At 67.9% G+C, this 112857-nt stretch carries 99 protein-coding genes and 3 pseudogenes (1 of these 102 running past the window's edge); 58 read left to right on the top strand and 44 right to left on the bottom strand.

The features are described 5' to 3' along the window. Window positions 1-1072 precede the first annotated feature (1072 nt). Window positions 1073-2317, bottom strand: a complete 1245-nt coding sequence (locus BG90_RS29625; protein WP_010118123.1) for an NAD(P)/FAD-dependent oxidoreductase — start codon at window positions 2315-2317, stop codon at window positions 1073-1075. An 860-nt stretch (window positions 2318-3177) separates the two neighbouring features. Here BG90_RS29625 and BG90_RS29620 point away from each other — a divergent pair. The 6 genes from BG90_RS29620 to BG90_RS29595 all read left to right on the top strand — a co-directional run bounded on the left by BG90_RS29620 (window position 3178) and on the right by BG90_RS29595 (window position 10117). After that, window positions 3178-4293, top strand: a complete 1116-nt coding sequence (locus BG90_RS29620) for a branched-chain amino acid ABC transporter substrate-binding protein (RefSeq protein WP_025990160.1) — start codon at window positions 3178-3180, stop codon at window positions 4291-4293. A 195-nt stretch (window positions 4294-4488) separates the two neighbouring features. Continuing rightward, window positions 4489-5415 carry a high-affinity branched-chain amino acid ABC transporter permease LivH gene (livH, locus tag BG90_RS29615; RefSeq protein ID WP_010108298.1) on the top strand — a complete coding sequence of 309 codons (927 nt, stop codon included), beginning with the start codon at window positions 4489-4491 and terminating at the stop codon, window positions 5413-5415. An 8-nt stretch (window positions 5416-5423) separates the two neighbouring features. Next, entirely contained in the window at window positions 5424-6695 is a 1272-nt protein-coding gene (locus tag BG90_RS29610) for a high-affinity branched-chain amino acid ABC transporter permease LivM (protein WP_010118125.1), read from the top strand. After that, on the top strand, window positions 6692-7465 hold the full coding sequence (gene livG, locus BG90_RS29605) for a high-affinity branched-chain amino acid ABC transporter ATP-binding protein LivG (RefSeq protein ID WP_010108302.1): 774 nt from the start codon (window positions 6692-6694) through the stop codon (window positions 7463-7465). Before BG90_RS29610 ends, livG begins: the two co-directional genes overlap by 4 nt. Further along, the gene (locus BG90_RS29600; protein ID WP_010118126.1) at window positions 7465-8166 is read left to right on the top strand and encodes an ABC transporter ATP-binding protein; all 702 of its coding nucleotides are present in this window, start codon (window positions 7465-7467) and stop codon (window positions 8164-8166) included. Before livG ends, BG90_RS29600 begins: the two co-directional genes overlap by 1 nt. A gap of 694 nt (window positions 8167-8860) precedes the next feature. After that, a complete protein-coding gene (locus tag BG90_RS29595) occupies window positions 8861-10117 on the top strand; it encodes a peptidoglycan DD-metalloendopeptidase family protein (protein ID WP_232288922.1) in 1257 nt (418 codons plus the stop codon). A gap of 263 nt (window positions 10118-10380) precedes the next feature. On the opposite strand, the gene BG90_RS29585 is transcribed toward BG90_RS29595, so the two are convergent. The 4 genes and pseudogenes from BG90_RS29585 to BG90_RS29570 form a co-directional block, all read right to left on the bottom strand. Further along, complete coding sequence (locus tag BG90_RS29585) at window positions 10381-11808, bottom strand: isochorismate synthase (RefSeq protein WP_010118128.1); 1428 nt, start codon at window positions 11806-11808, stop codon at window positions 10381-10383. Further along, window positions 11805-12110, bottom strand: a complete 306-nt coding sequence (locus BG90_RS29580; RefSeq protein ID WP_010108308.1) for an isochorismate lyase — start codon at window positions 12108-12110, stop codon at window positions 11805-11807. The genes BG90_RS29585 and BG90_RS29580 overlap by 4 nt, the downstream gene beginning before the upstream one ends. Further along, a complete protein-coding gene (locus tag BG90_RS29575) occupies window positions 12107-12880 on the bottom strand; it encodes a thioesterase II family protein (RefSeq protein ID WP_010118129.1) in 774 nt (257 codons plus the stop codon). The genes BG90_RS29580 and BG90_RS29575 overlap by 4 nt, the downstream gene beginning before the upstream one ends. Next, window positions 12877-13050, bottom strand: a pseudogene (locus BG90_RS29570) (salicyl-AMP ligase); the annotation flags it as partial. The pseudogene BG90_RS29570 and the gene BG90_RS29575, both read right to left, overlap by 4 nt. On the opposite strand from BG90_RS29570, the pseudogene BG90_RS29565 reads away from it, so the two are divergent. From BG90_RS29565 to BG90_RS29545, 5 genes and pseudogenes are all read left to right on the top strand, one after another. Further along, a pseudogene (locus BG90_RS29565) lies at window positions 13045-14354 on the top strand (ATP-binding cassette domain-containing protein); the annotation flags it as partial. The pseudogenes BG90_RS29570 and BG90_RS29565 overlap by 6 nt on opposite strands. 175 nt (window positions 14355-14529) lie before the next feature. Beyond that, window positions 14530-16659 carry a TonB-dependent siderophore receptor gene (locus tag BG90_RS29560; RefSeq protein WP_010108314.1) on the top strand — a complete coding sequence of 710 codons (2130 nt, stop codon included), beginning with the start codon at window positions 14530-14532 and terminating at the stop codon, window positions 16657-16659. After that, window positions 16659-16922 (top strand): hypothetical protein, encoded by a 264-nt coding sequence (locus BG90_RS29555; RefSeq protein WP_010118132.1) that lies wholly within the window; start codon window positions 16659-16661, stop codon window positions 16920-16922. Before BG90_RS29560 ends, BG90_RS29555 begins: the two co-directional genes overlap by 1 nt. Before the next feature lies 1 nt (window position 16923). Continuing rightward, the gene (locus tag BG90_RS29550; protein ID WP_010108317.1) at window positions 16924-18435 is read left to right on the top strand and encodes a PepSY-associated TM helix domain-containing protein; all 1512 of its coding nucleotides are present in this window, start codon (window positions 16924-16926) and stop codon (window positions 18433-18435) included. Between the two features lie 17 nt (window positions 18436-18452). Then, window positions 18453-19700, top strand: coding sequence for a RhtX/FptX family siderophore transporter (locus BG90_RS29545; protein WP_010118133.1), 1248 nt, complete (start codon window positions 18453-18455; stop codon window positions 19698-19700). A gap of 143 nt (window positions 19701-19843) precedes the next feature. Here the strand turns inward: BG90_RS29545 and BG90_RS29540 are convergent, their stop codons facing one another. Further along, entirely contained in the window at window positions 19844-20140 is a 297-nt protein-coding gene (locus tag BG90_RS29540) for a 2Fe-2S iron-sulfur cluster-binding protein (protein ID WP_010108320.1), read from the bottom strand. Between the two features lie 145 nt (window positions 20141-20285). Beyond that, window positions 20286-22223, bottom strand: a complete 1938-nt coding sequence (locus tag BG90_RS29535) for a sigma-54-dependent Fis family transcriptional regulator (protein ID WP_010118136.1) — start codon at window positions 22221-22223, stop codon at window positions 20286-20288. Between the two features lie 269 nt (window positions 22224-22492). Here BG90_RS29535 and BG90_RS29530 point away from each other — a divergent pair, with 269 nt between their 5' ends. Then, entirely contained in the window at window positions 22493-22687 is a 195-nt protein-coding gene (locus BG90_RS29530; RefSeq protein ID WP_010108323.1) for a DUF2964 domain-containing protein, read from the top strand. Between the two features lie 587 nt (window positions 22688-23274). Next, window positions 23275-23562 carry a DUF1488 family protein gene (locus BG90_RS29525; protein WP_010108324.1) on the top strand — a complete coding sequence of 96 codons (288 nt, stop codon included), beginning with the start codon at window positions 23275-23277 and terminating at the stop codon, window positions 23560-23562. A gap of 922 nt (window positions 23563-24484) precedes the next feature. Here BG90_RS29525 and BG90_RS29520 read toward each other — a convergent pair. Continuing rightward, window positions 24485-25786 carry an NCS2 family permease gene (locus BG90_RS29520; protein WP_010108326.1) on the bottom strand — a complete coding sequence of 434 codons (1302 nt, stop codon included), beginning with the start codon at window positions 25784-25786 and terminating at the stop codon, window positions 24485-24487. Window positions 25787-26172: 386 nt separating this feature from the next. Here BG90_RS29520 and BG90_RS29515 point away from each other — a divergent pair, with 386 nt between their 5' ends. The 3 genes from BG90_RS29515 (at window position 26173) to BG90_RS29510 (ending at window position 27766) form a co-directional block, all read left to right on the top strand. Beyond that, window positions 26173-26655 carry an NlpC/P60 family protein gene (locus tag BG90_RS29515; protein WP_010118137.1) on the top strand — a complete coding sequence of 161 codons (483 nt, stop codon included), beginning with the start codon at window positions 26173-26175 and terminating at the stop codon, window positions 26653-26655. A 361-nt stretch (window positions 26656-27016) separates the two neighbouring features. Beyond that, a complete protein-coding gene (locus BG90_RS35950; RefSeq protein WP_124072321.1) occupies window positions 27017-27280 on the top strand; it encodes a hypothetical protein in 264 nt (87 codons plus the stop codon). Window positions 27281-27481: 201 nt separating this feature from the next. Beyond that, entirely contained in the window at window positions 27482-27766 is a 285-nt protein-coding gene (locus tag BG90_RS29510) for a hypothetical protein (RefSeq protein WP_010108330.1), read from the top strand. A gap of 760 nt (window positions 27767-28526) precedes the next feature. Here BG90_RS29510 and BG90_RS29505 read toward each other — a convergent pair. Both BG90_RS29505 and BG90_RS29500 read right to left on the bottom strand, forming a co-directional pair. Further along, complete coding sequence (locus tag BG90_RS29505) at window positions 28527-28913, bottom strand: DUF2917 domain-containing protein (protein WP_010118139.1); 387 nt, start codon at window positions 28911-28913, stop codon at window positions 28527-28529. A 659-nt stretch (window positions 28914-29572) separates the two neighbouring features. Continuing rightward, window positions 29573-30298 carry a sulfite exporter TauE/SafE family protein gene (locus BG90_RS29500; protein WP_010118140.1) on the bottom strand — a complete coding sequence of 242 codons (726 nt, stop codon included), beginning with the start codon at window positions 30296-30298 and terminating at the stop codon, window positions 29573-29575. A 116-nt stretch (window positions 30299-30414) separates the two neighbouring features. Between BG90_RS29500 and BG90_RS29495 the strand changes: the two genes are divergently transcribed. Beyond that, window positions 30415-31296 carry a LysR substrate-binding domain-containing protein gene (locus BG90_RS29495; RefSeq protein ID WP_025990162.1) on the top strand — a complete coding sequence of 294 codons (882 nt, stop codon included), beginning with the start codon at window positions 30415-30417 and terminating at the stop codon, window positions 31294-31296. A 29-nt stretch (window positions 31297-31325) separates the two neighbouring features. On the opposite strand, the gene phnY is transcribed toward BG90_RS29495, so the two are convergent. The 10 genes from phnY to BG90_RS29445 form a co-directional block, all read right to left on the bottom strand. Then, complete coding sequence (gene phnY / locus BG90_RS29490; RefSeq protein ID WP_010118141.1) at window positions 31326-32798, bottom strand: phosphonoacetaldehyde dehydrogenase; 1473 nt, start codon at window positions 32796-32798, stop codon at window positions 31326-31328. A gap of 37 nt (window positions 32799-32835) precedes the next feature. Next, entirely contained in the window at window positions 32836-33714 is an 879-nt protein-coding gene (locus tag BG90_RS29485) for a TauD/TfdA dioxygenase family protein (RefSeq protein ID WP_081464231.1), read from the bottom strand. Further along, on the bottom strand, window positions 33650-34864 hold the full coding sequence (gene aepY / locus BG90_RS29480) for a phosphonopyruvate decarboxylase (RefSeq protein ID WP_010118143.1): 1215 nt from the start codon (window positions 34862-34864) through the stop codon (window positions 33650-33652). Before aepY ends, BG90_RS29485 begins: the two co-directional genes overlap by 65 nt. A gap of 2 nt (window positions 34865-34866) precedes the next feature. Next, complete coding sequence (gene aepX / locus BG90_RS29475) at window positions 34867-35778, bottom strand: phosphoenolpyruvate mutase (protein WP_025990163.1); 912 nt, start codon at window positions 35776-35778, stop codon at window positions 34867-34869. 465 nt (window positions 35779-36243) lie between these two features. Next, window positions 36244-37152, bottom strand: coding sequence for a metal-dependent hydrolase (locus tag BG90_RS29470; RefSeq protein WP_010108343.1), 909 nt, complete (start codon window positions 37150-37152; stop codon window positions 36244-36246). A gap of 36 nt (window positions 37153-37188) precedes the next feature. Further along, window positions 37189-38979, bottom strand: coding sequence for an SDR family oxidoreductase (locus BG90_RS29465; protein ID WP_010118145.1), 1791 nt, complete (start codon window positions 38977-38979; stop codon window positions 37189-37191). Between the two features lie 50 nt (window positions 38980-39029). Continuing rightward, entirely contained in the window at window positions 39030-39917 is an 888-nt protein-coding gene (locus tag BG90_RS29460; RefSeq protein WP_010108345.1) for a M24 family metallopeptidase, read from the bottom strand. 254 nt (window positions 39918-40171) lie between these two features. Beyond that, window positions 40172-40942: a slipin family protein gene (locus tag BG90_RS29455; protein WP_025990164.1), complete on the bottom strand. Its 771-nt coding sequence runs from the start codon at window positions 40940-40942 to the stop codon at window positions 40172-40174. Then, a complete protein-coding gene (locus BG90_RS29450; RefSeq protein WP_045568506.1) occupies window positions 40939-42429 on the bottom strand; it encodes an NfeD family protein in 1491 nt (496 codons plus the stop codon). Before BG90_RS29450 ends, BG90_RS29455 begins: the two co-directional genes overlap by 4 nt. Before the next feature lie 77 nt (window positions 42430-42506). Then, the gene (locus tag BG90_RS29445; RefSeq protein ID WP_082094649.1) at window positions 42507-43634 is read right to left on the bottom strand and encodes an AraC family transcriptional regulator; all 1128 of its coding nucleotides are present in this window, start codon (window positions 43632-43634) and stop codon (window positions 42507-42509) included. A gap of 100 nt (window positions 43635-43734) precedes the next feature. On the opposite strand from BG90_RS29445, the gene BG90_RS29440 reads away from it, so the two are divergent. From BG90_RS29440 to BG90_RS29410, 7 genes are all read left to right on the top strand, one after another. Further along, window positions 43735-44868, top strand: coding sequence for an acyl-CoA dehydrogenase family protein (locus tag BG90_RS29440; protein ID WP_010118150.1), 1134 nt, complete (start codon window positions 43735-43737; stop codon window positions 44866-44868). Window positions 44869-44977: 109 nt separating this feature from the next. Beyond that, a complete protein-coding gene (locus BG90_RS29435; RefSeq protein WP_010118152.1) occupies window positions 44978-46681 on the top strand; it encodes an AMP-binding protein in 1704 nt (567 codons plus the stop codon). 77 nt (window positions 46682-46758) lie between these two features. Further along, window positions 46759-48288: a CoA-acylating methylmalonate-semialdehyde dehydrogenase gene (locus tag BG90_RS29430; RefSeq protein ID WP_010108354.1), complete on the top strand. Its 1530-nt coding sequence runs from the start codon at window positions 46759-46761 to the stop codon at window positions 48286-48288. A 12-nt stretch (window positions 48289-48300) separates the two neighbouring features. Beyond that, complete coding sequence (gene mmsB / locus BG90_RS29425; protein WP_010118153.1) at window positions 48301-49197, top strand: 3-hydroxyisobutyrate dehydrogenase; 897 nt, start codon at window positions 48301-48303, stop codon at window positions 49195-49197. After that, window positions 49197-49991: an enoyl-CoA hydratase gene (locus BG90_RS29420; RefSeq protein WP_010118154.1), complete on the top strand. Its 795-nt coding sequence runs from the start codon at window positions 49197-49199 to the stop codon at window positions 49989-49991. The genes mmsB and BG90_RS29420 overlap by 1 nt, the downstream gene beginning before the upstream one ends. Continuing rightward, a complete protein-coding gene (locus tag BG90_RS29415; protein ID WP_010118155.1) occupies window positions 49988-51127 on the top strand; it encodes an enoyl-CoA hydratase/isomerase family protein in 1140 nt (379 codons plus the stop codon). The genes BG90_RS29420 and BG90_RS29415 overlap by 4 nt, the downstream gene beginning before the upstream one ends. Window positions 51128-51186: 59 nt before the next feature. Continuing rightward, entirely contained in the window at window positions 51187-51450 is a 264-nt protein-coding gene (locus BG90_RS29410; protein ID WP_124072323.1) for a hypothetical protein, read from the top strand. Window positions 51451-51695: 245 nt separating this feature from the next. Here BG90_RS29410 and BG90_RS29405 read toward each other — a convergent pair whose 3' ends face one another. The 3 genes from BG90_RS29405 to BG90_RS29395 are packed head-to-tail and all read right to left on the bottom strand — an operon-like array spanning window position 51696 to window position 56263. Next, complete coding sequence (locus tag BG90_RS29405; RefSeq protein ID WP_010118159.1) at window positions 51696-53087, bottom strand: efflux transporter outer membrane subunit; 1392 nt, start codon at window positions 53085-53087, stop codon at window positions 51696-51698. A gap of 9 nt (window positions 53088-53096) precedes the next feature. Beyond that, entirely contained in the window at window positions 53097-55058 is a 1962-nt protein-coding gene (macB, locus tag BG90_RS29400) for a macrolide ABC transporter ATP-binding protein/permease MacB (protein WP_041281966.1), read from the bottom strand. Window positions 55059-55060: 2 nt separating this feature from the next. Next, window positions 55061-56263 (bottom strand): efflux RND transporter periplasmic adaptor subunit, encoded by a 1203-nt coding sequence (locus BG90_RS29395; RefSeq protein ID WP_010118163.1) that lies wholly within the window; start codon window positions 56261-56263, stop codon window positions 55061-55063. A gap of 368 nt (window positions 56264-56631) precedes the next feature. On the opposite strand from BG90_RS29395, the gene sfnG reads away from it, so the two are divergent. After that, on the top strand, window positions 56632-57726 hold the full coding sequence (gene sfnG, locus BG90_RS29390) for a dimethylsulfone monooxygenase SfnG (RefSeq protein WP_010118164.1): 1095 nt from the start codon (window positions 56632-56634) through the stop codon (window positions 57724-57726). Window positions 57727-58070: 344 nt separating this feature from the next. After that, window positions 58071-58793 (top strand): ribonuclease T2, encoded by a 723-nt coding sequence (locus tag BG90_RS29385; protein ID WP_010118166.1) that lies wholly within the window; start codon window positions 58071-58073, stop codon window positions 58791-58793. A 333-nt stretch (window positions 58794-59126) separates the two neighbouring features. On the opposite strand, the gene BG90_RS29380 is transcribed toward BG90_RS29385, so the two are convergent. Then, complete coding sequence (locus BG90_RS29380; protein ID WP_010108377.1) at window positions 59127-60041, bottom strand: glutaminase; 915 nt, start codon at window positions 60039-60041, stop codon at window positions 59127-59129. 378 nt (window positions 60042-60419) lie between these two features. Between BG90_RS29380 and BG90_RS29375 the strand changes: the two genes are divergently transcribed. Together BG90_RS29375 and BG90_RS29370 are read left to right on the top strand one after the other, a co-directional pair. Further along, complete coding sequence (locus BG90_RS29375) at window positions 60420-61130, top strand: response regulator (RefSeq protein WP_010108379.1); 711 nt, start codon at window positions 60420-60422, stop codon at window positions 61128-61130. 407 nt (window positions 61131-61537) lie between these two features. Further along, window positions 61538-62653, top strand: a complete 1116-nt coding sequence (locus BG90_RS29370; RefSeq protein ID WP_038801351.1) for an ATP-binding protein — start codon at window positions 61538-61540, stop codon at window positions 62651-62653. Window positions 62654-62788: 135 nt separating this feature from the next. On the opposite strand, the gene BG90_RS29365 is transcribed toward BG90_RS29370, so the two are convergent. Next, a complete protein-coding gene (locus BG90_RS29365; RefSeq protein WP_010118170.1) occupies window positions 62789-65053 on the bottom strand; it encodes a patatin-like phospholipase family protein in 2265 nt (754 codons plus the stop codon). On the opposite strand from BG90_RS29365, the gene BG90_RS37645 reads away from it, so the two are divergent. Together BG90_RS37645 and mreB are read left to right on the top strand one after the other, a co-directional pair. Beyond that, the gene (locus BG90_RS37645) at window positions 64992-65474 is read left to right on the top strand and encodes a hypothetical protein (protein WP_010118171.1); all 483 of its coding nucleotides are present in this window, start codon (window positions 64992-64994) and stop codon (window positions 65472-65474) included. The genes BG90_RS29365 and BG90_RS37645 overlap by 62 nt on opposite strands. Before the next feature lie 275 nt (window positions 65475-65749). Next, window positions 65750-66814, top strand: a complete 1065-nt coding sequence (gene mreB / locus BG90_RS29360; RefSeq protein ID WP_010118173.1) for a rod shape-determining protein — start codon at window positions 65750-65752, stop codon at window positions 66812-66814. Window positions 66815-66856: 42 nt separating this feature from the next. Here the strand turns inward: mreB and BG90_RS29355 are convergent, their stop codons facing one another. The 4 genes from BG90_RS29355 to BG90_RS29340 all read right to left on the bottom strand — a co-directional run bounded on the left by BG90_RS29355 (window position 66857) and on the right by BG90_RS29340 (window position 70222). Beyond that, window positions 66857-67474, bottom strand: coding sequence for a c-type cytochrome (locus BG90_RS29355; RefSeq protein ID WP_010112744.1), 618 nt, complete (start codon window positions 67472-67474; stop codon window positions 66857-66859). Window positions 67475-67525: 51 nt separating this feature from the next. Then, window positions 67526-68866 (bottom strand): cytochrome C, encoded by a 1341-nt coding sequence (locus BG90_RS29350; RefSeq protein ID WP_081464463.1) that lies wholly within the window; start codon window positions 68864-68866, stop codon window positions 67526-67528. A gap of 346 nt (window positions 68867-69212) precedes the next feature. Continuing rightward, complete coding sequence (locus tag BG90_RS29345) at window positions 69213-69659, bottom strand: hypothetical protein (RefSeq protein ID WP_010112740.1); 447 nt, start codon at window positions 69657-69659, stop codon at window positions 69213-69215. Then, window positions 69656-70222: a hypothetical protein gene (locus BG90_RS29340; protein WP_038802059.1), complete on the bottom strand. Its 567-nt coding sequence runs from the start codon at window positions 70220-70222 to the stop codon at window positions 69656-69658. The genes BG90_RS29345 and BG90_RS29340 overlap by 4 nt, the downstream gene beginning before the upstream one ends. Between BG90_RS29340 and BG90_RS36555 the strand changes: the two genes are divergently transcribed. The 8 genes from BG90_RS36555 (at window position 70158) to BG90_RS35925 (ending at window position 76755) form a co-directional block, all read left to right on the top strand. Then, window positions 70158-70349, top strand: a complete 192-nt coding sequence (locus BG90_RS36555; protein WP_162474154.1) for a hypothetical protein — start codon at window positions 70158-70160, stop codon at window positions 70347-70349. The two genes, BG90_RS29340 and BG90_RS36555, sit on opposite strands and share 65 nt — an antisense overlap. Window positions 70350-70888: 539 nt before the next feature. Continuing rightward, window positions 70889-73156, top strand: a complete 2268-nt coding sequence (locus tag BG90_RS29335) for an amylo-alpha-1,6-glucosidase (RefSeq protein WP_010108387.1) — start codon at window positions 70889-70891, stop codon at window positions 73154-73156. A 95-nt stretch (window positions 73157-73251) separates the two neighbouring features. After that, window positions 73252-73515: a hypothetical protein gene (locus tag BG90_RS29330; RefSeq protein ID WP_010108389.1), complete on the top strand. Its 264-nt coding sequence runs from the start codon at window positions 73252-73254 to the stop codon at window positions 73513-73515. Between the two features lie 103 nt (window positions 73516-73618). Continuing rightward, window positions 73619-73825 carry a hypothetical protein gene (locus tag BG90_RS35930; RefSeq protein ID WP_124072324.1) on the top strand — a complete coding sequence of 69 codons (207 nt, stop codon included), beginning with the start codon at window positions 73619-73621 and terminating at the stop codon, window positions 73823-73825. A gap of 117 nt (window positions 73826-73942) precedes the next feature. Next, window positions 73943-74419, top strand: a complete 477-nt coding sequence (locus BG90_RS29325) for a VOC family protein (protein WP_010108391.1) — start codon at window positions 73943-73945, stop codon at window positions 74417-74419. 139 nt (window positions 74420-74558) lie between these two features. Then, on the top strand, window positions 74559-75218 hold the full coding sequence (locus BG90_RS29320) for a glutathione S-transferase family protein (RefSeq protein WP_010118177.1): 660 nt from the start codon (window positions 74559-74561) through the stop codon (window positions 75216-75218). A 28-nt stretch (window positions 75219-75246) separates the two neighbouring features. Next, window positions 75247-75957 carry a DUF899 family protein gene (locus BG90_RS29315; protein WP_010118178.1) on the top strand — a complete coding sequence of 237 codons (711 nt, stop codon included), beginning with the start codon at window positions 75247-75249 and terminating at the stop codon, window positions 75955-75957. Window positions 75958-76365: 408 nt separating this feature from the next. After that, window positions 76366-76755 carry a hypothetical protein gene (locus BG90_RS35925; protein WP_124072325.1) on the top strand — a complete coding sequence of 130 codons (390 nt, stop codon included), beginning with the start codon at window positions 76366-76368 and terminating at the stop codon, window positions 76753-76755. A 635-nt stretch (window positions 76756-77390) separates the two neighbouring features. Here BG90_RS35925 and BG90_RS29310 read toward each other — a convergent pair. Further along, on the bottom strand, window positions 77391-78773 hold the full coding sequence (locus BG90_RS29310; protein ID WP_010108397.1) for a sensor histidine kinase: 1383 nt from the start codon (window positions 78771-78773) through the stop codon (window positions 77391-77393). Then, window positions 78770-79432 carry a response regulator gene (locus BG90_RS29305; protein WP_010108399.1) on the bottom strand — a complete coding sequence of 221 codons (663 nt, stop codon included), beginning with the start codon at window positions 79430-79432 and terminating at the stop codon, window positions 78770-78772. The genes BG90_RS29310 and BG90_RS29305 overlap by 4 nt, the downstream gene beginning before the upstream one ends. A gap of 416 nt (window positions 79433-79848) precedes the next feature. Between BG90_RS29305 and BG90_RS29300 the strand changes: the two genes are divergently transcribed. Further along, window positions 79849-80709: a MurR/RpiR family transcriptional regulator gene (locus BG90_RS29300; RefSeq protein ID WP_010118180.1), complete on the top strand. Its 861-nt coding sequence runs from the start codon at window positions 79849-79851 to the stop codon at window positions 80707-80709. Between the two features lie 384 nt (window positions 80710-81093). Then, window positions 81094-81363 (top strand): YodC family protein, encoded by a 270-nt coding sequence (locus BG90_RS29295; RefSeq protein ID WP_010108402.1) that lies wholly within the window; start codon window positions 81094-81096, stop codon window positions 81361-81363. A 207-nt stretch (window positions 81364-81570) separates the two neighbouring features. On the opposite strand, the gene BG90_RS29290 is transcribed toward BG90_RS29295, so the two are convergent. Both BG90_RS29290 and BG90_RS29285 read right to left on the bottom strand, forming a co-directional pair. After that, window positions 81571-81873: a superinfection immunity protein gene (locus BG90_RS29290; protein WP_010118181.1), complete on the bottom strand. Its 303-nt coding sequence runs from the start codon at window positions 81871-81873 to the stop codon at window positions 81571-81573. 136 nt (window positions 81874-82009) lie between these two features. Then, window positions 82010-82411, bottom strand: a complete 402-nt coding sequence (locus tag BG90_RS29285) for a rhodanese-like domain-containing protein (protein ID WP_010118182.1) — start codon at window positions 82409-82411, stop codon at window positions 82010-82012. 110 nt (window positions 82412-82521) lie between these two features. Here BG90_RS29285 and ftrA point away from each other — a divergent pair, with 110 nt between their 5' ends. The 7 genes from ftrA to BG90_RS29250 all read left to right on the top strand — a co-directional run bounded on the left by ftrA (window position 82522) and on the right by BG90_RS29250 (window position 90485). After that, window positions 82522-83478: a transcriptional regulator FtrA gene (gene ftrA / locus BG90_RS29280; protein ID WP_010118183.1), complete on the top strand. Its 957-nt coding sequence runs from the start codon at window positions 82522-82524 to the stop codon at window positions 83476-83478. Between the two features lie 351 nt (window positions 83479-83829). After that, window positions 83830-85281 carry a M20 family metallopeptidase gene (locus tag BG90_RS29275; protein WP_010118185.1) on the top strand — a complete coding sequence of 484 codons (1452 nt, stop codon included), beginning with the start codon at window positions 83830-83832 and terminating at the stop codon, window positions 85279-85281. Between the two features lie 109 nt (window positions 85282-85390). Next, window positions 85391-85756: a TfoX/Sxy family protein gene (locus BG90_RS29270; protein WP_025990168.1), complete on the top strand. Its 366-nt coding sequence runs from the start codon at window positions 85391-85393 to the stop codon at window positions 85754-85756. Window positions 85757-86243: 487 nt separating this feature from the next. Then, window positions 86244-86822: an NnrU family protein gene (locus BG90_RS29265; RefSeq protein WP_025990169.1), complete on the top strand. Its 579-nt coding sequence runs from the start codon at window positions 86244-86246 to the stop codon at window positions 86820-86822. Between the two features lie 473 nt (window positions 86823-87295). Continuing rightward, window positions 87296-89494 (top strand): NHL repeat-containing protein, encoded by a 2199-nt coding sequence (locus tag BG90_RS29260; protein WP_025990170.1) that lies wholly within the window; start codon window positions 87296-87298, stop codon window positions 89492-89494. A 201-nt stretch (window positions 89495-89695) separates the two neighbouring features. Continuing rightward, window positions 89696-90193: a GNAT family N-acetyltransferase gene (locus BG90_RS29255; RefSeq protein WP_010118190.1), complete on the top strand. Its 498-nt coding sequence runs from the start codon at window positions 89696-89698 to the stop codon at window positions 90191-90193. 73 nt (window positions 90194-90266) lie between these two features. Continuing rightward, complete coding sequence (locus BG90_RS29250) at window positions 90267-90485, top strand: DUF1653 domain-containing protein (RefSeq protein ID WP_010108418.1); 219 nt, start codon at window positions 90267-90269, stop codon at window positions 90483-90485. A 230-nt stretch (window positions 90486-90715) separates the two neighbouring features. Here the strand turns inward: BG90_RS29250 and BG90_RS29245 are convergent, their stop codons facing one another. From BG90_RS29245 to BG90_RS29235, 4 genes are all read right to left on the bottom strand, one after another. Continuing rightward, entirely contained in the window at window positions 90716-91927 is a 1212-nt protein-coding gene (locus tag BG90_RS29245) for a winged helix-turn-helix domain-containing protein (RefSeq protein ID WP_010108419.1), read from the bottom strand. A 138-nt stretch (window positions 91928-92065) separates the two neighbouring features. After that, window positions 92066-92266 (bottom strand): hypothetical protein, encoded by a 201-nt coding sequence (locus tag BG90_RS37950; RefSeq protein ID WP_010118192.1) that lies wholly within the window; start codon window positions 92264-92266, stop codon window positions 92066-92068. Window positions 92267-92332: 66 nt separating this feature from the next. Then, the gene (locus BG90_RS29240) at window positions 92333-93730 is read right to left on the bottom strand and encodes an MFS transporter (protein ID WP_010118194.1); all 1398 of its coding nucleotides are present in this window, start codon (window positions 93728-93730) and stop codon (window positions 92333-92335) included. Window positions 93731-93756: 26 nt separating this feature from the next. Continuing rightward, window positions 93757-93984: a hypothetical protein gene (locus BG90_RS29235; protein ID WP_081469907.1), complete on the bottom strand. Its 228-nt coding sequence runs from the start codon at window positions 93982-93984 to the stop codon at window positions 93757-93759. A gap of 3 nt (window positions 93985-93987) precedes the next feature. Here BG90_RS29235 and BG90_RS37770 point away from each other — a divergent pair, with 3 nt between their 5' ends. Further along, complete coding sequence (locus BG90_RS37770; protein ID WP_010108425.1) at window positions 93988-94122, top strand: hypothetical protein; 135 nt, start codon at window positions 93988-93990, stop codon at window positions 94120-94122. Window positions 94123-94241: 119 nt separating this feature from the next. Next, the gene (treA, locus tag BG90_RS29230; RefSeq protein WP_010118196.1) at window positions 94242-95954 is read left to right on the top strand and encodes an alpha,alpha-trehalase TreA; all 1713 of its coding nucleotides are present in this window, start codon (window positions 94242-94244) and stop codon (window positions 95952-95954) included. A 307-nt stretch (window positions 95955-96261) separates the two neighbouring features. Here treA and BG90_RS29225 read toward each other — a convergent pair whose 3' ends face one another. Then, window positions 96262-97158: a helix-turn-helix transcriptional regulator gene (locus tag BG90_RS29225; RefSeq protein WP_025990172.1), complete on the bottom strand. Its 897-nt coding sequence runs from the start codon at window positions 97156-97158 to the stop codon at window positions 96262-96264. Between BG90_RS29225 and BG90_RS37640 the strand changes: the two genes are divergently transcribed. From BG90_RS37640 to asnB, 3 genes are all read left to right on the top strand, one after another. Next, window positions 97157-97462, top strand: a complete 306-nt coding sequence (locus tag BG90_RS37640; RefSeq protein WP_162486584.1) for a hypothetical protein — start codon at window positions 97157-97159, stop codon at window positions 97460-97462. The genes BG90_RS29225 and BG90_RS37640 overlap by 2 nt on opposite strands. A gap of 103 nt (window positions 97463-97565) precedes the next feature. After that, entirely contained in the window at window positions 97566-98390 is an 825-nt protein-coding gene (locus BG90_RS29220) for an autoinducer binding domain-containing protein (protein ID WP_010118199.1), read from the top strand. Between the two features lie 218 nt (window positions 98391-98608). Beyond that, window positions 98609-100579 (top strand): asparagine synthase (glutamine-hydrolyzing), encoded by a 1971-nt coding sequence (gene asnB / locus BG90_RS29215; protein ID WP_010118200.1) that lies wholly within the window; start codon window positions 98609-98611, stop codon window positions 100577-100579. Between the two features lie 49 nt (window positions 100580-100628). Here asnB and BG90_RS29210 read toward each other — a convergent pair whose 3' ends face one another. The 3 genes from BG90_RS29210 to BG90_RS29200 form a co-directional block, all read right to left on the bottom strand. Beyond that, on the bottom strand, window positions 100629-101081 hold the full coding sequence (locus BG90_RS29210) for a winged helix-turn-helix domain-containing protein (protein WP_041281972.1): 453 nt from the start codon (window positions 101079-101081) through the stop codon (window positions 100629-100631). Window positions 101082-101494: 413 nt separating this feature from the next. Further along, window positions 101495-103723, bottom strand: coding sequence for a xanthine dehydrogenase family protein molybdopterin-binding subunit (locus BG90_RS29205; RefSeq protein ID WP_010118204.1), 2229 nt, complete (start codon window positions 103721-103723; stop codon window positions 101495-101497). 3 nt (window positions 103724-103726) lie between these two features. Further along, window positions 103727-104188 carry a (2Fe-2S)-binding protein gene (locus BG90_RS29200; protein ID WP_010118205.1) on the bottom strand — a complete coding sequence of 154 codons (462 nt, stop codon included), beginning with the start codon at window positions 104186-104188 and terminating at the stop codon, window positions 103727-103729. A 197-nt stretch (window positions 104189-104385) separates the two neighbouring features. Between BG90_RS29200 and BG90_RS29195 the strand changes: the two genes are divergently transcribed. Together BG90_RS29195 and BG90_RS29190 are read left to right on the top strand one after the other, a co-directional pair. Further along, window positions 104386-105372 (top strand): AraC family transcriptional regulator, encoded by a 987-nt coding sequence (locus BG90_RS29195; protein ID WP_025990174.1) that lies wholly within the window; start codon window positions 104386-104388, stop codon window positions 105370-105372. Between the two features lie 138 nt (window positions 105373-105510). After that, entirely contained in the window at window positions 105511-105909 is a 399-nt protein-coding gene (locus BG90_RS29190) for a nuclear transport factor 2 family protein (protein ID WP_025990175.1), read from the top strand. Between the two features lie 437 nt (window positions 105910-106346). Here BG90_RS29190 and BG90_RS29185 read toward each other — a convergent pair whose 3' ends face one another. Further along, window positions 106347-106703, bottom strand: coding sequence for a DUF3564 family protein (locus tag BG90_RS29185; RefSeq protein ID WP_010108442.1), 357 nt, complete (start codon window positions 106701-106703; stop codon window positions 106347-106349). 404 nt (window positions 106704-107107) lie between these two features. Between BG90_RS29185 and BG90_RS29180 the strand changes: the two genes are divergently transcribed. The 3 genes and pseudogenes from BG90_RS29180 to BG90_RS29170 all read left to right on the top strand — a co-directional run bounded on the left by BG90_RS29180 (window position 107108) and on the right by BG90_RS29170 (window position 110079). Beyond that, window positions 107108-108346, top strand: a complete 1239-nt coding sequence (locus BG90_RS29180; RefSeq protein WP_010118211.1) for an SfnB family sulfur acquisition oxidoreductase — start codon at window positions 107108-107110, stop codon at window positions 108344-108346. A 118-nt stretch (window positions 108347-108464) separates the two neighbouring features. Continuing rightward, window positions 108465-108590 (top strand): annotated as a pseudogene (locus tag BG90_RS37635) (acyl-CoA dehydrogenase); the annotation flags it as partial. An 85-nt stretch (window positions 108591-108675) separates the two neighbouring features. Next, window positions 108676-110079, top strand: coding sequence for an LLM class flavin-dependent oxidoreductase (locus BG90_RS29170; RefSeq protein WP_010118213.1), 1404 nt, complete (start codon window positions 108676-108678; stop codon window positions 110077-110079). A gap of 227 nt (window positions 110080-110306) precedes the next feature. On the opposite strand, the gene BG90_RS29165 is transcribed toward BG90_RS29170, so the two are convergent. Then, window positions 110307-111635 (bottom strand): ATP-binding protein, encoded by a 1329-nt coding sequence (locus tag BG90_RS29165; protein ID WP_010118214.1) that lies wholly within the window; start codon window positions 111633-111635, stop codon window positions 110307-110309. Continuing rightward, window positions 111636-112358: a two-component system response regulator BprR gene (gene bprR / locus BG90_RS29160; RefSeq protein ID WP_010118215.1), complete on the bottom strand. Its 723-nt coding sequence runs from the start codon at window positions 112356-112358 to the stop codon at window positions 111636-111638. It lies immediately after the preceding gene. Window positions 112359-112588: 230 nt separating this feature from the next. Between bprR and BG90_RS29155 the strand changes: the two genes are divergently transcribed. Next, on the top strand, window positions 112589-112857 hold the 5' portion of the coding sequence (locus BG90_RS29155; RefSeq protein WP_010118216.1) for a MipA/OmpV family protein. The gene runs 478 nt beyond the window's last position; 269 of the gene's 747 nt are visible here — the first part of the coding sequence; the start codon lies at window positions 112589-112591; its stop codon lies beyond the right edge, outside the window.

Raw genomic sequence — 112857 nt, 5'->3', positions numbered from 1 at the left:
GTTATTGCAACTGCTTTCCGTCGATTCCGTAGCGATTTCCATTAGAGGGGTGCGCTAAATGTAAGCGCGCTCGCGCGGAAAAAACATCCTGTCTGGCTCAAATTACTTTTTGCCGATTTAGAAATAATCGATTTCCATTAGCAGACAAAAGTGGAGTGCCGAGTCGTTCACTCGAATGGTGCACGAATCGGATACGAAACGGCCCCCCGAACCCCGCTGTGGCGCGTCGCGAGCCGCGTCCGCCGTTCGCGGCCGGTTGCCGCGATGTGCGGACGTGCGGCGGCGGCGCGCGTCTTGTCGTGGTGTTTCACCGCGTGTCAAGGTTTGCCGCTTCAACGCAAAGGCGATTCGTGCGATTGTTTTGCCGCCGACGCGTCCGAGTGCGTTACGGTTAATCCTGCGTTCGATTCGACTGCATTGATCGTTGTGACGATGTTCGTTGTGAAAATTGCAAAGCTCTATTCGTTCAATGTGCAATGATTCCTCGGCGGGTTAGTCGGTTGCTTATTGCGCGATTACCGATTAGGCGCCGCGTTTCGACGACGGCGCAAAATCGTTTGCGCGATTCCGCGCAATGTCGGATTCGCTTCGTTGCCGAGAAACGGAGCGGGATGCGGCGCCGATGTTCTTGTCTCGTTCGGCGGATTCGAATTTGCCGGATCAATCGATCGATGAGCGGCGGGCGCGCAATCATGGTCGAGCGCGTGTCGCGTGTCGCGTGTCGCATGCGCGCGGCGATTGTCTTCGCGGAGCCATCGGATGCTCGGCGAGCGCGCTTCGTCGAGCACGCTCGACGGCAATGGCGATCGATGCATCGCTCAGCGCGCTCGTCGCTTGCCGAATCGCGTTCGATGCACCGCGCGCCCCGGACGCGGATCAAGCATCGTCCGGCGCTTCGTGCGGATCGACCATGCATCGCGTGTAGATCGACATGCCGCGCGGTTCATGCCGCGCGGCTCGCTACCGCCGGAGCGCGGCGTTCGCGGCGCATCGCCGTCGGGCGTCGCGCGTTTGAGAGCGCGTCGAACTTTCCTGCCGCCGCCGATGCGCTCGCGCGCGCATCCGCTTCGAATCAGAGAAACCGCTCGACGCGAAACGGCGCGACGTTCGCGGCGGTCGGCTCGCCGCACATCATTTCCGCGAGCAGGCGTCCCGTGATCGGACCGAGCGTGAGCCCGTGATGATTGTGTCCGAACGCGAACCACATTCCGCGGTGCCGCGGCGCGGCGCCGATCACCGGGCGCATGTCCGGCGTGCACGGCCGAAAGCCGAGCCACGGCGCGGGGTCGAGCCGCGGGCCGAGCCGGAACGCCGGCTGCGCGACGCGTTCCGCGCGCGCGAGCTGCACGCCCGTCGGCGGCAGCGTGCGCGCGGCGATCTCGACGCCCGTCGTGAGCCGCAGCCCGCCGCGCATCGGCGCGACGACGTAGCCGTGCTCGAGATCGACGACGGGCGCGGACAGCGGCGCGTCGTCGGGCGGCGCGTAATGCATGTGGTAGCCGCGCTTCTCGCGCAGCGGAATCCGGTAGCCGAACTTCGCGAACACCGCGTCGGACCACGGGCCGAGCGCGACGACGACCTCGCGCGCGGCCGCGATGCCGTCGGCCGTGCGCACGCGCCAGCCTTCGCCGCTCGATTCGATGCTCGCCGCATCGCCTTCGAGCAGCGCGCCGCCGTCGCGCTCGAAGAGCCGTGCGTACGCTTTGACGAGCGCGCCGGGATCGACGACGCTCTTCGGATCGAGCCAGTGCAGCGCGCCGCAGAAGCCCGGGCCGAGCGCGGGCTCTTGCGCGGCGAGCGCGGCCGCGTCCAGCGTCGCCACGCGCAGGCCGTGCCGGCTCGCGCTGCGCAGGGCGTCGCTCGTCGCATGCGCGAGGCGGGCAGGCGTGCGATACGCCTCGATCCAGCCGCACGCGCGCACGAGGTCGCCCGCGTTCGCGCGCGCGATCAGCGCATCGTGCTCGGCGACGCTGCGCTCGATGAGCGGCAGCATGTCGCGCGCGGCGGCCGCATGGCGGCGCGGCGCCGATTCCCACCAGAAGCGCGCGAGCCACGGCGCGAACGACGGTAGCGACGCGCGATGCCAATAGAGCTCGGTCGAGCGGTTCAGCGCGTAGCGCAGCAGCGCGAGCGGGCTGCGCGGAAACGCATACGGCGCGACCGACGAGCGCTCGATGAGCCCGGCGTTGCCGAAGCTCGTGCCGTCGCCGGGCGCGCCGCGATCGACGAGCGCGACCTGGCGGCCGCGATCCTGCAGGTGCAGCGCGGCCGATACGCCGACGATGCCTGCGCCGAGAACGATGACGTCGAAATCCATGAAGCGAGCGTAAGTGATGTGCAGCGCGAATGGCGGACGGATTCCCGCCAGATGAATGTCGCACGGACGTCGCACGACGAGCGAAGCGCGCGGCCGGCCGGCACGGAACGGCCGAAAACGGCGAGCCGATTCGACAGGCGATCGAAAGAAACGGCTGGCCGGCCGCGCGATCGCATTATTTCATCGAAATATCAAAACGCCTGCTATGGCCCCAACGCAGATGCCGCCATATGCGTGTTCGTGGGCGATCATTGCGTGGACGTCGTACCGGTTCGGGCAGCCGTGCGGTTGCACCTCGATCCGAATGGCGGGCCGCACGCCGTCGCCGCGACCGTCTCCGATTTCGCTCGGCGCACGCGACGGTGCAGTGCAGCGCCAGGTTAAGCGCCCGTATGTAAAGAGAAATTGCGCAGAATGATCGCGCGAAACGTGTCGCGAGCGTTGAATCGCACTGCGGTGCAACACGTCGAAATCGGGCGCAACCGGGGGCTCGAACGACCGGTTGGACTGCGTATTTTCCCTGATTCGTCAGCTATTTCTGGTCTGACGCATGAAAAACGATCCTATAATTTCGGCTGCCTTGCCAACGGCTGTCGGCAGATCCGTCCGACGAGCGGTTAGGTAAGCGGGGCAGGCGAATCGCTTGCGCAATATAAGACGCATCACGTTGTCTTTCCGAACCAAGGTCTCTGTCTTTCGCGACGGCGGCTGACACTGCCGGGCCCCGCAAGCGCCGTTCCATCTGCAGGTCCGTCTATCCGTCTCGGGCGTGCTCCAAGTCGTTTCGTCCACGGGTGTTGTTCGATTGCGCAAGTCATGCCGCCTTGCCCGTATGACTAAACATAATCGAGGAGCTCCTGATGATGCTGTCCCGTCTTTCGTCCATCTCTCTTGCCGCGATGCTCGCCGCCGCCGGCGCCGCCGCCCATGCGGAAACCGTGAAGATCGCCATTGCCGGCCCGATGAGCGGCTCGGTCGCTCAGTACGGCGACATGGTCAAGGCCGGCGCGCTGACGGCGATCGAGCAGATCAACGCAGCCGGCGGCGCGGGCGGCAACAAGCTCGAGGCGGTGATGATGGACGACGCGTGCGAGCCGAAGCAGGCGGTCGCGGTCGCGAACAAGATCGTCAGCCAGAAGATCAAGTACGTGATCGGCCACGTGTGCTCGGGCTCGACGATTCCGGCGTCCGACATCTACGAGAACGAAGGCATCGTGATGGTCACGCCGTCCGCGACCGCGCCGCAACTCACCGAAGGCAAGAAGCGCAAGTTCGTGTTCCGCACGATCGGCCGCGACGATCAGCAGGGTCCGGCCGCCGCGCAGTACATCATCAACAAGGTCAAGCCGAAGAAGGTCGCCGTGCTGCACGACAAGCAGTCGTACGGCCAGGGCATCGCATCGTCGGTGAAGAAGGATCTCGAAGCGGCGAAGATCCCCGTCGTGCTGTTCGAAGGCATCAACGCGGGCGATTCGGACTACTCGGCGACCATCACGAAGCTGAAGTCGCAAGGCGTCGACTTCGTCTACTTCGGCGGCTATCACCCGGAAATGGGCCTGCTGCTGCGCCAGGCGCGCGAGCAGGGCGTGAAGGCCGCGTTCATGGGACCGGAAGGCGTCGGCAACAAGGACGTGACCGCGATCGCGGGCCCCGCGTCCGAAGGCATGCTCGTCACGCTGCCCGCCGATTTCACCGCCGATCCGGCCAACGCGGCCCTCGTGAAGGCGTTCGCCGACAAGAAGCGCGATCCGAACGGCCCGTTCCAGATGCCCGCGTATTCGGCGGTGAAGATCATCGCCGATTCGATCGCGGGCGCGAAGACCGCCGATCCGACGAAGGTCGCCGCGTACATGCACCAGCACGGCTTCGACACGCCGATCGGCAAGGTGTCGTACGACGCGCAGGGCGACCTGAAGGCGTTCAAGTTCGTCGTCTACAAGTGGCACAAGGACGCGACCAAGACGGCCGCCAACTAATCGGAGTATCTGCCCGCCCATCCGCCCCGCCGCACGTCCGAGCGGGGCGGGTCGCATTGGCCCGGCGCAGCCGCGCGAGCAGCGGGCCGCGGCGCGGCGGGCGTGTCGAGATCGGACGCCCGTGCGCGGCGCGCGCCGCCGCTTTCACGAGCGGCGCCGCACGCACGCGCGTCGGCGCGAACGGGAGCTGCCCGCATGAATGAATTCTTTCCGCAATTCGCCCAGCAACTGGTCAACGGCCTCACGCTGGGCGCGATCTATGCGTTGATCGCCATCGGCTATTCGATGGTCTACGGGATCATCGGCATGATCAACTTCGCCCACGGCGAGATCTACATGATCGGCGCGTACGTGGGCCTCGTCACCCTCACCGCGATCGGCGTGTCCGCCGGCTATCCGCTGCCGCTCGTGCTCGGCGCGGCGCTCATCGTGTCGGTTGTCGTCACCGGGCTCTACGGGTTCGCGGTCGAGCGCGTCGCGTACCGGCCGCTGCGCGGCGGTCCGCGGCTCGTGCCGCTCATCTCCGCGATCGGCATGTCGATCTTTCTGCAGAACTACGTGCAGATCGGCCAGGGCGCGCGCGACATGTCGGTGCCCGTGCTGATTTCCGGCGCGTTCGACATCCATGTCGGCGGCGACTTCGACGTGACGGTGCCGTATGCGCGTCTTCTGATCGTCTGCGTGACGATCGTGCTGATGATCGCGCTCACGCTGTTCATCTCGCATTCGCGGATGGGCCGCGCATGCCGCGCGTGCGCCGAGGACATGCGGATGGCGAACCTGCTCGGCATCGACACGAACCGAGTGATCTCGTTCACGTTCGTGCTGGGCGCGATGCTCGCCGCGGTGGGCGGCGTGCTGATCGGGCTCACGATCGGCAAGCTCAATCCGTATATCGGCTTCGTCGCGGGCATCAAGGCGTTCACGGCCGCGGTGCTGGGCGGCATCGGCAGCATTCCCGGCGCGATGCTGGGCGGCGTGCTGCTCGGTCTCGCGGAGACCTTCGCGTCCGGCTACATGCCCGCCGAGTACAAGGACGTGGTGGCCTTCGGCCTCCTCGTGCTGATCCTGTTGTTCCGCCCGACGGGCCTGCTCGGCAAGTCGGACATCGAAAAAGTGTGAGGCCGCCCATGAATCAAGCGATGACTTCCGTCCGCGCGCCGGCCGGCGCGCCGGCCGTCCAGTCGCTCAGGCACGCGGTGACGGCCGCCGTGCTGACGGCGATCCTCACGGTGCCGATCCTCGGCCTCCAGTTGAAGCTCGACGGCTATCAGGTCGTGCTCGAAGCGCACTGGCGGCCGGTCTGGATCGCGGTCGCCGCCGTGTTCCTGTTCCAGTTGTTCAAGCCCGCGCTGCTGCGCGCGAAGGCTGCGGTGCGCCTGCCTGCGGCGGCGCCGCTCGGCGCGCGGCAGCAGCGCGCGATCGTCTGGGCGCTCGTCGCGATCGGCTTCGTGTGGCCGTTCTTCGGCTCGCGCGGCGCGGTCGACGTCGCGACGCTCGCGCTCATCTACGTGATTCTCGGCCTCGGCCTGAACATCGTCGTCGGCTTCGCCGGGCTGCTCGATCTCGGCTATGTCGGCTTCTATGCGGTCGGCGGCTACACGTATGCGCTCCTCAACCAGTACTTCGGGCTGACGTTCTGGGAATGCCTGCCGCTCGCCGCGCTCGCGTCGGCGACGTTCGGCTTCCTGCTCGGCTTCCCGGTGCTGCGGCTGCGCGGCGACTATCTCGCGATCGTCACGCTCGGCTTCGGCGAGATCATCCGTCTGCTCGCGAACAACCTGACGAGCGTCACGGGCGGCCCGGACGGCATCTCCGGCATTCCGAAGCCGACCGTGTTCGGCTTCGAGATGGCGAGAAGCGCGAGCGTCGAAGGCGCGAAGACGTTCCACGAGCTGATCGGGCTCGAGTACAGCGGCGAGCACGTCGTGATCTTCCTGTACCTGATCGCGCTCGTGCTCGTCTGCTTCACGCTGTTCGTGACGAGCCGGCTCATCAGGATGCCGATGGGCCGCGCGTGGGAAGCGCTGCGCGACGACGAGATCGCGTGCCGCTCGCTCGGGCTCAACCCGACGCGCATCAAGCTTTCGGCGTTCACGCTCGGCGCGTCGTTCGCCGGCATCGGCGGCGCGTTCTTCGCCGCGCGCCAGGGGCTCGTGAATCCCGAGTCGTTCACGTTCATCGAATCCGCGCTGATTCTCGCGATCGTCGTGCTGGGCGGAATGGGTTCGCAGCTCGGCGTGATCCTCGCGGCGATCCTGTTGACCTTGCTGCCCGAAATCGCGCGCGGCTTCGCCGAGTACCGGATGCTGATGTTCGGTCTCGTGATGGTGTTGATGATGATGTGGCGTCCGCAGGGCCTGCTGCCCGCGAGCCGTCCCCACGTGGAGCTGCCGCAATGAGCGCGACGACGGAAATGCTGAAGGTGGCCGCGCTGCAGATGCGCTTCGGCGGCCTGCTCGCGGTGGACGGGATCGATTTCGACGTGCGCCGCGACGAGGTGTTCGCGATCATCGGTCCGAACGGCGCGGGCAAGACGACGGTGTTCAACTGCATCGGCGGGTTCTATCGGCCGACGTCGGGCAGCGTCGTGCTCGACGGCCACGCGATCGGAGGGCTGATGAGCCATCAGGTCGCGCGCAAAGGGCTCGTGCGGACGTTCCAGAACATTCGGCTCTTCAAGTCGCTGACGGTCGTCGAGAATCTGCTCGTCGCCCAGCACCGGCAGGTGAAGTCGGGGCTCCTGCACGGCCTCTTCGCGACGCCGGCGTATCGCCGCGCGGAGCGGGAAGCGCTCGAGCGCGCGGCGGTGTGGCTCGATCGGATGAGTCTGACGGCGGTCGCGAACCGGCCCGCGGGCACGCTTTCGTACGGGCACCAGCGCCGCCTCGAGATCGCGCGCTGCATGATCACGAACCCGCGCCTTCTGATGCTCGACGAGCCGGCGGCGGGCCTCAATCCGCAGGAGAAGGTCGAACTGCAGCATCTGATCGACCGGCTGCGCCGCGAGTTCGGCGTCGCGGTGCTGCTGATCGAGCACGACATGAGTCTCGTGATGGGGGTCTCGGATCGCATTCTGGTGATGGAGCACGGCCGGCCGATCACGATCGGCAAGCCCGACGAAGTGCGCAACGATCCGCGCGTGATCAAGGCCTATCTGGGAGAGGAGTGATGCTGAAGCTGGAGAAGGTCCACACGCATTACGGCGCGATCGAGGCGCTGTCGGGCGTGTCGATCGAAGTGAAGAAGGGCGAGATCGTCACGCTGATCGGCAGCAACGGCGCGGGCAAGACGACGCTGATGATGACCGTGTGCGGCACGCCGCGCGCGTCGAGCGGGCGTGTGCTGTTCGAAGGCGGCGACATCACCTCGATGCCGACGCACGACATCATGCGCCAGGGGCTCGCGATTTCGCCGGAAGGGCGCCGCGTGTTCCCGAGCCTGACCGTGCTCGAGAATCTGAAGATGGGCGGCTTCTTCGCGAGCCGCCATGAGATCGACGAAGGCGTCGAGCACGTGTATCGCCTGTTTCCGCGACTGAAGGAGCGATCGGCGCAGCGGGCGGGCACGATGTCGGGCGGCGAGCAGCAGATGCTCGCGATCGGCCGCGCGCTGATGAGCCGGCCGCGCCTCTTGCTGCTCGACGAGCCGACGCTCGGCCTCGCGCCGCTCGTGATCGCGCAGATCTTCGACATCATCCGGACGATTCGCGACGAAGGCGTCACGGTGTTCCTCGTCGAGCAGAACGCGCACAAGGCGCTGCAGGTCGCCGATCGCGGCTATGTGCTCGAAACCGGGCGGGTCGTGCTCGCCGACACCGGCGCGAACCTGCTGGCGAACGACCGGATCAGGAGCGCGTATCTCGGTGGGTAACGCGGCGGTTCGGCGGGCGTGACGCCCGCGAACGAAAGACGGACGAACGCGCATCGCCGAAAAACAGAATATTGCGCGTTCGTTCGCATTTGCCGAGTCATGCAAATGTGCTTCAGCCTACATAACTCGCCATTCATGCGAGTTCATGCAATTTCCGTATTCGTTTTTTCGAATGGCATTTTATCGGGCTGCATGAAAATTCAATGGATATCGTGTCGCTCCTGCTTCATCCGCAATCGCGCCGACACGGTGGGCGCCGTGTGCTTTGCTGAGGATTCGGCGGCAAGTCACGGAGAACGCTGGATTTTTCGGTGTCGGCGGCCGCTGGCGATGGGCTCGTTCGAGCGAAGCCGTCCTGCCTCGATATCGTTTGGATTCCTCCTTGATAGCTCCGCTCGGCCAGGGAAAATTCCTGGGCGCTTCATCGAAATAATCCGCCTTTTAATATACATTTGGCAGGTCAATATCGATAAATCGATGCGATAAATGTGTACGCCAATCTATCCGGCTTATCGTTCGCAAGGTTTACTTTTACAAAAAAGTCACTATGCTTCCCCGAGCGTAAGAACTTTGTCGGCTTGGTCAAGCTGCTAAGGAATGCGAATTGAGCTGCCAAGGTTCACCGTGGGATCGCTGCGGCCATGTCGATCGACGACGCCGCATCGGAGCGCAGTCGATCCTGTCCGTCGAAGCGATGACGTTCACTGATGAGGGAGGCGTTCTTATGAACCCGATGGTCTGGCGTAGTGCATCCGATTCGATCAAGCTTTTCATTGCCGCACCGCTGATGGCGGCCGGCCTGTCCGGCGCCGCGCTTGCGGCGCCCGTCGATGCACCAGACCTGCAGCGTGCAGTCAAACAGGCATTCTCGTCGCGGCTCAGCAAGCAGGGGCCGGCGGCGCCGGCAGCGCGCGACGACGTGGTCGAATCGATCAAGTCGGATCCGGAAACCGGATGGGTGCTCGGCACCGTGACGCAAGTCGTCCCGGACGGCGCGCCGGCCTATCCCGTCACGAAGCTCTTTCTCGCGCAGCATGCGAAAGAAGGGTGGGTCGTCGGCATCGAAGGCAGCGACGCGTTCTATGCGCTTGCCGCCGCGGCGCCGGCGAAACTGCTCGCCCGCGAGGAACGGGCCCACCTGAGCGCGGGCCGCGCGCAGGCCGCGCCGGGGCAGACCGGTCTCGCTCTGCCGTGGCAGCAAGGCACCGCGTGGTACTGGACGGGCGGCGCGCACGGCTGGAGCGGCGACAGCCGTCCGTTCAATTCGCTCGATTTCTCCGGCGGCAACGGCCAGGTGCTCGCCGCCCGCGACGGCGTTCTCTACAAGAGCTGCGAGCGCAACGGCAGCGCGATCGTCAAGCTCGTCCACGACAACGGCTATGCGACTACGTATTACCACATGGTCCAGCTGACTCAGGCCGGCAGCGGCACGCGCGTGCGCCAGGGCGAGTACCTCGGCCGGATCGGCAACGCGCTGCCGTGCGGCGGCCAGACGACGGGCGCGCACGTGCATTTCGCGCTGAGCCAGGGCGGCAGCGACGTGCCGGTGAACGGCAAGACGATCGGCGGCTGGCAGTTCTTCGAAGGCGGCAACGCGTATTCGGGCTATGCGATCCGCAATCAGCGCCGGGTGTCCGTGCAGGCGTCCCTCACCAATTATGGTTCGGAAGCCAGCGGCGGGCCGGTCGAGCCGTCGCCGCCCGCGAAGGCGACCGTGCAGGCGCCGGGGCCCGTGAACCTGCGCAGCGCGCCGTCGCTGTCCGCATCGGTCGTCGGCACGGTGGCGAACGGCGCGACGGTCCAGCTCGCGTGCTACGTATACGGCGATACGGTGCAGGGCAACTGGGGTGCGACGCGGCTCTGGTACCGGCTCGGCTCGAATCAGTGGGTGTCGGACGGATTCGTCAATACCGGGAGCAACGATCCGGTCGTGTCGGCTTGCGTCAATTGATGCCGTCGTCCTCGTGCTGCCGCGTGCGTGCCGGTCTCGGGCGTGGTCCGCACGATTCGCGAAGCGCGTATCGCGGTATCGCGCGTTGAGCGAAGCGCGCACGATGCACGGCGCGATCGCGCGTCGCATCGATGTGATCGAAACCGGCCGGGCCGGCGCGCGAGCGTCCGGCATCGGCCATGCGACGACCGCCCGGGCCGGACATTGCCCGGCCTTTTTTGCGCGGCTCGCGGCGCGTTGCGCGCGGGCCGCGTTCGTGCGGATCAGCGCGACGCCGACGGAATCGACGCGACCTTGCGCAGGTTGTCGGCGATGTCGCACAGTTCGATCGCCGCCTGCATACCCGACAGCTTGAGGTTCGTCTCCTGATACTCGCGTTCCGGCTCCGAGTCCGCGACGATTCCGCAGCCCGCGAACAGCCGGCACGCGCGTCCGGCGATCAGCGCCGAACGCAGCGCGACGACGAAGTCGCCGTTGCCGTGCGCGTCGATCCAGCCGATCGGCCCCGCGTACCAGCCGCGGTCGAAGCCTTCGTGCGCGCGGATGTGTTCGAGCGCGATGGCGCGAGGATGGCCCGCGACGGCGGGCGTCGGGTGCAGCGCCGCGACGACTTGCAACAGCGTCGCGTCCGCGTTCAGCGTCGCGCCGATCGGCGTGCTGAGGTGCTGCAGGCGCGGCAACCGCTGCAGCGACGGCTGCGCCGGCACATCGATCGTGCGTGACAGCGGCGCGAGCGCGCCGCGGATCGCGTCGACGACGAGCGCATGCTCGAGCCGCTCCTTGGCGGACGCCATCAATTCCGCGCCGAGCGCGCGGTCGCTGTCGGGATCGGCGCCGCGCCGGATCGTGCCGGCGAGCGCGTGCGTCTGCGCCTTGCCGTCCGCGACCCGCGCGAGACGCTCCGGCGTCGCGCCGACGAAGCAGCCGTCCCCGTTGCGGATCGCGAACAGATGCGCGTGCGCGTCGCGTCGCCTGAGCCGCCGCAGCAGCGCCCCGATCGCGACGGGCTGCGCATACTGTTGCTGCACGTCGCGCGCGAGCACGACCTTGCTGAGTTCGTCGCGGCGAATCGCAGCGACCGCGCGCCGCACCTTGCCCTGCCATTCGCCGGCCTGCAACGCCTGTGTGCGCAGCAGATGCGGCGCGTCGTCGTCGGGGGCGGGCGCGAGCGTCGCGAGCATGTCGAGCCGGGCGATGCGTTCGCGCGCGAGCGCGGCGGGATCGTCGTGCGCGGCGACGACATGCTGGCAGACCGCCCAGTACGCATCGCCTTCGCGGACGATCATCACTTTCGCGAGCATCATGCTCGCGTCGGCGAACGACTGCCAGTGCGCCTGCCGCGGTCCGTGCGGATCGAAGCGGAAGCCGCCGCCGATGCGCGGCGGCTGCGGCCCGGCGATGACCGCCGTGCGGCCGAGCGCGCGCCAGCGTGCGTCGAGTTGCGCGAAGCGCGCGTCGCCCGTCGCGCTCAGCTCGAATGCGCGGTCCCAGCCGAACAGCGCGACGGACGGATCGCCGGTTTCGTGAAAGAACCACGGGGTGATCGCGTCGTCCCAGCTCGCGATCAGGTCGAACAGGTTCAACGGCCGCAGCGGAAACGACGCCGACGCGAGCACGGGCTCGCCCGTCTCGGCCGCCTGGCGCGCCGCGCGCGCGAACGTGTCGCGCAGCACGGAAAGGCGGGCGCTCATGCGAGCCCCCGTTGTCGACGCCAGTGCCGGGTTTGCTGTTCGATGTACCACGCGATGATCTGTGCGTACAACGTCTCGACGAATGCGCCGTCGAGCCCGGCCTGCTCGGCCCAGCGGCGCCTGTCGGGCAGCATCGTCGCGACCCGTTCCGGGGCCGCGATGCTCTCCTGGTTCGGCTTGAATCGCGATGCGGCTTTCACGTACTGCATGCGCGCGCCGAGCGTCTCGATGATGTCGGCGTCGAGGCGGTCGATGGCTTCGCGGATGTCGGTGAGACCCGTGCAATCGTCGGGTGTCTTCATGGGTGTTCCTTGTGCGGGCGGAGGGAGTGGTCGATCTGCTCGACGAGATGTGCGATCAGCGCCGGGTACTGGCGACGCAGATAGAAATGGTCGCCGTCGAACGCCGTCACGCGGATCGGCCGCGATGCGACGTCCTGCCATGCGTGCGCTTCGTCGCGATCGAGCTCGGGATCGGCGAGCGGCAGCATCACGCCGAGCGGCGCGCCGAGCATCGGCGGCCGTTCGCGCCGGTACGTCTCGATGGCGCGATAGTCGTCACGGATCATCGGCAGGTAGATCGCGCGCATTTCCGGGTCGGCGAGCAGCGCGGCATGCTCGCCGGAGAGTCGCTCGACGTCGTCGAGCAGCGCTTCGTCGGATTGCAGATGCAGATTCGATTCGCGTTGCCGGTGCGGCGGCGGAAGCGCGGACACCGCGACATGGAGCGGCGCCGCGCCATGCCGTTCGAGGCGCAGCGCGACTTCATACGCAAGCGCCGCGCCGAGGCTGTGGCCGAACAGCACGAGCGGCTTGTGCGCGTAATGACGCAGCGCATCGGCGACCGGCTCCGCAAGCGCGTCGATCGAGCGCGCGCAGGGTTCGCCGAAGCGGTCTTCGCGGCCCGGATACTGGAGCGCGAGCAGATCGAGATCCCAGGGCAGCGCGTCGCTCCAGCTGCGAAAGAAGCTGGCGGTGCCGCCCGCGTGCGGGAAGCAGACGAGCTGCGCGCGCGGGCAGGGCGACAGCCGCAGTTCGCGGACCCAGCCGGCGGGCGGACGAAGCGCGCTCATGCGCTCGCCGCCGCCAGTTGACGGCGCAGCAGGTCGCGCAGCGATTTCTTGCTGGTCTTGCCGATGCCGGTTTCCGGAAAGCGCGGCACGAATTCGATGCGATCGGGGATCTTGAACGCCGCGAGCCCCTGGTCTCGCAGATGCCGCTTCAGCGCGAGCGACGCCGGAGCGGCTCGCGCACGCTTGCGCTCGAAGAGGCCCGCGCGGCGGGCGATCGCGACATGGCCGAGCAACTGCAAGTGTTCGCCGCGCATCAGGGGCTGCTGCGTTTTGCCGGACACGACGGCGACGTGCGCGCGGCGCTGCAGCGGGCGCTCGACGAACGGCATCGCGGCACGCGGGCGCTGATGAGGCGTTCGCTGCCGATCGAGCTCGGGTTCGCGGGCGCCGTGCAGGCGGTGTTCGTCGCGATGCTGCTGGGCGGCGCGTGGGCGGTCGCAGCCGGCCGGCTCGACGCGGCCACCGTGGTCGCGGTGCTCGTGCTGCTCGTGCTGCTCGTGCTGCTCGTGCTGCTCGTGCTGCTCGTGCTGCTCGTGCGCTTCATCGAGCCGCTCGCGCAGCTGACGCAGCTCGATCAGGCGCTGCGCGGCGGCTGGCGCGCGCTCGACACCGTGCTGACGGTGTTGCACGCGCCGCGCTTCGAAAGCCCCGAGCGCGGCCTGCAACCGCAGGACGCCGGCATCGAGGCGGTGCGAGTCGGCTATCGGTCGAATACGGGCGCGACGTTGCTCGAGAACGTCGATCTGCGCTGTCCGGCGGGGGGCTTCGTCGCGATCGTCGGGCCGACGGGGGCGGGCAAGAGCACGCTGCTCGGCCTGCTTGCGCGGCTCGACGATCCGTCCGACGGGCGCGTGCTGTTCGGCCAGGTCGATCTTCGGCGGTTGAGCGAGACGGCGCTCGCCGCCGCGCGCAATCTGGTGTTCCAGGACAACGGCCTGTTTCGCGGCAGCCTCGCGTGGAATATGCGCATGAGCTGTCCGAATGCGACCGATGCGGAGCTGAACGCCGCGCTGGAGGCGGTCGGGCTGGCGCGCGATGTCGAGCGTCTGCCGCGAGGACTCGATACCGACGTGGGGCCGGGCGGCCAGTTGCTGTCGGGCGGGCAGCGCCAGCGCGCGTGCCTTGCGCGCGGGCTGCTCGCGAAGGCGCCGCTGCTGCTGCTCGACGAACCGACCGCGAGTCTCGACGAACTGAGCGCGCGGCGTGTGCGGGACAGCCTCGTCGCGATGCGCGGCCGACGCACGCGCATCGTCGTCACGCACCATCCGGCGCTCGCGCGCGCCGCCGACGAAATCGTCGTGCTCGAAGCGGGCCGCGTGCGGGCGCGGGGCACGCACGCGCAGCTCGTCGCGACCGACGCATGGTATGGAGAGTTCGCCCGTGCCGAGCATGAGCGGGCGGCGCCGCAAGGCGCGGCCGTCGCAGCCGGCCGGTCCGCGCTGGAGTCTTGAACGCGCGTGCCGGGCATCGATAGAGAAAGGCCGGCAATCGAAAAAAGGTTCGCCTCTTACAATTGATAATGAGAATGATTATCAAGTGCGGGGGCGTTCATGCAGTACGAGGTGGCAGGACCTGAGAGATCACGGCGCGCAGTCGCGCCGGCCAAGCGTTTCGCGGGCGGACGGTGGCGTTCGTCGCTCTGTCTGGGCATGCTGATCGCGGCCCACCCCGGAGCGGCGGCGCTCGCCGACACGCCGGCGAAGGATGACGCGCAAAAGAAAACGAATGTACAAGCGCGAACCGCCGGGGCGCAGCCGGCCGGCGCCGAGTTGAAGGCGATTTCGGTAAGCGCGCCGAAGGATGCGGCGGACGATTCGGCGATCGCGACCGTTGGCAAGATGCCGCTCGCGCTGCGGGAGATCCCGCAATCGGTCAGCGTGACGACGCGCGAGCGGATGGAACAGCAAAACCTGTTCAGCCTCGACGAAGTGATGCAGCAATCGGCTGGCGTGACCGTGCAGCCCTACGTGCTGTTGACGACAGCGTACTTCGTGCGCGGCTTCAAGGTCGATTCGTTCGAGCTGGACGGCGTGCCGGTCGTGCTCGGCGACATGGCGAGCGCGCCGCAGGACATGTCGGTCTACGAGCGGGTGGAGATCCTGCGCGGCGCGAACGGCTTGCTGCACGGGGCGGGCAATCCGGCCGCGACCGTCAACCTGGTGCGCAAGCGGCCGCAATACCAGTTTGCCGCGAGCGCGGCGGCGAGCGTCGGCAGTTGGGGGCGCTATCGCGCGGAGGCCGACATCGGCGGGCCGCTCAATCCGACGGGCACGGTGCGGGGGCGGCTCGTCGCCGCTTACGAGAATCGCCACTTCTTCTACGACCGAGCAAAGCAGAATACGCGCTCGATCTACGGCATCACCGAAATCGACGTGACGCGCGACACGCTGCTCACGCTGGGCGCGCAATACCAGTCGGTCGCGTCGGTGCCCGACATGTCCGGCGTGCCGATGGCGCGCGACGGCGCGAGCCTCGGCCTGCCGCGATCGACCTTTCTCGACGTCGGATGGGGGCATTTCGACTGGGATACGACGCGCGCGTTCGGCTCGGTCGAGCAGAAGCTCGGCGGCGGCTGGAAGGCGAAGCTGAGCGGCGAGTATCAAGCGGTGCGCTCGGACCTGAAATACGCGGGCTCGTTCGGCGCGATCGATCCGGCGACGGGCGCGGGCGGCATGCTGACGGGCGGCGCGTACCAGTTCAGCAGTTACAGCCGCAGCGTCGATGCGAACGTGCAGGGGCCGGTGCGCGCCTTCGGGCTCACGCACGAACTGCTGCTCGGGATGACCTACGCGAACAGCAGCAGCGGGCAGTTGAGCGCGCCGTTGCTGGCGGGCCCCGGCACCCCGGTGAACGTGTACCGCTGGAATCCGGACAGCGTGCCGGAGCCGGGCATCGGGCCGTACCGGCAGTCGCAGCAAAACGACATCTCGCAAAAGGGCATCTACGGTCTTAGCCGCATCAAGCTCGCGCAACCGGTCACGCTCGTGCTGGGCGGGCGCGTCAGTTGGTGGAGCCAGGACAGCCTCGGCGCGCACTACAACACCGGTCGCCAGTTCACGCCGTACGGCGGACTGATCTGGGATTTCGCGCGCGACTGGTCGTGGTATGCGAGCTATGCGGAAGTGTTCCAGCCGCAGACCAAGCCGACCTGGGGCGGCGGCATCCTGACGCCGGTGAAAGGCCGCACCTACGAGACGGGCATCAAGGGGGAACTGGCCGGCGGCAAGCTGAACGTGTCGCTCGCGGCGTTTCGCATCGATCTCGACAACAGCCCGCAGGTCGACGCCGCGCATCCGTGCGCGGGACAGAACTGTTACTACGTCAACGGCGGCAGCGTGCGCAGCCAGGGTTTCGAATTCGAGGCGAACGGGCGCATCACGCCGTGGTGGAGCGTATGGGCGAGCTATACGTTCGACACGATGCGCTACGCGCAGAACCTCGACAGCAGCCAGTTCGCGCCGCTCCTGAATCCGCGCCATCTGTTCCGGCTGTGGACCCACTACGACCTGCCTTGGCAGGAGCGCCGCTGGAGCATCGGCGGCGGCGTGCAGGTGCAGAGCGATTTTTCGGCGGTGTCGAACGGCGTCACGATGCGCCAGGGCGGCTACGCGCTCGCGAGCGTGCGGCTCGGCTATCGCCACGACAGGCACTGGAGCGCCGCGCTCAACGTCAATAACCTGTTCGATCGCACGTATTACCAGAGCCTGAGCCAACTCGGCTGGAACAACCGCTATGGGGAGCCGCGCAACGTGATGCTGACCGTGCGCGGGCAATTCTGATGGCGGGTGGCTGGCCCGCACGGGCGGCCGTTGCGGTCGGCGGCGCATCAGCGGGCGCGATCGAGCTGGCGGTGACGCTCGCGCGCCACTATCCGGCGGATGGACTGAACCGGCTTTATGCGGCAGTGCTGCTGGCGCTCGCCGCGGGCGTCGCCGTGCTGCTGTGGGCGCTCGTCGCGTCCGGCTGGCGGCAGACCGTCCGGCGCGCGTTCGCGTGGCTCGTTGTGCTGACGCCGTGCGTCTGGTACTGGGGAGGGCGCTGACATGGACGCCTCGTCGCGATCGCGCTGGCGCGCCGTCCATCGCGGTGCGGGCGCGCTGTTCGGCGTCGTGCTGTTCGTGATTCTGTTCAGCGGCACCTGGAGTCTCGCGCAGGAATCGATGCAGGGCTGGTGGCGGCCGCCGGCGCTCGCCGTCGCGGGCCCGCCGCTGCCGCTCGAGCGGCTCGTCGCGCGCGCGTCGGCGCTCGGTTTCCCGCTGCGCGATGCGCGCATCGTGCTGCCGCAGCCCGCCGATCCGGCGATCCGGTTCTGCTCGGCACGGCAGGCGTGCACGCTGGCGCTGAATACGGCGACGGGCGAGCCGCTCGTGGAGCCGGCGCGGGCCGCATGGCTCGTCACGCTGCACAAGACGATGTTCGCCGGCTTTCCCGGCCGGATCTTCGTGAGCTTGTGGGGCGTCGCGCTGCTGGTGCTGATCGTCGCAGGCCTCGTTTTGCACCGGCGTCGCTGGCCCGACGCGGCGCGGGTGCGGCGCGGCAAGGGGCTGCGCGTCGCGCTGTTCGACCTGCACGGATTGATCGGCCTCTGGGGCGCGCCGTGGCTCGTGCTGTTCGCGTTCACCGGCGCGTTGTCCGGGCTCGGCGCACTCGGCACCGTGTCGCTCGCGGCGGCCGCGTTTCCGGGGCAGCCGCAACGGGCGCTCGCGGAGCTGATGGGCGCGCCGCCGCCCGCCGCGGCAGGCGAGCCGTGGTCGCGCGCGCCGGATCTCGACGCGCTGCTCAGACGCGACGCCGCGCGCGTGCCGGATTTCCGTCCCGAAGTCGTCGCGCTGCATCACTGGGGCGACGCGCATGCGAGCGTCGAGATCGCCGGCACGATGGCCGGTCTGCCGAGCCCCGCGCTGTTCGAGCGCCATCTGTATCGCGCGGCCGACGGGCAATGGCTCGCGGACGCCACGTCGCGCGGCCGCGGCATCTGGCTGCGCGCGTTCATCGCCGTGCAGCCGCTGCATTTCGCGCGATACGGCTGGACCGAAGCGGCGGGCGGCGGACTGCGCGCGCTTCACTTCCTGATGGGGTTGTGCGCGTGCGTGCTGTGCGTGACGGGACTCTATCTGTGGATCGAGCGTCGGCAGACGCAAGGCGACCGTCTGGCGCGCGCACTGGCGGCGCTCGGCGTCGGCGTTTGCGGCGGACTCGTGTTGGCGGGCGGCGTGCCGCTGTTCGCCGGGCGCGTGCTGCCGCCGGGCGCGCGCATCGATCATGCGCTGGAGACGCTGTTCTGGTCGATCTGGATCGGCAGCGTCGCGCTCGCGGCGTGCGTGCGGGATCGCGCGGCGCTGCTGCGCGGCCTGCTGCGCGCGGCGGGCGCGGCGTATCTGCTCGCCGGCGCGGCGCATCTGTCGATCGCGCTGGTCGAAGCCGGCGCGCCGGCCTACTGGCACATCGACGCGTTGCTCGCGGGCCTCGGCGCGCTGCTGATGCGCGCGGCGCAGCGTCCTCGTCGCGGTGTGCCGCAATCCGCCGGCCTGCCGGCCGGCCCGGAACCTCTTTAACGCTACTGGAGAAATCGATGCGCGATTTGCCCGAACATCGCCGCCTCGTGATCACGATCACGCTGCTTTATCTGTCGCAAGGCATTCCGATTGGCATCGCCATGGACGCGATGCCGACCTTGTTGCGCCACGACGGCGCACCGTTGCATGCGCTCGCGTTCCTGCCGCTCGTCGGGCTGCCGTGGGTCGTCAAGTTCTTGTGGGCGCCGGTCGTCGACAACCGCTGGTCGGCGCGGATCGGCCGCCGCCGCAGCTGGATGCTGCCGATGCAATGCATCGTCGTGCTGTGTCTCGCGAGCCTCGCGCAAGTCGGGATGACGGTCGCGACGGCGGGCTGGGCGGTCGCGCTGCTCGCCGTCGCGTCGCTCGCGAGCGCCACGCAGGACATCGCGAGCGACGGAATGGCCGCCGCGCATTTTCACGGCGCCGCGCTCGCGAAAATCAACGCGATCCAGATCGCGGGCGTGATGATCGGCTTCTTCGGCGGCGGCGCGGGGGCGCTCACGCTGATCGGTCTGTTCGGGCAGCGGGCCGCGTTCCTCGCGCTCGCGGCCGTGCCGCTCGCGAGCCTCGCGTGCGTGCTGTGGCTGTTGCCGCGCGACGCCGGGCGGGCGCGCGCGACGCCCGCCCGGCAGGCGAGCCTCGTGCGCTTCGCGAAGCGGCCGTTGTCGATGTCGCTGCTGTCGATGTCGCTGCTGTCGGCGATGACGGCCGTGTCCGGATTCGGGCTGTCGAAGCTGTTCCTCAACGATGCCGGCTGGACGCTCGATGCGATCGGGCGGCTCGGCATGGCGGGCGGCATCGTGACCGTCGTGCTCGGTTGCGGCGGCGGCGCGTGGCTCGTCCGGCAACTCGGCTTGTGGCGCGCGTTCACGGTCGGCGTGGGCTGCGCGGGCGCCGGCGCGCTGTTGTGGTTCGCGCAGGCGAACGGCTGGCTCGCCGCCGCGCCGCAATGGGTGTGGCTGTGCACGGTGCTCGGCTCGCTCTCGACCGGCGTCACGTCGGTGTCGATCATGACGGCCGGCATGCGTTTCGCGGGCGACAGCGATCAGGCGGGCACCGACGTCACCGCGGTGCAGAGCACGCGCGATCTCGGCGAACTGATCGCATCGTCGATGATGCTGACGCTGACGGCGAAGGTCGGCTATACCGGCGGGTTTCTCGCCGGGGCGGCGCTTGCCGTGCTGGCGGCGCTGATTGCGGCTCGCCTGCGGCGGCAGGAGTCGGCGCGCGCGCGCTGGCCGGCGGGCGATGCGATGGCGTGACGCCCGGCTCGTTGCCGTTTTCCGTGATTCGGCCGGCTACCGGGCGATGCGGATGCCGGGCGGCGCGCGCGGCGCATGGGCGGTGCGGGCGGCATGCGCGATCGGTTGCGGGCGTTTGCGCGGCGACGGCCGCGCGCGTTCGCTCATTCGGCGTGCGGCACCTCGATGACGAGGTCGGATTGCGCGATCGCGACGCACGGCAGGATGTAGCCTTGCGCTTTCTCTTCGGCGCTCACGCCCGGCCAGTCGATCCGGTAGACGATCGAGCCTTCGCGCAGGCGGCACAGGCAGGTCCGGCACGTGCCGTTGCGGCAAGAGCGCGGCAGCGACACGCCGGCGAAGCCCGCCGCTTCGAGCAGCGACAGCGATTCGGGCGCGTCGAAACCCACTCCGAGCGGCTCGACGCGCACCTGGTGCGAACGTTCTTCTGATTCGGTCATGCGATCGTGGGCGGCGAGGCGGCGTCGTGGACGAGGAGCGGCAAGGATACCCGATGCGGCCGCGCACATCGCCCGCCGGCGCGCTTGCGGGTGTGCGCATCGCGCGTGGGGGCCGGATGTCGCGCGCGTCGCCGGCTGCGGCGGCTCAGGCGCCCGGCCGCCGCCTGCGCAGATGCCGATAGACGGTGTTGCGCGCGAGCCCGAGTTCGCGTGCGGCCGCCGACACGTTGCCGCGATGCCGGTCGAGCGCGCCGTCGATCAGCGCGGCCTGATGGTCCTGCAGCGTCGGCGATGCCGCGGTCGCGGCGGACGCTGCGGCCGGGTCTGCGTGCGGCGCCGCGGCTTGCCGCTCGGGCGCCGGGCAGTCGAGCCAGAAATCGTCGGGCAGATGCTCGACGCCGATCTGCGTTTCGCTTTCGGCGAGCATTCCCGCCGTGCGCAGCACGTTGGTCAATTGACGCAGATTGCCGGGCCACCGGCAGCGCGCAAACGCGGCGAGCACTGCCGGCGATACGCTCGCCGGCATCGGCTCGCTGCGCGCGAGCCGCGCGAGCACGCGTGCGACGAGCGTCTCGAGGTCCGAGCGCTCGGCAAGCGGCGGCAGCGTCACCGCGAGGCCGTTGATCCGGTAGAACAGATCCTCGCGGAACGTGCCGGCCGCGATCATGGCGCGCAGGTCGCGGTGCGTCGCGCAGACGATCCGCAGGTCGACGGGCACCGCCCGCGCGCCGCCGAGCGGCATCACCGCGCGTTCCTGCAGCACGCGCATCAGCCGCACCTGCTGCGCGAGCGGCATGTCGCCGATTTCGTCGAGAAACAGCGTGCCGCCGTCCGCCTGCGCGATCTTGCCGGGGCTGCCGCGCTTGCGCGCGCCGGTGAACGCGCCGTCTTCGTAGCCGAACAGCTCCGCCTCGATCAGCGAATCGGGCAGCGCCGCGCAGTTGACCGCGACGAACGGGCCGTCGCGGCGCGGCGACGCATGGTGCAGCGCCCGCGCGAGCCATTCCTTGCCGGTGCCCGTCTCGCCGAGCACGAGCACTGGCAGGTCGCGGCCGCGCACCTTGCTGACGCGCTGCAGCACGGCGGCCATCCGCGCGTCGCCCGTATCGAGCGTCGCGAACGTGATCGCGTCGGGATCGTCTTCGCGCGACGCCTCGGCAATGCGGGACGGCGCGGCGCGCCCGGTCACTGGGACGGCCGTGCGCTGCGCGTCCGCGAACTCGCAGCGCGCGCGCACCCGCACGCCGGTCGCGAGCGTCAGCGTGAAGCACGCGAGCGGTTCGCGCGCCGCATGCTGCGCGAGCTTCGCGAACGACATGCCGAACAGTTCGTCGCAGCCGCGCTGCTGCAGTGCGTCGAGGCTTGCGCCGAGCTGGAATTGCGCGCTGCGGTTCGCGGCGAAAAGCGCGCCGCTCGGGCTGAATGCGACGAGGCCCGCGAACAGCGAGTCGACGAATTCGTCATGCGCGTGAAAGCGCACGCGCAGCGCGTCGGCGCACTGGTTCGCAAACAGATGATTCTCGATCAACTGCGCGGACATCTTCACGAGCGCGAGCGTATGCGGGCTGAAGCCGCGCGGATCGCCGCTCACGTCGAGCGCGCCGAGGATGCGGCCGAACGGATCGGCGATCGGCGCGCACGAGCAGGTGAGCACGTGGTTCGCGCGCAGGAAATGCTCGGCGCCGTGGACGGCGATCGCCTGGCCCGCGATCAGCGCGGTGCCGATCGCATTGGTGCCGCGCGCGTCCTCCGCCCACGACACGCCGGGGCAGAGCGCGACCCGGTTCGCCTTCTCGACGAAATCGTCGTCGCCGATGCTGTGCAGGATCACGCCGTCGCGATCGGTCAGGAGCACGAGGCTTTGCGTGTCGGCGATCTGCGTGTGCAGCGTATCCATCACCGGACGCGCATGCGTGTACAGCGACTGGCTGCCGTCGATCAGCTCGCGCAGCGCGGTGCGCGACAGCGGCGAGAAGTCCGGCGGCTCGGACGCGCGCAGGCCGACCGATAGCGAGCGGGCGTGCGCTTGCGCGAGCAGGTCGACACGGCTCGCTGCGGCGGGCAGCACGGAAGATTGCGGCATGACTTGTCTCCATGGGGCCCGCCGACGGAGTGTGTTCTCCGCTCGACCGGCGCAGCGGTTGACGTGGCGGCGCGGGCACGTCTCATCATACAAGCGCCGCGAGCGATGTGCGACTGCAAATCGAATTTCCCTTGCTTTTGGGCCTCTGCCTGCAATGATGGAAACAAGGCGCGCACGCGCCGCGCCTTGCCGGGACCGACGCCGAAAACGCGCGCGGTCCCCGCCATTCGGCATGCGCCGCGACATGCATCCGTTCGGGGAGAATCATCATGGTTCGGACGGAACTGAGAGTGGTGCTGGCGGCGATCGCGACGTTCGTCGCGCTGGCCGGCATCGCCGTGGCGATCCACGGATTGTTGTTCGATCAGGATGCCGCGCTGCGATACGGCGTGGCGGCGATCGCGCTCGGCGTGACGACCTGCGTGGTCGCGCTGAACGTATGGCCGAAGGACGAGCAGAAGTAAGCGCGCCGGCCGGTCGCGGCGACGGCAAGCGCGCCCGCGGCGCGGCAGGGTCCGATCGGCTCGCTGCCCGGGCGACGCGACAGACGCCCTGGACACGTTCGAGACGCGGCCGCGCGGTCGGCGGAGAGGGGAGTTCGACGCGGCGACGCGAGCATCGGCGAGCACGTCGGCAATCCGCCGACGATATGGCGCCTCGGTGCGCATCCGGTCGAGCATCGCACCTCGCGCCGGAACGCCGAAACGGCCGCCGACCCGGCTCGTTTGCGATCGGCGCGGCATGGTGAATCGCAGCCGAATCCGGCGCTCGATTCGCATGACGATTGATTGCCCGCTTTGCCGCGCAGTCAAGCCGTTCCCCCGTCAATAGGCAGAAGAATGCGTCGCGGCATGCGCGCGCGCAGGGTTTTTTGACGAAATCTTGAGTCGTGCGGGAAAGCGTCTAAAGTGAATTCAACCGGAGCATCAGGCGAGCGCGCGCCGTTCGCCGCACGACATCCTCTCCGGCCAGTCCGCGCGCTTCCGGCAGGCAAATGCTACCGGCGGCACGCGGTTTCTTGCATTCTCGAGCTACGGCAAAGGCGGTTCCGATGCAGATCCAGTTCACGAACGATGCCCCCGAATATTCGGGCCGCGAATTGACGATCGCGTTCATGGCAATGGTCGACGGCGAGCCGGTTCAATGCCATATCACTGCCGAAGCGCTCGAGGACCATTTCGGCGCGGCTTCGCCGCGTTTCGAGGACATGGTGGGCGCATTCGACACGCACCGGCCCCGCATCGAGGCCGCGGCACGGCGCTTGCTGTCCGAGACCCGTGCGCAGTGCGTGGTGCTGAGAAGCGGGTACGTCCGATTTTACGAGGCGAACTGGCGCTAGAGTGCGCCGTGTCGCGAACGAGCGCTGCCCGGGGGTGGCGCTCGTTTTTTTTGTGGTGACGTCGGCGGTCGGGTTTCGTTCGGCATGCTTGCGGTATGTGTCGGCGACGGATGTCGGACGTGCCGGTTCATGTGGCTCTCCGCTTCGTGCATCGGACAGGCGGACGGCGTCCGCGGAAAGGCGCGTCGAACGGTCGGGCTGCGCGCGCGTCGGTTGTTCGTTCGCCGGGATTCCATTGGCCGATTGTGGAATGGCTGCGCCGCGAGCGCGTGCAGCGCGAACGATCGTCGTCACGAACATGCGCGCTTGACCGCCGCGTTCGCCACAATCTTGCGCTGTCCTGACGAGTTCTTCTCGGTTGAGTTTCGCCAGTCGAGCCTTCCTTCGCTGCCGGGCCGAGCCATCGCGCGTGCGACTCCGTTGGAAGTGTTCCGAACGCAGTGCGTTCGGACGATCCCAGTACGACCGGATCGGCAAAGGCCGGGTGTGGCTTTATGACTGTCGGGGCTGCCGGCTACGACGGAATCGATTTCGACGAATTCCGTCGGTCGGTTTTTTTCAGCGGCTGGGCAGACGCCGGATTTTGCCGCGGCACGCGGCGATGTCGCGCATGCGCAAGTGCATGCGCATCCGCTCGACGGGTGAAGACAAGCGCCGCGGGATGGCGGCTTTGCTGCTCGCGATATGGCGGGCGGTTCGACGGCCGGTCGCGGTCGCGCCGGCGGCTTGTCGTGTGCGAGGTTCATGCGCGAGCGAGGCGTCCCCACCCGACGATCGCCGTCGTTGCGACGGCTTTTGCGATCCTGCGTCGTCGACCGATGACATCGCTCGACGCGATCGCGTCGTCGCCGGCACGTCCATGCGCGGGCGAGCCGTTTGCGGCGGTGAGCGTTTCCGCTTCCGCCGCCGCGCATCGCGCCGCTTATTCGGCGCCGAGGTAGAAATAGCGGAACAGGAAGACCGCCGCGATGATCCAGACGACCGGCTTCACTCGCGTCGCGTGGCCCGTCAGCAGCTTGAGGCCGCCATACGCGATGAAACCGAACGCGACGCCGTTCGCGATCGAGTACGTGAACGGCATCAGCAGCGCGGTGAGCGCCGCGGGCACGGCTTCCGTCGCGTCGTCCCACTGCACGTCGACCATGTCGCGCAGCATCAGGCACGATACGTACAGCAGCGCGGGCGCGGTCGCATAGCCGGGCACGACGCCCGCGAGCGGCGCGATGAAGAGGCACGCGATGAACAGCACGGCGACCGTGATCGCGGTGACGCCGGTGCGTCCGCCCGCCTGCACGCCGGACGCGCTCTCGATGTACGCGGTCGTCGACGACGTACCGAGCAGCGAGCCCGCGACGATCGCGGTGCTGTCGGCGAGGAGCGCCTTGTTCAAGCGATGCATCTTGCCCTCGACGAGGAGCCCCGCGCGATTCGCGACGCCCATCAGCGTGCCCGTCGCGTCGAACAGCTCGACGAGGAAGAACACGAGGATCACGTTGACGATGCCGGTCGACAGCGCGGCGCCGATGTCGAGCTTGAACAGCGTCGCGTCGATCGACGGCGGCGCGGAGAAGATCCCGTGAAACTGGTTGCCGCCGAAGAAGAACGACAGGACCGTCACGCCGATGATGCCGATCAGGATCGCGCCGCGCACGCGCAGATAATCGAGCGTGACGATCGCGAAGAAGCCGATGATCGCGAGGATCGTCGTCGGCTTGTGCAGATCGCCGAGCGTGACGAGCGTCGCGGGGCTGCCGACGATCACGCCTGCCGTCTTCAGCGAGATGATCCCGAGGAAAAGCCCGATGCCCGCCGTAATCGCGATCCGCAGCGACTTCGGAATCCCGTTGACGATCACTTCGCGCACGCGGAACAGCGTGACGAGCAGGAACAGGCAGCCGGAGATGAACACCGCGCCGAGCGCGGCCTGCCACGTGAAGCCCATGCCCTTGACGACGGTGTAGGCGAAATACGCGTTGAGGCCCATGCCGGGCGCGCAGGCGATCGGATAGTTCGCGTACAGGCCCATGATGAGCGACGCGAGCGCGGCGACGAGGCAGGTCGCGACGAAAACGGCTTCCTTCGGCATGCCCGCGTCGCCGAGGATCGCAGGGTTGACGAAGATGATGTAGGCCATCGTCAGGAACGTGGTGACGCCCGCGAGTATTTCGGTGCGGAAGTCGGTTCCGGCTTCCGCGAAGCCGAAATACCGTTTGATCGATTCCATGTGGGCGATTCTCCGGTCGAGTGGTCGTGTTGCTGAATGCTTTGTGAGTTGTGTTGCCCGCGAGGCGGACGTACTGTAACCAGCCACTATTGAGCGGCTATCGGCGGATTGTAATAGCGGACATAGGCGGGACGATATATTTGCGGCGATTGATCGTGCTTCGTCGTCGCGCTCGCGGCGGTTCGCGCCGCGCGGGCGTCGAGGCTTCGGGCCAGCGGGCGCAGGCAGGCGCGCTCGTCCGCGGATCGCTAAAATGGCCGCTTTCGCATGTCGCATGTCGCGCGCGGCGCGGACTGCGTCGACGAACAAACGTCGTCGTCGCTCGCTCGCGTCGACGCGCCGCCCGTTCACGGACTGGAGAGTACAGCTTGACCTTGATCGCCCGAATGCAAGAAAGCGTCGCGCCCGCGCGCGGCGAACAGGACGCCGGGGCCGGCCATCCCGCATGGATGCCGGTTGCGCTCGCGGAATCGGGTGTGCGGCGCTTCGGTCCCGGCGAGAGCAATCCGCGCATCGTCGAGTACAACGGCTGCACGAATCTCGTGGGCTACGACGACAAGGTTTCGTGGTGCTCGTCGTTCATCAACTGGTGTCTCGCGCGCGTCGGGATTCCGGGAACGGGCTCCGCGCTTGCGCGATCGTGGCTCGAATGGGGCCGCGAGCTGAGCGAGCCGGCCTATGGGTGCATCGTCGTGCTGACGCGCGACCATCCGACGAGCTGGAAAGGACATGTCGGCTTCTATCTTCGGCATGACGCCGAACAGATGCATCTGTTCGGCGGCAATCAACGCGGCGCGGTGCGCGAACTCGCGTATGCGCGTTCGCGGCTGCTCGCGTATCGATGGCCGGACGAATGCGGGCCGGGCTGACCGGCTGAATCGCGGTCTGCCGATGAGCGTCGCATGCGTTGCGGGCGATGCCGCGACTGCGATGAGCGCCATCGGTCGTGGCGCGCGTTTCGCTTCGCGTCGATGAATTGCGTGCGGAAATGACGACTTCGTGTGCCGATCGTCGCGAGCCTCGTTCGAGGCGCCGGTCGTAATTTCGTCGAAAGCAAAAAAGCCGGCGTGACGCTTGGTGCGCGCGCTTACGGCAACGGCGAGCAATGGCTCGCGTTGCGGCGGTGCGACGCCCCATCGTCGTGCATGCCGGTGCGGGCATCCTGTTCGAACGAACGCATGCGAATCGTGCGATCGCGTCGCCGAGCTGGCGCGATGCCGTGCCGATTGCATGGAAAGCAAATTCGGCGGCTTCGTGACCGCAATATGTCGTCGCGGATCGCATGAGAAGAAAATTGCATGTGTGCCGACAGGGTGCCTCGTCGCCGCGCATACGCCGCCGACCGGCGGCTATCCGGAAATTCGTCCAATTCCGACGACATATATGTCTATTTTGGAGATAAGCGTTTCCATTCATATTCGGATGAATATTTTTCTTTATGATCAATGGGATATCGTCGGGTTGGGAGGTGTTGCAATAAGGCGGCTTGTGTAAAAGAATGCAAGTCGTCATCGCATTAACGCGATTCTCTATCTAGGATAGAGACATTGCTCGCGTCGGGTGTCGCCGGATGCCGGGAGCGGACGCGAGCATCGACGCATTTCGCAGTGGCAACCAAAGTGGTGAGTGCTGGGGCGGGGCTTTGCAGGTTGGGCGGCGCCCCATGTGATTTCGTCCGTCGATACGGAGGCAAGCATGTTGAACTGGATCAGCCGATGGGCGTTGCGTCACGCCCCCACTCCCGAGAAGAGCGCTGCATCGATGCTCGTGACCGCACGGATGGAGTTGTTCACCGCCGAACAGCGGGTCATCGACGCGAAGCTGCAGGCCGACTATTGGCGCACGCGGGTTTCGTTTCTCGAAGAGGTGCAGAAGCAGGGCATCGATCCGTGGGTGAGCGCGCAAGTGCAAAAGACTGTCGACGAGCCGTCGACGGCCGTGCGCGGCGCGTCGGGCCCGCGTCTCGCGGCGAGCACGTAACCCGCTGCACGCGTGGTTCGCGACGCGCGGCGCAGGCCGGCTGTCGCGGTTTCATCGGCGCGCGCATGGCCGCGCGCATTGCCTCATCTTTTCGGCTGCGTCGCACGTCGATCCGGGCGGCTAGCCGTTCAACACATGCGTTGCGTGGGTCCGTTCCGAGAAAACGCGGAACCGACGCACGCGACGTTCATCATTTTCCCGGCAGCGTCGCGCGCGTCTTGGTGACGATCGCGCGTAGTCGCGATGTCGCTCGGCGTCATGACGTGCGCAATCCGGCCGTCACTCGAGAGGCGGCCGTAGGAACTGCAATCGCGATCGTTTCCCGCGCCGGCAGATCATCGACGTGCGCGACGTATCGCGCTTCGAACGCCGGCGTCGGATTGCTCGGTCGGTTGCGTCTTCGACACGTCGATACCGTGCATTCGATGACGCCGCATCGCGTATGAGAAGAGATCGGCGAGCGCGAGCGATCGCCGACGTCGTAACGCGCCTTTGCGGCATCGCTCGCTCGGATGCGAAACCGTGCTCGCATGCACATGTCGGCTCCCGCTTCATCGACGTGCATAGTCATCCTGATGATTGAATTCGAGACGACTTCGTGAAATGCACGCCGAGCGACAGACAACGCACGTCGTTGCCGATTGCGCGCAGCGCCGGCCGCCGCGCGCGACGAGCGGAGCAACTGACGGCCGAGCGCCCGCGAAGGCAATTGCCGCGTCGGGCCGGCGCGACACGCCCGTCCATCCGCTCGCGCGACGCTTCATCGCGGACGCGGGCTGGTCAGATCGGCGGCGACGTCGAGCAGCCCGTCGAGTAAGCCGCCGACTGAGCCGCGCCGACGCACGTACGCAGTCGTGAGCGAGATCTCGGCCGTCGACGGCCCGTCGGCGCTGAGCCAGATACGCTCGCCGCGCGGCACGTGCAGCACGTCGCCCGGCTGCATCCAATAGTCGTCGACGCTGCGCGAGCGCGTGAGCCACACGCGCGAACTCAGCACGCGGATCTCGGTATGGCTGCGCGCAAGCCACGTCATCATCGCGCGCGGCTCGAGCGCGAAGTGAAGCGTCATGCGCGGCAACTGGATCGCGTCGTATCCGTCGTACCGCGTCGGATCGGGACGAAACAACAACCGGCTTGCCTGGTCCATCGTCTTCTCCTGAATAGAGCCGGCGGAAGGAGCGCAGTGCAATGAAAAAGGCCCCAACCGTTTCCGGCGGGGGCCTCTTGACATCCGATGTTGCGGATAGCTAACGCACGAGCGCCCCCGGTGATGTGCCACAACGGGCATTCACTGGCGGGTGGGCAACTACTGCGGCGATGTGCTTGCGCGTATCCATGCCGATGAGTGTGGTCATCCTTCGTTGGCTTGTCAACGAAAATCTTGCGGCAAACGCGGTTACCGCGGATGCGGCGTCCGCCGGCGCAGCGATGCATGCGCGACCGGTTTCCCGCCCGGCGATCGGAGCCGGTGCGACGCGCGGTCGTCAGGATGCCGCAATGAATCCGTTGCGCAGTAGCACGGCGGCCTGCGGCGCATTCGGGCTGGCCGTTGGAGTCGTATCGGCGAAGATCGAGTCGACTGAAGAGCGGCGGCGGGCTGCGTCGGCACGAGGCGATCGTGTGTGCTTCTTTCGCAGGATCGAAGATCGAAGACCCGGGCGCATGGCGAGCCGGGCGGATCAATGCGACGACAACGCAGGGCGACCGTTGCCGGAACGGCAACGCTTCGTCGTTGCTGGTACGAGAAGCAAACCGCCCGTCGACAACGCCGCTTCGCGCCGAACGGTTCGCAACCCGCCTGTCGAATCACCGCGTCGCGCCCCACAGCAGCGTCGTGCCGGCCGACAGCATCACGAGATCGAGCAGCCGGTGGAATGCGGTCGTCGACAAGCGCAGCGTGACGGCCTTGCCGAGCGAGATGCCGGCCGACAGCGACGCGCCGACGAGTACGCCTTTGATCACCACGTCGAGCGGCAATCCGCCGAGTTGCCCGAATGCGGCGAGCTTGCTCGCATAGACGACGAGCGACGCCGCGGCTTCGGTCGCGAGCAGCCCGCCCTTGAGCAGGCCGTATGCGGTGAAGATCGGCAGGGTCAACGGGCCGGTCGAGAACACGATGCCGGTCAGATAGCCGACCACCGCGCCCGCCGCCGACAGTTGCCACGCCGACAGCGTGAATTCGTTTCGGCTTGCTATGTATCGGTAAGGGATCATCGACAGGAAGAACACGCCGAGCGCACAATCGACCCACTGCGGTTTGAGCACCCAGAGCGTATGCGCGCCGAGCGCGGCGGCCGGCGCCGCGGTGATCGAATAGGCGAAGCACGCTTTCCATGCGATGTCGCTGCGCCACACGTACGCTCGCGAGACGTTGCCCAGCACGGCGGCGATCGCCATGATCGGCACGGCCTGCCTCGGGCCGAAATAAAACACGAGCGGCGGCAGGAGCATGATCGATGCCCCGGTGCCGATGACGCCGCTGACGACGCCCGCGACGACGCCGATCAGCAGCACGATCGCATACGCTGTCATTGAGAATCCTCTTCGATGGGTTTGCCTCCGAATAGGGGACAATCCAGCATGCTAGCCAATCGGCGAGTCGGGCACAGTGCTAAAATTTCACGCATTCGTGACATAAAGTACGAGCCATGTCCGCACTCCCTCCATTGGCGGCAATCCGAACGTTTCTGGTCGCGTGCCGAGCGGGAAGCTTCACCGCGGCCGCCGACGAGCTCTGCGTCACGCACAGCGCGGTCAGCCGGCAAATCCAGGCGCTCGAGTCGTGGCTCGGCATGAGCCTGTTCGAGAAGGACGGTCAGCGAATGGTCCCGTCCGTGCATGCGAGAGCGTTCGCGCAGGAGCTCGGCGGCGCGCTCGATGCGCTGACGGACGTCGTCCAGCGCTACGGCAAGGGGAGCGCGCGGCAGGTGCTGCGCGTGAGCGTGCCGACGACGTTCGGCATGCGCTGGCTGATTCCCCGTCTCGCCGCGTTTCGCGACGAGCATCCGGACGCGACCATCCAGGTGCTGACCGTCACCACGCAGCAGCAGCCGAGCGGCGGGAACTGCGACGTCGCGATCCGGCGCGACGATCAGGTCTTCAATCCCGATTCGGCGATCCGCTTCCTGAGCGACGACCACACGGTCGTCGCGTCGCCGTCGCTGCTGCGCCGCGCGCCGCTTGATCGTCCCGAGGATCTCGCGCGTCATACGATCCTCGAAACCGAAACGCGCCCGCGTCATTGGGATGCATGGTTCGCCGAAGCGAAACTGAGCGCGAGCCAATTCACGAAGCGGCAGCGATTCGATCATTTCCACGTGACGTTCCAGGGCATCATCGACGATCTCGGCGTCGGCATCGGGCCCGTCGTCACGCTGAGCCGCGATCTCGCGAGCGGCAAGATCGTCGCGCCGTTCGGCGACATTCGGGTTGCGCCTCACAATTACTACGCGGTCACGCCGATCGGCATTCAGAAGACCGCGCTGCATCGCAGATTCGAGGACTGGCTCGTCGCGACGGCCGCTGCGTGACGTGCGCCGCGGCCCGCATGCCTGTTCGCTCATGCCGCATGCGGCTGCGCGAACGTGTCCCACGGCAGCGAGTAGGTCTTCAGGTTCGTGAAGTTCTTGATCGCTTCCTGCATTCCCTCCTTGCTGCCGAGTCCCGAATCCTTGACGCCGCCGAACGGCGTGCTTTCCAGCCGGAAGCCCGGCACCTCCCATACGTTGACGGTGCCGACGTCGAGATTGGCGATCAGGTGCGTGATGTAGTCGAGCCGGTTCGTACACACGCCGGACGACAGCCCGTAGCGCGTGCTGTTCGCGATCGCGACCGCTTCGTCGAGGCCGGAGAAGGCGATCACGGGCGACACCGGGCCGAACGTTTCCTGCTGAGCGAGCCGCAGTGCGGGATCGACGCGGTCGAGCACGGTCGGCGCATAGGCGGCGCCGTCGCGACGGTGGCCGAGCAGCACGCGCGCGCCGGCGTCGATCGCTTCGTCGACGCGTCGCGCGCATTCGATCGCGGCCGCATCGTCGATCAGCGTGCCGATGTCGACGTGCTCGTCCATCGGATCGCCGATTTTCCAGCGTCGGCTGTGCTCGACGAGCAGCTCCGTGAACCTGCCCGCGACGGTTCGCTCGACGAGGATGCGTTTGACCGCCGTGCAGCGCTGTCCGGAATTCTTGTAGGACCCCTTGACGGCCAACTGCGCGGCTCGATCGAGATCGGCGTCTTCCATCACGATCAGCGGATCGTTGCCGCCCAGCTCGAGGATCGTGCGCCGGTAGCCGGCCATCTCGGCGATCCGCTTGCCGACCGCGACGCTGCCCGTGAATGCGACGAGCTCGACCTGGTCGTTGCGAACGAGCTCGGCTCCGACGACGTCCGGCGCACCGATCACGACGTCGAACATCGGTTCCGGCAGCCCGGCCTCGCGGAACAGATCGAGCAGGTACAGCGCCGACAGCGGCGTCTTCTCCGACGGCTTCAGCACGACCCGGTTGTTCGAAGCGATCGCGGGGCAGATCTTGTGCGCGATCTGGTTCATCGGATGGTTGAACGGCGTGATCGCGGCGACGACGCCGCGCAGCGGCTCGCGTACCGTGAAGATCTTGCGTTTGTCGGCGGTCGTCGCGTTGTCGCACGAGAATGTCTGACTGTCGTCCCTGTTCAATTCGGCGATCGCCGCGCGCAGCACGTTGATCACACGTTCGATCTCGTACATCGTGTCCTTACGGCACAGGCCCGATTCGAGCGTGATGAGAATCGACGCGTCGCGCTTTTCCGCCGCGAGCAGCGCGATCGCCTTTTCGAATACGGCGATGCGATCGTGTCGGCTGAGCGTGCTCGTGAAGCGTGCGGCGGTCTGCAGCTTGCGTCGCGCGTCGCCGCCGTTCTCGAGCGGCAGCTCGGCGATCGCTTCGCCATCGTAGGGATTGCTGACGATGAGCGTCGAGCCGGACGACGCCGCGCCGCGGGCGTCGAGCGCGCGTGCGACGCGGCGGAAAGCGGCGGTGTGATGAATGGTCAATTTGGCCTCGTCTTCGTTCGTGTCGAAAGCGCCGGCGCTACAGCGGCCGCGCAGGATCGGCCTGAATCTGCGTGCGCCACATCAGACGCCGCGCGCGCTCGTCGAACGCGTCGCGCCGATGCATCGTGCAGCGGTTGTCCCAGATCATGATGTCGCCGACCTCCCAGTGCTGCGTCCACGTGACGCCGTCGAGCCGCGTGTAGCGCCACAGTTCGTCCAGGAGCGCTTCCGATTCGTCGACGGGCAAGCCGACCACGTAGGCGTTCAGCCGGCGGCCGAGGTACAGATACGGCCGCCGCGTAACCGGATGAACGCGCACGATCGGATGGACCGAGCCGGGGCAGGTGGTCACGTCGACGACGGATTCGAAGCCGTAGCGCAGTTCGCCGACGGCGGTGTAGCTGCGGTCGTGCTTGATCGACAAGCCGGCGATCCGTTTTCGCAGCGACGCCGGCAGCGCGTCATGGACACGGTACATGTTCATGAACTCGGTGTCGCCGCCGCGCGTCGGCACTTCGATTGCATACAGGATGCTCGCGATGGGCGGCACGTCCGTGTAGCACATGTCGGTATGCCAGTACGCCTCCTTCGCGCCGAGATGCCCGATCGACACGCCGTTTTCCTTGATGTTCGACACGATCATCAGTTCGGGCAGGTCGTCGCGCGACGTCAGCTTGCGCTCCTGGTTCAGCGCGCGCTCGGGTTTGCCGAAGATCCGGCTGAACTCGACGAACTCCGCCATGTCGAGCCGCTGCTGGCGAAGCCGGCAGATGCCGCCCGCGTGCCACGCATCGATCAGCGTCTGCACCGCGTCGGACTCGTACGGGAACGGCGTGTCGAAGCCATAGACCTCACTGCCGAGCGCACTGGACAGCGTCTTGTACGCCACTTTCCTGCGAGTGCTCGTTTCCGTCATGTCGCGCTCCGTTGCGGGATAGGAAGGCCATGAAATGGCGCTTGTTCTCGGCGGGCGACGTGCGCGGCCTGCCGAGATCGCTTCGAAAACCGGGGCGGCACGTCACTTCGATGAACGCGCTGCCGTCCAGGCGGCCCGCGTGATGAAGCGCGCTCTCGAGTTCGAGCGGCGTCGCGACGGTCCGGCTGAATGCGTAGCCGCACGACGCCGCGATGTGCGACAGCCGCAATTGCGCGGCCAGCGTCCGCTGCCCGCCGACCGAATCGTGGACGCCATTGTTGATGACGACGTGCGTGAGATTCGGCGCGGTCGCGCAATAGGCGAGGCCGCCCATGTGCATCAGCAGCGCGCCGTCGCCGTCGATGCAGATCACCTTTTGCTCGGGGCGGGCGAGCGCGATGCCGGCCGCGATCTGCGACGCGTGGCCCATGCCGCCGACCGTCAGGAAATCGCGCGCGTGCGACTGGCCGAGCCGGTCGCGCAGCGCGTAGAGCTCACGCGACGCGACGCCCGTCGTCGACACGATCGCCGCGCCGGCGTCCGCATGGTCGACGATCAGCTCGATCGCACGCTCGCGCGTCATCCGGCCGGCGAGCGCGTCGGCGATGCCGGGCCGGCCGGCGGGCGCATCGTCGAACGTATCCTTGCGAACGACGAGCGCGACGGGCTGCGACGTGCGCCGCGCGTCGTCGATCAGCCGCGCGATCGCGCCGGGATCGTCGTGCGCGCGATCCAGCACCCGGTGACGGATCGACAGCGCGTCGAGCAGCGGCAGCGTGATGCGGCCCTGCGTGACGTGCTGCGGCTCGTCGTGCGCCTGCGAGCCGTCCGCGGCGATTTCCGCGCGCCAGCCGACGATCAGCACGAGCGGAATTCCGTAGACCGCGCGATCGGCGAGCGAGACGAGCGGATTGATCGCGTTGCCGATGCCGGAGTTCTGCATGTAGACGGCCGGCAGGTTGCCCGTCGCGAGGTGATGGCCGATTGCGATGCCGATCGCGCCGCCCTCGCTGCTTGCGACGACGTGACGGAGCGGACAATCCGGATCGTTCAGGCGGCTGCAGAACGTTTTCAATAAGGAATCCGGAACGCCGACTGCGAGCTCGACGCCGGCATCGGTCAGTATGCCGATCAGGTCTTCCGATTTCATGGTCATGCGGTTCCTGGGATGAGCTTCAGGATCTCGTTGACGGGCAGGCAGCGCTCCTCGATTTCGAGCGTCCGGCCATGCGCCAGGATGCCTTCGGCGACCGCGAGCATCGCCGGATAGGCGGCGCGCAGCAGGTGATTCGCGTAGATGACGACGCTGAAATGACGCGCGAGCTCGCTGAACGAAATCGCGTTGAAGCTCGTCGGCACGCAGACGAGATACGCGTGGCAGCCGAGTTCGCGAAACCGCTGCGCGAATTCGATGACTTCGTCCGCGTCTTTCTTGCGGCTGTGGATCATGATGCCGTCGGCGCCGGCTTCGCAGTAGGCGGCCGCACGTTCGAGCGCATCCTGCATTCCCTTGTCGAGAATCAGGCTTTCGACGCGGGCGATGATCTGAAAATCGTCGGTGATCTGCGCCGCCTTGCCGACGCGGATTTTCTCGCAGAATTCGTCGATCGATTCCTGGTGCTGAATCACATCGTTGCCGAGCAGCGAATTTTTCTTCAACCCTGTTTTATCTTCGATAATCACGGCCGATACGCCGGATCGTTCCAGCGATTGGACGTTCAACGCGAAATGCTCGGGCTTGCCGCCCGTGTCGCCATCGATGATGAGCGGCTTGGTCGTGACGTCGAAAATGTGCTGGACGTTCGACAGCCGGCTCGCGATGTCGAGGATCTCGATGTCGGGCCGGCCGCGCAGCGTCGAATCGGTCAGCGAGCTGGACCAGAAGCCGTCGAACTCGGATTGCGAGACCCCGTCCGCCACATAAACTTTTTCACTGATCATTGCGGAAATCGGACTGTGGCTTTCGATGAAGCGCAGTGCGTGGCCTGACGCCAGCTTTTCCTTGAACGTTCGACGGCGTTGTTCGTTGGTAATCGGCTGGCTTATTAGTTCTCTTATCGGCACGATTTCCTCCTTTTGAATGAAGCAATTTAATAATTTAAATTCCGGCCTTGTTGTTAAGGTTTATTAAGATTGGATGACAATATCGAGCCGGCTTCCGTGAAATAAAGTCACGCGTCCGTGCACGGGGTTCGCAGTCGGACGGCGATGAAAACAAGCGCGTCGTGCATTCCGTTTTCGGGAACGGCGGCACGCGGCTCGATGCGGAAACCGCTTCTTATGCACGTCATGATTGCGCGGGGCGAGTGGATGCCGAGTCGGCGGCGCGATGCGCGCGAAGGCAGAAAAATGGAAGGGCGGGAGACAGCGAGCCGGCCGCTCGTTCGAGCCGCGCGGCGCACGGCCCGGGGAAGCCGCCGATATGAAGCGAAGCGAGCGAGTCCGGCGAACCGAACGAAGCGGCGGCGCGCGGCAAGCGAAGCGGACGGTCCCGCGCACGCTGCCGCGGAACCTTCGTCCGCGGTCACATCAGGACGCGGCCTTTTCCGAACCCCAGTTGCCGCCGTGCGCGGCGGCCTGCGCGGCCGGCGAGCGCGCGAGATATTCGAGCGCGACTTCGGTCGAGCCTTCGTCGTGCGGCGTGTAGCTCGGCCGATAGTAGCGGAGCGCCGCGCCGATCGTCTTCCAGAACGACGGCAGATGGTTGCGCCGCGAGCCGCGCCACCACGACAGCACGAAGCCCGGATAGCGGCCGGTGCTCGGATCGCGCTCGTACATGTACTTCGCGCCCGTCGTGATGAAGTAGAGCAGGATCAGGATCATGATCGTCATGTGGAGCGCGCGCTCCACATAGTTGCCGCCGAGATGCCGATAGATGTCGAACGCGACGGTCCGGTGCTCGACTTCCTCCGCGCCGTGCCAGCGCAGCAGGTCGACGACCGTCGGATCGGCGCGGCCGTCGTCGAGCCCGCGCGCGTGCAGCACCCAGTTGCCGAGATAGCCGAAGAAGTGCTCGAGCGACGCGATCACCGCGAGCTGCTGGCGCAGCCAGAAGCGCGTGTGGCCGATCTTCAGGCCGAGCGGGCGTTCGCCCAGCGGTTTCGTGAAGAGCCAGTTGAGCCGCCGCGTGAACGGCTTCGTGTCGATCCCGTGCCGCTCGTAGTAATGCTTGAGCACGCCGCCGTGCGAGCGCGAATGCACCGCTTCCTGACGCAGGAAGCCTTCGGCGTCGGCGTGCAGCGTGGGATCGCTGATGAGCGGCAGCGCCTTGTTGTACACGCGGCAGAACCAAAGCTCGCCTTCCGGGAACAGCAGGTTCAGCGTGTTGATGATGTGCGTGCTTTCCGGATCGCCTTCGATCCACTGGATCGGTGTCTTGGCGAAATCGAATTTGACGTGGCGCGCCTTGATCAGATAGTGATTTTCCGGGGCGTTCATCGATGTCTCCTCCAACAGTCGGGGCTGTTGCGCCGCTCAGTGCGACGCCATGCTGACGCGGGCGATCATCCGGCCGAGCCACGGCGTGAAGCGCCCCACGAAACGCATCGCATGCGCTTCCGCGCCTATCGCGACGACCGGTTTGTCTTGCAGCACGGCATCGACCATCGCCTTCGCGACGGTTTCCGGTTTCAGGCCGCGCATCTGATAGAGCTTCGTCGCGCGCTTGCGCAGCCGCGCTTCGTCCTGCGCGCTCTTCGCGCCCGCGTATTGGGTCGACGCCATGATTCCGGTCTCGGCGAAGCCGGGGCAGACGGCCGTCACGCCGATGCCGTGGTCCGCGAGCTCGGCGCGCATGCATTCGCTCAGCATCAGCACCGCGGCCTTCGTCGTCGCGTATGCGGGCAGATCGCGCGACGGGCCGAACGCGGCCGCCGACGCGGTGTTGACGATGTGGCCGCCCGCGCCGCGCGCGGCCATCTGCTTCGCGAACAGGCGCGAGCCGTGGATCACGCCCCACAGGTTCACGCGCAGGATGCGCTCCCAGTGCGCGGCCGACGTGTCGAGGATGCCGCCCGCCATGCCGATGCCCGCGTTGTTGACGACGACGTCCGCGCCGCCCAGCTCGTTGCCGACCCAGTTCGCGAGCGCTTCCATGTCGTCGGCCGAGCCGACGTCGACGCGCCGCACGTGCGCTTGCGCGCCGAGCAGGCGCACGAGGACCGCGGTGCGCTCGGCTGCCTGCTCGTCGATGTCGACGGCGACGATCGACGCGCCTTGCTTCGCGAATTCGACGGCCGCGCAGCGGCCGATCCCGCTGCCCGCGCCGGTGATCACGACGCGCTTGCCGAGGAACGGGCCGGCGCCGCTCTTGCGGCGCGCATGCGCGAGCGCGGGCGGCTCCGTGCCCGTCTCGACCGCTTCGATCAGCTCCTTCGCGAGCGCGGCGAAGCGTTCGGGGTCCGACATCGGCAGCCAGTGCCGCTCGGCGACTTCGCGGCGGTAGCAGGTCGGCACCCAGCGCGCGATGTCGGCCGACAGCGCCGGGCTCACGAACTTGTCGCGCAGCGGCACGACGACCTGCACGGGCGCGTGCGCATAGCGCTCGCGCGGCGCGAACACGCGGCGGATGAAGTTCGCGCGATACAGGCGCACGCCGTGCACGCCGTCGTCGGTCTGCGTCGGGCGCGGGCCGATGTCGGTGTGCTCGAGCCGGCGCATCAGCGCGGGCCACGCGCGGCCGAGCCACACGCGCCAGCTCAGCTCGGGGATGAACGGCAGATGGAACAGGTACACGTACCAGGAGCGCACGAGCTGGCCGCCGAGGTGCTTCACCGAAGCGGGCGACGGGCGCGCGAGCTGCTGGCGCAGCCAGTAGCCGACGTGGTCGAGATTCGGCCCGGAGCACGACGTGTACGACAGGATGCGTCCCGCGAGCCGCGGCTCGGTGACGAACTCCCAGCCCTGGATCGAGCCCCAGTCGTGGCCGATCACGTGGACTGCGCGGCTCGGCGCGAGCGCGTCGATCACCGCGGCGAAATCGTCGACGAGCCGTTCGAGCCGGTAGTCGGCCGTGCGCGTGGGCTTCGTCGACAGGCCCGCGCCGCGCACGTCGTACGCGATCACGTAGTACGACTTCGCGAGCAGCGGCGCGACGCGGTGCCAGACGCTGCTGTTGTCCGGATAGCCGTGCACGAGCACGACGGCGGGGCGCGACGCGTCGCCCCAGGTTTTCGCGGCGAGCGTGACGTCGCCGGCCGGGACGGCGGTTTCGGTGTGGACCGATTCGAACAGCGCGAGCGGCGCTTCGTCGGAGAGGGGCTGCATCGTGATGTCTTGTTGTGTTGGCGGAGAGGGAATGCGCGCGGCGAGAGCCGTCACGCGGCCTGTTCGTGCGCGAGCGGCTGGCTCGCCTGGCGCGCGTGCCAGCGGCGCACGTGCGGCAGGTCGTCGTCGAGCCAGTACGCGTCGTCGTCGGTGATGACGAGCAGCTCCTCGAACTTCGCGCCGACGCCGGCGAAGCCGAGATGCGGCTCGACCGCCCAGAGGCCGGGCGTCGGCGCGTGATCGGAGCGCGCGTCGATCGACCACAGCGGCGACCAGCCCTGCTCCTTGCCCGCGCGCGTCTGCTCGAGCAGCAGGTTGCGCGTCGAGTTGAGGCCGAAGCGCGCGACGAAGCGCGGCTTCGACAGCTTGTGCAGCTTCGCGACGCGATGCGCGAGCACCTTGAACGGATACGCCTTGTGGCGCGGCTCGACGCCCTGGCGGCGGCATAGCGCGTCCACTTCCTGTGCGACTTCGGCGAGCGTGCGGCGCGCCTTCACGAGCTCCACGATCATGTCGCGGTGCGCGATCAGGTCGTCCTGCAACTGCTCGAGGATCGGGTTGTGACCGACGCAGGTCGCGTAGCCGACGTCGGCCACGATCCCGTCGACGACGGGCGCGACGTCGAGAATCACCGGCATGTCGGGCTCGAGCGCGCGGTTGCTCGGGAAGAACGCGAGATTGAAGCCGCCCAGGTGCTTGAGGCCCGAGAATCCTTCGAACGCGGTGCGGTCGCCGAACCACGCGAACGGCTTGTGCAGCCAGTCGTGCACGCCGTGGTCCTGCGCCCATTCGATCATCAGCCGCGCGGCCTGCTTCTCGGTGATGCCAGGGTACAGCATGTCGCCGACCGTCTCGACGCAGCGGTACGCGAGCTGTTGGACGGAGCGGAACTGATCCAGCTCCTCGATGTGGATTTCCGGCAGCGGATGCTCGGCCATGGCGTCGTCTCCCTTTCTTCGTCGTTCTGAACGGCGATGCCGGCCGCGGATGCGTCAGCCGTCAATGCGCTTCGTCAGTGAATGTGACATTGAACAATGTAAGCATCTTATATCAACGAACCTCGCACGCGTGCGTGTTTGTGATGAGTACTTTTCCTAATTCGTCGGCGGGAAGCGGCACGGCCCGCGCGGGCGGAAATGGGGAGGGACCGAACGGGGCGAGGCGGAATGCGTGCGCGGCAATCGGGGTTCGATCACTGCGGCGCGCGGCCGAAGCGCTCGAGCACCGCGCTCACGAGGTCGATCGGCAGCGGGAAGACGATCGTCGAATTCTTGTCGGCGGCGATCGTCGTCAGCGTCTGCAAATAGCGAAGCTGCATCGCCTGCGGCTGCAGCGCGAGCCGCTGCGCGGCCTGCAGCAGTTTTTCGGACGCCTGCAGCTCGCCTTCCGCGTGGATCACCTTCGCGCGCCGCTCGCGCTCGGCCTCCGCCTGGCGCGCGATCGCGCGGATCATCGTCTCGTTCAGGTCGACGTGCTTGATCTCGACCACCGACACCTTGATCCCCCACGCGTCGGTCTGCGCGTCGAGCGTCTTCTGGATGTCGGCGTTCAATTGCTCGCGCTCGGCGAGGAGCGCGTCGAGCTCGTGCTTGCCGAGCACCGAGCGCAGCGTCGTCTGCGCGAGCTGGCTCGTCGCGTCGAAGTAGCGCTGGACCTGGATCACCGCCTTTTCCGGATCGACGACGCGGAAATACACGACCGCGCTGACCTTCACCGACACGTTGTCGCGCGTGATCACGTCCTGCGCGGGCACGTCGAACACGATGGTGCGCAGATCGATCCGCACGACCTGCTGGACGACCGGGATGATCAGCACGAGGCCCGGCCCCTTGACCTTCCAGAAGCGCCCGAGCAGGAACACGACGCCGCGCTCGTATTCGCGGAAGATGCGGATCGCCGACGCGATCACGAACAGCGCGAGCACGAACAACAGACTGCTGAAGCCGAATGTGAAGCCCATCATGATTGTTCTCCTTGTGGTGGGGCGATGTTGTCGTACAGCGGGGCGACGGTCAGCGTGAGGCCGCTTCGGCCCGTCACGCGCACGCGGCGGCCGGCCGCGATCGGCGTCGCGCTCGCGACGCGCCAGCGCTCGCCGTGCACGCGCGCCCAGCCGGCCGCCGACGGCGCGAGCGGCGTGGCAGGATTCGCGCTCGGGCCGATTTCGGGCGGTTGATCGGGCACGAGGCCGTCGTCGAGCACTTCGCCGATGCTGCCGACGATCGCTTCCGCGCCGGTGACGACGGGCCGTCGCCGCGCGCGCAGCGCGAAGCCCGACACGCCGAACACGAGGATCGCGCCCGCCGCCGACAGCGACATGATCACCGGCCACGGCACGCCGTAGCCGGGCACGTCGGTGTCGATCAGCATCAGCGCGCCGATCGCGAACGCGACGATGCCGCCGACGCCGAGCGCGCCGAAAGTCGGCAGGAACGCCTCGGCGACCAGGAACGAGATGCCGAGCATCACGAGCGCGAGGCCCGCGTAGTTGATCGGCAGCAGTTGCAGCGCGAACAGGCCGACGAGCAGGCTGATCGCGCCCGCGACGCCCGGCAGCACGAAGCCGGGATTCGCGAATTCGAAGAAGAGCCCGTACATGCCGAGCGTGACGAGCACGAGCGCGACGCTCGGATCGGCGATCGTCGCGAGCAGCCGGCTGCGCCAGTCGGGCTCGATCGTCTCGATCGGCGCCTGCGCGGTGTCGAGCCGGTGCGCGCCCGTCGCGGTCGCGATCTTGCGGCCGTCGAGCCGTGCGGCGAGATCGGCCGGGTCGTTCGCGATCAGGTCGATGACGTGCTGCGCGAGCGCGTCGTTCGCGGGCAGGCTCACGGCTTCGCGCACCGCGCGCTCCGCCCATTCGACGTTGCGGCCGCGCAACTGCGCGAGGCTGCGGATGTACGCGGCCGCGTCGTGCAGCGCTTTGCGGGTTTCGGTCGATTCGGTATCGGTCGCCGTCGCGCCGGATGCGGCGCCGGGCTCGCGCCGCGCAGCGGGCGGCGCCGGACCGCCGACGCCGAACTGCACGGGCGACGCCGCGCCGAGGTTCGTGCCGGGCGCCATCGCCGCGATGTGGCTCGCGTAGACGATGTAAGTGCCGGCGCTCGCCGCCCGCGCGCCGCCCGGCGCGACGAACGCGGCGACGGGCACGCCCGAGCCGACGATCGCCTTGATGATCTGCCGCATCGACGTGTCGAGGCCGCCCGGCGTGTCGAGCTGGAGGATCGCGAGCTGCGCGTGCTCGCGCGCGGCGCGGTCGAGGCCGCGCACGACGAAGTCGGCGCTCGCGGGGCCGATCGCGCCCGTGACCGGAATCACGACGACGGGCGCGCGCGCGGCTGCGACCGCCGCGCAGGCCAGCAGCAGGCCGACCAGCACGGCCGCGCGCGCGAGCCGCGCGGGAAGCTTGCCGTGCCGCGGCGGCGGCCGCGGCGAAGGACGGGGCGTGTGCATCGCGGTGTCGGCCGGCGGCGCGCGGCCGCATGGTGCGGCGCCGCAGCCGGGCCGTGAAAAGGGCGTGCGCCCGGTGCTTAAAGAGTAGGCGGTTTCCGGCGAAAGCGCGAAGCGGCGGCGCGCGCGGCGAGCGCTTCGTCGCGGTAGTCGGCGGGGCTCATCCCGCGCCACTTGCGAAACGCGCGGTAGAACGCGCTCGGCTCGGCGAAGCCCGCCGCCGCGGCGACGTCGGCGACGGTGCGGGCCGGATCGGCGAGCGCCTCGCACGCGAGATCGCGGCGCAGCGCGTCCTTGATCGACTGATAGGAATGGCCTTCCTGCTTGAGCTTGCGCCGCAGCGTCGCTTCGGCGACGTGCAGCCGCGCGGCGAGCGCCTGCGCGGTCGGCCACGCGGCGGGCGGCAGCCCGCGCAGCGCCGCGCGCACGCGCTGGGCGAGCGCGTGCGGGTTGCGGTACTTGACGATGAAGCTCGCGGGCGCGTCGCGCAGGAACGGCTTCAGCGTCTTCGCCGTCTGCACGACGGGCAGCGCGGCGAACTCCGGATCGAAATCGACATACGACTCGGGCTGATCGAAGCGCATGTCGTCGCAAAACATCAGTTGATATTCGTGGACCGCGCGCGGCTCGCCGCAGCGAAAGCTCGCGTGCAACAGCGGAATGCGCCGCCCGATCAGCCAGCAGGTGAGGCCGTAGACGATGACGAAATAAGTCGCGTAAGCGAACATCTCCGGCGGGCTCGCGCCGTCGCGGCGCACGAGGCGCAGCCGCACGCGCTCGGCGTTCGCGTCGATCTCGCCGTGCAGATCGTCGAGCACGCAGTGCATGAAGTTGACCGCGCGCGCGAGCGCGCGCAGCCCGTTGCGCGCGGTGAGCGCCGCCTGGCTCATCGCGATGAAGCTGCCGCAGCGCATCGGGTGCGTGTCCTGGCCGAAGAACTCGTCGTCGAGCGCGCGTGCGATCGCGTTCCACAGCGCGCCGTACTGCCGCGCGGACACGCGCGCGCTCGGCGACGCGAGCAGCGCCGCGGGAATGCCCGCCTGTGCGAGGAGCGGCGCGTCGTCGACGCCGCGCCGCCGCGACAGCGCGAGGCTCGACTCCACGAGCTCGATCGAAACGGTGCCTTTCTTCTCGTCGTACTTCATCGCAGGAGCATGCCGCGGCGCGGTGTGGCAAAAACGATCAGTGTAATTGAGCGGAGCGAGCATCGAACAGAACCCGCGCGTTGCCTACACTTGACTCATCGAGACAAAACGAACGAGGCGCGCCGCGCCATGACGCGGCCGGCCGCCCAGGAGACACGCAGCCATGGACGATCTCTACACCGAAGATCAACGGATGATCCTCGACGCCGCGCGCGCCTTCTCCGCCGAAGTGCTCGCGCCGAACGCCGCGCAGTGGGACCGCGAATCGCATCTTCCCGACGAGGTCGTCGCGCAGATGGGCGAGCTCGGCTTCCTCGGCATGATCGTGCCGCCAGACTGGGGCGGATCGTACACCGATTACGTCGCGTACGCGCTCGCGCTCGAGGAGATCGCGGCGGGCTGCGCGTCGTGCGCGACGCTCGTGAGCGTGCACAACTCGGTCGGCTGCGGGCCGGTGCTGAACTACGGTACGCCCGCGCAGAAGGAGCGCTGGCTGCGCGATCTCGCGACCGGCAAGACGATCGGCGCGTTCAGCCTCACCGAGCCGCAGGCGGGCTCCGAGGCGCACAACCTGCGCACCCGCGCGGAGCTGCGCGACGGCCGCTGGATCCTGAACGGCAGCAAGCAGTTCGTCACGAACGGCGCGCGCGCCGGCCTCGCGATCGTTTTTGCCATGACCGATCCGGACGAGGGCAAGCGCGGGCTGTCCGCGTTCCTCGTGCCGGCCGACACGCCGGGCTTCATCGTCGGCAAGCCCGAGAAAAAGATGGGCATCCGCGCGTCGGACACGTGCCCGATCACGCTCGAGAACTGCGTGATTCCGCAGGAGAATCTGCTCGGCAAGCGCGGCGAAGGGCTGAAGATCGCGCTGTCGAATCTCGAAGGCGGGCGCATCGGCATCGCCGCGCAGGCGATCGGCATCGCGCGCGCCGCGTTCGACCGCGCGCGCCGCTACGCGCGCGAGCGCGTCCAGTTCGGCAAGCCGATCGCCGAGCATCAGGCGATCGCCGAGAAGCTCGCGGACATGGCGACGCAGATCAACGCCGCGCGCCTTTTGACGCATCACGCGGCGCGGCTGCGCACGGCGGGCCTGCCGTGTCTGTCGGAGGCGTCGCAGGCGAAGCTCTTCGCATCCGAGATGGCCGAGGCGGTGTGCTCGGACGCGATCCAGATCCACGGCGGCTACGGCTTCCTCGTCGACTACGAGGTCGAGCGGCATTACCGCGATGCGCGGATCACGCAGATTTACGAGGGGACCAGCGAAGTGCAAAGAATGGTGATCGCGCGGCAGTTGTGAATGCTGCCGCGCGAATTACCGTGAACAGGCATTCGCGCAACATGGACAGCTTTGCATGGGATCCGAGTAAGCGCTAAAGCGCTAACCCGGATCGACAGGAGACGACACGATGACGGCACAGGCGTTTCTCGACGCACGCGATTTCCTGCTGCGCCACCGCACCGACTACGACACCGCGTATCGCGATTTCAAGTGGCCGGCGCTCGACGAATTCAACTGGGCGCTCGACTACTTCGACGCGATCGCGCGCGGCAACGACAAGCCGGCGCTGTGGATCGTCGACGCCGCGACGGGCGACGGCGCGCAGTACACGTTCGCGCAGATGTCGGAGCGCTCCGCGCGGATCGCGAACTGGCTGCGCGGCATCGGCGTCGCGCGCGGCGAGCGAATTCTGCTGATGCTGCCGAATCGCGTCGAGCTGTGGGACGCGATGCTCGCCGCGATGAAGCTGGGCGCGGTCGTGCTGCCCGCGACGACGCAACTGTCCGCCGACGACGTGCGCGACCGCGTGCGGATCGGCGGCGCGCGCTATGCGATCGTCGACGAGAACGAGGCCGAGAAGTTCGAGCAGCCGGGGCTCGACGTGACGAAGATCGTCGCGGGCGCGCCGCGCGCGGGCTGGCTCGCGCTCGCCGACGGCTACGCGGCGAGCGCGGAATTCACGCCGGACGGCGTCACGCACGCGAGCGATCCGATGCTGCTGTATTTCACGTCGGGCACGACGTCGAAGCCGAAGCTCGTCGAGCACACGCACCGCACCTATCCGGTCGGCAGCCTGTCGACGATGTACTGGGTCGGCCTGCAACCGGGCGACGTCCACTGGAACATCAGCTCGCCCGGCTGGGCGAAGCACGCGTGGAGCTGCTTCTACGCGCCGTGGAACGCGCAGGCGTGCGTGTTCGCGTTCAACTACGCGCGCTTCGAGCCGAAGGTCGTGCTCGACGCGCTCGTCAAGTATCGAGTCACGACGATGTGCGCGCCGCCGACCGTCTGGCGGATGCTCGTCCAGCAGCCGCTCGCGACGTTCGCGGTGAAGCTGCGCGAGATCGTCGGCGCGGGCGAGCCGCTCAATCCCGAGATCATCGAGCGCGTGAAGAAGGCGTGGGGCGTGACGATCCGCGACGGCTACGGACAAACCGAAACCACGTGTCTGATCGGCAACTCGCCGGGCCAGCCGGTCGTGCCGGGCTCGATGGGCCGGCCGATGCCGGGCTACGCGATCGAGCTGCTCGATCCGGACGGCGCGAGCGCGGGCGAGGGCGAGGTCGCGCTGCCGGTGGGCCCAGGCGTCGAGCGCCCGGTCGGCCTGATGAAGGGCTATGCGAACAATCCGGAGGCCACCGCGCATGCGATGCGCGACGGCCATTACCGGACTTCCGACATCGCATTGCGTCGCGATGACGGCTATTTCGTCTACGTCGGCCGCGCGGACGACGTGTTCAAGTCGTCCGACTACCGGCTGAGCCCGTTCGAGCTCGAAAGCGTGCTGATCGAGCACGAGGCGATCGCCGAGGCGGCCGTCGTGCCGAGCCCGGACCCGGTGCGGCTGTCGGTGCCGAAGACGTTCGTCACGCTGCGCACGGGCTACGAGCCGGGCGAGGCGCTCGCGCGCGAGATCTTCCGCTTCTCGCGCGAAAAGCTCGCGCCGTACAAGCGGATTCGGAGGTTGCAGTTCGCCGAGCTGCCGAAGACGATCTCCGGAAAGATTCGCCGCGTCGAATTGCGCCGCCGCGAACTGGAGCGCGGCGACGACACGTCGAGCCGGATGCCCGGCGAGTATTGGGAAGAGGATTTCGCGGCCGATGGCAAGTGACGCCCGGCCGCGCCGCCGCATAAACCGGCCGATGACGCGCGCGGCGCGTCGCCGGCCATAGCCTGGAGAATCGCACGATGAACGCAACCCCGTCGTCCCAGAAGGGACATCACGTGCCGACCGTGAAGCTGTTGATCGGCGGCGAATTTGTCGAATCCCACGCGACCGAGTGGCGCGACATCGTCAATCCGGCGACGCAGGAGCTGCTCGCGCGCGTGCCGTTCGCGACGCCGGCCGAGGTGGACGCGGCGGTCGAGTCCGCGCAGGCCGCGTTCGCGAAATGGAAGAGCACGCCGCTGTCCGCGCGGATGCGGATCATGCTCAAGTTCCAGGAGCTCGTGCGCGCGAACCTGCCACAGATCGCGAAGACGCTGACGGCCGAGCAGGGCAAGACGCTGCCCGACGCCGAGGGCGACGTGTTCCGCGGCCTCGAGGTCGTCGAGCACGCGTGCTCGGTCGGCTCGCTGCAATTGGGCGAATTCGCGGAGAACGTCGCGGGCGGCGTCGATACCTACTCGCTGCGCCAGCCGCTCGGCGTGTGCGTCGGCATCACGCCGTTCAACTTCCCGGCGATGATCCCGCTGTGGATGTTCCCGATGGCGATCGTCTGCGGCAACACGTTCGTGCTGAAGCCGTCCGAGCAGGATCCGCTGTCGACGATGCAGCTCGTCGAGCTCGCGATCGAGGCGGGCGTGCCGAAGGGCGTCTTGAACGTGGTCCACGGCGGCAAGGAAGTCGTCGACGTGCTGTGCACGCATCCGCTCGTGAAGGCGATCTCGTTCGTCGGCTCGACGGCCGTCGGCACCCACGTGTACCGGCTCGGCAGCGAGCACGGCAAGCGCGTGCAGGCGATGATGGGCGCGAAGAACCACGCGGTGATCCTGCCCGACGCGAACCGCGAGCAGACGGTGAACGCGCTCGTCGGCGCGGCGTTCGGCGCGGCGGGCCAGCGCTGCATGGCGACGTCGGTCGCGGTGCTCGTCGGCGCGGCGCGCGACTGGCTGCCCGACATCGTCGCGAAGGCGAAGACGCTGAAGGTCAACGCGGGCGCCGAGGCGGGCACCGACGTCGGCCCGGTCGTGTCGCGCGCGGCGAAGCAGCGGATCCTCGGCCTCATCGAGACGGGCGAGAAGGAAGGCGCGACGCTCGCGCTCGACGGCCGCGACACGAACGTCGACGGCTATCCGCACGGCAACTTCATCGGCCCGACGGTCTTCGCGGACGTGAAGCCGGAGATGACGATCTACACGCACGAGATCTTCGGGCCGGTGCTGTGCGTGATGTCGGTCGATACGCTCGACGAAGCGATCGCGCTCGTCAACGCGAATCCGTTCGGCAACGGCGTCGGCCTGTTCACGCAGAGCGGCGCGGCGGCGCGCAAGTTCCAGAGCGAGATCGACATCGGCCAGGTCGGCATCAACATTCCGATTCCGGTGCCGGTGCCGTTCTTCAGCTTCACGGGCTCGCGCGGCTCGAAGCTCGGCGATCTCGGCCCGTACGGCAAGCAGGTCGTGCAGTTCTACACGCAGACGAAGACCGTCACCGCGCGCTGGTTCGACGACGACGCGACGGCGGGCGCCGTCAATACGACGATCCGTCTGCACTGATTGGGAGGCGCGATGAAGATCGGTTTTATCGGCTTGGGCCACATGGGCGCGCCGATGGCGCTCAACCTGCTGAAGGCGGGCCATGAAGTGCGCGCGTTCGATTTGAGCGAGGATGCGCTGCGTCTCGTGAAGGACGGCGGCGCGCAGGTCGTGATGTCGCCGCGCGACGCGGCGGCGGGCGCCGAGTTCGTCGTCACGATGCTGCCCGCGGCCGCGCACGTGCGCGCCGTGCTCACGCAGGACGATGGCGTGTTGGCCGGCCTCGGCGCGGGCGCGATGCTGATCGATTCGAGCACCATCGATCCGGCGAGCGCGCAGGCGTTCGGCGAGCTCGTGCGCGGCAAGGGCGGCGCGTTCGTCGACGCGCCGGTATCGGGCGGCACGGGCGGCGCGGCGGCGGGCACGCTGACGTTCATGGTCGGCGGCAGCGACGCCGACTACGAGCGCGTGAAGCCGGTGCTTTCGGCGATGGGCAAGAACATCGTCCACTGCGGCGCGACCGGGATGGGGCAGGTCGCGAAGGTCTGCAACAACCTCGTGCTCGGGATCACGATGGCGGGCGTCTCCGAGGCGATGGCGCTCGGCGCGTCGCTCGGCATCGATCCGAAGGTGCTCGCGGGCATCATCAACACGTCGACGGGCCGCTGCTGGAGCGCCGATACGTACAACCCGTATCCGGGCGTGATCGAGACCGCGCCGTCGTCGCGAGGCTACACGGGCGGCTTCGGCACCGATCTGATGCTGAAGGATCTCAGCCTCGCGAACGACGCGGCGAAGCACGTGCGGCAGCCGGTCTATCTCGGCGCGCTCGCGCAGCAGCTCTATCAGACGATGAGCAGCCGCGGCGACGGCAAGCTCGACTTCTCGGCGGTGATCCGTCTGTACCAGCCGGTCAAGAAGGACGCCTGATGATCGAGCTCGACTACGCCGACGACGGCGCGATCGCGCTCGTCACGCTCAAGCGCCCGTCCGCGAACACGTTCAGCGCGGACGGGCTCCTGCAACTGCAGCGCACGATCGAGCGGCTCGAAGCCGATTCGCGCGTGCGCGCGCTCGTCGTCACGGGCGACGGCCCGAAGTTCTTCAGCGCGGGCGCCGACCTGCACTCGTTCGCCGAAGGCGATCACGCGATGGCGCGCACGATGGCCGCGCGCTTCGGCGCCGCGTTCGAGGCGTTGCACGACGCGCGCTTCCCGACGATCGCCGCGATCAACGGCTATGCGATGGGCGGCGGCCTCGAATGCGCGCTCGCGTGCGACATGCGGATCGCCGAGCGGCATGCGCAGATGGCGCTGCCCGAGCCGTCGGTCGGCCTCACGCCGTGCGGGCTCGGCACGCAGACGCTGCCCTGGCTCGTCGGCGAAGGCTGGGCGAAGCGGATGATCCTCGCGGGCGTGCGCGTCGACGCCGAAACGGCGCTGCGCATCGGCCTCGTCGAGGAGGTCGTCGACACGGGCCGGGCGCGCGACGCCGCGCTCGAGCTCGCGCGCGGCGCGGTCGCGCTCGGTCCGCGCGCGGTCGGCGTCGCGAAGGCGCTGATCGGCCTCGCGCGGCAGGGCGTGCCGCGCGGCGCGGCGCTCGCAATCGAGCGCGAGCGCTTCGTCGACCTGTTCGACGGCGGCGAGCCGCGCGAAGGCGTCGCCGCATTCCTCGGCAAGCGCAAGCCGCAATGGCGAATCGACGACGGAGGGCAGCCGCAATGAGCGCGCCGATGATGCACGACGTCCATCGCGACGCGGTTCACGACGTGTCGATGCGCGTCGTGAATCGCGTCGCGCTGATCACGCTGAACCGGCCGGCCGCGCTCAACGCGCTGTCGCACGAGATGGTGCGCGAGCTCGCCGCATTGCTCGAGCGCTGCCGCGACGATCGCTCGATCGTCGCCGTCGTGTTGCGCGGCGCGGGCGACAAGGGCTTCTGCGCGGGCGGCGACGTGCGCGCGCTCTACCGGATGGCGAAAGCGGGCGGCCGCGACTGGCTGCCGTTCTTCGTCGACGAATACCGGCTCGACTACGCGATCCACACGTTTCCGAAGCCCGTCGTCGCGCTGATGGACGGCATCACGATGGGCGGCGGGATGGGACTCGCGCAGGGCGCCGCGCTGCGCGTGTCGACCGAGCGCAGCAAGATCGCGATGCCGGAGACGCGGATCGGCTTCGTGCCCGACGTCGGCGCGACGCATTTTCTCGCGAAGCTGCCGGTCGAGCTGTCGTTGTACGTCGGCCTGACGGGCGCGACGCTGTCGGGCGCGGATGCGCTCGTCGCGAAGCTGGCCGATCTGTCGGTGCCGTCGTCGTGGCTCGACACGTTCGAGACGCGGCTCGAACGCACCGACTGGTCGGGCGACGCGCTGCGCGCATTGCGCACGGTGTTCGCGCCGCCGTGCAACGTCGTGCCGCATGCGGCGCTCGACAGTCAGATGCCGTGGATCGTCCGGCACTTCGACAAGCGCTCGGGCGTCGAGCGGATCGTCGCGACGCTGCGGCAGGATCTGACGCGCGACGAGCTGTCGCGCGAGCATCGGCAATGGCTGCAGACGACGCTCGACGCATTGACGAGCCATTCGCCGACGATGCTCGAAGTGACGCGCGAGGCGCTGTTGCGCGGCCGGCAGATGGCGCTCGCCGAATCGTTCCGGATGGAGCTCGGGATCGTCACGCGCGCGATCGAGGAGGGCGATTTCCGCGAGGGCGTGCGTGCGCATCTCGTCGACAAGGACCGCAGGCCGGGCTGGGCGCCCGCGTCGCTCGTCGAGGTGCAGCGCGAGCGGGTCCAGCATTTCCTGACGTCGCCGTGGAAGCGCGATGCGCATCCGCTCGCCGGGCTTGGCGTAGCGTGACATGACGTGATTTGACGGCCGGCGCGCCGGCTCGCGGCGCGGCGGCATGGCGGCATGGCATGGCACGGCACGGCGTCGCGCAGCTCGCGCCGCAGGATCTTGCCGACATTGCTCTTCGGCAGATCCGCCGCGCTGATTCGACCGTACCGTTCGCGCGCCTCGGCCGGCGTCGGCGTTTCGCCGCGCTCGGGCGGCACGCCGCGGATCACGGGCTCGATGACCGGGCAGGGCGGTGGCGTGATCGCGTCGACGAGCGCGAGCGTGGCGCGCTGCGCCGCCAGGAGCTTCATCGCGTCATCGCGATGCGCACACGAGCCGCGTGACGGCGGCGTCGACTCAGTTCGGCTGGCGCGTGCCCGCGAGTTCGCGCATGTAGGCGGGCATCGTCGACAGCATCGCGGCGCGCATGGCCCAGGCGGCGACCCGAATGAGCAGCACGAGTACGTTCCTGCATCGTCCTTTCTTCGTATGCGTAGGAAAGACGATGCAAGGCTGTCGGATTTCGGCTAGCGAGTGCTTTCGAACGGAGCCTCGAAACGGCGGCGGACGGCCGGTCAGGCGGGGGCCGTCAGGACAGTCGGTCCGCGCCGCCCAGCGCCTTGTACAGGTTCATCCGGTTGTTGAGGCGGCCCAGCTGAGTGCGCGCCAGCGCGCTTTGCGCATCGCGCAGCCGTTGCTGCTCGTCGAGCCACGGTTGCACGCCCGTCGCGCCGGCGATGAAGCGCGCCTTCGCGAGCGTTTCCGCGCGCCGCGCCTGCGCGAGCGCGAGCGCGCGCTCGTCGGCCTCGGCTTCGAGCTGCACGCGCGCGGACAGCGCGTTCTCGACTTCGCCGAGCGCGCGGTACAGGTTCTGCCGGAAATTGACGACGGCTTCCTCGTACTGCGACTTCGACACCTTGATCTGCAACTGCATCGTGTTCCACTGGATGAACGGCAGCGTGAGCCCGAGGCCGAGCGTCGCGACCGGATTCTGCAGCACGCGCTCGAGGCTCGTGCTCGACGTGCCGACGCTGCCCGTCAGCGTGAACGTCGGGTAGAAGCTCGTGCGCGTCACGTCGACGTTCGCGAGCGATTCGCGCAGCCGGAACTCGGCCGCGCGCAGATCGGGGCGGCGGCCGAGCAGCTCGGCGGGCAGGCCCGCGGCGACTTCCGGCAGCGGCGCATCGGGCAGCGCGCCGCGCTCGGCCGCTTGCCGCTGCGGCGGCCGATCGAACAGGATCGCGAGCGCGTTGCGGTTCTCGGCGCGCTGCTGGATCAGCTGCGTCTGGTCGGCACGCAGCGCGGACAGGTTCCGCTCGGCCTGCGCGACGTCGAGACCGGACGTCGCTCCCGCCGCATGGCGTGAGCGCACGAGCTTCAGCGTCCGCTCCGCATACGCGATGTTCGCGTCGCCGAGCGCGATCTGCTGGTTCAGATATGCGACCTGCCAGTACAGCGCGGCCGTCGTGCCGATCAGCGACAGCCGCGCCGCATCGCGGTCGGCCTGCGTCGCTTCGAGCGCCCAGCGCGCGGCGTCGCGCTGCGCGGCGAGCCTGCCCCACAAGTCGAGCTCGTAGCCGAGCGTCGCCGTGATGCCGCTCGTGCGGCCCATCCGGTGCGTGTCGAGCGTGCGCGACACGTTGCCGGTCGCGCCGAGTGTCACGTTCGGCGTCAGGTTCGTATCGGCGAGCCCCGCTTGCAGTTGAGCGCGATAGACGCGGATCGCGGCGGCCGCGAGATCGTTGTTCGTGCGCAGCGCTTCGTCGATCAGGCGATCGAGCGTCGGGTCGCCGAAGCGGCGCCACCAGTCATCGGGCGCGGCGCTCGCCTGCGCGGCGACGGGCGACGCCCATTGCTCGGGCAAGCTGACCGAGGGCGGCGGCGTGTCGCGCGACCGCGTCGCGCAGCCGGACAGCAGCGCGCACGCGCATGCAAACGTCGCGGCGCGCCGGGCGAAACGACGGGTCGGGAAGATCGTCATCGCTTCACCTCAATCGCGCGCGAGCGCATCGATCGGATCCAGCCGCGATGCATTGCGCGCGGGCATGAAGCCGAACACGACGCCGATCAGCGTCGAGCACAGGAACGCCGACACGATCGAGCCGGCCGAGAACACCATCTTCCATTGGTCGACGAACAGCGAGAACAGGAAACTCATCCCGAACGACAGCACGATGCCGATCGCGCCGCCCATCAGGCAGACGGTCACGGCTTCGACGAGGAACTGCTGCATGATGTCGGCCTGCCGCGCGCCGACCGCCATCCGGATGCCGATCTCGCGCGTGCGCTCGGTCACGGACACGAGCATGATGTTCATCACGCCGATCCCGCCGACGACGAGCGAGATCACCGCGATCAGCGACAGCAGCAGCGTCAGCGATTGTCCGGTTTTCTCGACGGTCTTGACGACGCTGTCCATGTTGTACGTGAAGAAGTCCTTGCGGCCGTGCCGCTGCAGCATCAGCTTCGTCAGGCTCTTCTCGGCCGCGTCGCTCGGCTGGCCGTCGCGCACGCGCACGGTGATGCTGTCGAGATGGCGCTGGCCGAACAGGCGCCCCGACGCGGTCGTGTATGGCACCCAGACGTTGAGGTTCTTCATGTCGCCGAACGCGCTCTTCTTTTCCGCGGTCACGCCGATCACGACGCACGGCAGGTTGTCGATCAGGATCACTTCGCCGAGCGGGTTCGGATTCGCGCCGAACAGCTTGCGGCGCGTGTTCTCGTCGATCACCGCGACCTGCGCCTGGCGGCGCACCTCGTCGGGCCCGAACGCGATGCCTTGCGCCATCTTCATCCCGCGCACCTGGAAGAAGCGCTCGCCGACGCCGCTCACGAGCGCGTTCACGTCGACGTTCCGATAGCGCAGCAGCAGGCTGCGCGACGTCTCGGGCGTCGCGCTGTCGACGTAGATCTGCTCGGCGAGCGCGGCCGCATCGGCGGGCACGAGCGTCTGGATCGTGTCCGCGCGGCTGTCGCCCCAATCGCGGCCGGGGTAGACGTTGATCGTGTTCGTGCCGATGCTGCCGATCTCGTCGAGCATGTAGCGCTTCGCGCCTTCGCCGATCGCGACGATCGACACGACCGACGTGATCCCGATGATGATGCCGAGCATCGTCAGCAGCGTGCGCAGCCGATGCGACACGAGCGCGATCCACGCCATCCGGAACGCTTCCGCGAAACGGCCGACGCCCGCCGACAGACGGCGCGTGCGGTGGGGCGTCGGGCTGCCGTTCGCGTCGTGCTCGGCGTCGGCGTCGTCCGCGCGCGGATTGAGCCGGTCGCCGACGATCCGGCCGTCGCTGATCTCGATGATGCGCCGCGCATGCGCGGCGACGTGCTCGTCGTGCGTGACGATGATGACCGTGTGGCCGAGCGCGTTCAGCTCGCGCAGAATCCGGATCACGTCCTGGCCGCTCTTCGAATCGAGCGCGCCCGTCGGCTCGTCGGCGAGAATCACTTCGCCGCCGTTCATCAGCGCGCGCGCGATGCTGACGCGCTGCTGCTGGCCGCCCGACAACTGGCTCGGCCGATGGTCGGCGCGATCCGACAGGCCGAGCCGCGCGAGCAGCTTCAGCGCGCGCTCGCGCCGCTCGGCGTGCGCGCTTCCCGCGTAGACGGCCGGCATCTCGACGTTCGCGGCCGCGGAGAGATGCGGCAGCAGGTGATAGCGCTGGAAGATGAAGCCGAAATGCTCGCGGCGCAGGCGCGCGAGCTCGTCGCTTTCGAGCTCGCTCGTCTCGCGTCCGCTCACCTTGTAGCTGCCCGAGCTCGGATGATCGAGGCAGCCGAGGATGTTCATCAGCGTCGACTTGCCCGAGCCGGACGCGCCGACGATCGCGACGATCTCGCCCGCGTCGATCGAGAGATTCACGTCGTCGAGCACGACGACGTCCTTGTCGCCCGCGGGAAAGCGCCGCGTGATGCGCGTCAGTTGCAGCAGCGGTTCGGCCATCGTCAGTTCCCCGCGTCGGACGCGGCGGCGCCGGCGGCCGCGGGTTCGTTCGCATCGCCGATGATCACGCGCTCGCCTTCCGTGAGGCCCGCGAGCACTTCGACCTTCACGTTGTTGTTGATGCCGGTGCGGACCTTGCGGGTCGCGACTTTGTCGTCGGCGCCGACCACGCGCACCGGGTACGTGCCGTCCTTGTCCTTCGCGCCGAGCGCGGTGACGGGAATGTTGAGCGCGTTGCGCGCGGTGCCGAGCAGGATGCTCACTTGCGCGGTCATCGAGATGCGCAGCCGGTGGCCGGGATTCGGCACTTCGAAGAGCGCGTTGTAGAACACCGCGGTGTTCGATTTCGACGAGCCGCCGCCGCCCATGCCGCCGAGCCCGCCTTGCGTGTCGAGGAAGTTCTGCGGCGCGGGCTCGATCGCGCGCAGCTTGCCGTAGTAGCGCTTGTCGGGCTCGCCGAGGATCGTGAAGTACGCGGCCTGATCGGGGTGGATGCGGATCACGTCCGCTTCGGACACCTGCGCCTTGACCGTCATCGTGTCGAGCTCGGCGAGCTTCAGGATCACGGGCGCCTGCTGCTGCGCGATCACGGTCTGGCCTTCCTGCGTGACGATCGCGACCACTTCGCCGTCGATCGGCGCGGCGATTCGCGTGTAGCCGAGGTTCGCGCGCGCGATCTCGATCTTGATCCGCGCCTCGCGGATCTGCGCGTCGAGCGCGGCGAGGCTCGCGCGCTGCACGTCGAGCGTCGCGGCGGCGGCCTCGTAGTCCTGGCGCGAGGTTGCGTCGTCGGGCAGCATCTGCTGCTGCCGCTTGAACGCGAGCTCGGCCTGCTTCAGCTGCGCGGCGGTCGAGCGCTTCTGCGCGATCAGGTTGTCGACGTTCGCTTCGGCCTGGCGCAGCTCGTTTTGCGAGATCACCGGATCGATCTCGGCGAGCCATTGGTCCCTCTTCACCTTGTCGCCGAGCTTCACCTTCAGCGATTTCAACTGGCCGGACACCTGCGCGCCGACGTCGACCTGCTTGAACGCTTGGAGCGTGCCCGTGGCCAGCACGGCGTTTTCGAGGTCGGCTCGGGCGACCTTCGCGGTCAGGTAGTGCGGCGCTTTGTCTTTCGCAAAGAAGCGTTGGACCAGCACGACGAGCGAGGCGAGCACGACGACGCCGGCCGCCGCGGCGATCCAGCGGCGTTGGGATTTTTTCATGGGAGGCGGAACGGTAAGGCGTGGCAGGCGAGCAATTGTAATGAAAATGCAAACCGTCCATTGGAATACGGAAAGGCGCGCCAGGTTCAACGCGGCGACAAATTTCCTCAATATTCCGACAGTTCGTTACATGAGCGGGGCGGGCGCGACGACGCGAGGGCCTCTCCGTCGCCGCCGCGCGTCATTTGCATATCTCGCGGCGGCGGGCATCGATAGCTGAATTCATTGGTTGGCCGTCATACCGGCCCGCCCTACGATGCGCCGGGACAGACGCCGCGCGAAGCGGCGCGTCCGAGGGCCATTGCCGACCGGCCGGCCGCGCGCCGCCGAATCCTTGCCATCCCCTTCATGCTTCAAGGAACGATCCGATGAGTCACGAGCCGGACCACCTCAAGTTCGCCTACTGGGTGCCTAACGTCAGCGGCGGCCTGGTCGTCAGCAAGATCGAGCAGCGCACGAGCTGGGATATCGACTACAACCGGCGTCTCGCGCAGCTCGCCGAGAAGAACGGCTTCGATTACGCGTTGTCCCAGATCCGCTTCACGGCCGGCTACGGCGCCGAGTTTCAGCACGAATCCGTCGCGTTCAGCCATGCGCTCCTCGCCGCGACCGAGCGGCTGAAGGTAATCGCCGCGATCCTGCCGGGGCCGTGGCATCCGGCCGTCGTCGCGAAGCAGCTCGCGACGATCGATCAGTTGAACCAGGGACGCGTCGCGATCAACGTCGTGAGCGGCTGGTTCAAGGGCGAATTCACCGCGATCGGCGAGCCTTGGCTCGAGCACGACGAGCGCTATCGACGCTCGGAGGAATTCATCCGAGCGGTGAAGGGCGTCTGGACGCAGGACAACTTCACGTTCAAGGGCGACTTCTATCGATTCAACGACTACACGCTGAAGCCGAAGCCGTTGCAGCAGCCGCATCCGGAGATCTTCCAGGGCGGCAACTCGGCGGCCGCGCGCCGGATGGCGGCCGCCGTGTCCGACTGGTACTTCATGAACGGCAACACGCTCGACGGCCATCGCGCGCAGATCGACGAGATCCGCGCGGCGGCGGCCGCGCAGGGACGGCAAGTGAAATTCGGCGTCAACGCGTTCATCATCGCGCGCGACACCGAGCGCGAGGCGCGCGACGTGCTCGACGAGATCGTCCGTCACGCGGACGTCGAAGCCGTCAACGCGTTCGGCCACGCGGTCAAGCAAGCAGGCAAGGCGACGCCCGAGGGGCAGGGCATGTGGGCCGATTCGAAATTCGCCGATCTCGTTCAGTACAACGACGGCTTCAGGACCAACCTGATCGGCACCCCCGGGCAGATCGCCGAGCGGATCGTCGCGCTGAAGGAGATCGGCGTCGATCTCGTGCTCGGCGGATTCCTCCACTATCTCGAGGACATCGAGTATTTCGGCCGGCGCGTGCTGCCGCTCGTGCGCGAGCTGGAGCGGCGGCGCGACGCGCAGCCGGCTTGAGTCGATGTAAAGGCAGAGCCCCGCCGCCGAGCGTCGTGCGACGAGCGGCGGGCTGTGCGCTTTGGGATGCGCGATGAACGGGCGAGGGGAATGACGCCATCTGCGAGCGCATGCGGCGCTTCATCGGAATCCGCGTTTGAATTTCGCGTTTGAAACATCCACGCCGCGCGTGCGATCGCATGCGCGCTCGCCGTACTCGTTCAACTGCGCCGACCATCACCTTCGTCGCGCCTTCACGCAGTCACACCGCTGCAATATTGACGAAAGCACAATAGGCACCCGACAGTTCACCAACATCGCGGTGCCGTTCGCGCGGCCGCCGCGTCCATACTGAGGGGGCCGGTATGCTTCATACCTTCGCGCGCGCCGCGTGCGCGCTTGCGGTCGCGTCGGCTTGCAACGCCGCCAACGCCTACGACTATCTGTTGCTCGCGACGTCCTGGGAACCGGGCTTCTGCGCGACGCACAGCGCCACCGAGTGCGGCACGCTGTCGGGTTCGTACGCGTCGACGAACCTGTCGCTGCATGGTTTGTGGCCGAACAACTACGACGGCAATCAGCCGTTCTACTGCGGCGTGCCGCAGAACGAGATCGACCTCGACAACAACCATCAGTGGTGCAGCATGGACTCGTACCCGGTCGGCTCGTCGACGTTGAGCACGCTGTCGACGTACATGCCGGGCGTCGTGTCGTGCCTCGACAAGCACGAGTGGTACAAGCACGGCACCTGCGCGCAGGCGCCGTCGGCCGACGCGTACTGGAACAACGCGACCGGGATGGTCAGCCGCCTGTCGACGACGTCGTTCAACACGTTCCTGCAATCGAACGCGGGCAACACGGTGACGCGGACGCAGCTCCTGACCGCGTTCGAAGGCGCGTTCGGCAGCAACACGCGCGGCGCGGTGTCGCTCAAGTGCGTGAAGGTCAACTACGTCAGCTATTTCACCGAGGCGTGGATTGCGGTGAAGACGGATGCGACGTCGCAGTTCCCGAGCGCGGCGTCGCTCGTGACGGACGGGAGCACGCAGGGCACGTGCCCGACGTCCGGGATCTACATCGCGAAGTAAGCGGGGCTTGGCCGGCGCGGTTCGGGCGGCACGCGGTTCGGGCGAGCGGCGCGAAGCGCAGGCAAAGCGAGCGCGGCTGTCGGGCAGGCCGTCCGAATTCGGTCGGTCAGGCGGCGAACGTCGCAGATGTCGGTGACGTTCGTCGCTCGGTTGCCGCTCGGTCCGTTGTCCGGCTCTCCGCCGGCCAAGCACGCGAAATCGCTTTCAGTGCGCGGGTGACCAATCGATAACCAGCGACGCGGCCTGCGGAGAAGCGGTCGCGTGGGTCATCGATGACCCGCGGCATCGCGGCGCACGCGCGCCGCCCGAGCCTGCATCGCGCCGCCGACGTCGTCAGAAAATCGAACGCCCCGAATACGTCGTCAGCCACTCGAGCGCCAGCGTGCCCGCGAGCGAGTTGCCGTTCGGATCGAGCCCGGGCGACCACACGCACACCGCCATCTCGCCCGGCAGCACCGCGACGATCCCGCCGCCGACGCCGCTCTTCGCCGGCAGCCCGACGCGGTAGACGAAGTCGCCCGCGGCGTCGTAGGTGCCGCAGGTCAGCATCAGCGCCGACAGCCGCTTCGCCGAGCTCGCATCGAGAATCCGCGCGCCCGTCGCCGGCGCGACGCCGCCGTTCGCGAGAAAGAGCGCCGCCTGCGCGAGCTCGACGCAGTTCATCGTGATCGCGCATTGGCGGCAATACGCGTCGACGACCGTCTCCGGCGGCATCTGCATGTTGCCGAAGCTCGCCATGAAATGCGCCATCGCGCGGTTGCGCTCCGCGTGCTGCAGCTCGGACAGCGCGACGCGCGAATCGTAGTCGATGTCGGCGATGCCGGTCAGGCGCCGGATGAATTCGACGAGCGCCGTCTCCGCGCGCACGAAGCGGCGGCTCAGCACGTCGGCGACGACGAGCGCGCCCGCGTTGATGAACGGATTGCGCGGCTTGCCGCGCTCGCTTTCGAGCTGCACGAGCGAGTTGAACGCGGTGCCGGACGGCTCGCGCCCGACGCGCTGCCACAGCTCGTCGCCGAGCAGCTGGAACGCGAGCGTGCACGCGAACAGCTTCGAGATGCTCTGGATCGAGAAGCGCTCGCGCGCGTCGCCGACCGTGTGGACTTCGCCGTCGAGCGTGACGACCGCCATGCCGAACCGTTCGGCGGGCACTTTCGCGAGTTCGGGGATGTAGTCGGCGACGCGCCCCGCGCCGATCCAGGGCGCGAGTTCGGTGTGGATGCGTTCTAGGATCGCTGGGTAATTCATCGAATCGGTACGCGGCGCGCCGCGCGGGTATGAAGCGAGCCCGTATGGAACCTTCTCGGCGGCAATTCGTCAAGCATCGGCGGCGCGGCGGACGCATGCACGGGGAAAATCGCGCCGACCGCGGCCGATCGTCCAGGGCGCGCGCGAGGCGCGCCGCATCCGCGACGGCCTTCGCGCCGGGCGTTCCGAAGCCGCGCCGGACGGGCCGCTGACGCGGGATTCTCGCGGCCGCCGACGGAACGATTTCATCCGCCGGCTCGCGCCGCAGTATCATTCAAAATGTTTCGGGATTTTGCAAAGTGGGTGCGGCAGTTTCACGGGTTCGCGCCAAGTCCTTGTTTCAAATAATATTTGGCTTCCATATCGACTGATTTGCCCATGCCTTTCCGGATTCTCCTCGTCGAGGACGACAATCGCCTGTCCACGCTGATCGCGGGCTACCTGCGCAAACACGAGTACGTCGTCGATACCGTGCTGAACGGCGACGACGCCGTCGACGCGATTCTGACGGGGCGGCCCGATCTCGTGATTCTCGACGTCAACCTGCCCGGCAAGGACGGGTTCGAGATCTGCCGCGAGGCGCGCGAGCACTACGACGGGGTCATCATCATGGTGACGGCCCGCGACGAGCCGTTCGACGAACTGCTCGGCCTCGAATTCGGCGCGGACGACTACGTGCACAAGCCGGTCGAGCCGCGCATCCTGCTCGCTCGGATCAAGGCGCAGCTGCGCCGCGCGCCGGTACGGCAGGCGGACGGCGCGGGCGGCCAGCCGGAGAGCCATACGTTCGGCAAGTTCACGATCGACCGCACGAACCGGACCGTCAACCTGCCCGACGGCACGACGCCCGAGCTGACCTCGGCGGAGTTCGACCTGCTGTGGGTGCTCGCCTGCCATGCGGGCGAAGTCGTGAGCCGCGACGATCTGATGCTGCAGTTGCGCGGCGTCGAATTCGACGGACTCGACCGGACGATCGACGGCCGGATCTCGAAGCTGCGCCGCAAGCTGCGCGACGACGCGAGTAGTCCGCAGCGGATCAAGACCATCCGCAGCAAGGGTTATCAATTCAGCAAGAACGCTTGGGAGTAAGCTGCGCGTCGACGCGAGCGGTTTTCGATTCCGCGCGGGCGGCTCGCGAACGCGCCGGGCCGTTTGCGACGGCCGCGCGTTTCATGGTTCGAAACGACGTGTGCCGCGTCGGCAATTTCGAACTGCATGAGCGCCGCCGCGTCGCGATGCGCGGCGACGACGTGCTACGCGATGCGATGCTACGCGAGCCGATGCGGCTCGTCGCCATGCGATTCGACAACACGACAACGCGACGTTCGCCGCGGTTTTACTCGGTGAAACGCCACGGCGTCCGCGTCGCGCACGCCCGCACAGCCGACGAGCCGGCTGCGCGTCCGCCGCCGTTCGCCGCGACCATTCGCCGGCGGCGCGGCCGGATTCCGCTCGATCATTCACAGCACCGATTTCCCGACATTCGCGACACGAAGATGAACAGCACGCAAGCGCACCGATTGTCCCCGTTCCGCTATTGCAAATGGCGCTGGCTGCATTTCCGCCGCTCGTGGACCGACACGCGCGCCGACCGGATCCCGAGCTGGTCGCGCCTTTACCTGCGGACCTATCTGCATCTCGTCGGCCTCGTGCTGGTGACGGTCGGCGGGACGATCGCGACGCTATGCTCGGCGCTCGGGCCGCGCGCCGTGTGGCGCGCGCTCGACGCGCTGCCGGGCGGCGCGCTGCCGCTCGCGGCGTTCGTGCTCGCGGTGCCGGCGCTCACCGGCTATCGCTGGATGCGGCCCGTGTGGTCGGATCTCGTGATGGTGCGCGAGCGCGCGATCGACTTCACGGGCGGGCGCTTCAACACGCGCGCGCGCGAGTCGCGCAGCGTGATCATCGGGCCGCTCGCGCGCACGCTGAACGCGCTCGCGATGCGGATGGAGCGTTTGATCGCCGCGCAGCGCGACCTGACGAACGGCATCTCGCACGAATTGCGCACGCCGCTCGCGCGCGTGCGCTTCGCGCTCGAAAGCCTGCGCGAGCCGGGGTCGGCGGCCGAGTACGAGAACGCGATCGACAGCATCGAGCAGGACGTGACCGAGCTCGACGATCTGATCGACATGAGCCTCACGTACGCGCGGCTCGAATACAGCTCGCTGCAGTCGAATCTCGAGCAGACGGCGCTCGTCGCGTGGTTCGACAAGCAGGTCGCCGACGCCGCGCTGCTGTACCCGAGCAAGACGATCGAGGCGCGCGTCGCGCTTCCCGCCGACGTGCGCGTGAAGATGGACAAGCGGCTGATGTCGTATGCGATGCGCAACCTGCTGCGCAACGCGAGCAAGCACGCGCACGGACAGATCGAGGCCGGCCTGCGGATGCGTCACGGCAACATCGAGATCTACGTCGAGGACGACGGGCCCGGCGTGCCGCTCGACGAGCGCGAACGGATCTTCGAGGCATTCGTGCGGCTCGACCGGCACACGGCCGGCTACGGCCTCGGCCTCGCGATCACGCGGCAGGTGCTGCAGGCGCACAACGGGCGCGTCGCCGTCGTCGATCCGCTGTTGCTGTCGGGGGCGCGCTTCGAGATGAGCTGGCCGGTCTGACGCGCGGTGGCCGCCTGCACGGTGTCCGACCAGCGCCGCGTGATTCGGCCGGCGTCTCGTCGACCGGCGGGGCGAAGGGATCCGCCGCACCGGCTCGCGGCGTTGCAGCCATGCGGCAGCGCTGAGTCCGCCAGCTCAATACGTGCGGCCGAGCTGGAAGTACAGGTTGCGACGCCCGCCCGGCGCGAGCGCGACGCCGACGTACACCGGCCCGAACGACGTGATCAGGCTGGTGAAGAACGTGTAGCTCTGCCTGAGCGGACCGCCGGGGATCGTCGCGTCGAGCGACCACACGTTGCCGACTTCCGCGCTTGCGCCGACGTAGAGCGCCTTGATCGGCGACGCGTTGAACGTCGCGAGCTGATTCATGTACGTCAGCTGCCCATAGAGGAGCGCGTCGCCGCTCAACTGGTCTGCCGCGTACGCGGACAGATGCTGGAAGCCGCCGAGCGTGTAGCCGAGCGGATTGCTGAGGTTCGTGCCGCCGAAGCTCTTGCCCGCTTCGATGCTCGCGCTCACGCTGTGCCGGCCGAAGCGCTCGGCGACCATCAACTTGCCGTAGACGTCGGTGAACTTGTCCTCGCTCGTCACGAGCGACCGCTCGGCGCGGAATTCCGCGAAATAGCCCTTGCGCGGGAAGACCTGATCGTCGAGCTGGTCGATGACGAGCCGGGCGCGCGCGCTGATCTGCCGTGCGTACCAGGACGGGAACAGTGAATTGCCGTCGCCGTCGACGAACCCGTCCAGCAGAAGGTTGTACGACGGCGCGGCCGAGAGGTGCGTATACGCGAGCCCGACGCGGAAATCGCCGAGCCGCGCGAGCGGCAGCCCGAAGTCGAGGCCGGCCCGTGTGGTCTGGATCCGGTATTGCGTGATTTTGACGTCGCTCTCCCCGTTGTAGAGGTTCGCGAAACGCCGCTGATACTCCGCGTATGGCGCGACGTAATAGCCGATCTTGTTGGAGAGCGGCTGGCGAAGCTCGACGTGCGCCGACTGCATGTCGCTGCCGAGCGTCGTGTCCGCGCGGAATTCGAGGCCGGACGGCGTGAGCCACGGCCGCCGGTAGCCGATATGCAGCCTGAAGCCGCCTTCATCGGTCGAGCTGCTCGACATCCCGAGCCCGAACAGCAGGAAGTTCGGCCCCCAGTACTTTTCCTGCGCGTCGATCACGAGCCGGTGCTCGTCGCCTTCGTTGACGAGCTGCTGCGTGACGTTTTCGAAATTGCCGCTCGTCGTCAGCGACAACACGTCGGCGCTGACCGCCTGCGGATCGTAGATGTCGCCCGGCTTCACGCGCAGCGCGTTGCGCACGACCCGCTTCGGCACCGACGAGCCGTTGGTCCGGATCTCGATCGACGTGATGCGGATCGGCTGCTGCGGCGGCCGCTTGTGCGCGGCCCGATACGCTTCGTACTGCTCGGGCGACAGCGCATAGCGCTCGAGCCGCGGCAGCGCGGCGACGGCCGCCGCCTCGCCCGCGGCGATCGCCTGGTTCGCGGTCTGGAAGTCGGTGAAGCTCTGCTTGCCGAGGTCCGGCTGCAGCAGGATGTCGTCCGCCTTCAGTTGCTTGCGCTGCTCGGCGACGTTTTGCCGGATCAGGATGCCGATCATCTGCTGCATCACGTCGGCGGGCGACGCCAGCGCGTTCAGCGGACGCAGCGGCGAGCCGATGTCGACGGCGATCACGACGTCCGCGCCCATCCTGCGCGCGGCGTCGACGGGCAGGTTGCTGACGAGTCCGCCGTCGACGAGCGCGCGGCCGTCGATCTCGGTCGGCGAGAAGAGCCCCGGCAGCGCCATGCTCGCGCGGATCGCGAGCGGCAGCGAGCCGTGGTCGAGCACGACCTTCTGGCCGGTCTGCAGGTCGGTCGCGATCGCGCGATACGGGATCGGCAGCCGGTCGAACGGCTGATTCGTCGGCACGGCGGCCGTCCAGTTCGCGAGGAGCGCCTGCAGCCGGTTGCCCTGCACGAGCCCGACGGGCGCCTTGAAGCCTTTCGAATCGAAGCCGATCGTCAGACTGTCGATGTAGAGCCGCTCGTCCTCTCGTTTCTTTTGCGGAAGGTCCGCGCGGTCGGTCACGTCGAACGCGATGTCGGCGAGATTCACCTGCGACAACCGCCGCTGCATTTCCTGCGCGGTCATCCCGGTCGCGTACAGGCCGCCGACGACGGCGCCCATGCTCGTCGCCGCGATGCAGTCGACCGGAATCCGGTGCGCCTCGAGCACCTTCAGCACGCCGAGATGCGCGTAGCCGCGCGCGCCGCCGCCCGACAGCACGAGGCCGATCGACGGCCGGCCGGGCTTGCCGCCGTCCGGCGTGCAGACGAATTCGCCCGTGCCGGCCGGCGGCGGCGGCGCGCCTTGGGCGGACGTCGACGCGGCGGACGGATCGGGCAACGCTGAAGCGAGCGTCGCCGGAGCCGGAGCCGGTGCCGCTGTTGCGCCGGCGTTCGTCGCGGCGATCGACGCGGTGTTCGACGCGGTGTTCGACGCGGCCGCCCCGGCTTGCCGGCCGGCGACCCAAGACCACGCGGCCGCTGCGTCCGCGGACGAGGGCGAAGCCGCGGCGGCCGAAGCCGGGGCGAGCGACGCCGCAGCGGGCGTCGCGGCGGCCGTCTTCGCGCCCGGCGCGGCCACCGGCGTTGTCCTTGGCGGTGCCGCGGCTCCCGCCATGATCGTGGAGGCGTCGGCCGCATCGGCGGACGCGGGCCGGCCCGCCGTGACGCAGACGAACAGAATGGCGGCCACGAAGCCGGGAACGCGAAGGCCCGGACGGGCGGTGGAAGCGAGCACCGTCATTATGGTTGCTATGGCGTGATCGGACTGAACAATCGGGAGGGCCGATCCGGAATCGGCAAAAGCGAGAGAGTACCGCTTTTGTCGGGCCGCGACCACGCGTTGTCGCGAACCGCCCTGGCGGGCGGCGCAAAGCGGCCTGGCACTCTATAGAAAATTCACGAAATCTCCTAAAGTATTCAGGCATCCTGCCGCTAAGCGACTGAGTGGATTGTGCTCGTCGCCGGCAACCGGCCCGGGGGGCGGCCGGCGACGCATCCGCAAAATCCTTCCATTCGATTCGATAGAGGCTTCACGATGGCGGCACCCTTTCTCGGAAGGTTCTTTGCGCATAACGTCGCGGTCGATCCGGGCACCGCGAGCACGCAGATCTACGTCCGCGATCGCGGCGTCGTGCTGAATCAGCCGTCGGTCGTCTGCTTCCGCAAGCGGGGCGGCCCGGCGGAGAAGGCGCGCGTCGAGGCGGTCGGCGAGCAGGCGAAGGCGCTCCTCGGGCGCTCGCCCGAGCATCTCGAGGCCGTCAGGCCGCTCAGGCACGGTGTCGTCGCGAACTATCACGCGGCCGAGCAGATGATGCGGCAGTTCGTCGGCATGTCGCACGCGCGCTCGCTGTTCGGGCGGCGCGTCGAGTTCACGATCTGCGTGCCGTCGAACGCGACGGCGGTCGAGCAGCGCGCGATCCGCGAGGCGGCGCTCGCGGCGGGCGCGTCGCGGGTCAGCCTGATCAGCGAGCCGCTCGCCGCCGCGCTCGGCGCGGGGCTGCCGGTGATGGAGGCGGTCGGGTCGATGGTCGTCGACATCGGCGGCGGCACGACCGAGGTCGCGGTGATCGCGCTCGGCGGGATTGTCTATCGCGAGGCGATCCGCGTCGGCGGCGACCAGTTCGACGCGGCGATCGTCAATCACGTCCGCAACGTGTACGGCGTGCTGCTCGGCGAGCATACGGCCGAGCACGTGAAGAAGGTGATCGGCGCCGCGAGCTACCGGGTGCCGCGGGAGTCGATCCACGCGGTCGGGCGCAGCGTCGCGGACGGCCTGCCGCGCACGATTCAGCTCAGCAACCATGACATCGCCGACGCGCTCGCCGCGCCGCTGAACCAGGTGGTGAGCGCGGTGAAGGGCGCGCTCGAGAATGCGCCGCCCGAGCTCATCACGGATATCGCGGATCGCGGCATCGTGCTGACGGGCGGCGGCGCGCTGCTCGCGCATCTCGGCAAGCGGCTCTATGACGAAACGGGGCTCGTCGCGCGGGTCGCCGACGATCCGCTGACCTGCGCGGTGCGCGGCGCCGGCGCGGCGATGGGGCGGGGCGGGTTCGAGGCCGGCGACGAAGACGCGGACGATATCGGCCTGAATCGCTGATTCGGCCGTGTCGTCAAGTGCCCGTCCGCCCGCCGTTCGTCGCTAACGCGACTGCAACCACGCCGCGACGGCCTTCGCCTGATCGGTATTCAGCGTATGCGCAACCGCGCTCATCACGGGCGCATTCGCGCGCGTGCCGTTCTTGAACACCTCGATCTGCCGCAACAGATAGGCTTCGTGCTGCCCCGCGAGCCGCGGGAACGTGCCGACGCCTTGCCCGTTCTGCCCGTGGCACGACGCGCACGCCGGCGTGCCTTGTTCCGGCACGCCATGCTCGAAGATGTCCTGCCCCTTCGCGACGAGCGCCGGATCGCCGGGTTCGCCGGGCGTCGGCTCCTGATGCGAGTAGTAGTCGGCGATCGACGCGATCGTCGCGTCGTCGAGCTGCGACGCGATGGCCCACATGTACGCGCGCGCGTCGGTCTCGCCGCGCGCATGCTCGCGAAAGCCCTTGAGCTGCGCGGTCAGATACTCGTTCGTCTGCGCACTGAGCCGCGGGAACATCGGCGATTCGCTGCGGCCGTGCGCGCCGTGGCAGGCGGCGCAGAGCTGCGCGGCGAGCCGCGCGCCGTCCTGCGCGTGCGCGGAGACGGCGGGCCAGCCGCCGAGCGCGGCGGCGAGCGCCGCGACCCACATCGGTAACACAAGCAGCTTCTTCATGATCGTTCTCGGCGGGGCAAGCGGGTTGGCGATGAATGTGCTCGGTCGACCTCAGAACACGAACCACGCGAGGAAGTACAGCGTGTTGTTGTCGCTCGCGTTTCGGCCGTTGCCGTCGTAGTTGAAGCGCGCCCCGTTGAACTTGAGGAACCATGTGTACTGCAGCGACAGCTTCACCTGCGGGTGCGGCAGATAGTCGAGCTCCGCGATGACGCCTCGCGTGTCCGGACTGCCGTTCGCGCTGCCTGTCACGGGCGTCGGGCCGTACAGCCCCGCATCGGTGTCGCCCGTCGTCGAGAAGTACGCGAGCGTCGCGCCGTACTTGCGCTGGTAGTAGTACGAAGCCTTCGCCTTGAACGTGTTCAGATGATCGGTCGGATTGGCCGGCGTCGGCCCCGCGCCGATGCCCCCGCTCGGGAAGCTCGCGCTCCAGTTCTGCTTCTCGTGGATGAACGCGAGCTGCGTCGTGAACGCGTGCGACAGCGTCAGATATTGATATTGCGCGTCGAGCGCGATGTCGATGAAGCGGTCGGTCGGCGTCGCGGGCATCGTGTTGTCCGGATACACGTCCGCGATCAGGCCGAACGTGCCGAGCATCAGCGAATGCGGGCCCCATTCGCGGTTGTACGCGACGCGCCAGTACGGATTCGCGCCACGCAGCCGCTTAACGCCGCCCGGCGTGCTGATGTCCTGGCCGGTGCGGAACACCGAGAACATCTGATCGGCAGTCCGATATAAGCCGACTTCCGCATAGATGCTGCGCTGCCAGAACGCGTATGCGGCGAAGCCCGCGACCTGCTGCGCGAGTCCGCCGTCGATCAGCGTGCTTGCCGTCGGCGTGAGCGATACGCTGCTCGACGCGTACGGATAGCCGAACGCCGGCGTGCTGTTCCAGACGTCGGAGACGGTCGGGTTGTTGTTGACCGTGACGCCGTAGATGAAGTCGATGTCGTCGCGGGTGAAATGTCCGGCTGCGCGGATATCGGTGTTGTCGATGCCGCTGTGGTGCGCGATGCCGTCGTACGTCCACTGCGCGAACGCGCCGACCGGACCCGCGATGCGGCCGCCGTAGAACAGGCTCGCCTGCTGCAGCACGACGTCCTGATTGCGGACGAAGTCGTAGTTCCGGTTGTCGATCGAACGAGTGTTGGTTTGCGATAGCTGCACCATGCCCGCGAGCGGGATCGTGAACTTGTTCGACAGCGTGTAGCCCGTCAGCTTGAAGAAGCGTCCGAACGGCGTGAGCTCCGGAAAGCTCACGTGACAGGCGACGCAGGCGAGCCCGGTTTGTCTCGCGAACGCCGGTACCGCAGCGGCGTCGTTCGACAGGAACAGCACCCCGGACACGCATGCGAGTATTGCGGCGAGACCGCGACGGATGCGATTTAACATACCGCCCCCCCTTCTTGTTTCTCGTTAGGGCTAGTCGAACAGGTTCCCGTTTAGGAACAGCCTTTTTTACTAGGCATTCCAATGGGTGTTTTTACCGATGTCCTTTGCAATTATCTATTTTCTTTCAAAATCATTTCGATTTTTTAAAATTAGTCGTGATGCTAACTAATTGTTCGATGAATCGATCGGTATCGGTGATTCGAATGTAAGAGCGCCGCATTCATGGAAATTGATTTGGATCAGCCGTCGAAGGTCGTTGCCATGGGCTTTGGCGTTTACGCAACACGACGAGCGAAGCGCCGAGCATGTCGAAGGGAGCGCGACGCTCCTCTCGACATGCACGCGGCTACTTGCCCTGCAGCAGATCCATGAACGGCGGGAAGGTCAGCAGGATGCCGAACGTCAACAGCACGAAGGCGATGGCCGTGACGCGGCCGAGCGCGACCGATTTCGCGTTCCACCAGCGCGACAGCACGGCCCACGACAGCAGCCAGACGACGATCGCGCTCGTCGTCACGCCCGAAAGCGGCCCGGTGGGTTTGTAGAACGTGAAGAAATGCGCAATCGAGCGGAATGCGTCGCCGGCGAGCGCGAAGAGCCCGACCGCGAAGCAGCCGATGCCGGCTGCGAGAATGGCGGCGGCGGCCGGACCGTTCGGCAGTACGTCGGCCGAAGCGGGTGCGTTCGCGTGCGACGAGGCGGTCGCCGGCTCGTTCACGACGGATGACTGACGTTGTCCTGCGCCAGCGGTCTGCTGCGCGGCGGTGCGCGGATGAGAGGTATGCATCTTCATTCTCCCGTCATGAGATGGATGGCGGCGCCGCCACGGACCGGCGCGTACTTGTTGAGGAACGCGCCGAATGCGCCCGCGACGCCCGTCGCGATGAACGCGACGACGGTGAATGCCAGCACCGCGCTGCGAATCCGGCGTTGCTTGCCGAGCGCGGGGCCGTACTTGCCGAACACGTAGGCGACCATCGTCATCGCGATCGGCGCGAGCCAGGCGACGTGCTCCTTCCATTCCATCCCGAGGCTGTGCCAGCCCGACGTGTCGCGGCTCGACATCAACAGACGCTGCGGATAATTCGAGAGATCGGTCAGGCCGGCGGGCGGCACTGCGCGATACCACGGATAGACGACGTATGCGCCGGAAAACACCGTTGCCCACGCGAGGATCACCATCGCCGACAGATAGATCATCAGCAGCCGGTGCTCGCGCGGCGTGGGCACGGCGGACACGCCGAGCGCGGACATCCGATAGAGTTCGGCGAGCGCGCCGGAAAAGGCGAGCATGAACAACGCGCCGAATCCCATTCCGTGCAGTACCGTCAGCAAGTCTCGTAACGAAATTTCCATCATGGCCTCCGTTCATGTGGCGGGTGTCGTTTTCATCGTGTCGGACGGCGGGCTTTCTGCCTTGAGGCAGATCAATATAAATAATGAGATTAATATCTATTCGAATGCCGAAGTAAATTTTCAATAATTAAGAGGCGCTCGGGTTTATTGTTTGTCGGATTTTCGACATCAAAATGAAATGATCGGAAGGATCGGTGAAGATGAAAGCGCGCGGTGGGCGCGCGTTGCCGATCCGGGCGTGAGCATGCAGTGCGTCGGCTGGCGGGCGCGTTCGCGCGGCGGGTGACGCGGCCGGTGGGGGCCGTCGGCGCATGGAGGCACGTCGATCAGGCGCCGTGTCGGCGCATCGACCCATTAACCTATCTTCCCGCAGCCCGCAGCCCGCAGCCCGCAGCCCGCAGCCCGCAGCCCGCAGCCCGCAGCCCGCAGCCCGCAGCCCGCAGCCCGCAGCCCCATAGCCCCATAGCCCAGTCGATCCATCGATCGGCCGATCCCTCGACTCGCCAATCCCTCCGACAGCGCCTCGCCAAAGACCGCAAAATCGGCGAAATACGCGTGATCGGCATGATCGCGCCCCGGCCGACGCTGCGCGCCCGACGCGTTCTGTCCTATCCTGTGCGGAAAACGCGGCGCACCCGGCGCGCCGCGTCCAGCCCAGGAGTTCCGATGCCGAGGCAAGCCGACACTTCTTCCCCGCGCGCGCCGCAGGCCGCGTCCGCATCGTCACCCGCGACCGCTGCGCAGACGACGGCGACGCCGTCCCCGCCCGCGTTCATCGCGCCCGAGCCCGACACGCAGACGGCCGTGCGCGGCAGCCAGTTCGTGCTGAAGACGGGCGATGCGTTCGTCGTCAGCGACGCGCTCGGCGACATCGGCGGCCACGACGACGGTTTCTTCGTCGACGACATGCGCGTGCTGTCGCAATGGCGGCTGACGTTCGGCGGCCGCGCGCCGTCGCTGCTGTCGGGCGCGACGAGCGTGGACAACGCGTCGTTCGCCGCGCACCTGACGAACCGCCCGCTGCCGCCGCTCGGCGGCCGCGAGACGCCCGAAGGCGTGATCCACATCGAGCGGATGCGGGTGCTCGCCGACAACGTGCTGTACGAGGCGCTCACGCTGACGAATTACGGCACGAGCGACGCCGAGGTGCCGCTGTCGGTGTCGTTCGGCGCGGACTTCAAGGACATGTTCGAAGTGCGCGGATCGCGGCGCGAGCGGCGCGGCGCGGTCGCGCCGCCGTGCGTCGAGGCGGGCGCGGTCAAGCTGCGCTACGACGGGCTCGACGCCGTCGAGCGGAGCGTGCAGATCGGCTTCGAGCCGAAGCCCGACACGCTGTCGGTCGATCGCGCCGACTACACGCTGACGATCGCCGCGCAGGCGTGCATATCGCTGTACCTGACGGTCGAGGCGCGCATCGGCGCGGCGCATCCGGGCGGCGGCGCGTTCGCGCAGCGGCCGTGCATCGCGACGGGCCGCGGCGCGCTGCGCAAGGCGCTCTCCGACGTGCATCGCGCGATGCGCGAGCGGCGGCGCACGATCGCGCGCGTGCACACGAGCAATCCGCTTTTCAACGCATGGCTCGACCGCTCGCTCGCCGACCTCGGCCTCTTGACGACGTCGCTCGAAACCGGCCCGTATCCGTACGCGGGCATCCCGTGGTTCTCGACGCCGTTCGGCCGCGACGCGGTGATCACGTCGCTGCAGATGCTGTGGCTGCAGCCGTCGCTCGCGCGCGGCGTGCTGCGTTTTCTCGCCGAGCATCAGGCGCGCGAGACGTCCGCGTTTCGCGACGCGGAGCCGGGCAAGATCATGCACGAGTTCCGCCGGAGCGAGATGGCGGCGACGGGCGAAGTGCCGTTCGCGCTCTACTACGGCGGCGTCGACACCACGCCGCTCTTCGTCGTGCTCGCCGGCGCGTATCTCGAGCACACCGGCGACGAGGCGCTGATCGACGAGCTGTGGCCCGCGCTCGAGCGCGCCGCGCAATGGGTGATGAGCGTCTGCGACCGCAATCCGCGCGGCTTGGTCGACTATCAGCGCACGTCCGCGCGCGGTCTCGCGAACCAGGGCTGGAAGGACAGCCAGGATTCGGTGTTCCATGCGGACGGCCGCTTTCCGATCGGGCCGATCGCGCTCGTCGAAGTGCAGGCGTACGCGTGCGCGGCGTTCGATGCGATGTCGGAGTTCTCGCGCCGGCGCGGCCACGCGGTCGACACCGTGCGCTACGCGCAGCGCGCGAAGACGCTGCGCGAGCAGGTCGAGACGCTGTTCTGGATGCCGGAAGCGGGCTTCTACGGGATCGCGGTCGACGGTCGCGGCGAGCTGTGCCGCGTGCTCGCGTCGAACGCCGCGCATCTGCTCGCATTCGGCCTGCCCGAGCAGAGCCGCGGCGAGTCGGTCGCGCGCGTGCTCGGCACGACGCTGTTCAGGACCGGCTGGGGCGTGCGCACGCTCGCGGCCGGGCAGCCGCGCTTCAATCCGATGGCGTATCACAACGGCTCGGTCTGGCCGCACGACAACGCGCTCGCCGCGCGCGGCCTCGCGCGCTACGGCGACAAGCGCTCGGTGCTCGACCTGCTGCGCGCGCTGTTCGAGGCGGCCGTGAGCTTCGACATGCGGCTGCCCGAGCTCTTCTGCGGCTTCCCGCGCCGGCGCGGCGAGCCGCCGACCGCGTATCCGGTCGCATGCCTGCCGCAGGCGTGGGCGGCGGGTGCGCCGTTCATGATGCTGCAGGCGTGCCTCGGCATCTCGGTCGACGCGGCGCGCGGCGAAGTGCGGATCGAGCGGCCGGAGCTGCCGGAAGGCGTCGACTGGCTGCGGGTCGACGATCTGCGCGTCGGCGACGACAGCGTGTCGCTGACGTTCCGGCGCGTCGAAGGGCAGGTGGTCGCGGCGGCCGAGCCCGGCGGCGCGCGCGTCGTCGCGGTGCTGTAAAGATTGCGCTGGCTCGCGTCCGGCGCGCGCCGCGCGCCATACAATGACGGCATCGATCAACGATTCGCAACGCGCCGATATTGGAGGCAATCACCATGACGAACGAGAAGCCGGACGATGCACGTCCGCACGACGATCAGCCGAAGCTCGAGCAGTTCGAGGCGGCGGTCGATCACCTGCACGAATCGATTCAGTCGCAGAGCATCGCGGCCGGCGCGGCGAAGGGCATCCTGTTCAGCCTGATCGAGACGCTCGGCGCGCTCGTCGGCGATCCCGACCTGCCGGAGCACGCGCGGTCCGGCTACGAGGCGTTGCGCGACAAGGCAAGCGAGCTGAAGGCGAATCTCGAAAAGCGCTGACGCGCCGCGCGCCGCGCGCGGCCGCTGCCCGCGGATTGCCGCGCCGCGGAAAGCGCCGTGGTTTCAACGGGTTGGCGCGCGCGTGCTCAGGATATCCACATGTTTGTCGACAGAAATTGTTGATAACCGGCGGCCGCGGCCGCCGCGCGTGACCGATTCCTTTTCCTTTCACTTCGTCATCCGCCGTGTGCCTGTTCCGATCGGACGGATGCGGTTCGACGAACGGCGCGGCGTCATCCGCCGCGCCGCAATCCGCCGCGCGGCGTCGATCCCCGATCGCGCCGGTTGCGGCCCGCTTCCCGCCCTCTAGAATTTATTTTGCGACGCATGTCGATTTCCGCCGGATTCGTTCGTCGTGGCGATAGAGCGTCTCCGCGCGAGCGGCGCGCTCGTCGATGAAACCATTCGGAGCCAAGGAGCCGCGATCATGCCTACCGCAGTCAAACCGATCCCCGAGGGGATGCATTCGCTGACCCCTCATCTGATTTGCGACGGCGCCGCCGCCGCGATCGAGTTCTACAAGAAGGCGTTCGACGCCGTCGAAGTCTCGCGGCTGCCGTCGCGCGAGTCCGGCCGGCTGATGCACGCGGCCGTCAGGATCGGCGATTCGACGCTGATGCTCGTCGACGAAATGGCGGACTGCGGCGCGCTCGGGCCGAAAACGCTGAAAGGTTCGCCCGTGTTCATCCATCTGTACGTGCCGGACGTCGATGCCGTCATCGCGCGCGCGGTGGAGGCGGGCGCGAAGCTGACGATGCCCCCGTCCGACATGTTCTGGGGCGACCGCTACGGCCAGATCGAGGATCCGTTCGGCCATCGCTGGTCGGTCGCGACGCACAAGCAGGACTTGACCCCGGAGCAGATCCGCGAAGGGATGGAGAAGTGCGCGCCCCCCGCGCGATGAGCGCGAAAGCCGCCGACGCACGCGCAGTGCGCGCGTCGGCGGCGCGAGCGCACGGCGCGGCGCGGCGGGGCCCGCCGCGCGTCTTTCGACGGGCGGCGGGCGCGCATCGCGCGCGCCGCCACAACCGAGGGGGAAGGCGATGAGCCTGAAGTTCTACGGACACCCGTTTTCGTTGTATTGCCAGAAGGTGCTGGTCGCGCTGTACGAGTGCGGCTTGCCGTTCGAGTGGCGCTTGCTGGGGGGCGACGCCCCGGACGCGAACGCCGAGTTCGCCGCGCGGTGGCCGCTCAAGCATATGCCGATGATCGTCGACGGCGACCGCACGGTCGTCGAGTCGACGATCATCGTCGAATACCTGGGCCTGCGCTACCCGAGGCCCGCGCGGCTGTTGCCCGCGGACGCCGGCGCGGCGCTCGACGTGCGCATGATGGACCGCTTCTTCGACATGTACGTGTCGACGCCGCTGCAGAAGATCGTGTTCGACGCGCTGCGCCCGGAAGCCGAGCGCGACGCGCACGGCGTCGCCGATGCGCGCCGGATGCTCGACACGTCGTACGCGTGGCTCGACGGCACGCTCGGAGGCCGCGATTGGGCGGCGGGCGGCGCGTTCAGCCTCGCCGATTGCTCGGCCGCGCCGTCGCTCTTCTATGCGGACTGGGTGCATCCGATCGACGCGTCGCTGCGCCGCGCGCGCGCGTATCGCGAGCGGCTGCTCGCGCGGCCGTCGTTCGCGCGCGCGGTCGACGAGGCGCGTCCGTATCGGCACCTGTTCCCGCTCGGCGCGCCCGACCGGGATTGAATCGTTCGATCGATATCAGGAGACAGACATGACAGTGAGTTCTACGCTGACGCCGGCCGCCGAGCTCGTGAAGCGCAACGCGACGCGCTGGCCGAACGAAAGCGATGCGTATCGCCGCGCGCGCGACGCGCTGCTCGCCGAGGAGATCGAGCTGCGCCGGCATGTCGAGCGCGTCGCCGCGCTGCGGCGCACGCTGCCGCCGGGCGGCGAAGTGACGGGCGGCTATCGCTTCGAAGGCGAGCGCGGCCCGTGCGACTTCGCTGGGCTGTTCGGCGACAAGCAGACGCTCGTCGTCTACAGCTACATGTTCGGGCCGCAGCGCGAGCGTCCGTGTCCGATGTGCACGTCGCTGCTCGGCGCATGGAACGGCGAGGCGCGCGACGTCGAGCAGCGCGTCGCGCTCGCGGTCGTCGCGCGCTCGCCGCTCGAGCGGCTCGTCGCGTTCAAGCGCGAGCGCGGCTGGCGCGACCTGAAGCTGTACTGCGATCTCGACGGCCGCTACAGCCGCGACTATCACGCGATCAACGCCGACGGCGGCGAAGATCCGGCGATCAACGTATTCACGCGCCGCGACGGCGTGATCCGCCATTTCTGGAGCGGCGAGCTGGGCGGCTGGAGCGTGGACCCGGGGCAGGACCCGCGCGGCGCACCCGACCCGATGCCGCTGTGGACGATTCTCGACATGACGCCCGAAGGGCGCGGTGCCGACTGGTATCCGACGCTCGACTATCCGGACTGAAGGGCGGGAGGGCGTGGGGACGTGACGACGGCACGGCGGCCGGCGCGATGCGTGCGCGCCGGCCGCCGTGCGCGTTCGCATGCGCGCGCAGGATGCCGCACATCGTCGCCGAGGCTTCGGAAGGCTTTGTGCCGACAATACGACGATTTCGGAAAAACCCTGATGCATCAATCGCTTGGCGCTCGGATGCGCGAGATATCCACAAGCTTGCGCACAAAATCTGTGGAAAACCCTAGGGTCGAAAATTCGTTGTGGATTGTTGATCGAAGCATGCGCGGAGATGGGGCGGCTCGAAGGCGGATCGACTGCGCTGCGGGCCCTGCGAGCCGATTCCGGCTGAATTGCCGCACTTCTGACGCTTCCGGAAAAGTCTCATCGGATCAATGCGTTGAGCATCGGATACTCAGCTTGTCCACAAGCTTGCCAACAAAAAATGTGGAAAAAGCCGCTTCGCAAAGCCTGCGTCGCGAACTTGCCGAGTGCTTTGCGCGAGACGCGATTTCCGGAGTGGAGAGGCCGAGCGCCGTGGCCCGCGTGCTTCGCGCTCGTTGCCGCTTGTGTGACGTATTCGGGAAAATGCCGGCGGATCAATGCGTTGAGCGCCGGATGCTCAGGATGTCCGCAAGCTTGCCAACAAAAATTGTGGAAAAACTCGGCGAGGCAGGCGAGAAATTCGGAAGCCGAATTTGCGCCGGCCGATCTCGACAGGGCAACGCCCGTGGACGTCGAACATCGAGCGTCGCCGTGCGCCGACGCGAGCGGAAGGGCTTTCGCCGCGGTGCTTTGCCGCTTATCTGACGCGTCCGGGAAAATGTCGCCGGATCAATGGCTTGGGCATCGGGTGCTCAGGATGTCCACAAGCTTGACCACAAAAAATGTGGAAAAGTCGCGCCTTCGACGACGCAAGCGGCGCATCGGAGCGGCCGGGCGGTTTGCTGCCCGCCGATGCGCATTCGACCGGCGACCGGCGTGCGATGGGCGCGCACGCGCTGCCACTTTCCTGATGCGCTCGGGAAAATGTCGCCGGATCAACGAGTTGAGTGTCGGATGCTCAGGATGTCCACAAGCTTGCCAACAAAAAATGTGGAAAAGCGGTTCGGCCATCGAGCGTGCCGGATGATCGAATCGGTCGGGCGATGCGCGTTCGGCTCGTGTGAATGCTCCGACGCGTGCGCGTGAAATCGTCATTTCGCACGCGGTGCCGCTTATCTGAGTGGCTCGACAAAAGCTCGCCGGATCAACGAGTTGAGCATGGCGCACCCAGGATGTCCACAAGCTTGCCAACAAAAAATGTGGACAAGTGCGCTCGATGCGGCGCGCAATGGCCGAGTCCCCCAAGCGACGAACGCGAGACGCACGCGACGGACATCACGCGCGCGTCGCGTCCGTCGGCGAGCAACCCGGCCGACCGGTGCGAGCGCGCGCCGAGACGCTCACGGCTGCCGCGCCGTGTCGAAACGCACCGTGACCGTCAACCCGCGCCCGTCGGCGCCGCTCGCGAGCGACACGGCCGCGCGATGCTGCTCGGCGATGCGCTTGACGATCGACAGCCCGAGCCCGCTGCCCGACGCCGACACGAGCTGCGCGCCGCCGCCGCGATAGAAGCGCTCCCATACGCGCGGGCGATCGGCCTCCGGAATGCCCGGGCCGTTGTCGCGCACTTCGAGCACCGGCGCGCCGTCGGCGTCGGCGCGCGCGACGACGTCGACGCGCGCGCCCGTCCCCGCGTAGCGGATCGCGTTGTCGACGAGATTGTTGAGCAGCACGCGCAGCGTGTCGGCGTTGCCCTGCACGCGGACGGGCGTCGTGCCGACCGCGCCGAGATCGACATGCTGCGCGTTCGCGACGCGCGAGCGCTCGGCGACGACCGAGCGGCACAGCGCGGCGAGATCGATGTCGGTGAACGGCGCGGATTGCGCTTCGGGCTCGAGGCGCGCGAGCGTCAGCAACTGCTCGGCGAGATGCGACAGGCGCGTCGTGGCGGCCTGGATCTGCGCGAGGATGCGCGCGCGCTCGTCGGCGCTCGTCGTGCGTTGCAATAGCTGCGACTGGATCGACAAGCCCATGATCGGCGTGCGCAGCTCGTGCGCGGCGTCCGCGATGAAATTTCGCTGCAGCGTGAACGAGCGGTCGAGCCGCGCGAGCAGGTCGTTGATCTCGGAGGCGAGCGGCTGCGCTTCGGTCGGCACGGTCGTGATGTCGAGCTGGTCGAGATGGTTCGCGTGGCGGCGCTTCAGGCCCGCCGCGACCGCGCCGAGCGGCCGCAGCCCGTAGCCGATGCCGAGCCACAGCCCGATCGCGAGCAGCGGCAGCAGCGACAGCACCGGCCACAGCAGATGCACGGCGATGCCCGCGATTGCTTCCCAGCGCGCCTGGCGCGGCTGCGCGACGCGGATCGTCGTGCCCGCGCTCTCGCGCACGTACGTGTGCCAGCGCTGGCCGCCCGCGTCGAGCTTCACGAAGCCCGTCGCGTCGGGCGGCGGCAATTGCGTCGCGGGATCGGTCGTGAACTGGAGCTTGCCGTCGCGCCACACTTGCAGCAGCACGTCGTCGGAATCGTAGGCCGCCGGATGCCGCTTCCCGCTCTTGTCGCGTCCCTCGATCGACAGCTTGCCGCTGTCGTCGACCTGGATCTGCTTCGACATGCTGCGCATCTGGTCGTCGAGCAGGTCGTCGAGCTCGCGCAGCGCGCCCCAGTAAGTGCCCGTGCTCGCGAGCACGCCGACGACGCACGCGGCGGGCAGCAGCCACATCAGGAGCCGCCCGCGCAACGACGCGGTGAGCCGGCGCACGAAGCCGCGCGGCGCGCCGGTCATGCGCCGTCTCCGATCCGGTAGCCGACGCCGCGCACCGTGAGGATCGTGTCGTGGCCGAGCTTCTTGCGGAGATTGTGGATGTGGACCTGCACCGCGTTACTCTCGATTTCCTCGCCCCAGCTATAAAGCCGCTCCTCGAACTGCTCGCGCGAGATCACGGCGCCCGGCTCGCGCATCAGCTCGTGCAGCAGCACGAATTCCTTCGGCGACAGCGCGACTTCCTCGTCGCCGCGCCACACCTGATGACGCGCCGGATCGAGGCGCAGCGCGCCGACCGCGAGCACCGTCTGCGCGCGCCCCGCCTGGCGGCGGTTCACCGCGCGGATGCGCGCGAGCAGCTCCTCGAGCGCGAACGGCTTGACGAGGTAGTCGTCGGCGCCGCAATCGAGGCCGGCGATCCGGTCGGGCAGCGCGTCGCGCGCGGTGATCACGATCACGGGCAGCGCGTCGTCGCGGCGCCGCAGCGCGGCGAGCACCGCGAGGCCGTCCTTGTCCGGCAACCCAAGGTCGAGCAGCAGCAGCGCGTACGGCGTCGTGCGCAGCGCGAGCGTCGCCGCGTCGCCGTTCTGCACCCAGTCGACCGCGAAGCCCTCCTGTTTCAGCCCCTGTTCGAGCCCGCTGCCGATGAGCGGATCGTCTTCGACGAGCAATACGCGCATGTTTCGTGATTCCGTCAGAGTGCGGTGCGCGCGTGTGCGTGCATGCCGCTTGCGGGAATGATAAGCGGTCGATGCTTAGCGGCGGCTTAAAGCGTCGGGAAATGCGGGGCGGAGCGCGGCCGGGCGTGTGTCGTCGGGCGATCGAACGATCGACGGGGCAAATGGCCGGGGAACTGGCGGGGCGACGGGTGAAGGATTGCAGATCGGAGGATCGACGTGATCGAGGGAGGTCGAATGGGCGGAGGGGTCGGCTGGCGATCGAGCCTCCGGCTTTCCGGCATGATCGATTGACGCATCCGCGCATCCCCCTGCACGTCGCTGCAAACGCCTTTACCGCCTGCGCCGCGCGGCATTCACGCCCGTCGCGCGCGCGGGGCGGGTGATACCATGTTCGATCGACTTTTTCCGCGATCACGATGCCCGCCGATTTCGACGAACTCGCGTCCCTGATTCGGGCGCAATTTTCCGAGCTGAGCCCGCAATTCCAGGTGGGCGCGGCGTTCCTGCTCGATCATCCCGACGAGGTGGCCGTGTCGTCGATGCGCAAGGTCGCGCAGCGCGCGAACGTGCAGCCGGCGTCGCTCGTGCGGCTCGCGCAGCTGTTCGGCTTTCCGGGCTGGAACGAGCTGCGCGATCTGTTCGTCGCGCGTGTGCGCACGCGGCCGCAGCCGCTCACGCAGCGCGCCCGCTCGCTCGTGAAGCCGAACGCGAAGGCGTCGCTCGCGGCCGATCTGCTCGCCGCGCAGCAGCACAACCTCGACGCGACCGCCGCGCAGAACGCGCAGGCGCTCGCCGATGCGGCGAAGCTGATCCGCAAGGCCGCGCACGTGCACGTCGCGGGCTTTCGCTCGTGCTATCCGGTCGCGTTCGGATTCGTCTACGGCTACCGGCTGTTCCGGCCGACCGTATCGCTGCTGACGGGTGTCGCGGGTTCGCTCGACATGGAGCTGAGGACGATCGCGAAGCACAGCGTGACCGTCGTCGTCAGCTTCGCGCCATATTCGGCCGAAGCGACGCGCGTCGCGCAGGCGGCGCGTGCGCACGGCGGCAAGATCGTCGCGATCACCGACAGCGCGGTGTCGCCGATCGCGCTGCATGCCGACGCGCAACTGATCTTTGCGCACGACAGCCCGTCGTTCTTTCCGTCACTCGTCGCCGCGCACGCGCTGGTCGAAGCGCTCGTCGCGCAATTGCTCGCGCTCGAAGGCGGCGACGCGATCGCGGCGCTCGAGCAGGCCGAGGCGGAGCTGCACGCGAAGGGCGCGTACGTCGTCTGAACGCAGCGCCGCATCCGCGCGGACTGCGAAAATCTTTCATCCGGCGATATTCAGGCGCTGCCAATTTCTCACGGCGAATTTGAAAATCAATTCGCGCCACGATTGGAAACGTTTCCACGTATCGGTGCGTCGATTTAGAACGGCGGCGATTGGCGTGTCGTAAATGAAACCGCGCCGAACGCCTCTTAGGTGGCCGCGCCGGCACGCCGCCGGAGCGGCCAAAGGGCCGTAACGATGCTGCGACTTATTAACCCGAATCGGGAAAAAATTTTAATGGCGACTTGCCGGTTATTCCGTCGATTGCTAATCTCCGGGGATGAAGAAATAGCCGGATCGAAGATCCGGAAAAATGAATAAATAAATCATTTCCGAGAAAAGGCCACCATGACGACTTACCGTGATACGCATACCCCCTCATTTCGGATCGGCGATGTCGTGACGCTCAAGACGGGCGGCCCACGCATGACGGTGACGTATGCCGGCCCGGTCGTGTTCGACACGGGCGAGTGGGTGATCTGCCAATGGTTCGACGAGCACGGCGAGTTTCGCCAGGAGATGTTTCCGAATGACGCCGTCGTGCTCGAGCCGCGGACGATTTCGGCCGGGCTCGCGCGGATGCGCTCGCTCTCGGTGCGCGGCGGCATGCAGGCGTGATGCGGGAGCGCGCCGCGACGTAAAGAATTTGTCAGGAAGCCGGCGGATGCGTGACCGCCGGGCGATGCGCCGCGGCCCGAACGGGCGCGCGGCATTGCCGTTTGCGTGGAAGGGGCACGGTGCCGCTCACGTCGATCGGCACGGCATGGGAAAGCACGGGAAGCGATGCGGGCGCGCGCAGGTTCAGCGCGTGCCTTGCTTCTCCGTCTAGCGTTCCTGGGCGGCGATCCGCCGCTGCACACGTTCGACGAGACCCGTCGAGAACGTTTTCATGCTGAGCGCGCGGCGCTTGAGCCGCACTTCGCCGGCGAAATCTTCGGCCGCGTTCGGCTGCAGCGCCCAGTAGAGCGTCAACAGCCAGCCGATTCCCGTCCAGGCGAACAGCGCGTTGAACAGCGCGATCGTGAGCTTGTCGCGACGGCGGCGGCGATCGGCGACGATCGCCGGAAGAAAGTAGAGCGCGACCGCGACGACCGAGCCGACAACCTGGATCAGAATTTCCATCTGCATGATGCTTCTCCATCCGTGCTGCGGTGCGACTTGACGCCGCACGTGCGATGGGACTGATTGTCGCGCTTTTCCGGTTGTTGTGCTGACAACGAATTGTTGCGGTTTCGTAACCGATCGATCGGCGCCTTGCGCTGCGTTACGCGCCGTTGCCGGACGCGAGCGCGAATCCTTCGTCGAGCCAGCCCGTCATGCCGCCCAGCATCAGCTTCACCGGTCGCCCGAGACGCGCGAGCCTGAGCGCCGCGCGCGCCGCACCGTTGCAGTGCGGACCCGCGCAGTAGACGACGAAGCACGTGTCTCGCGCAAATTCGGACACCTTGCTTTCAATGATCTTTCGGTGCGGCAGATTGAGCGCGCCGGGCACGTGTCCGGCCGCGTAGCGCTCGGGATCGCGCACGTCCAGCAGCACGAAATCGGGCGCGCCGGACGCGAGCGCGTCGTGGACGTCCCAGCAATCGGTCTCGAAGCCGAGCGATGCGGCGAAGTGCGCGACGGCGGCGGCGCTGTCGGCGGCGGGAATCTTGGTGACGTGGGACATGCCCGGTTCTCCTCGTGTCGGATGGGGCGGTTGCGAACGAGCGCTCAGTATCCGGATCGCACGCGCGGCGCGACAGTGGCGCGATCGACAACTTCCGGTAACATCGCGCCATGCTCAATCATCTCGTCGTCGCGCTTGCGTACGACCGGCTCTGCACTTTCGAATTCGGCTGCGTCGTCGAACTGTTCGCGCTGCCGCGGCCCGAGCTCGGTGTCGACTGGTATCGCTTCGCGGTTTGCGCGAGCGAGCCGGGGCCCGTGCGCGCGGCGGGCGGCATCAGGGTCGAAGCGCCGTATCGGCTCGCGCTGATGGATCGCGCGGACACGATCGTGATTCCCGGCTGGCGCGATCCGGACGAGACACCGCCCGAGCCGCTGTTGAGGAAAATCCGCGCGGCCCGCCGGCGCGGCGCGCGGCTCTGCTCGATCTGCTCGGGCGTGTTCGTGCTCGCCGCGGCGGGCGTGCTCGACGGCGCGACCGTCACGACGCACTGGCGCTACGCGGCGCGCCTGCAGGCGCGCTATCCGTCGCTGCGCGTGAATCCCGATGCGCTCTACGCCGACGAAGGGCAGATCGTCACGTCGGCGGGCTCGGCGGCGGGTCTCGACATGCTGATGCATCTCGTGCGCCGCGATCACGGCAGTGCGATCGCGAATCGCGTCGCGCAGCGGCTCGTGCTGCCGCCGCATCGCGACGGCGGCCAGGCGCAGTTCGTGCCGCGGCCGCTGCCGAGCGTCGGCGGCGATCGGCTCGCAAAACTGATCGACTGGATGCGCGCGCATGCTGCGCGGCCGCACACGCTCGCGACGCTCGCCGCGCGCGCCGCGATGAGCCCGCGTACGCTGCAGCGGCAGTTCCGGGATTCGACGGGGCTCGGCCCGTACGAGTGGCTGATCCGCGAGCGGGTCGGGCTCGCGAAGGAGATGATCGAGCGCGATCCCGCGCTGCCCGTCTCGCGCGTCGCCGCGCTCGCGGGATTCGGCTCGGAGGAGTCGCTGCGCCGGCATTTCAGACGGATCGCGGCGACGAGTCCGGCCGCGTATCGCCGCAGCTTCGATGCGCGTTAGCGAGCGTCGGCGCGCGAGCGGCCCGGCGGTCGAGAAGGCGCCGCCGCGACGGCGGCCGGCGCGGCCCGATTCGGCTCGGCGGCGATCGCGCGACGCAAGCCGAGCCGTGGCATTCGGCGTGCGATGTCGATATGCGATCGACACCGACAAACGCGCCGGACGGCGGTTCGATTCGACCTCGATGTCGATCTCGCTTTCGTCCGCATGATTGGCCCCTCGACCGGCGCGGAGAAACGAAGCAACGAGTTGCATCGCACAACGCACATCGCCTTTTCGACGCGTGCGTAACCGCCCGCATCGGCGCTATCATCGCCACTCCACTTCCGTCAGACAGTTCGCCTGTTCAGCGCCATGACCACCGCTCCCGCTCCCATCATCGACCACGAACGCCTCGCCGATTTCATCGAACGCAAATGGAACGACGAGATCCTGCATGCGTTGACCGACTACATCGCGGTGCCCGCGAAAAGCCCCGCGTTCGACCCCGACTGGGCGAAGCACGGCTATATCGAGCGCGTCGTCGTCGACGCAGCGCAATGGGCCGAGCGGCAGCCGGTCGAGGGCCTGAAGGTCGAGATCGTGCGGCTCGCCGGCCGCACGCCGGTGATCTTCTTCGAGACGCCCGCAACGCGCCCGGACAGCACCGACACGATCCTGCTGTACGGCCATCTCGACAAGCAGCCCGAATTCGACGGCTGGCGCGCCGACCTCGGCCCGTGGACGCCCAAGTTCGAGGGCGGCAAGCTGTACGGCCGCGGCGGCGCGGACGACGGCTACGCGATCTACGCGAGCCTCGCGGCGCTCGGCGCGCTCGACGCGCAAGGCATCGGGCGGCCGCGTTGCGTCGGCCTCATCGAGACCTGCGAGGAATCGGGCAGCTACGACCTGCTGCCGTACGTCGACGCGCTCAGCGCGCGGCTCGGCGACGTGAGCCTTGTCGTGTGCCTCGATTCGGGCGCGGGCAATTACGATCAGCTTTGGCTCACGACGTCGCTGCGCGGGCTCGTGTCGGGCGACCTTCAGGTCGAGGTGCTCGAGGAGGGCGTGCATTCGGGCGTGTACGGCGGGATCGCGCCATCGAGCTTCCGCGTGATGCGGCAGCTCTTCGAGCGGCTCGAGGATGCGGGGACCGGCAATCTGCTGCCGTCGTCGTTCCACTGCGACGTGCCGGCGAGCCGCTTGCGCGAGACCGACGCGGCCGCGTCGATTCTCGGCGACACCGTGTGGAAGGGGCTGCCGTGGGCGTGCGGGCAGGACGGCAAGCCGGTGTTGCCGACGACGACCGATCCGCGCGAGGCGCTCCTCAATTCGACGTGGCGGCCGTCGCTGTCCGTCACGGGCGCGCAAGGGCTGCCCGCGCTCGAGAACGCGGGCAACGTGCTGCGGCCGCGCACCGCGTTCAAGCTGTCGCTGCGGCTGCCGCCGCTCGTCGACGCCGCGCAGGCGGTCCAGCAACTGAAGGCGCTGCTCGAACTCGATCCGCCGTACAACGCGAAGGTCACGTTCAAGCCGGATGCAGGCGCGGCGACCGGCTGGAACGCACCGGACGTCGCGCCGTGGCTCGGCTCGGCGCTCGACGACGCGTCGCGCCGGCACTTCGGCGCCGACTGCGCATACATGGGCCTGGGCGGCACGATCCCGTTGATGAACGTGCTGCAGGAAGGCTTCCCGGCCGCGCAATTCATGGTGTGCGGGGTGCTCGGCCCGAAGTCGAACGCGCACGGGCCGAACGAGTTCCTGCACGTGCCGTACGCGAAGAAGCTGACGGCCGCGGTGGCCGACGTGATCGCCGCCGCGCGTTGATGCGCTTGCCGATTCGAACGTCTCCTGCGATGACGGCCGCGTTGCCGCATGTCCGCGGCGGCGCGGCTGCGGGCGTGTGTTCGTGCGCGGCGCGGCGAGGCGGCATCCGATGAACTGGAAAGCGGAGAAGCTGCGCGCGTACGAACTTGCCGAGCAGCTCGCGGGACTCGGGCCGATCGGCGTCGCGCGCTTCTTCAGCGGCGCATCGCTCAGGCTCGACGGCGTGCTGTTCGGATTCGTTCACGAAGGATCGCTGTTCCTGCGCGTCGACGACGACAATCGCACGGCGTTCGAGCGCGCCGGCATGCAGCCGTTCTCGTATCCGGGGCGCACGCGAACGGTCGTCGTCGGCGGCTATTATGAGACGCCCGCCGACGTGCTCGAAGACGTCGGTACGTTGCGCGACTGGTGCCGCGACGCGTATCGCGCGGCCGTTCGCGCGGGCGCGGGCGCGGGCCGCGCGAAGCGGAAGTAGCGCGGCTGCATGCCGCAGCCGCGCGGTGCCCGTCGGCATTCGCAGTGGTGTACGGTGTGCGCGATGGTGTGTCGGCGAAGCGGAAGGCGCAGGCGGAGGTCAACACGACGACGTGATTGCGCATGGCCGCGTGCCACGCGCTTCGGCGCGAGCGCGCGGGCCGATAGGGGCGGGTGCTTGATTTGCTCGTCGGCGGGAGTAGGCGCGTGTCGAAGCCGGTGCGGGCGTCGGCGGTATTTGCGATCCCGGATGCATCCCGATGCCAGCGCATCGCCCGATTGCATCGACGCGCGAGCCGTACGAGCACATCGCCGAACCTGCATGCAGTCGCGAAGAGTCACGAAGAGTCGCGAAGCAAGCGGTACTCGCATCGCGGAGAAGAGAAACGCCGGCGCAGCCGATGCGCTCGACGCGAGGTGTACGATGCCAGGCGGCATCGTATGCCGATCCGGCCGACAACAAGATTTCCCCACCTGGAGACATGCTCATGTTCGTCCTGATTCTCGGTATGTTGATCTTCCTGGGTACGCATTCGATTCGGATGGTCGCGGGCGATTGGCGCGCCGCGCAGATCGCGAGGCTCGGCGAGCAGCGATGGAAGGGCTTGTTTGCGCTCGCGTCGGTGGTCGGCTTCGTGCTGATCGTCTGGGGCTACGGGCTCGCGCGCGCGGACACGGCGGCGCTGTGGTCTCCGCCGATCGGCGTCCGGCATCTGACGGGGCTCCTGACGGCAATCGCGTTCGTGCTGATCGCGGCCGCCTACGTGCCGGGCACGCGGATCAAGGCGCTCGTCGGCCATCCGATGCTCGCGGGCGTGATGGCGTGGGCGATCGCGCATCTGCTCGCGAACGGAACGCTGCACGCGGAGCTGCTGTTCGCCGCGTTCTTCGTGTGGGCGTTCGTCGACTTCATCGTGTCGCGTGCGCGCGATCGGCGCGACGGCATCCGCTATCCGGCCGGATCGCTTACGCGCGACGGCGTCGCGATCGGCGTGGGCCTCGTCGCGTGGGCGCTGTTCATGCTCGTGCTGCACGGCTGGCTGATCGGCGTGCGGCCGTTGGCGTGACGGCTCGGCGGCGTCGCGGCGGCCCGCGCGATGCGGACGCAGCAGTGCCGCGGATCGACGATCGATCGCGGCTGGATGCATCGCCGCATCACGAACCGGCGCGATCGAATCCCGATATATGACGGCCGAATGGCAAAACGCTGAACGCCGGAAAGCCGGGCGATCCCTATTTGAATGGCGCGAAATGGAATGATTGAAAGGTTCGTGTCTGGCAATCGAATGATCGATGACGGGCGATCGCGGTCGGGCGGCCGGATGGCGCAAGGCCGAGCGTCAAGCGGCCGAGATGTCGAATCGAAGGCTTGAACAATCGACGCTAAAGTATTGGAAATCGGAGCCGATAAATGCTTCGGAGGCGAAATGCGTCTCTTTGAAATATCTATTTATTTTCGATTTTTTTAATTCTCGCCAACTGCATTTCAAGCGGCTAGGTTTGCGTTCGGAGCTGCCCCCACGCAGCCAAGGAGCGATGCATGAAATCGACCCGCATGCTGAACGCGCTGTTGGCGATGCTAACCGTATGGCCGCTGTTGCTCCGGCCGGCGGATGCCGGCGCACAGACCCAGCTCACTTACACGACGTCGTGGATCGGCAACACGTTCGGCTTCGGCGACGGCAAATGGGTGCAGCAGGACATCGAGGCGATCGCGGTCGCGGCGGACGGCACCGTCTACGCGAACGCGCCGTGGGACGAGAGCGGCGCGGAGGTCAGCGCATACCGCGGCGGCGATCGCATCGCGGTGGCCGGGTGGACCCACGGCTGGGGCAGCAAGGGCGGCGACGCGATCGCGGTCAACGGCACCTATCTGTATGCGGCGATGTCGATCGGCAACGAAAACGGCTTGCTCGTCGGCGCCGACTATCCGCCGAACGGGCAGACGTGGTACGGCGTCACGCGCCGTCCGCTTTCGAGCATCAAGATCGGCGCGCCGTTCGCGAGCGGCATCGGCAACAGCTGGAATCCGACGAAGAACAGCTTCTTGCGCGTGAACGTGTCGCCGACGGGCGTCGACGGCAGCGTGCGCGGCATCGCGGCGACCGACAAGGAACTGTACGTCTCGAACACCGCGTCGAACCTGATCGTCGTCTACGACGCGAACACGATGCGCCAGCTACGCAGTTGGCGGGCGAACCAGCCGGGCCGCATCGCCATCGACGCGGACGGCTCGCTGTGGGTGATCGAAGGCTATGCCGCGGCGGCCGGCCGCGCGATCACGCATTACGCGGCGTCGGGCGTCGCGCTGCCGTCGCTGGCCGCGCTGCCGCAGGGCGTGCTGCCTGCCGATCTCGCGATTTCGCCGTCGGGGCAGTTGCTGATCGCCGACAGCGGACCTTCGCAGCAGATCTATGTCTATGCGAAGCCGGCCGCCATGCCGGTGCTGTCGAGCATCCTCGGCACACGCTCCGGGATTTTCCACGCCGTCAAGGGCGCGCCCGGCGACTGGCGCTTCAACGGACCGACGGGCATCGGCTTCGACCGCGGCGGCAATCTTTACGTATCGCAGAACGGCCTCGGGCCGCGCGCGCCGGGCTCGACGCTGACGGGCGAAGGCGCGGTGCTCGAGAGCTACGTCTATGCGAGCCGGGCGCTGAACTGGCGACTCTACGGACTCCTGTTCGTCGACGGCGGCTCGATCGATCCCGACGAGCCGAGCCAGGTGTTCACCGGCTCGAAGCGTTTCGCGATCGACTACACGAAGCCGCCCGGCCAGGACTGGCGCTACGCGGCGTTCACGCTCGATCGCTTCGGCTTCCCCGACGACCCTGCGTTCCATCTGCCGAAGGGCGTGCGCGGCGAGCCGATGCTGAGGCGAGTCGGCGGCCGACGGCTGCTGTATGCGATCGACATGTATTCCCACTATCTGAGCATCTATCGCTTCGATACGGCGACGCAAGGACAGATCGCGATTCCGGCCGGCCTGTTGTCGCAGAATCCGGTTCCCGGCGCCTGGCCTGTCGGGCAGCCGGCGTACGGCGAATGGATGTGGCGCGACGCGAACGGCGACGGCAAGGTCGACGCGAGCGAGATCGTCGCGAATCCGTCGACCGGCAACACGATGCAGAACGGCTTCTGGTGGGTCGATTCGGCGGGCGACGTGTGGCTCGGCTCGCTCGTGAGCGGCATCCGCCGGCTGCCGTTCCAGGGCTTCGACGCGCACGGCAACCCGATCTACGACTACGCGAGCGCGCAGATGTTCGCGATGCCGGCGCCGTTCAACCGGATCGCGCGCGTGTCGTACCAGCCGGACACCGACACGATGTACGTCGCGGGCTTCACGCCGGCGCTGCCGTACGATCCGGCGCACTGGAAGGAGCAGGGGCGCGTGCTCGCCCGCTACGACAACTGGCGCTCGGGCGCGCCCGAGCTGCGCTACGCGATCATGCTGCCGTGGGATATGAGCGCGAATCCGCAGCGCACGACGGTCGGCTTTGCGGTCGCGGGCAATTACATGTTCGTCGCGGAGCTGTACACCGCGAAGATCGACGTCTACGACGCGCGCACCGGCGCGCTCGTCGGCTACATGACGCCGGGCGCCGACGTCGGCGGCACGAGCGGCTGGGTCGATGCCGCTCTCGGGATCAGCGCGTTCCTGCGTCCGGGCGGCGAGTATGTCGTGCTCGTCGAGGACGACGCGCGCGCGAAGCTGCTGATGTATCGCTGGACGCCGTGATGCGCCGTCACGGCGTCGCTGGCGGGAGCTGTACGGACCGGATTCGCGGGGCGAGGCATACGCCCTGCGTGCGCAGGGCGTGAAGCGCCCGGCCGCAAACGAGATGAATCGCCCGACGCCGCACACGCACACGCACACGCGCCTCGCCAAACGCATCGCATCGTCGCCCCTTGTTGATGGACGATACTTCGCGCTATCGTCATGGACTTCCGCATGCGTTTCGTCTTCCGGAGTCCCGCCGTGCCCACCTCGCCGATCCCCGCCCTGCGTTTCTCGACCGACAAGGCCGAGCTCGACATCGATGCGATTTACGCATTCCTGCGCGACGAAGCGCGTTGGTCGAAGGGCATTCCGCGCGACGTGGTCGAGCGGGCGATCGCCGGGTCGCTGTGCTTCGGCGCATATCTCGACGGACGGCTCGTCGGCTTCGCGCGCCTCGTCACCGATCAGGCGACGTTCGCGTACCTCTGCGACGTGTTCGTGCTGAGCGAACATCGCGGCAAAGGCTACGGCCGCGCGCTGATCGATCACGTGTTCGCGCACGACACGGTGCGCGGGCTGCGCCGCGTGGCGCTCGTCACGACCGACGCGCACGCGCTGTATCGCCCGGCCGGCTTCACGGCGCCCGCGCATCCGGAGCGCTGGATGGAGTTGCATCGGCCCGACGTCTATGCGCAGCCGCAGCCGGACGCGCGCTGAGCGCGGCGGCCGGCCGCCTCGCCCGGCGCGTCGCGCATACAATACGCGCTCATCGATTTTCATGGAGCGCATCATGACCGAGCAGGAAGCCGAACGAATCGCGACGCATCGCCATTACAAGGGCGGGCTGTATCGCGTGATCGGCGTCGCGCGGCATTCGGAGACGGAGGAGTCCCTCGTCGTGTACGAACAGTTGTGGCCGAAGGAGCGCAGCCTCTGGGTGCGCCCCGAAGCGATGTTCAACGAAACGCTCGCCGACGGCACGCCGCGTTTTCGCAAGCTGAGCGACTGACGCGCGCGGCGTGCGTGGGCGGACAACGCGCGCGCCGGCGAATCGGCGACGCTCGTCCGAGCGCGCCGCGACTGCTTCTTGGATTGTGTCGGCATGTTCTTGGCCGGCGCGATCGACAGACTTGCGATGACGATCTTCGCGCGTCGGCGTGCTGAAGCCGCGATGCTCGCCGCGGCGCGCCGCTTCCGCGATCCGCCGCTCGCTCGTGATCGGCTTGCCTGTCTCGGACGTCAATCCGAACCGATCGCCCGCGCAATCTCCTTCGGCGCGCAGCCGATCTCGACGATGGGCGTCTCGTGCCAATCGGCGAGCTTGCGCACCGCGCGGCCGACGTCGGCCGCGAGTCCCGCGCCGAGCCGCAGACCCGGCTCGATGTGCACCGCCTTCAGCTCGAACACGCGTTGCGCGCGATGCGCTTTCGCGTCGACGCGGCCGACGAGCCGCCCGCGATGCAGGATCGGCAGGCAGAAGTAGCCGTAGCGGCGCTTGTGCGCGGGTGTGTAGCACTCGATCGTGTAATCGAAATCGAACAGCGCCGATGCGCGCCGCCGGTCCCAGACGACGGGATCGAACGGCGACAGCAGCGTCGTGACCGTCGAGCGCAGCGCGCCGTCGCGCGCGGCGTCGACGAGCGGCGCGAGCTCGCGATGCACGAACGCGTCTTCCTTCCAGCCGTCGACCGCGACGGGCAGCAGCTCGCCCGCGTCCGCGAGCGCATGCAATTCGTCGCGATACGAGCGCTTCGGCAGCCGGTAATAATCGGCGATCCAGTCCGCGCGAACGATGCCGAGCGCGCGGCACGTGTTGTCGACGAGGCGCGGCAGCACCGCTTCGCGAGGCGGCAGGTCGCGCGCGTCGTTCCAGCCCGGCAGCACGCGCTCGGCGACATCGTAGACGCGCTGGAAATTGCGCCGCTCGGCGACCATCAACTGCCCGGTCGAGAACAGCACTTCGAGATGCCGCTTCTCGGGCTTCCAGTCCCACCAGCCGTTGCCCTTGCCGGCGCTGCGCGCGAAGTCGGCGGAGCGCACGGGGCCGCTCGCTCGGACATGCGCGAGCAGCTTGTCGATTTCCTTGCGATGCTTCGCGTGCCAGTCGGCCGCGTATTTCCAGCCCATTCCGACCGGGTGGAGCATCTTGTGACGCATCAGGCCGAAATCCTCGATCGGCAGGAAGCACGCCTCGTGCGACCAGTATTCGAACAGCTTTGCATCGGCGAGATGCTCGTCGAGCCAGTGCGGCGCATACGGGCCGAGCCGGCTGAACAGCACGAGATACGGGCTGCGCGCGACGACGTGGATCGTGTCGATCTGCAGTTGCGCCATCCGGCGGATGGCGGCGAGCACGTCGGCCTTGACGGCCTTGCGGCGAGGCGGGGCCAGCAGGCCCTGCGCGGCGAGGTGCAGCGCGCGGGCGGAGGCGATCGAGAGCGGGGCGGTCACGAGCGGCGCGAATGAGCGGACGGAAGCGGATGCGCCACTTTAGCGCGATTCCGCGCGGCGCGCCGTGCACGGCGAAGCATTGCCACGCGGGCGTCTGACAATCGTTGACAGAAGTCTCCGGGAAGTTTCCTTATAGTCTCATCGACACAAGCACTCTGCTTCCGACGCACGATATCTCAATGGCACGCAGGGAGCGAGTCCGGACGTCTCACCCCCGTCGAGACGGCCGGAGCAGTTCAAGCGGACATCCATGCGGCTTTCAGCCGGCCCCGAGTGGATGTCCGCCGATTTTTTGGGGGCGAAGGAATTTCGGCATCCCAATTTCGAACGGCGGCGCATGCCTTCCTTCAGTACATCCCGTACCTTCAGCACCGATTCCCCGCACGTTCTGCGCGCTCGACCGCTTCAACTGCGCTTGCCGCGCGCGACCTCGTCGCCTGCGTTCAGCGGCAGCCGCCGCGTGATCGGGATCGATGCGAACGAGCACAGCCCGACGACGACGAACGCCGGCCAGAAGTCCGACCAGACCATCGCCGGGTGCCCTTGCGCCCAATGCGATACGTGCAGCACGAGCCCCGCGACCGTCACGCCGAGGCCGAGCGACATCTGCTGGACGACGCTGCCAAGGCTCGTCGCGCGGCCCGCGTCGCGCGCGGAGATCTCCGCGTAGATCATCGAATTGAGGCTCGTGAACTGCAGCGCGGGGAAGATGCCGCCGACGAGCACGACGAGCCAGATCGCGAGCACCGACATCCCCGGATGGAACACGCCGTATGCGGCGATCGCGAGCCCGGCGAACGCCGCGTTGTACATCAGCACCGTGCGAAAGCCGAAGCGCTTGAGCGTGCTCGGCGCGAGCATCCGCGTGAGCGCGCCACCGACGGCCGACGCGCACGTGATCGCGCCGGAGTGGAACGCGCTCATCCCGAGCCCTTCCTGCAGCGCGAGCGGCAGCAGGAACGGCACCGCGCCGAGGCCGATCCGGAACAGCGAGCCGCCGACGACGCTCGCGTGATACGTAGGAATGCGCAGGAATCGCAGATCGAGGACCGGCCGCTCGACGCGCCGCGCGTACAGCACGTACGCGCCGACGAGCGCCGCGCCCGTCACGCCCATCGCGAACGCGGTGCCGCGCGACACGAGCGCGCCGTCGAGCAGCGTGAGGCCCATCAGCAGCAGCGCGGCGCCCGCGGCGGAGAGAATGAAGCCGAACCAGTCGAGCGGGCCGGGATCCGGCTCGTGCGTGTTCGCGATGTGCCTGTTCGCGAGATAGATGCCGAGGATGCCGATCGGCACGTTGATGAAGAAGATCAGCCGCCAGTGCAGGTACGTCGTGATGAAGCCGCCGAGGAGCGGCCCGGCGGCGGGCCCGAAGAGCGCGGGCACGCTCAGGTAGTTCATCGCGCGCACGAGCTCCGAGCGCGGCACCGCGCGGAAGATGATGATGCGGCCGACGGGCACCATCATCGCGCCGCCGACGCCTTGCACGAAGCGCGCGAACGTGAAGAGCTCGAGACTGTTCGACGCCGCGCACAGCAGCGAGCCCGCGACGAAGATGCCGATCGCGGTGCGGAACACGGTGCGCGCGCCGAAGCGGTCGGCAAGCCAGCCGCAGATCGGGATGAACACGCCGAGGCCGACGACGTAGCTCGTGATCGCGATGTTCAGCGTGACCGGGTTCTGCCCGAAGTCGCGCGCCATCGCGGGCAGCGCCGTGACGATGATGTTGGCATCTACGCTCTCCATGAACAACGCGCAAGCGACGATCAGCGGTGCGATGAAGGCGTAGATAGCAGACGGCATGGCAACGACGCGCGATAAAGATGCCATTATTGCATCGATTGTTGCAGCATGCTTGCGCATGCAACGACGTGTTGTCGACGCGCGTCGCCGGTTGAGGGCGGCCCGCGCTCGCGCGGCTGATCGGCTTCGGGGAGCGGCGGCTGCCCGTCGGGTAGCGGGGCGGCTATGTCGCCGAGCGGATCGTCGCGGCGCTGCTCGCGGCGTTCGGCAAGGACGACGCGCATCTGCTCGACAACCCGGCCGTCGCGGCGCACGACGTGCTCGCGATCGCGAAGCGCTTCGTCGACGCGGCGGGCGAGCGCGGCGAGACCGCCGCGGCCGCGCTCGACGCGCGCGTGCCGTGCGCGGCGCACGGCTATCTGCGCGCAATGTGCGATGGACCGCTTGCCTGAGTGCGGGTTTTCGTGCGAATCTGCGCGGCGCGGCATCCGACAGACAAAAGCCGCGACGCGCCGGGCACGCGTGACAGGAGACCATATTGCCGTTCATCTCGAAAACGGGAGGAGGAGATATGGTCACGCCGCGGCATCGCCCGCTTCATGTTGAAAATCCGTTCTATCGTCGTCTGCTGAGCGCGCCTGCTTGGATTGCGCTTGTCGCCGCGGCCGGCGTCGGCTGCACGAGCGCGACGCTCGCGCGCGCCGATTCGTCGCGCGCGCCGGCTTCGGCGGCCGTCTCCACGGCGGCCGCTTCCACGGCGGCCGTTTCCACGCCGAGTGCGGCGTCGATTCCGCCGCCGCCGAGCCAGCTATACGGCGATCTCTTTGTTGCAGTGCAAACCGCGCAGATCTTCGAAGACCAGAAGACCTTCGTCGATTCGACGCCGAACGCCGATCCCGCGACGATCGTCCAGCTGTACCAGCAGCAGAAGGGGCAGCCCGGCTTCTCGCTGAAGGCGTTCGTCGCGCAGTATTTCACGCCGCCGACCGATCAGTCGGTGACGCCGCCGCCGAACCAGACGCTGCGCGAGCACATCGACTGGCTGTGGCCGAAGCTCACGCGCACGACGACGACCGTGCCGCCGTACAGCTCGCTGATTCCGCTGCCAAAACCGTACGTGGTGCCGGGCGGTCGTTTCCGCGAGGGCTACTACTGGGATACGTATTTCACGATGCTCGGCTTGCAGGAGGCGGGCCGCGAAGATCTCGTCGACGACATGCTCGACAACTTCGCATACCTGATCGACACCGTCGGCCACGTGCCGAACGGCAACCGCAGCTATTACGTGAGCCGCTCGCAGCCGCCGTTCTTCGCGTACATGGTGACGCTCGCGGCGAAGGTCGAGGGCAATCGCGTCTATCAGAAGTACCTGCCCGCGCTGCGCAAGGAGTACGCATACTGGATGCAGGGCGAGCGTACGGCGCCGCGCGGCTCGGCGACGCGCAACGTCGTCGCGATGCCGGACGGCGCGGTGCTGAACCGCTACTGGGACGCGAGCGACACGCCGCGCGACGAGTCGTATCTCGAGGACGTCAAGACCGCGCAGCAGGCGAGCGGCCGGCCGTCGGCCGAAGTCTGGCGCGATTTGCGCGCGGCGGCCGAGAGCGGCTGGGACTTCAGCTCGCGCTGGTTCGGCGACAACCGCACGCTCGCGACGATCCGCACGACCGCGATCGTGCCCGTCGACCTGAACAGCCTGATGTTCCATCTCGAGACGACGATCGTGAAGGGCTGCGCGGCGACGCGCGATTTCGCATGCGTCGCCGAGTTCGCCGGCCGCGCCGGCAAGCGCGCGGTCGCGATCAACCGCTATCTGTGGAACCGCAACGGCTACTACGGCGACTATGACTGGAAGCTCGGCAAGCCGCGCGAGAACCTGTCGGCGGCGGCGCTGTATCCGCTGTTCGTGGGCGTCGCATGGCCCGAGCGCGCGAAGCAGACCGCGAAGAACGTGCAGAAGACGCTGCTCAAGCCGGGCGGGCTCGCGACGACCGCCTACGACACGACGCAGCAGTGGGACGCACCCAACGGCTGGGCGCCGCTGCACTGGATCGCGCTCGTCGGGCTGCAGCAATACGGCGAGAAGGCGCTCGCGAACGACATCGGCACGCGTTTCCTCGCCGACGTGAAGGGCGTGTACGCGGCGCAGGGCAAGCTCGTCGAGAAGTACATCGTCGAAGGAACGGGCACGGGCGGCGGTGGCGGCGGCGAGTATCCGCTGCAGGACGGCTTCGGCTGGACCAACGGCGTGACGCTCAAGCTGCTCGATCTGTACGGCGGCTGACGCGCACTCGGGCAGGGCGGGCGCGAGCGGCAGCGGCCGGCTCGCGCCCGCCCGTTGGTTGCGTGTGCAACGATTGCGGCCGATATCCGGCTGCCGCTGGTGACGGTTGTTGACGGTTGTTCACCTCGTGCGGCGCGCGCTCGCACGGTACGATTGCGGCGACATGGGCGTCGCGTCGCCATCGAACGGGAGCGGCGCTTTGCGTTCGCGATCGCCGTTCGGCCTTCGACCGTCGCCGATTCATCGAGACCATCGCGACGACGCGGCGCAGCGTGACGCCTCGCGCAAACATGCGCCAACCCGCGCATCAGATCAATCCGCGCGCCGACGCGAAATAAGTCAACTGAATCCGGTTCGCGACGCCGAAGCGTTTGCGCAGCTTGCGCAGATGGTAGTCGACGTTGTGCGCGCTGGTATCGAGCCGCCGGCCGATTTCCTTGTCGGACGCGCCTTCCGCGATGCCGACGAGCAGTTCGCGCTCGAACGGCGTGAGGCGCTCGGCCGCGCGCTCGCGCGACGACGCGATCAGTTGCGGCGCAGCGAACCGATGCACCGACAAGCCGAGCGACAACACCTGCTCGAGCGTCGCGGACGAGATCCAGTCGCGCGAGCGGCGCGGCGCGGTGTAGCTCGCGAACGCATGCATCCGCGTGCCCGGCACGGGCATCGAATACATCACGCCGCTGCACATGTCGTCGTCGTGCATCACGCGCAGAAAGCCGTCGAGCGCATCCGAGCCGCGCGACGCGTGGTCCCGCGCGAGCTGCCGCAGGTCCCAGACGACGGGCATGCTCGACGCGCGCGTGCCGAGCATCCGCGGATCGACGTCGTGATGGCGGCGTCGCACGTAATCGCCGCGATACGCGGCGGGCGTGAACGCTTCGTGCAGATACAGGCATTCGGCGTCGTCGCGCGAGAACTCGATCGCGAAATAGGCGAACGTCGCGAAGCCCATCAGCCGCAACAGGCTCGTCGCGATGCGGCCGCATTCGGCGGTGCCGCGCGCGCTCGCGAGCATCTCCGCGACGCCCAGGCGCGGCGCGAAGCGCGGCTCGGCATCGGCCGCGCGTCTCGCGTGGCCGCACCAGACGACGTCGATCGTCTGCGCTTCGCGCGTCGCGCCGTCCGGATTCGAGCGCGACACGGGGCGGAGGCGCGCGACGTCCGCGACGGCGGCGTCTTCCTGCACTGCAATGTCCGACATGACGAAAAACCTCGCGGCGGAAATTCGATGCCGTCCGACCGAGCGGCCGGACGCGCTGTGCGATCGCAACGCGCATGCTTGCGGCGAGCGCGTGCGCGGCGTGCGTGCTTGCGACGTGCGCGTTCGCGACGTGCGCGTCCGCGACATGCACATCCGCAACACAGGCGCCTCCAATGTGCGTGTCGCCGATGTGCACGTCGCCGCCACGCATGTCTGCGACCGACATCGAGACGACACGCGGCGCGCCCCTGTCAGGGGCGAAGGCATTGTACAAAGCGGCGCGCTTGCGCGTAATATCTCGTAATACTAACCGCGCTCGGCAGCGATACGAAAGCGCGAATCAAAGACCATTTGCCTGTCGGGGTTCCTGCGCAACAGCATCACGAACACAAGAAGCCGGCTTCCCCATGACAATTGCTGACAGTGCGCCGCGCATCGAATGGTTCTCGCATGCCGATCTCGTCACGCCGCGCGGCGAATTCGCGCCGCGCGATCCATCTCCTTCCGTATCGTCGTTCGCCGCGTCGCACGATTGGCCGCGTCGCGCGGCGTTCGACGTCGCGGAGTACGACGCGCGCTTGCGCGCGGCCGGCTTCACGACGCTCTGCTACGGCGCATTCGAGCTGATCGGTCAGCAGATGCTCGCCGCGTATCTGTTGCGAGATTTCGCACCCGTGTCGTTCGTGCGTGCATACATCGAAGGCCGATTGTTCGAAGCCGACCCGCGTTTCGCCGAATGGCGGCAGGGCGTGTCGCCGATCGCATGGCGGATCGACGAGCTCGATGCGCATGCGCGCCGCACCGGCGAGCGGTGCATGCTCGCGCTCGTGAATTCGTTGCGTGCGCATGCAATGCACAGCGGCGTGATCTTCTGCTGGCCGGTGCCGCATCTCGATCTGCGCGTCGCCGTGAGCCTCGCGTCGGAGGCGCACGACGCATGGCTCGACGATCGCGTGATCGGCTGCGCGCTCGCACTCGGCCTCGACGTGCATCGCGCCGCGCAGCCGTACCTCGACGCGCGCGTCGGCGGCGCGCGCGCGTTCGTGCTCCGGGACGACGAAGCGGCGGTGCTCGAGCGGCTCGTGCACGGCCTGTCCGATCAGGAAATCGCGAACGCGCTCAGCACGTCGCTGCATCGCGTCGGCGCGCAGATCCGCACGCTCGAAAAACGCTTCAACGCGCGCAATCGCGCGCAGCTCGCCTATCTTGCCGCGCGACGTTTGCGAGGATGACGAAAACGCGCATCGGACGCGCGCTGGATGGCGCAACGCAACAAATTCGCGCATCGTGTACAAAACCGCTACAGACGAATTAATTTTTCACTGGAAAAAAATGACCGCTGCAAGCTGGATTAATTGACGAATATTTTCTTCGTAATATGCGCCCAATCGACGGGCGTCCGGCGCTCGTCAAGCCATATCCTTTTCACTATTCAAACGAGATATTCGTCATGTGCGGAATCAGCGGCTTCGTGGGCCCTGTTGCATGCGCACCGGAGACAGCCCGCGCGACCCTCGCGCGAATGACGGACAGTCTCGCGCATCGCGGCCCGGACGATACCGGATTGTGGGTCGATCCCGACGCGGGCGTCGCGCTCGGGCATCGGCGTCTGTCGATCGTCGATCTGTCGGAGCATGGGCATCAGCCGATGCTGTCGGCGTGCGGCCGTTACGCGATGACGTTCAACGGCGAGATCTACAATTTTCGCGAGTTGCGCCGCGAGCTCGAGCGCGAGCAGCGCGCGCCCGAGTGGCGCGGTCATTCGGACAGCGAAGTGCTGCTCGCCGCATTCTCCGCGTGGGGCATCGATCGTACGCTGCAAAAAGCGGTCGGCATGTTCGCGCTCGCGCTATGGAATCGCGAGTCGCGCGTGCTCACGCTCGCGCGCGATCGCATCGGCGAGAAGCCTCTTTATTACGGACGCGTCGGCGGCTCGTTCGTGTTCGGTTCGGAGCTGAAGGCGCTGCGGCGCTTTCCCGGCTTCGGATCGCGTGCGATCGATCGCGACGCGCTGTGCCTGTATCTGCGGCACGCGAGCGTGCCCGCGCCGTACACGATCTACGAAGGGATTCGCAAGCTGCCGCCCGGCACGTATGCGCAGCTCGAGGACATCGAGATCGAACCCGCGCCGCGCAGCTATTGGTCGCTCGAGTGCGTGATCGCCGCGGGCCGCGCGAATCCCTTCGACGGCGATGCGAATGCCGCCGTCGCGCAGCTCGATCACGTGCTGCGCGATGCGATCGCAGAGCAATCGGTCGCCGACGTGCCGCTCGGCGCGTTCCTGTCGGGCGGCGTCGATTCGTCGGTGATCGTCGCGCTGATGCAGACGCAGACCGCGCAGCCGGTGCAGACGTTCACGATCGGCTTCCACGAGGCGGGCTACGACGAGGCGGGCTATGCGAAGGCGGTCGCGCGGCATCTCGGCACGTCGCACACCGAGCTCTACGTGAAGCCGTCCGACGTGCTGGCGACCGTCCCGCGCATGCCTTCCGTCTACGACGAGCCGTTCGCCGATTCGTCGCAGATCCCGACGCTGCTCGTCTCCGAGCTGACGCGTCGTCACGTGAAGGTGAGCCTGTCGGGCGACGGCGGCGACGAGCTGTTCGGCGGCTACACGCGCTATTTCCTCACGCCGCGTCTATGGGGCCGGCTGCGCCGCGTGCCGGCGTCGGTGCGGATGCGGATCGCGGCCGCCCTGCATGCGCTGCGGCCCGACCACGCGGATCAGATCGCCGCGCTCGTGCAGGGCGTATGGGGCTCGTCCGCGCAGCGCGACGCGTCGCCCCGCGTCGGCGACCGGCTGCACAAGCTCGCGAACGTGATGACGGCGGACAGCCGCACGTCGCTGTACCGGCTGCTGATGTCGTCGGTCCATCATCCGGAGCGTTTCACGCTCGCGGGCCACGAGCCGAAGACGCTCATCGACTCGCCTGGCGCATGGCCCGCGGGGCTGTCGTTCGCCGAGCAGGCGATGGCCGTCGATACGCTCACGTACCTGCCGACCGACATCCTGACGAAGGTCGACCGCGCGGCGATGGCGGTGAGTCTCGAAACGCGGATGCCGTTTCTCGATCATCGCGTCGTCGAGTTCGCTTGGCGGCTGCCCGAGGGGCTGCGCATCCCGGACGCGCAGGACAAGTGGCTGCTGCGCAAGCTGCTCTATCGCTACGTGCCGCGGCCGTTGATCGACCGGCCGAAGCAGGGCTTCTGCGCGCCCGTCGGCGCGTGGCTGCGCGGCGAGCTGAGCGACTGGGCGACGGAGCTGCTGCGCCCCGCGCGCCTGCGCGACGAAGGCTATTTCGATGCGGCGCGCGTCGAGCGGCTGTGGCGGCAGCACCAGTCGGGCAGGATGAACTGGCAGCATCCGCTATGGACGGTGCTGATGTTCCAGGCGTGGCTCGAGCGGCAGCGCGCCGAGTAGGCCGCCGAGCGCGCGGTGGAAGCCGCCCGCGCGACGGCGCGGGCGGCGTTCAGTGATATTCGGCGACGAGCTCGCGGTGCGGCGCGGCGGCCGGGCGCGCGATCGGCGCGGCCGCGTCGGCGTCGACGCGCGGCTCGCCGACGCGTGCCGCTTGCGGCGCGTCGTGCGGCTCGACGCGCGTCGTCGCCGCGCCGAACAGCACGAGCCGGTAGCCGATCGAATAGATCGGAATGATCCGCATGTTCTTGTCGTAGTCGAGGCCGAGCTTCGAGCGGATGCGCGACACGTGCGTGTCGAGCGTGCGCGACGATACGGCGAGCTCCCGGCCCCACACCGTCTCCTGGATCGCCTGGCGCGACACGACCTTGTTCATGTTGTCGAGCAGGAATTCGACGACGTCGAATTCGCGCGGGGTCAGGCTGACCGGCTCGCCGTCGATCTCGATGGCGCGTCGGACGAAGTTGATCTTGATGTTGTCGATGTACAGATACTTGCAATCCATGATGATCCTCGTGATTCGCAGATGGATGGGGCGAACGACACGAGGGGCTTACTGCAATTGTCGGGCCAACCTGGCGCGATGCGGCGGGCAAGCGCTTCGAAAGGTCTTTTTTTATGGATCAAGTGCATGAATTGAAAGCGTTTTCATGCGAGCGGCGCCGGCTTGTCGCCGTGCCGGAGATGTAACAATCTGAAACCGATTGAAGGTGTGTTACGTAGCATGGGCGGTCGTGTTACGTCGGTGCGAGCGGCGACGTAACACGCGGGGAGCGATCGGGGCGACCGTTTCGAGAACGCCCGCCGAAAGCGGCCGCTTCAAGAACGACTGCGTCAAACGCGACCGGCCCGCGCGCCGCGCCGCGAGCGACGCGGGCATGGCGGACGGCGCAGGCCGCCTGCCATGCCCGTCACGCGTTACGCGGCGGCTTCCCCGGCAGCCGGGAACGGCAGCGTATGGTGCCGCTTGCCGGTCGCGGCGAAGATCGCGTTCGCGACAGCCGGGCCGATCGGCGCGACGCCCGGCTCGCCGACGCCCGTCGGCGCCTCGCCCGACGGCACGATGTGCACCTCGACCTTCGGCATCTCCGCGATCCGCAGCACCCGGTAGCCGTCGAAGTTGTTCTGCTCGACCTTGCCGTCCTTCAGCGTGATCGCGCCGTGCAGCACCGCGCCGAGCCCGAAGCCGATGCCGCCTTCCATCTGCGCGGCGACGATGTCCGGATTGATCGCGGTCCCGCAATCGACTGCGCAGACGACGCGCTCGACCTTCACGCCGCCATGCTCGTCGACCGACACCTCGGCGACCTGCGCGACATAGCTCTTGAACGCCTCGGCGACCGCGATCCCGCGCCCGCGGCCCTTCGGCAGCGGCTTGTGCGGATCCCAGCCGGCCTTTTCGGCGGCGAGCTCGAGCACGGCCTTCATGCGCGGCTCGTGCGCGAGCAGATCGCGCCGGAACAGGTACGGATCCTTGCCCGCCGCGTGCGCGGCCTCGTCGATGAACGCCTCGACCGCGTACGCGGTGTGCGAGCTGCCGACGACGCGCCACCACAGCACCGGCACGCCGGCCTTCGTCGTCGTCAGTTCGACCGATACGTTCGGCACCGCGTACGGCAGGTTCGCCGCGCCCTCGACCGACGTCTGGTCGATCCCGTTCTTCACCATCACCGGCTCGAACGGCGTGCCGGCGAGGATCGACTGGCCGACGATCCGGTGCCGCCACGCGACGAGCTTGCCGTCCTTCGTGAGCGCCGCGTCGAGCTTGTGGAAGTACATCGGCCGGTAGAGGCCGCCGTGGATGTCGTCCTCGCGGGTCCATTGCAGCTTGACGGGCGTGCCGTTCGCGCCGAGCGCCTTCGCGATCGACACCGCCTCGACGACGTAGTCCGACCACGCGTTCGCGCGCCGGCCGAAGCTGCCGCCCGCGTACAGCGTGTGGATCTTCACCTTCGACGGATCGAGGCCCGCGACGCGCGCCGCGTTGCCCTGGTCGATCGTCTGGAACTGGTCGCCCGCCCAGATCTCGCAGCTGTCGGCCGTCAGCTTGACGACCGCGTCGAGCGGCTCCATCGGCGCGTGCGCGAGGTACGGAAATTCGTACGACGCGGACAGCCGCTTCGCCGCGCCGGCAAGCGCGCGTTCGGCGTCGCCGTCGCGGCGCGCGGGCGTGCCGGGACGTTCGGCCAACTGCCGGTACTCGCGCATCATCGCGTCGGAGCTGCGCTTTTCCGCATTCGAATCGTCCCATTCGACCTTCAACGCGTCACGGCCTTGCTTCGCGGCCCAGAAGCCCTTCGCGACGACCGCGACGCCGCGCTCCACCTGGACGACCGACACGACGCCCGGCACCGCCTTCGCGCCCGTCGCGTCGAACGACTTCACGGTCGCGCCGAAGAGGGGCGGCCGCTGCAGCAGCGCGACGAGCATGCCGGGCATCGCCACGTCGATCGTGAACTGCGCGGTGCCGTCGGATTTCGCGAGCGCGTCGACGCGCGGCACCGGCTGGCCGATCAGGCGGAACTCGCGCGGCGATTTCAGCGTGGCCTTGTCGGGCACGGGCAGCGCGGCCGCGGCCGCCGTCGCGAGCGAGCCGTAGGTCGCCTCGCGGCCGCTGCCCGCGTGGCGCACGTAGCCGTCGCGGGTCGTCAGCTCGGCGGCGGGCACGTTCCATTGCGCGGCGGCCGCCGACACGAGCATCGCGCGCGCCTTCGCGCCCGCTTCGCGCAGCTGCATCCACGAATTCGCCATCGCCGAGCTGCCGCCCGTGCCCTGCAGCTTGCCGAACTGCAGGTTCGCGTAGCGCGTCGCGTCGGCGGGCGCGCTCTCGACGCGCACGTCGCGCCAGTTCGCGTCGAGCTCTTCGGCGACGATCGTCGCGATGCCCGTGTACGCGCCCTGGCCCATCTCGACGTGTTTCGCGATCACGGTCACGCTGTTGTCGGGCGCGACGCGCAGGAACGCATTCGGCGCGAACGCGCCGGCGTCCGCGCCGGAAGCGGGCGCGGCGGCGGCGAGCGCCGGGCGGCTCGCATCGAGCCATTCGAAGCCGATCGTGAGGCCGACCGCCGCGGCGGCGCCGGCGGCCTTCAGGAACGTGCGGCGGGACGCGCGCACCGCGTCCGGGAGATCGAGGTCGGTGGTCATCGCTCAGGCCTTCAGGGTGGCGGCCGCTTCGTGGATCGCGGCGCGGATGCGGGTGTAGGTCGCGCAACGGCAGATGTTGCCGTTCATCGCGGCGTCGATGTCGGCGTCGGTCGGCGCCGCGTTCTGCTCGAGGAGCGCGGTCGCCGACATGATCTGGCCGGACTGGCAGTAGCCGCACTGCGGCACCTGCAGCTTGACCCACGCGGCCTGGACGGCCCTCGCGGGCTTGCTCGCGAGCCCTTCGATCGTCGTCACGCGCTTGCCGGCGACGGCCGCGAGCGGCAGCACGCACGAGCGCACCGCCTGGCCTTCGAGATGCACGGTGCACGCGCCGCATTGCGCGGCGCCGCAGCCGAACTTCGTGCCGTGCAGGCCCGCGTCTTCGCGGATCGCCCAGAGCAGCGGCATCGCGGGATCGGCGTCCAGCGTCAGATTCTTGCCGTTCAGCACAAACGAGGTAGACATGGACAATCTCCGTGGGGAAATCCCGGACTTGGCGCCGGGTGATAGCCGGCAGTGTGAGGGACGGACCGCCGTCGCGTTTACACAATCCTGCAAAAATATTGAACAATCCTGCAAATCCCCGAGAGCCGAGCGCGACGGCTGCATCGTCCGCGCCCGTGCCTGCTACGATCACGACGACCGACGCTTTTTCATTGACGATGGAGCAGCGCTACAACTCGTTCGAACCCGCCGCGCACGCGGCGTCCCCCCGATCCGATGCGCAGCCGCCGCTCGCGCCGCGCGAAGCCGCGCGCCGCGAGCTCGCCGCGCTGATCGACCGCTTCGCGCCCGTCGACGGCGCGTATCCGAGCGCGATTCCCGCGCTGTCGTTCTTCCGCTGCTCGTCGCCCGCCGATCTAGGCTGCAGCGTCACGCGCGCCGCGTTCGTGTTCGCCGCGCAGGGCGCGAAGCGGGTGACGGTCGCAGGCCAGGCATACGAATACGACCATCAGCACTGCCTCGTCACGTCGGTCGATTTGCCGATGCTGTCGCAGGTCACGCGCGCGTCGGCCGACGCGCCGTATCTGTGCGTGAAGATCGTGCTCGACCTGCAGCGGATCGCCGAGCTCGCGGCCGAGATGCGGATGCCGCCGCCGGACGCGGTGCCGACGGGCGAGGGCATCGTCGTCGGCGCGCTGTCCGAGCCGCTCTTCGACGCGGCGCTGCGGCTCGTGCGATTGCTCGATACTCCAGACGACATTCCGATCCTCGCGCCGCTGATCGAAAAGGAACTGCTGTACCGGCTGCTGACGAGCGGGCAGGGCGCGCGGCTGCGACACATCGCGGTCGCGGGCAGCCAGACGTACCGGATCGCGCGCGCGATCGAATGGATCCGGAGTCACTATGCGGAGCCGCTGAGGGTCGAGACGCTCGCGCAGCAGGTCAACATGAGCGTGTCGTCTCTGCATCATCACTTCAAGCACGTGACGACGCTGAGTCCGCTCCAGTATCAGAAGCAGCTTCGGCTGCACGAGGCGCGCCGGCTGCTGATCGGTCAGCACGGCGACGTCGGCTCGGTCGCGCTCAGGGTCGGGTACGACAGCCCGTCGCAATTCAGCCGCGAGTACAGCCGCCTGTTCGGCGCGCCGCCGTTGCGCGACGTCGTGCAACTGAGGCGGCGCAACGGAATCGGCATGCAGGAATGACATGCGGGCCGCGCATCCGGTCGGACACGAGACGCCGGTCTCGATTTGATGCGCACGCCGCGCGGCGAGGAACGCGCGTCTCATTCGGTCAGCTTGGTCATCTGCGCATCTGCGCGCGAGCGATGCGGCGATACGAACATGAATATGAACATGGACATCGACAGGGCCGTCGACGTGGTGCGCGAGTTCTGGCGCTTGATGAGCACGAACGATTTTCACGCGGTCGCGGCCGTGCTCGCCGACGACTTCGTGCTCGAATGGCCGCAATCGAACGAGCGCATTCGCGGCGCTCGAAACTTCGCGCTGCTCAATAGCGAGTATCCGGCGCATGGACCTTGGACGTTCAAGGTCGGCCGCCTGATCGGCGACGCGCACGAGGCCGTGTCCGACGTGTCGGTGACCGACGGCGTTCAGCGGGCGCGGGCGATTTCATTCTTCACGGTGGTGCATCGGAAGATCGCGCGCATCGTCGAGTTCTGGCCCGAGCCGTACGATGCGCCATACGATCGCTCGCATCTCGTCGAGCCGATTGAATAAGCGAAGCGATATGACGGGCGTGAAGCGTCGAACTACGTCGGGCTGCATCGGATTGCATCGGATCGTGTCGCGCGGTCGTGAATCGCGCGCGCACATGCATGCCTGAACGCGCGATGTGTGCATCGACCGATACGATGCGGACTGCGAGAAAATCAAGCGCTCGCTTCAGGAAAGCTCGGCGAAGCGCGCCTCGCGAACGGCCGCGCATGCGCGCGCACAAGCCTCAAGCACAAGCCTCAAGCACAAGCCTCGAAAATGCACGCCATCAATGCAAAGCGGCGTTCGCCTGATCCGCGAACGCCGCTCTCGACGTGTGATGTGTCGTGGTGGTTTGGAAGGGCGACTTCCGATCGACGTGTCCGATTCGAAAATCGATCGCGCGGCCGACCGTCCTGCGCGGCACCCGGCGATGATGCGTTGCCGGACGCGCGCCGCGTTCAGCGCACGACGGTGAATCCCTGATGCTCGGGATGGAACGACTCCGAGTCGACTGCCTGCAAGCGCCACGCGCCTTGCGGGCGCTTGCCGCCGAGGTCCGCCGCGCCGTGCTCTTCGTCTTCGGACGACGGCTGTACGTTCGAGAACGACAGTCCTTGCAGCCGGCACAGCGCTTCGCCGCTGTCGGCCGAGCACAGCGCAATCGCGCCTTCGACGTCCTTCACCTTGCCCCACGTCGGCAGGTCGATGCCTTGATGCGCTTCGCGTGACCACAGATGCTCGTCGGTGTCGAGCCACAGGACTGCGAATTGCTGCGCAGAAGAATCGCTGCCATTGATTCGAATGGTGAGGCGCATGCTTCGTCTCCTTTCGAAGGTTAGCCGGTGAGCTTTCTCAGTCTAGGTGGATTGACGCGGAACGCAAGAGGCGTTGAGAAAAGCTTGATGCGGGTCGCATCGTCCGGCACTGGACGACGCGCGCGTAACACATGCGCATAGCGTGCAGTGTGCAGACTCTTCTGCGCAATCAGGTGTTCTCATGAGGTTCTCATGAGCCATGCACGCATGCACGCGTCATATTTGATCCGATCACATCGCGTCGGGTGCGTCGATTTGCCGCCTGCACGCGGCTGCGCGCATCGCCAACGCAGCGCGCGCGATGCGCATTTTCTGCGGCCCGGAATAACGTTTCCCGAATCGATCGGTTGGTCGCGGCGAGCCCCGTTGATAGATTGGTCCCTTGTACTTCAATGGAGACACGCATGTCCGCGATCTATGAGACGACCGTCCAACCCGCGCGCGACGCATCCGCGCGAGACGCGCATCTAATCGCGAGCGACGCCGAGGCGCTCGACGTCGCGCGCGCGCTCGCCGCACGGCTCGCGCAAGGCGCCGCCGAGCGCGATCGCGAACGCCGATTGCCATACGACGAAGTCGACTGGTTCTCGCAATCGGGCCTGTGGGCGATCACGGTGCCGAACGCATACGGCGGCGCGGGCGTGTCGCACGTGACGCTGACCGAGGTCGCGAAGATCGTCGCGGCGGCGGACCCGTCGCTCGGCCAATTGCCGCAGAACCATTTCGGTCTCGTCGACGTGATCGCGCTCACGGGCACCGACGAGCAGAAGCGCTTCTTCTTCGGCGAGATCCTGAAGGGCAAGCGCTTCGGCAACGGCTTCTCGGAAAAAGGCACGAAGAACGTGCTCGACCTGAAGACGAAAGTGATTCGCGACGGCGACGGCTATCGCGTCGACGGCACGAAGTTCTATTCGACGGGCGCGCTGTTCGCGCATTACGTGCCGGTGCTCGGGATCGACGACGACCGCAAGGGCTGGCTCGCATACATCCCGAAGGGCACGCCGGGGCTCTCCGTGATCGACGACTGGTCGGGCTTCGGCCAGCGAACGACCGCGAGCGGCACGGTGCGGCTCGACAACGTGCGCGTGCCCGCGTCGCACGTGTTTCCCGCACATCGCGTGTCGGACCAGCCGACGCTGAACGGCCCGCTGTCGCAGATCATCCAGGCGGCGATCGACGCGGGCATCGCGCACGCGGCGCTCGACGATACGCTGCGCTTCGTGCGCGAACGCTCGCGGCCGTGGATCGACAGCGGCGTCGAGCGAGCGGCCGACGATCCGCTGACGATCCGCGAGACGGGCCGCCTCGTGATCCATCTGCATGCGGCCGATGCGCTGCTCGAACGCGCGGCGCGCACGCTCGACGAGATCGCCGCGCAAAGCGAGATCACCGAGGACGACGTCGCGCGCGCGTCGGTCGCGGTCGGCGAGGCGAAGGTGCTGACGACCGAGATCGCGCTGCTCGCGAGCGAGAAGCTGTTCGAGCTCGCCGGCACGCAGGCGACGCTCGCCGAGCACGGCCTCGATCGCCACTGGCGCAACGCGCGCACGCATACGCTGCACGATCCCGTACGTTGGAAGTACCACCTCGTCGGCAACTACTATCTGAACGGTGTCGCGCCCGCGCGCCACGCGTGGAACTGAGCCGATGAACGCCATCACGCAACCGTCCGTCGCGCGCGCGGCGCGGCGGCTATCGAACGATGCCGAAGCGATCGACGCGGCCCGCACCTTCGCGGCGACGATCGCGCCCGGCGCCGCCGCGCTCTATCGCCACTGGCGCAACGCGCGCACGCACACGCTGCACGATCCGGTGTGCTGGAAATACATCGCGATCGCCGACTACTACTTGAACGACGCGCCGCCGCCGCGCCACGGCGCGCTGTGACGCGCGACCGGGCACCGACCCGCATCAAGCACCGACCCGCATCAAGCACCGACCCGCATCGACCGAATCGAGAGACCGCTCCGCCATGACCCGTCAGATCCGTTTCAACGCCTTCGACATGAACTGCGTCGGCCATCAGTCGCCGGGGCTCTGGGCGCATCCGCGCGACGAGTCGTGGCGCTATCGCCAACTGAGCTACTGGACCGAGCTCGCGCGACTGCTCGAGCGCGGCAAGTTCGACGGCCTCTTCATCGCCGACGTGCTCGGCATCTACGACGTCTATCAGGACAGCGGCGAAGCGGCGATCCGGCAGGGCGCGCAGGTGCCCGTCAACGATCCGATCCTGCTCGTGTCCGCGATGGCGGCCGCGACGCAGCATCTCGGCTTCGGCATCACGTGCTCGCTGTCGTACGAGCATCCGTATCCGTTCGCGCGACGCATGTCGACGCTCGATCATCTGACGGGCGGGCGCGTCGGCTGGAACGTCGTCACGTCGTATCTCGACAGCGCCGCGCGCAACCTCGGGCTGCCGCAGCAGACGAGCCACGACGAGCGCTACGCGATCGCCGACGAGTATCTCGACGTCTGCTACAAGCTGTGGGAGGGCTCGTGGGAGGACGGCGCGGTCGTGCGCGACGCCGCGCGCCACGTGTTCGCCGAGCCGTCGAAGGTCCATCCGGTCGGCCATCACGGCCGCTATTACGACGTGCCCGGCATCCATCTGTGCGAGCCGTCGCCGCAGCGCACGCCGGTGCTCTATCAGGCGGGCGCGTCGAAGCGCGGCAAGGACTTCGCCGCGCAGCACGCGGAGTGCATCTTCGTCGCCGCGCCGTCGCGGACGATCCTGAAGGCGTTCGTCGCCGACATCCGCGAGCGCGTGAAGCAGTTCGGCCGCGATCCGCGCGACGTGCTGATCTTCAACCTGCACACGGTGATCACGGGCCGCACGTCGGCCGACGCGCACGCGAAGCACGCCGACTATCGCCGCTACGCGAGCGACGAGGGCGCGCTCGCGCTGATGTCCGGCTGGACCGGAATCGACCTGTCGAAGTACGACCTCGACGAGCCGCTCGAGCACGTCGAGAGCAATGCGATTCAGTCGGCGGTCGAGGCGCTGTCGAGCGCGGACCCGACGCGCAAGTGGACCGTGCGCGAGATCGCGCGCTGGGGCGGCATCGGCGGGCTCGGGCCGGTGTCGGTCGGCGATCCGCGCGAGATCGCCGACGATCTGCAGTCGTGGGTCGACGAGACCGGCGTCGACGGCTTCAACCTCGCGTATGCGGTGACGCCGGAGACGTTCGTCGATATCGTCGAGCTCGTCGTGCCGGAGCTGCAGCGGCGCGGCGTCTATCAGACCGACTACGCGCCGGGCACGCTGCGCGAGAAGCTGCATCGCGCGGGGCCGCGGCTTGCGGCGCCGCATCCGGCCGCGCGGTATCGCGTCGGCGGCGAGCACGCGGTCGCGGAGCGCATCGCGGCGGGGGAGTGACGAGAGTCGGGCGCGGCATCGTCGTCGTTTTGTCGCGATGCCGTCGGGAAAGCGTTCGGGGCCGTGTCGCGAGGACGCGGCGCGTGATCGCGAGCCGGACGGCGAAGCGAGGCGGCGAACCGGAAAAGCGAAGCGGAAGCGGCTCGGTTCGGCCGAACGCTTCGATAGGCGCTTCGAAGAAGCGGTCCGCGCGACTCGCCGCGATCCAGCGTGTCGTCTGATTCGCGTCAAGCGGCCGCGTGCCGCGCCATCTGCTCGCGAGCCGGCATCTCGAGCGCCGGCAGCGTGATCACGAAGCGCGCGCCGCCGATCGGCGCATCGCCGAGCCGCACGTCGCCGCCGTGCGCGAGCGCGACGCGCCGCACGATCGTGAGTCCCAATCCGAAGCCGCCCGTCTGCCGGTCGCGGCTCGAATCGAGTCGATGGAACGGCTCGAACACGCGGTCGCGATCGGCGGCCGGAATGCCGGGGCCGTCGTCGTCGACCGTCAGCGCGAGCGCGCCCGCTTCGCCGAGCGCCGCATGCAGCGAGATCGTCGCCGCCGCGTAGCGCATCCCGTTGCGGATCAGATTCAGCAGCGCGCGCGCGACGAGCTTCGCATCGCACACGTGGCGCGCGGGCGCGCCGTGCATCGATACGTCGAGCGTGAGGCGGCGATCGGCGATGTCGTTCGCGACGCTGGCCGCGACGCTGTCGATCAGCTCCGCGACCGTCACCGGCATCAGCACGAGATGTCCTTCGCCTTGCTCGAGCCGGCCGATCGTCAGCAATTCGGTGACGAGCTCGTCGAGCTCGCGCACGTCGCGGCGCAGCGCCTCCTGCCGTTCAAGCATGCGTCCCGTCGCGTCCGGCGACGCGAGCAGCGCGAGGCCGAACTCGAGCCGCGCGAGCGGCGTCTTCAGTTCGTGCGAGATCCCGTGCATCATTTCGCGCTGCTGCCGGATCGACGCTTCGATCCGCTGCGCCATGTCGTTGAACTGCTGCGACAGCTCGTAGATGTTCGACTTGCGCGACAGCTGCGCGCGCGTCGACAGCCGGCCGCTGCCGAACGCGCGCGCGGCCGCCTCCAGCTTGCGCAGGTCGCGCCAGTGGTAGTGGATCCATAGCGCGACGGCGAGCAGCGTCGCGAGCGCGACCGTCAGGTATGCGTAGATCTGGATGTCGAGGCTCGGCGGCTCGCTCGGATGCGCGTGCAGGACGGAGCCGTCGACGAGCGGCATGAAATAGTCCTTGCCGTCGTAGCTGATCGCGATCTCGCCGCGATCGAGGTCGCGCTGCTGCTCGTCGCTCAGCAGCTTGCGGGCGTCCCCCATCGAGATGAGGCCGAAGCCTTCGTTGCCGTGCCGCGCGAGCTCGCGCAGCGCGAGTTGCCGCTCGGCGCCCGGATGGCGCGCGAGATAGTCGTTCAGCACGAACGCATAGGTGGCCAGCGACTCGCGCGCCGCGCTCGAGATCCGCGCGTAGAAGAACCGGTCGAACGACGTGTTGATGAAGATGATCGCGGCCGCGGCGCAGACGATCACGACGAGGTACAGCCTGACGAGCGAGCGCAGCATTCAGTCGTCCCACGCGGACGGGCTGAACAGATAGCCGCGGCCCCAGATCGTCTTGATCTTGTGCGGCTCGGACGACGCGTCCTCGAACCGGCGCCTCAGCTTCGAGATGCCCGAATCGACCGAGCGGTCGAGACCGTCGAACTCGATGCCGCGCAGCTGCTTGAGGATGTCGTCGCGGCTCAGCACGGTGCCCGCCGCGCGCGCGAGGATCAGCAGCAGGTTGAACTCGGCCGTCTTCAGGTCGACGGGCTCGCCGCGCCACGTGACCGTGCGGTTCGGCGGCGAGATCGTCAGCTCGCCGAACACGAGCGCCTCGCTCGCCGGCGTGTCGACGGGCGCGCCCGGCTGCGCGCGGCGCAACAGCGCGCGGGCGCGCGCGACCAGCACGCGCGGCTCGATCGGCTTCGTCACGTAGTCGTCGGCGCCCGTCTCCAGGCCGGCGACCTGGTCGTAGACGTCCGAGCGCGCGGTCAAGATCAGCACCGGCACGTTCGAGAACGCGCGGATCCGGCGGCACACTTCCATGCCGTCGAGATGCGGCAGCATCAGGTCGAGAATCACGAGCGCGGGCTGGTGCTCGCGCACGGCCGCGACGGCGAGATCGCCGCGCCGGACCACCGTCACCGAGAATTCGTAGCTGTCGAGATACTCGTGGATCAGCTGCGCGAGGCGGTCGTCGTCCTCGATCAGCAGCACCCGATATTTGAGCGGGACTTCGTTCATGGTCTCCTCGGAATGGTTCTGCGCGCGCGAGCGCGGGCAGGGCACGCGCATTCTAGCCGCGCGCGCCTTTTGCCGGAGCCGGTTGCAACAATCGCCGACAATCAAACACAAATCCGCACATATTCCCGAAACATTCGGGACAGATTCGCACGGCGCTCGAACCTAGACTGCGGACTCCTCGACTCTCTCCCGGCACCGTGCGCCCGTCCACCCGCTCTCTTCGCTATTGCATGCCGTTCGCCGGCCTGATGTCCGTCGCGGCCGCGCATGCGGAAAACGTCTATACGCTCTCGATCGGCGGCGGCTTCGTGCCGCGCTATGCGGGCAGTAGCCAGTATCACGGCGTGGTCGCGCCGTCGTTTTCCGCGGAGTTCGGCAACGGCTTCTTCATCGGCCCGCTCGACGGCATCGGCTACAAGCTGAAGCTGCCCGGCGACGCGTTCGTCGCGGCCGTGGTCACCTACGATCCGGGCCGCGCGGACGAAAACCGCTTCGACCT

The organism is Burkholderia oklahomensis C6786 (assembly GCF_000959365.1).
Classification (GTDB): domain Bacteria; phylum Pseudomonadota; class Gammaproteobacteria; order Burkholderiales; family Burkholderiaceae; genus Burkholderia; species Burkholderia oklahomensis.
Note: the sequence above shows the minus strand (reverse complement) of the source record. Positions and strands in the feature narration are given on the sequence as shown.

What these genes read in the sequence shown, in the direction of transcription:
- BG90_RS29625 (WP_010118123.1), bottom strand. Translation starts at nt 2,317, where the DNA reads ATGGATTTCGACGTCATCGTTCTCGGCGCAGGCATCGTCGGCGTATCG.
- BG90_RS29620 (WP_025990160.1), top strand. Translation starts at nt 3,178, where the DNA reads ATGATGCTGTCCCGTCTTTCGTCCATCTCTCTTGCCGCGATGCTCGCC.
- livH (WP_010108298.1), top strand. Translation starts at nt 4,489, where the DNA reads ATGAATGAATTCTTTCCGCAATTCGCCCAGCAACTGGTCAACGGCCTC.
- BG90_RS29610 (WP_010118125.1), top strand. Translation starts at nt 5,424, where the DNA reads ATGAATCAAGCGATGACTTCCGTCCGCGCGCCGGCCGGCGCGCCGGCC.
- livG (WP_010108302.1), top strand. Translation starts at nt 6,692, where the DNA reads ATGAGCGCGACGACGGAAATGCTGAAGGTGGCCGCGCTGCAGATGCGC.
- BG90_RS29600 (WP_010118126.1), top strand. Translation starts at nt 7,465, where the DNA reads ATGCTGAAGCTGGAGAAGGTCCACACGCATTACGGCGCGATCGAGGCG.
- BG90_RS29595 (WP_232288922.1), top strand. Translation starts at nt 8,861, where the DNA reads ATGACGTTCACTGATGAGGGAGGCGTTCTTATGAACCCGATGGTCTGG.
- BG90_RS29585 (WP_010118128.1), bottom strand. Translation starts at nt 11,808, where the DNA reads ATGAGCGCCCGCCTTTCCGTGCTGCGCGACACGTTCGCGCGCGCGGCG.
- BG90_RS29580 (WP_010108308.1), bottom strand. Translation starts at nt 12,110, where the DNA reads ATGAAGACACCCGACGATTGCACGGGTCTCACCGACATCCGCGAAGCC.
- BG90_RS29575 (WP_010118129.1), bottom strand. Translation starts at nt 12,880, where the DNA reads ATGAGCGCGCTTCGTCCGCCCGCCGGCTGGGTCCGCGAACTGCGGCTG.
- BG90_RS29560 (WP_010108314.1), top strand. Translation starts at nt 14,530, where the DNA reads ATGCTGATCGCGGCCCACCCCGGAGCGGCGGCGCTCGCCGACACGCCG.
- BG90_RS29555 (WP_010118132.1), top strand. Translation starts at nt 16,659, where the DNA reads ATGGCGGGTGGCTGGCCCGCACGGGCGGCCGTTGCGGTCGGCGGCGCA.
- BG90_RS29550 (WP_010108317.1), top strand. Translation starts at nt 16,924, where the DNA reads ATGGACGCCTCGTCGCGATCGCGCTGGCGCGCCGTCCATCGCGGTGCG.
- BG90_RS29545 (WP_010118133.1), top strand. Translation starts at nt 18,453, where the DNA reads ATGCGCGATTTGCCCGAACATCGCCGCCTCGTGATCACGATCACGCTG.
- BG90_RS29540 (WP_010108320.1), bottom strand. Translation starts at nt 20,140, where the DNA reads ATGACCGAATCAGAAGAACGTTCGCACCAGGTGCGCGTCGAGCCGCTC.
- BG90_RS29535 (WP_010118136.1), bottom strand. Translation starts at nt 22,223, where the DNA reads ATGCCGCAATCTTCCGTGCTGCCCGCCGCAGCGAGCCGTGTCGACCTG.
- BG90_RS29530 (WP_010108323.1), top strand. Translation starts at nt 22,493, where the DNA reads ATGGTTCGGACGGAACTGAGAGTGGTGCTGGCGGCGATCGCGACGTTC.
- BG90_RS29525 (WP_010108324.1), top strand. Translation starts at nt 23,275, where the DNA reads ATGCAGATCCAGTTCACGAACGATGCCCCCGAATATTCGGGCCGCGAA.
- BG90_RS29520 (WP_010108326.1), bottom strand. Translation starts at nt 25,786, where the DNA reads ATGGAATCGATCAAACGGTATTTCGGCTTCGCGGAAGCCGGAACCGAC.
- BG90_RS29515 (WP_010118137.1), top strand. Translation starts at nt 26,173, where the DNA reads ATGCAAGAAAGCGTCGCGCCCGCGCGCGGCGAACAGGACGCCGGGGCC.
- BG90_RS35950 (WP_124072321.1), top strand. Translation starts at nt 27,017, where the DNA reads ATGGAAAGCAAATTCGGCGGCTTCGTGACCGCAATATGTCGTCGCGGA.
- BG90_RS29510 (WP_010108330.1), top strand. Translation starts at nt 27,482, where the DNA reads ATGTTGAACTGGATCAGCCGATGGGCGTTGCGTCACGCCCCCACTCCC.
- BG90_RS29505 (WP_010118139.1), bottom strand. Translation starts at nt 28,913, where the DNA reads ATGGACCAGGCAAGCCGGTTGTTGTTTCGTCCCGATCCGACGCGGTAC.
- BG90_RS29500 (WP_010118140.1), bottom strand. Translation starts at nt 30,298, where the DNA reads ATGACAGCGTATGCGATCGTGCTGCTGATCGGCGTCGTCGCGGGCGTC.
- BG90_RS29495 (WP_025990162.1), top strand. Translation starts at nt 30,415, where the DNA reads ATGTCCGCACTCCCTCCATTGGCGGCAATCCGAACGTTTCTGGTCGCG.
- BG90_RS29485 (WP_081464231.1), bottom strand. Translation starts at nt 33,714, where the DNA reads ATGACGGAAACGAGCACTCGCAGGAAAGTGGCGTACAAGACGCTGTCC.
- aepY (WP_010118143.1), bottom strand. Translation starts at nt 34,864, where the DNA reads ATGAAATCGGAAGACCTGATCGGCATACTGACCGATGCCGGCGTCGAG.
- BG90_RS29470 (WP_010108343.1), bottom strand. Translation starts at nt 37,152, where the DNA reads ATGAACGCCCCGGAAAATCACTATCTGATCAAGGCGCGCCACGTCAAA.
- BG90_RS29465 (WP_010118145.1), bottom strand. Translation starts at nt 38,979, where the DNA reads ATGCAGCCCCTCTCCGACGAAGCGCCGCTCGCGCTGTTCGAATCGGTC.
- BG90_RS29460 (WP_010108345.1), bottom strand. Translation starts at nt 39,917, where the DNA reads ATGGCCGAGCATCCGCTGCCGGAAATCCACATCGAGGAGCTGGATCAG.
- BG90_RS29455 (WP_025990164.1), bottom strand. Translation starts at nt 40,942, where the DNA reads ATGATGGGCTTCACATTCGGCTTCAGCAGTCTGTTGTTCGTGCTCGCG.
- BG90_RS29450 (WP_045568506.1), bottom strand. Translation starts at nt 42,429, where the DNA reads ATGCACACGCCCCGTCCTTCGCCGCGGCCGCCGCCGCGGCACGGCAAG.
- BG90_RS29445 (WP_082094649.1), bottom strand. Translation starts at nt 43,634, where the DNA reads ATGCTCGCTCCGCTCAATTACACTGATCGTTTTTGCCACACCGCGCCG.
- BG90_RS29440 (WP_010118150.1), top strand. Translation starts at nt 43,735, where the DNA reads ATGGACGATCTCTACACCGAAGATCAACGGATGATCCTCGACGCCGCG.
- BG90_RS29435 (WP_010118152.1), top strand. Translation starts at nt 44,978, where the DNA reads ATGACGGCACAGGCGTTTCTCGACGCACGCGATTTCCTGCTGCGCCAC.
- BG90_RS29430 (WP_010108354.1), top strand. Translation starts at nt 46,759, where the DNA reads ATGAACGCAACCCCGTCGTCCCAGAAGGGACATCACGTGCCGACCGTG.
- mmsB (WP_010118153.1), top strand. Translation starts at nt 48,301, where the DNA reads ATGAAGATCGGTTTTATCGGCTTGGGCCACATGGGCGCGCCGATGGCG.
- BG90_RS29420 (WP_010118154.1), top strand. Translation starts at nt 49,197, where the DNA reads ATGATCGAGCTCGACTACGCCGACGACGGCGCGATCGCGCTCGTCACG.
- BG90_RS29415 (WP_010118155.1), top strand. Translation starts at nt 49,988, where the DNA reads ATGAGCGCGCCGATGATGCACGACGTCCATCGCGACGCGGTTCACGAC.
- BG90_RS29410 (WP_124072323.1), top strand. Translation starts at nt 51,187, where the DNA reads ATGGCACGGCACGGCGTCGCGCAGCTCGCGCCGCAGGATCTTGCCGAC.
- BG90_RS29405 (WP_010118159.1), bottom strand. Translation starts at nt 53,087, where the DNA reads ATGACGATCTTCCCGACCCGTCGTTTCGCCCGGCGCGCCGCGACGTTT.
- macB (WP_041281966.1), bottom strand. Translation starts at nt 55,058, where the DNA reads ATGGCCGAACCGCTGCTGCAACTGACGCGCATCACGCGGCGCTTTCCC.
- BG90_RS29395 (WP_010118163.1), bottom strand. Translation starts at nt 56,263, where the DNA reads ATGAAAAAATCCCAACGCCGCTGGATCGCCGCGGCGGCCGGCGTCGTC.
- sfnG (WP_010118164.1), top strand. Translation starts at nt 56,632, where the DNA reads ATGAGTCACGAGCCGGACCACCTCAAGTTCGCCTACTGGGTGCCTAAC.
- BG90_RS29385 (WP_010118166.1), top strand. Translation starts at nt 58,071, where the DNA reads ATGCTTCATACCTTCGCGCGCGCCGCGTGCGCGCTTGCGGTCGCGTCG.
- BG90_RS29380 (WP_010108377.1), bottom strand. Translation starts at nt 60,041, where the DNA reads ATGAATTACCCAGCGATCCTAGAACGCATCCACACCGAACTCGCGCCC.
- BG90_RS29375 (WP_010108379.1), top strand. Translation starts at nt 60,420, where the DNA reads ATGCCTTTCCGGATTCTCCTCGTCGAGGACGACAATCGCCTGTCCACG.
- BG90_RS29370 (WP_038801351.1), top strand. Translation starts at nt 61,538, where the DNA reads ATGAACAGCACGCAAGCGCACCGATTGTCCCCGTTCCGCTATTGCAAA.
- mreB (WP_010118173.1), top strand. Translation starts at nt 65,750, where the DNA reads ATGGCGGCACCCTTTCTCGGAAGGTTCTTTGCGCATAACGTCGCGGTC.
- BG90_RS29355 (WP_010112744.1), bottom strand. Translation starts at nt 67,474, where the DNA reads ATGAAGAAGCTGCTTGTGTTACCGATGTGGGTCGCGGCGCTCGCCGCC.
- BG90_RS29350 (WP_081464463.1), bottom strand. Translation starts at nt 68,866, where the DNA reads ATGTTAAATCGCATCCGTCGCGGTCTCGCCGCAATACTCGCATGCGTG.
- BG90_RS29345 (WP_010112740.1), bottom strand. Translation starts at nt 69,659, where the DNA reads ATGAAGATGCATACCTCTCATCCGCGCACCGCCGCGCAGCAGACCGCT.
- BG90_RS36555 (WP_162474154.1), top strand. Translation starts at nt 70,158, where the DNA reads ATGAACAACGCGCCGAATCCCATTCCGTGCAGTACCGTCAGCAAGTCT.
- BG90_RS29340 (WP_038802059.1), bottom strand. Translation starts at nt 70,222, where the DNA reads ATGGAAATTTCGTTACGAGACTTGCTGACGGTACTGCACGGAATGGGA.
- BG90_RS29335 (WP_010108387.1), top strand. Translation starts at nt 70,889, where the DNA reads ATGCCGAGGCAAGCCGACACTTCTTCCCCGCGCGCGCCGCAGGCCGCG.
- BG90_RS29330 (WP_010108389.1), top strand. Translation starts at nt 73,252, where the DNA reads ATGACGAACGAGAAGCCGGACGATGCACGTCCGCACGACGATCAGCCG.
- BG90_RS29325 (WP_010108391.1), top strand. Translation starts at nt 73,943, where the DNA reads ATGCCTACCGCAGTCAAACCGATCCCCGAGGGGATGCATTCGCTGACC.
- BG90_RS29320 (WP_010118177.1), top strand. Translation starts at nt 74,559, where the DNA reads ATGAGCCTGAAGTTCTACGGACACCCGTTTTCGTTGTATTGCCAGAAG.
- BG90_RS29315 (WP_010118178.1), top strand. Translation starts at nt 75,247, where the DNA reads ATGACAGTGAGTTCTACGCTGACGCCGGCCGCCGAGCTCGTGAAGCGC.
- BG90_RS29310 (WP_010108397.1), bottom strand. Translation starts at nt 78,773, where the DNA reads ATGACCGGCGCGCCGCGCGGCTTCGTGCGCCGGCTCACCGCGTCGTTG.
- BG90_RS29305 (WP_010108399.1), bottom strand. Translation starts at nt 79,432, where the DNA reads ATGCGCGTATTGCTCGTCGAAGACGATCCGCTCATCGGCAGCGGGCTC.
- BG90_RS29300 (WP_010118180.1), top strand. Translation starts at nt 79,849, where the DNA reads ATGCCCGCCGATTTCGACGAACTCGCGTCCCTGATTCGGGCGCAATTT.
- BG90_RS29295 (WP_010108402.1), top strand. Translation starts at nt 81,094, where the DNA reads ATGACGACTTACCGTGATACGCATACCCCCTCATTTCGGATCGGCGAT.
- BG90_RS29290 (WP_010118181.1), bottom strand. Translation starts at nt 81,873, where the DNA reads ATGCAGATGGAAATTCTGATCCAGGTTGTCGGCTCGGTCGTCGCGGTC.
- BG90_RS29285 (WP_010118182.1), bottom strand. Translation starts at nt 82,411, where the DNA reads ATGTCCCACGTCACCAAGATTCCCGCCGCCGACAGCGCCGCCGCCGTC.
- ftrA (WP_010118183.1), top strand. Translation starts at nt 82,522, where the DNA reads ATGCTCAATCATCTCGTCGTCGCGCTTGCGTACGACCGGCTCTGCACT.
- BG90_RS29275 (WP_010118185.1), top strand. Translation starts at nt 83,830, where the DNA reads ATGACCACCGCTCCCGCTCCCATCATCGACCACGAACGCCTCGCCGAT.
- BG90_RS29270 (WP_025990168.1), top strand. Translation starts at nt 85,391, where the DNA reads ATGAACTGGAAAGCGGAGAAGCTGCGCGCGTACGAACTTGCCGAGCAG.
- BG90_RS29265 (WP_025990169.1), top strand. Translation starts at nt 86,244, where the DNA reads ATGTTCGTCCTGATTCTCGGTATGTTGATCTTCCTGGGTACGCATTCG.
- BG90_RS29260 (WP_025990170.1), top strand. Translation starts at nt 87,296, where the DNA reads ATGAAATCGACCCGCATGCTGAACGCGCTGTTGGCGATGCTAACCGTA.
- BG90_RS29255 (WP_010118190.1), top strand. Translation starts at nt 89,696, where the DNA reads ATGGACTTCCGCATGCGTTTCGTCTTCCGGAGTCCCGCCGTGCCCACC.
- BG90_RS29250 (WP_010108418.1), top strand. Translation starts at nt 90,267, where the DNA reads ATGACCGAGCAGGAAGCCGAACGAATCGCGACGCATCGCCATTACAAG.
- BG90_RS37950 (WP_010118192.1), bottom strand. Translation starts at nt 92,266, where the DNA reads ATGCGCCGCCGTTCGAAATTGGGATGCCGAAATTCCTTCGCCCCCAAA.
- BG90_RS29240 (WP_010118194.1), bottom strand. Translation starts at nt 93,730, where the DNA reads ATGCCGTCTGCTATCTACGCCTTCATCGCACCGCTGATCGTCGCTTGC.
- treA (WP_010118196.1), top strand. Translation starts at nt 94,242, where the DNA reads ATGGTCACGCCGCGGCATCGCCCGCTTCATGTTGAAAATCCGTTCTAT.
- BG90_RS37640 (WP_162486584.1), top strand. Translation starts at nt 97,157, where the DNA reads ATGACGAAAAACCTCGCGGCGGAAATTCGATGCCGTCCGACCGAGCGG.
- BG90_RS29225 (WP_025990172.1), bottom strand. Translation starts at nt 97,158, where the DNA reads ATGTCGGACATTGCAGTGCAGGAAGACGCCGCCGTCGCGGACGTCGCG.
- BG90_RS29220 (WP_010118199.1), top strand. Translation starts at nt 97,566, where the DNA reads ATGACAATTGCTGACAGTGCGCCGCGCATCGAATGGTTCTCGCATGCC.
- asnB (WP_010118200.1), top strand. Translation starts at nt 98,609, where the DNA reads ATGTGCGGAATCAGCGGCTTCGTGGGCCCTGTTGCATGCGCACCGGAG.
- BG90_RS29210 (WP_041281972.1), bottom strand. Translation starts at nt 101,081, where the DNA reads ATGGATTGCAAGTATCTGTACATCGACAACATCAAGATCAACTTCGTC.
- BG90_RS29205 (WP_010118204.1), bottom strand. Translation starts at nt 103,723, where the DNA reads ATGACCACCGACCTCGATCTCCCGGACGCGGTGCGCGCGTCCCGCCGC.
- BG90_RS29200 (WP_010118205.1), bottom strand. Translation starts at nt 104,188, where the DNA reads ATGTCTACCTCGTTTGTGCTGAACGGCAAGAATCTGACGCTGGACGCC.
- BG90_RS29195 (WP_025990174.1), top strand. Translation starts at nt 104,386, where the DNA reads ATGGAGCAGCGCTACAACTCGTTCGAACCCGCCGCGCACGCGGCGTCC.
- BG90_RS29190 (WP_025990175.1), top strand. Translation starts at nt 105,511, where the DNA reads ATGAATATGAACATGGACATCGACAGGGCCGTCGACGTGGTGCGCGAG.
- BG90_RS29185 (WP_010108442.1), bottom strand. Translation starts at nt 106,703, where the DNA reads ATGCGCCTCACCATTCGAATCAATGGCAGCGATTCTTCTGCGCAGCAA.
- BG90_RS29180 (WP_010118211.1), top strand. Translation starts at nt 107,108, where the DNA reads ATGTCCGCGATCTATGAGACGACCGTCCAACCCGCGCGCGACGCATCC.
- BG90_RS29170 (WP_010118213.1), top strand. Translation starts at nt 108,676, where the DNA reads ATGACCCGTCAGATCCGTTTCAACGCCTTCGACATGAACTGCGTCGGC.
- BG90_RS29165 (WP_010118214.1), bottom strand. Translation starts at nt 111,635, where the DNA reads ATGCTGCGCTCGCTCGTCAGGCTGTACCTCGTCGTGATCGTCTGCGCC.
- bprR (WP_010118215.1), bottom strand. Translation starts at nt 112,358, where the DNA reads ATGAACGAAGTCCCGCTCAAATATCGGGTGCTGCTGATCGAGGACGAC.